The sequence below is a fragment of the Thiofaba sp. EF100 genome, from assembly GCF_039822285.1.
Taxonomy (GTDB): Bacteria; Pseudomonadota; Gammaproteobacteria; order Halothiobacillales; family Halothiobacillaceae; genus Thiofaba.
This window is the reverse complement of sequence record NZ_JBAJEY010000003.1, coordinates 112999-225791: the sequence shown is the minus strand read 5'-3', so window position 1 is coordinate 225791 and position 112793 is coordinate 112999. Positions and strand designations below refer to the sequence as shown.

General features: G+C 66.2%; 109 protein-coding genes and 2 tRNA genes (2 of these 111 only partly in view). 86 read left to right on the top strand and 25 right to left on the bottom strand.

Annotated elements, in window-relative coordinates; translation table 11 throughout:
* Positions 1–1104: the 5' portion of a GGDEF domain-containing protein gene (locus V6D91_RS07840; protein WP_347319296.1), read on the bottom strand. It extends 573 nt beyond the left edge of the window; 1104 of the gene's 1677 nt are visible here — the first part of the coding sequence; it begins with the start codon at positions 1102–1104; its stop codon lies off the left edge, out of view.
* Positions 1105–1241: 137 nt separating this feature from the next.
* A tRNA-Arg gene (locus V6D91_RS07835) sits at positions 1242–1318 on the bottom strand.
* Positions 1319–1414: 96 nt separating this feature from the next.
* Between V6D91_RS07835 and V6D91_RS07830 the strand changes: the two genes are divergently transcribed.
* The 4 genes from V6D91_RS07830 to iscU all read left to right on the top strand — a co-directional run bounded on the left by V6D91_RS07830 (position 1415) and on the right by iscU (position 4079).
* On the top strand, positions 1415–1873 hold the full coding sequence (locus tag V6D91_RS07830) for a DUF1249 domain-containing protein (RefSeq protein ID WP_347319294.1): 459 nt from the start codon (positions 1415–1417) through the stop codon (positions 1871–1873).
* Between the two features lie 83 nt (positions 1874–1956).
* Positions 1957–2418 carry an Rrf2 family transcriptional regulator gene (locus tag V6D91_RS07825; protein ID WP_347319292.1) on the top strand — a complete coding sequence of 154 codons (462 nt, stop codon included), beginning with the start codon at positions 1957–1959 and terminating at the stop codon, positions 2416–2418.
* 29 nt (positions 2419–2447) lie between these two features.
* On the top strand, positions 2448–3671 hold the full coding sequence (locus V6D91_RS07820; RefSeq protein ID WP_347319291.1) for an IscS subfamily cysteine desulfurase: 1224 nt from the start codon (positions 2448–2450) through the stop codon (positions 3669–3671).
* Between the two features lie 18 nt (positions 3672–3689).
* Positions 3690–4079: a Fe-S cluster assembly scaffold IscU gene (iscU, locus tag V6D91_RS07815; RefSeq protein ID WP_347319290.1), complete on the top strand. Its 390-nt coding sequence runs from the start codon at positions 3690–3692 to the stop codon at positions 4077–4079.
* Positions 4080–4144: 65 nt separating this feature from the next.
* Here the strand turns inward: iscU and V6D91_RS07810 are convergent, their stop codons facing one another.
* The 4 genes from V6D91_RS07810 to V6D91_RS07795 are packed head-to-tail and all read right to left on the bottom strand — an operon-like array spanning position 4145 to position 10317.
* Positions 4145–6118, bottom strand: a complete 1974-nt coding sequence (locus V6D91_RS07810) for a DUF3488 and transglutaminase-like domain-containing protein (RefSeq protein WP_347319289.1) — start codon at positions 6116–6118, stop codon at positions 4145–4147.
* Complete coding sequence (locus V6D91_RS07805; protein WP_347319288.1) at positions 6115–6963, bottom strand: DUF58 domain-containing protein; 849 nt, start codon at positions 6961–6963, stop codon at positions 6115–6117. The genes V6D91_RS07810 and V6D91_RS07805 overlap by 4 nt, the downstream gene beginning before the upstream one ends.
* Positions 6963–7910, bottom strand: a complete 948-nt coding sequence (locus V6D91_RS07800) for an AAA family ATPase (RefSeq protein WP_347319286.1) — start codon at positions 7908–7910, stop codon at positions 6963–6965. The genes V6D91_RS07805 and V6D91_RS07800 overlap by 1 nt, the downstream gene beginning before the upstream one ends.
* Positions 7903–10317 (bottom strand): AAA family ATPase, encoded by a 2415-nt coding sequence (locus tag V6D91_RS07795; RefSeq protein ID WP_347319284.1) that lies wholly within the window; start codon positions 10315–10317, stop codon positions 7903–7905. The genes V6D91_RS07800 and V6D91_RS07795 overlap by 8 nt, the downstream gene beginning before the upstream one ends.
* Before the next feature lie 149 nt (positions 10318–10466).
* Between V6D91_RS07795 and V6D91_RS07790 the strand changes: the two genes are divergently transcribed.
* The 8 genes from V6D91_RS07790 (at position 10467) to V6D91_RS07755 (ending at position 19926) form a co-directional block, all read left to right on the top strand.
* A tRNA-Leu gene (locus V6D91_RS07790) sits at positions 10467–10551 on the top strand.
* Positions 10552–10715: 164 nt separating this feature from the next.
* Positions 10716–11042, top strand: coding sequence for a DUF3135 domain-containing protein (locus tag V6D91_RS07785; protein ID WP_347319282.1), 327 nt, complete (start codon positions 10716–10718; stop codon positions 11040–11042).
* A 289-nt stretch (positions 11043–11331) separates the two neighbouring features.
* A complete protein-coding gene (gene tig, locus V6D91_RS07780) occupies positions 11332–12624 on the top strand; it encodes a trigger factor (protein WP_347319280.1) in 1293 nt (430 codons plus the stop codon).
* Positions 12625–12748: 124 nt separating this feature from the next.
* On the top strand, positions 12749–13375 hold the full coding sequence (gene clpP, locus V6D91_RS07775) for an ATP-dependent Clp endopeptidase proteolytic subunit ClpP (RefSeq protein ID WP_347319278.1): 627 nt from the start codon (positions 12749–12751) through the stop codon (positions 13373–13375).
* A 238-nt stretch (positions 13376–13613) separates the two neighbouring features.
* Positions 13614–14891: an ATP-dependent Clp protease ATP-binding subunit ClpX gene (clpX, locus tag V6D91_RS07770; protein ID WP_347319276.1), complete on the top strand. Its 1278-nt coding sequence runs from the start codon at positions 13614–13616 to the stop codon at positions 14889–14891.
* Between the two features lie 110 nt (positions 14892–15001).
* Positions 15002–17461, top strand: a complete 2460-nt coding sequence (lon, locus tag V6D91_RS07765; RefSeq protein ID WP_347319274.1) for an endopeptidase La — start codon at positions 15002–15004, stop codon at positions 17459–17461.
* 191 nt (positions 17462–17652) lie between these two features.
* Entirely contained in the window at positions 17653–17928 is a 276-nt protein-coding gene (locus V6D91_RS07760) for an HU family DNA-binding protein (RefSeq protein WP_347319273.1), read from the top strand.
* Between the two features lie 96 nt (positions 17929–18024).
* Positions 18025–19926 carry a SurA N-terminal domain-containing protein gene (locus V6D91_RS07755; protein ID WP_347319271.1) on the top strand — a complete coding sequence of 634 codons (1902 nt, stop codon included), beginning with the start codon at positions 18025–18027 and terminating at the stop codon, positions 19924–19926.
* Here V6D91_RS07755 and V6D91_RS07750 read toward each other — a convergent pair.
* From V6D91_RS07750 to V6D91_RS07740, 3 genes are all read right to left on the bottom strand, one after another.
* On the bottom strand, positions 19842–20609 hold the full coding sequence (locus V6D91_RS07750) for a phage protease (RefSeq protein WP_347319269.1): 768 nt from the start codon (positions 20607–20609) through the stop codon (positions 19842–19844). The genes V6D91_RS07755 and V6D91_RS07750 overlap by 85 nt on opposite strands.
* Before the next feature lie 255 nt (positions 20610–20864).
* Complete coding sequence (locus tag V6D91_RS07745) at positions 20865–21428, bottom strand: hypothetical protein (protein ID WP_347319268.1); 564 nt, start codon at positions 21426–21428, stop codon at positions 20865–20867.
* Positions 21418–21582, bottom strand: a complete 165-nt coding sequence (locus tag V6D91_RS07740; RefSeq protein ID WP_347319267.1) for a hypothetical protein — start codon at positions 21580–21582, stop codon at positions 21418–21420. Before V6D91_RS07740 ends, V6D91_RS07745 begins: the two co-directional genes overlap by 11 nt.
* 177 nt (positions 21583–21759) lie before the next feature.
* On the opposite strand from V6D91_RS07740, the gene V6D91_RS07735 reads away from it, so the two are divergent.
* Positions 21760–22872, top strand: a complete 1113-nt coding sequence (locus V6D91_RS07735) for a helix-turn-helix domain-containing protein (RefSeq protein ID WP_347319265.1) — start codon at positions 21760–21762, stop codon at positions 22870–22872.
* Positions 22873–23001: 129 nt separating this feature from the next.
* On the opposite strand, the gene V6D91_RS07730 is transcribed toward V6D91_RS07735, so the two are convergent.
* Both V6D91_RS07730 and V6D91_RS07725 read right to left on the bottom strand, forming a co-directional pair.
* A complete protein-coding gene (locus tag V6D91_RS07730; RefSeq protein ID WP_347319263.1) occupies positions 23002–23865 on the bottom strand; it encodes an NgoMIV family type II restriction endonuclease in 864 nt (287 codons plus the stop codon).
* Positions 23865–24821: a DNA cytosine methyltransferase gene (locus tag V6D91_RS07725; protein WP_347319261.1), complete on the bottom strand. Its 957-nt coding sequence runs from the start codon at positions 24819–24821 to the stop codon at positions 23865–23867. Before V6D91_RS07725 ends, V6D91_RS07730 begins: the two co-directional genes overlap by 1 nt.
* Positions 24822–24898: 77 nt before the next feature.
* Here V6D91_RS07725 and V6D91_RS07720 point away from each other — a divergent pair, with 77 nt between their 5' ends.
* Positions 24899–25210, top strand: a complete 312-nt coding sequence (locus tag V6D91_RS07720) for a hypothetical protein (RefSeq protein WP_347319260.1) — start codon at positions 24899–24901, stop codon at positions 25208–25210.
* A gap of 254 nt (positions 25211–25464) precedes the next feature.
* On the opposite strand, the gene V6D91_RS07715 is transcribed toward V6D91_RS07720, so the two are convergent.
* The gene (locus V6D91_RS07715; protein ID WP_347319258.1) at positions 25465–26253 is read right to left on the bottom strand and encodes an enoyl-ACP reductase; all 789 of its coding nucleotides are present in this window, start codon (positions 26251–26253) and stop codon (positions 25465–25467) included.
* A 35-nt stretch (positions 26254–26288) separates the two neighbouring features.
* Here V6D91_RS07715 and V6D91_RS07710 point away from each other — a divergent pair, with 35 nt between their 5' ends.
* The 5 genes from V6D91_RS07710 to V6D91_RS07690 are packed head-to-tail and all read left to right on the top strand — an operon-like array spanning position 26289 to position 31071.
* Positions 26289–28085: an extracellular solute-binding protein gene (locus tag V6D91_RS07710; RefSeq protein ID WP_347319256.1), complete on the top strand. Its 1797-nt coding sequence runs from the start codon at positions 26289–26291 to the stop codon at positions 28083–28085.
* Positions 28082–28447, top strand: coding sequence for a YkgJ family cysteine cluster protein (locus tag V6D91_RS07705; protein WP_347319255.1), 366 nt, complete (start codon positions 28082–28084; stop codon positions 28445–28447). The genes V6D91_RS07710 and V6D91_RS07705 overlap by 4 nt, the downstream gene beginning before the upstream one ends.
* Positions 28444–28977: a hypothetical protein gene (locus tag V6D91_RS07700; protein ID WP_347319254.1), complete on the top strand. Its 534-nt coding sequence runs from the start codon at positions 28444–28446 to the stop codon at positions 28975–28977. The genes V6D91_RS07705 and V6D91_RS07700 overlap by 4 nt, the downstream gene beginning before the upstream one ends.
* Complete coding sequence (yejB, locus tag V6D91_RS07695; RefSeq protein WP_347319252.1) at positions 28977–30032, top strand: microcin C ABC transporter permease YejB; 1056 nt, start codon at positions 28977–28979, stop codon at positions 30030–30032. Before V6D91_RS07700 ends, yejB begins: the two co-directional genes overlap by 1 nt.
* A 1-nt stretch (position 30033) precedes the next feature.
* Entirely contained in the window at positions 30034–31071 is a 1038-nt protein-coding gene (locus tag V6D91_RS07690; protein ID WP_347319250.1) for an ABC transporter permease, read from the top strand.
* Position 31072: 1 nt separating this feature from the next.
* Here V6D91_RS07690 and thiI read toward each other — a convergent pair whose 3' ends face one another.
* Positions 31073–32506 (bottom strand): tRNA uracil 4-sulfurtransferase ThiI, encoded by a 1434-nt coding sequence (thiI, locus tag V6D91_RS07685; RefSeq protein ID WP_347319249.1) that lies wholly within the window; start codon positions 32504–32506, stop codon positions 31073–31075.
* Between the two features lie 86 nt (positions 32507–32592).
* Here thiI and V6D91_RS07680 point away from each other — a divergent pair, with 86 nt between their 5' ends.
* From V6D91_RS07680 to V6D91_RS07665, 4 genes are all read left to right on the top strand, one after another.
* On the top strand, positions 32593–33204 hold the full coding sequence (locus tag V6D91_RS07680; RefSeq protein WP_347319247.1) for a methylthioribulose 1-phosphate dehydratase: 612 nt from the start codon (positions 32593–32595) through the stop codon (positions 33202–33204).
* Positions 33205–33360: 156 nt separating this feature from the next.
* Entirely contained in the window at positions 33361–33912 is a 552-nt protein-coding gene (locus tag V6D91_RS07675; protein ID WP_347319245.1) for an acireductone dioxygenase, read from the top strand.
* Positions 33909–34610: an acireductone synthase gene (gene mtnC, locus V6D91_RS07670; protein ID WP_347319243.1), complete on the top strand. Its 702-nt coding sequence runs from the start codon at positions 33909–33911 to the stop codon at positions 34608–34610. The genes V6D91_RS07675 and mtnC overlap by 4 nt, the downstream gene beginning before the upstream one ends.
* A 121-nt stretch (positions 34611–34731) precedes the next feature.
* The gene (locus V6D91_RS07665) at positions 34732–35484 is read left to right on the top strand and encodes a carbonic anhydrase family protein (protein ID WP_347319242.1); all 753 of its coding nucleotides are present in this window, start codon (positions 34732–34734) and stop codon (positions 35482–35484) included.
* 269 nt (positions 35485–35753) lie between these two features.
* On the opposite strand, the gene V6D91_RS07660 is transcribed toward V6D91_RS07665, so the two are convergent.
* Positions 35754–36137: a group II truncated hemoglobin gene (locus V6D91_RS07660; protein WP_347319240.1), complete on the bottom strand. Its 384-nt coding sequence runs from the start codon at positions 36135–36137 to the stop codon at positions 35754–35756.
* A 105-nt stretch (positions 36138–36242) separates the two neighbouring features.
* On the opposite strand from V6D91_RS07660, the gene typA reads away from it, so the two are divergent.
* From typA to lpxC, 9 genes are all read left to right on the top strand, one after another.
* Positions 36243–38081 (top strand): translational GTPase TypA, encoded by a 1839-nt coding sequence (gene typA, locus V6D91_RS07655; protein ID WP_347319238.1) that lies wholly within the window; start codon positions 36243–36245, stop codon positions 38079–38081.
* 802 nt (positions 38082–38883) lie between these two features.
* On the top strand, positions 38884–40236 hold the full coding sequence (gene ffh / locus V6D91_RS07650; RefSeq protein WP_347319236.1) for a signal recognition particle protein: 1353 nt from the start codon (positions 38884–38886) through the stop codon (positions 40234–40236).
* A gap of 109 nt (positions 40237–40345) precedes the next feature.
* Positions 40346–40606, top strand: a complete 261-nt coding sequence (gene rpsP, locus V6D91_RS07645; RefSeq protein WP_347319235.1) for a 30S ribosomal protein S16 — start codon at positions 40346–40348, stop codon at positions 40604–40606.
* Positions 40607–40671: 65 nt separating this feature from the next.
* The gene (gene rimM, locus V6D91_RS07640; protein ID WP_347319234.1) at positions 40672–41154 is read left to right on the top strand and encodes a ribosome maturation factor RimM; all 483 of its coding nucleotides are present in this window, start codon (positions 40672–40674) and stop codon (positions 41152–41154) included.
* A 40-nt stretch (positions 41155–41194) separates the two neighbouring features.
* Positions 41195–41977: a tRNA (guanosine(37)-N1)-methyltransferase TrmD gene (gene trmD / locus V6D91_RS07635; protein ID WP_347319232.1), complete on the top strand. Its 783-nt coding sequence runs from the start codon at positions 41195–41197 to the stop codon at positions 41975–41977.
* Between the two features lie 5 nt (positions 41978–41982).
* Positions 41983–42345, top strand: a complete 363-nt coding sequence (gene rplS / locus V6D91_RS07630) for a 50S ribosomal protein L19 (protein ID WP_347319230.1) — start codon at positions 41983–41985, stop codon at positions 42343–42345.
* Between the two features lie 178 nt (positions 42346–42523).
* Positions 42524–42853, top strand: coding sequence for a methylated-DNA--[protein]-cysteine S-methyltransferase (locus V6D91_RS07625; protein ID WP_347319228.1), 330 nt, complete (start codon positions 42524–42526; stop codon positions 42851–42853).
* Positions 42854–42912: 59 nt separating this feature from the next.
* The gene (htpG, locus tag V6D91_RS07620; protein WP_347319227.1) at positions 42913–44754 is read left to right on the top strand and encodes a molecular chaperone HtpG; all 1842 of its coding nucleotides are present in this window, start codon (positions 42913–42915) and stop codon (positions 44752–44754) included.
* A 63-nt stretch (positions 44755–44817) separates the two neighbouring features.
* Positions 44818–45732, top strand: coding sequence for a UDP-3-O-acyl-N-acetylglucosamine deacetylase (gene lpxC, locus V6D91_RS07615; RefSeq protein ID WP_347319225.1), 915 nt, complete (start codon positions 44818–44820; stop codon positions 45730–45732).
* Positions 45733–46450: 718 nt separating this feature from the next.
* On the opposite strand, the gene V6D91_RS07610 is transcribed toward lpxC, so the two are convergent.
* Positions 46451–46891: a DciA family protein gene (locus V6D91_RS07610; protein ID WP_347319223.1), complete on the bottom strand. Its 441-nt coding sequence runs from the start codon at positions 46889–46891 to the stop codon at positions 46451–46453.
* A 153-nt stretch (positions 46892–47044) separates the two neighbouring features.
* On the opposite strand from V6D91_RS07610, the gene secA reads away from it, so the two are divergent.
* From secA to V6D91_RS07585, 5 genes are all read left to right on the top strand, one after another.
* Positions 47045–49789, top strand: a complete 2745-nt coding sequence (gene secA / locus V6D91_RS07605) for a preprotein translocase subunit SecA (protein WP_347319221.1) — start codon at positions 47045–47047, stop codon at positions 49787–49789.
* A gap of 115 nt (positions 49790–49904) precedes the next feature.
* The gene (gene argJ, locus V6D91_RS07600; protein WP_347319219.1) at positions 49905–51131 is read left to right on the top strand and encodes a bifunctional glutamate N-acetyltransferase/amino-acid acetyltransferase ArgJ; all 1227 of its coding nucleotides are present in this window, start codon (positions 49905–49907) and stop codon (positions 51129–51131) included.
* A 137-nt stretch (positions 51132–51268) separates the two neighbouring features.
* The gene (locus V6D91_RS07595; protein ID WP_347319217.1) at positions 51269–52189 is read left to right on the top strand and encodes a Nudix family hydrolase; all 921 of its coding nucleotides are present in this window, start codon (positions 51269–51271) and stop codon (positions 52187–52189) included.
* A gap of 44 nt (positions 52190–52233) precedes the next feature.
* Positions 52234–52740: a hypothetical protein gene (locus V6D91_RS07590; protein ID WP_347319215.1), complete on the top strand. Its 507-nt coding sequence runs from the start codon at positions 52234–52236 to the stop codon at positions 52738–52740.
* Between the two features lie 269 nt (positions 52741–53009).
* Positions 53010–53513: a hypothetical protein gene (locus V6D91_RS07585; RefSeq protein ID WP_347319213.1), complete on the top strand. Its 504-nt coding sequence runs from the start codon at positions 53010–53012 to the stop codon at positions 53511–53513.
* Positions 53514–53659: 146 nt separating this feature from the next.
* On the opposite strand, the gene V6D91_RS07580 is transcribed toward V6D91_RS07585, so the two are convergent.
* Positions 53660–54190 carry a Smr/MutS family protein gene (locus tag V6D91_RS07580; RefSeq protein ID WP_347319211.1) on the bottom strand — a complete coding sequence of 177 codons (531 nt, stop codon included), beginning with the start codon at positions 54188–54190 and terminating at the stop codon, positions 53660–53662.
* A 77-nt stretch (positions 54191–54267) separates the two neighbouring features.
* Between V6D91_RS07580 and surE the strand changes: the two genes are divergently transcribed.
* The 13 genes from surE to ggt all read left to right on the top strand — a co-directional run bounded on the left by surE (position 54268) and on the right by ggt (position 66041).
* On the top strand, positions 54268–55023 hold the full coding sequence (gene surE, locus V6D91_RS07575; RefSeq protein ID WP_347319209.1) for a 5'/3'-nucleotidase SurE: 756 nt from the start codon (positions 54268–54270) through the stop codon (positions 55021–55023).
* Positions 55007–55684 carry a protein-L-isoaspartate(D-aspartate) O-methyltransferase gene (locus V6D91_RS07570; RefSeq protein ID WP_347319207.1) on the top strand — a complete coding sequence of 226 codons (678 nt, stop codon included), beginning with the start codon at positions 55007–55009 and terminating at the stop codon, positions 55682–55684. The genes surE and V6D91_RS07570 overlap by 17 nt, the downstream gene beginning before the upstream one ends.
* A gap of 10 nt (positions 55685–55694) precedes the next feature.
* Positions 55695–56270 carry a YqaA family protein gene (locus tag V6D91_RS07565; RefSeq protein ID WP_347319206.1) on the top strand — a complete coding sequence of 192 codons (576 nt, stop codon included), beginning with the start codon at positions 55695–55697 and terminating at the stop codon, positions 56268–56270.
* A gap of 13 nt (positions 56271–56283) precedes the next feature.
* A complete protein-coding gene (locus V6D91_RS07560; RefSeq protein WP_347319204.1) occupies positions 56284–56985 on the top strand; it encodes a peptidoglycan DD-metalloendopeptidase family protein in 702 nt (233 codons plus the stop codon).
* 19 nt (positions 56986–57004) lie between these two features.
* Positions 57005–57979 (top strand): RNA polymerase sigma factor RpoS, encoded by a 975-nt coding sequence (gene rpoS, locus V6D91_RS07555; RefSeq protein ID WP_347319202.1) that lies wholly within the window; start codon positions 57005–57007, stop codon positions 57977–57979.
* A 78-nt stretch (positions 57980–58057) separates the two neighbouring features.
* Entirely contained in the window at positions 58058–59662 is a 1605-nt protein-coding gene (locus tag V6D91_RS07550) for a dipeptide ABC transporter ATP-binding protein (RefSeq protein ID WP_347319201.1), read from the top strand.
* Positions 59659–60396 (top strand): HAD family hydrolase, encoded by a 738-nt coding sequence (locus V6D91_RS07545; protein ID WP_347319199.1) that lies wholly within the window; start codon positions 59659–59661, stop codon positions 60394–60396. Before V6D91_RS07550 ends, V6D91_RS07545 begins: the two co-directional genes overlap by 4 nt.
* A 107-nt stretch (positions 60397–60503) precedes the next feature.
* Positions 60504–61823 (top strand): polynucleotide adenylyltransferase PcnB, encoded by a 1320-nt coding sequence (gene pcnB / locus V6D91_RS07540; RefSeq protein ID WP_347319197.1) that lies wholly within the window; start codon positions 60504–60506, stop codon positions 61821–61823.
* 5 nt (positions 61824–61828) lie between these two features.
* Entirely contained in the window at positions 61829–62317 is a 489-nt protein-coding gene (gene folK / locus V6D91_RS07535; protein ID WP_347319196.1) for a 2-amino-4-hydroxy-6-hydroxymethyldihydropteridine diphosphokinase, read from the top strand.
* Positions 62314–63123, top strand: coding sequence for a 3-methyl-2-oxobutanoate hydroxymethyltransferase (panB, locus tag V6D91_RS07530; protein ID WP_347319194.1), 810 nt, complete (start codon positions 62314–62316; stop codon positions 63121–63123). Before folK ends, panB begins: the two co-directional genes overlap by 4 nt.
* 131 nt (positions 63124–63254) lie before the next feature.
* Positions 63255–64097 carry a pantoate--beta-alanine ligase gene (gene panC, locus V6D91_RS07525; RefSeq protein WP_347319192.1) on the top strand — a complete coding sequence of 281 codons (843 nt, stop codon included), beginning with the start codon at positions 63255–63257 and terminating at the stop codon, positions 64095–64097.
* Positions 64098–64099: 2 nt separating this feature from the next.
* Entirely contained in the window at positions 64100–64357 is a 258-nt protein-coding gene (locus tag V6D91_RS07520) for a SemiSWEET transporter (protein WP_347319190.1), read from the top strand.
* 4 nt (positions 64358–64361) lie between these two features.
* The gene (ggt, locus tag V6D91_RS07515; RefSeq protein WP_347319188.1) at positions 64362–66041 is read left to right on the top strand and encodes a gamma-glutamyltransferase; all 1680 of its coding nucleotides are present in this window, start codon (positions 64362–64364) and stop codon (positions 66039–66041) included.
* A gap of 168 nt (positions 66042–66209) precedes the next feature.
* On the opposite strand, the gene ppc is transcribed toward ggt, so the two are convergent.
* The gene (gene ppc, locus V6D91_RS07510; protein WP_347319186.1) at positions 66210–69029 is read right to left on the bottom strand and encodes a phosphoenolpyruvate carboxylase; all 2820 of its coding nucleotides are present in this window, start codon (positions 69027–69029) and stop codon (positions 66210–66212) included.
* A gap of 204 nt (positions 69030–69233) precedes the next feature.
* Here ppc and gnd point away from each other — a divergent pair, with 204 nt between their 5' ends.
* The 23 genes from gnd to V6D91_RS07395 all read left to right on the top strand — a co-directional run bounded on the left by gnd (position 69234) and on the right by V6D91_RS07395 (position 91729).
* On the top strand, positions 69234–70151 hold the full coding sequence (gnd, locus tag V6D91_RS07505; RefSeq protein ID WP_347319185.1) for a phosphogluconate dehydrogenase (NAD(+)-dependent, decarboxylating): 918 nt from the start codon (positions 69234–69236) through the stop codon (positions 70149–70151).
* 4 nt (positions 70152–70155) lie between these two features.
* Positions 70156–71661 carry a glucose-6-phosphate dehydrogenase gene (zwf, locus tag V6D91_RS07500; RefSeq protein WP_347319183.1) on the top strand — a complete coding sequence of 502 codons (1506 nt, stop codon included), beginning with the start codon at positions 70156–70158 and terminating at the stop codon, positions 71659–71661.
* A 57-nt stretch (positions 71662–71718) separates the two neighbouring features.
* Complete coding sequence (gene pgi, locus V6D91_RS07495; RefSeq protein ID WP_347319182.1) at positions 71719–73365, top strand: glucose-6-phosphate isomerase; 1647 nt, start codon at positions 71719–71721, stop codon at positions 73363–73365.
* Positions 73366–73431: 66 nt separating this feature from the next.
* Positions 73432–74118, top strand: a complete 687-nt coding sequence (gene tsaB / locus V6D91_RS07490; protein ID WP_347319180.1) for a tRNA (adenosine(37)-N6)-threonylcarbamoyltransferase complex dimerization subunit type 1 TsaB — start codon at positions 73432–73434, stop codon at positions 74116–74118.
* Positions 74119–74282: 164 nt separating this feature from the next.
* The gene (locus tag V6D91_RS07485) at positions 74283–75194 is read left to right on the top strand and encodes a GGDEF domain-containing protein (protein WP_347319179.1); all 912 of its coding nucleotides are present in this window, start codon (positions 74283–74285) and stop codon (positions 75192–75194) included.
* An 83-nt stretch (positions 75195–75277) separates the two neighbouring features.
* Entirely contained in the window at positions 75278–75832 is a 555-nt protein-coding gene (locus V6D91_RS07480; RefSeq protein ID WP_347319177.1) for a flagellar basal body-associated FliL family protein, read from the top strand.
* 12 nt (positions 75833–75844) lie between these two features.
* A complete protein-coding gene (gene fliM, locus V6D91_RS07475) occupies positions 75845–76861 on the top strand; it encodes a flagellar motor switch protein FliM (RefSeq protein ID WP_347319175.1) in 1017 nt (338 codons plus the stop codon).
* Positions 76851–77249, top strand: a complete 399-nt coding sequence (gene fliN / locus V6D91_RS07470) for a flagellar motor switch protein FliN (protein WP_347319173.1) — start codon at positions 76851–76853, stop codon at positions 77247–77249. The genes fliM and fliN overlap by 11 nt, the downstream gene beginning before the upstream one ends.
* Positions 77249–77710 carry a flagellar biosynthetic protein FliO gene (gene fliO / locus V6D91_RS07465; RefSeq protein ID WP_347319172.1) on the top strand — a complete coding sequence of 154 codons (462 nt, stop codon included), beginning with the start codon at positions 77249–77251 and terminating at the stop codon, positions 77708–77710. The genes fliN and fliO overlap by 1 nt, the downstream gene beginning before the upstream one ends.
* Entirely contained in the window at positions 77707–78453 is a 747-nt protein-coding gene (gene fliP / locus V6D91_RS07460) for a flagellar type III secretion system pore protein FliP (protein ID WP_347319170.1), read from the top strand. Before fliO ends, fliP begins: the two co-directional genes overlap by 4 nt.
* Positions 78454–78458: 5 nt before the next feature.
* Positions 78459–78728: a flagellar biosynthesis protein FliQ gene (gene fliQ, locus V6D91_RS07455; RefSeq protein WP_347319168.1), complete on the top strand. Its 270-nt coding sequence runs from the start codon at positions 78459–78461 to the stop codon at positions 78726–78728.
* A gap of 10 nt (positions 78729–78738) precedes the next feature.
* Entirely contained in the window at positions 78739–79521 is a 783-nt protein-coding gene (fliR, locus tag V6D91_RS07450) for a flagellar biosynthetic protein FliR (protein ID WP_347319167.1), read from the top strand.
* A 3-nt stretch (positions 79522–79524) separates the two neighbouring features.
* Positions 79525–80667 (top strand): flagellar biosynthesis protein FlhB, encoded by a 1143-nt coding sequence (gene flhB, locus V6D91_RS07445; protein WP_347319166.1) that lies wholly within the window; start codon positions 79525–79527, stop codon positions 80665–80667.
* A gap of 163 nt (positions 80668–80830) precedes the next feature.
* Complete coding sequence (gene flhA, locus V6D91_RS07440) at positions 80831–82855, top strand: flagellar biosynthesis protein FlhA (protein ID WP_347319314.1); 2025 nt, start codon at positions 80831–80833, stop codon at positions 82853–82855.
* 48 nt (positions 82856–82903) lie between these two features.
* Complete coding sequence (gene flhF, locus V6D91_RS07435; protein WP_347319164.1) at positions 82904–84361, top strand: flagellar biosynthesis protein FlhF; 1458 nt, start codon at positions 82904–82906, stop codon at positions 84359–84361.
* Between the two features lie 34 nt (positions 84362–84395).
* The gene (locus V6D91_RS07430) at positions 84396–85235 is read left to right on the top strand and encodes a MinD/ParA family protein (protein WP_347319162.1); all 840 of its coding nucleotides are present in this window, start codon (positions 84396–84398) and stop codon (positions 85233–85235) included.
* A complete protein-coding gene (locus tag V6D91_RS07425) occupies positions 85232–85969 on the top strand; it encodes an RNA polymerase sigma factor FliA (RefSeq protein ID WP_347319160.1) in 738 nt (245 codons plus the stop codon). Before V6D91_RS07430 ends, V6D91_RS07425 begins: the two co-directional genes overlap by 4 nt.
* Positions 85970–86013: 44 nt before the next feature.
* Positions 86014–86397, top strand: coding sequence for a chemotaxis response regulator CheY (gene cheY / locus V6D91_RS07420; RefSeq protein WP_347319158.1), 384 nt, complete (start codon positions 86014–86016; stop codon positions 86395–86397).
* Positions 86398–86419: 22 nt separating this feature from the next.
* Complete coding sequence (locus V6D91_RS07415; RefSeq protein ID WP_347319156.1) at positions 86420–87136, top strand: protein phosphatase CheZ; 717 nt, start codon at positions 86420–86422, stop codon at positions 87134–87136.
* Between the two features lie 84 nt (positions 87137–87220).
* Positions 87221–89353 (top strand): chemotaxis protein CheA, encoded by a 2133-nt coding sequence (locus V6D91_RS07410; RefSeq protein WP_347319154.1) that lies wholly within the window; start codon positions 87221–87223, stop codon positions 89351–89353.
* A 39-nt stretch (positions 89354–89392) separates the two neighbouring features.
* The gene (locus V6D91_RS07405; protein WP_347319153.1) at positions 89393–90517 is read left to right on the top strand and encodes a chemotaxis response regulator protein-glutamate methylesterase; all 1125 of its coding nucleotides are present in this window, start codon (positions 89393–89395) and stop codon (positions 90515–90517) included.
* A 268-nt stretch (positions 90518–90785) separates the two neighbouring features.
* Positions 90786–91253 (top strand): chemotaxis protein CheW, encoded by a 468-nt coding sequence (locus V6D91_RS07400; RefSeq protein ID WP_347319152.1) that lies wholly within the window; start codon positions 90786–90788, stop codon positions 91251–91253.
* A 17-nt stretch (positions 91254–91270) separates the two neighbouring features.
* Positions 91271–91729, top strand: coding sequence for a DUF2802 domain-containing protein (locus tag V6D91_RS07395; RefSeq protein ID WP_347319150.1), 459 nt, complete (start codon positions 91271–91273; stop codon positions 91727–91729).
* 205 nt (positions 91730–91934) lie between these two features.
* Here V6D91_RS07395 and V6D91_RS07390 read toward each other — a convergent pair whose 3' ends face one another.
* Positions 91935–92234, bottom strand: coding sequence for an EscU/YscU/HrcU family type III secretion system export apparatus switch protein (locus V6D91_RS07390; protein WP_347319148.1), 300 nt, complete (start codon positions 92232–92234; stop codon positions 91935–91937).
* A complete protein-coding gene (locus V6D91_RS07385; RefSeq protein WP_347319146.1) occupies positions 92231–93595 on the bottom strand; it encodes a flagellar hook-length control protein FliK in 1365 nt (454 codons plus the stop codon). The genes V6D91_RS07390 and V6D91_RS07385 overlap by 4 nt, the downstream gene beginning before the upstream one ends.
* A gap of 86 nt (positions 93596–93681) precedes the next feature.
* Between V6D91_RS07385 and V6D91_RS07380 the strand changes: the two genes are divergently transcribed.
* The 10 genes from V6D91_RS07380 (at position 93682) to V6D91_RS07335 (ending at position 104608) form a co-directional block, all read left to right on the top strand.
* The gene (locus V6D91_RS07380; protein WP_347319145.1) at positions 93682–95139 is read left to right on the top strand and encodes a sigma-54-dependent Fis family transcriptional regulator; all 1458 of its coding nucleotides are present in this window, start codon (positions 93682–93684) and stop codon (positions 95137–95139) included.
* 61 nt (positions 95140–95200) lie between these two features.
* Entirely contained in the window at positions 95201–96859 is a 1659-nt protein-coding gene (locus tag V6D91_RS07375) for a methyl-accepting chemotaxis protein (RefSeq protein ID WP_347319143.1), read from the top strand.
* A gap of 135 nt (positions 96860–96994) precedes the next feature.
* Entirely contained in the window at positions 96995–97327 is a 333-nt protein-coding gene (gene fliE, locus V6D91_RS07370) for a flagellar hook-basal body complex protein FliE (protein ID WP_347319141.1), read from the top strand.
* Positions 97328–97411: 84 nt separating this feature from the next.
* Complete coding sequence (gene fliE, locus V6D91_RS07365; RefSeq protein ID WP_347319139.1) at positions 97412–97738, top strand: flagellar hook-basal body complex protein FliE; 327 nt, start codon at positions 97412–97414, stop codon at positions 97736–97738.
* A 58-nt stretch (positions 97739–97796) separates the two neighbouring features.
* Positions 97797–99560 carry a flagellar basal-body MS-ring/collar protein FliF gene (gene fliF / locus V6D91_RS07360; RefSeq protein ID WP_347319138.1) on the top strand — a complete coding sequence of 588 codons (1764 nt, stop codon included), beginning with the start codon at positions 97797–97799 and terminating at the stop codon, positions 99558–99560.
* Positions 99550–100602, top strand: a complete 1053-nt coding sequence (gene fliG / locus V6D91_RS07355) for a flagellar motor switch protein FliG (protein WP_347319136.1) — start codon at positions 99550–99552, stop codon at positions 100600–100602. The genes fliF and fliG overlap by 11 nt, the downstream gene beginning before the upstream one ends.
* A gap of 31 nt (positions 100603–100633) precedes the next feature.
* Positions 100634–101368 carry a flagellar assembly protein FliH gene (locus V6D91_RS07350; protein WP_347319134.1) on the top strand — a complete coding sequence of 245 codons (735 nt, stop codon included), beginning with the start codon at positions 100634–100636 and terminating at the stop codon, positions 101366–101368.
* A gap of 14 nt (positions 101369–101382) precedes the next feature.
* Positions 101383–102705, top strand: a complete 1323-nt coding sequence (gene fliI, locus V6D91_RS07345) for a flagellar protein export ATPase FliI (protein WP_347319312.1) — start codon at positions 101383–101385, stop codon at positions 102703–102705.
* 60 nt (positions 102706–102765) lie between these two features.
* Positions 102766–103224, top strand: coding sequence for a flagellar export protein FliJ (fliJ, locus tag V6D91_RS07340; RefSeq protein WP_347319132.1), 459 nt, complete (start codon positions 102766–102768; stop codon positions 103222–103224).
* 10 nt (positions 103225–103234) lie between these two features.
* A complete protein-coding gene (locus V6D91_RS07335) occupies positions 103235–104608 on the top strand; it encodes a flagellar hook-length control protein FliK (protein ID WP_347319130.1) in 1374 nt (457 codons plus the stop codon).
* Between the two features lie 169 nt (positions 104609–104777).
* On the opposite strand, the gene V6D91_RS07330 is transcribed toward V6D91_RS07335, so the two are convergent.
* From V6D91_RS07330 to mfd, 4 genes are read right to left on the bottom strand one after another with little or no spacing between them, the layout of a single operon-like run.
* Positions 104778–105239 (bottom strand): hypothetical protein, encoded by a 462-nt coding sequence (locus tag V6D91_RS07330; protein WP_347319128.1) that lies wholly within the window; start codon positions 105237–105239, stop codon positions 104778–104780.
* A complete protein-coding gene (locus V6D91_RS07325) occupies positions 105236–105673 on the bottom strand; it encodes an RDD family protein (RefSeq protein WP_347319127.1) in 438 nt (145 codons plus the stop codon). Before V6D91_RS07325 ends, V6D91_RS07330 begins: the two co-directional genes overlap by 4 nt.
* On the bottom strand, positions 105660–106187 hold the full coding sequence (locus V6D91_RS07320) for an excalibur calcium-binding domain-containing protein (protein ID WP_347319125.1): 528 nt from the start codon (positions 106185–106187) through the stop codon (positions 105660–105662). The genes V6D91_RS07325 and V6D91_RS07320 overlap by 14 nt, the downstream gene beginning before the upstream one ends.
* Positions 106184–109756: a transcription-repair coupling factor gene (gene mfd, locus V6D91_RS07315; RefSeq protein WP_347319124.1), complete on the bottom strand. Its 3573-nt coding sequence runs from the start codon at positions 109754–109756 to the stop codon at positions 106184–106186. Before mfd ends, V6D91_RS07320 begins: the two co-directional genes overlap by 4 nt.
* 94 nt (positions 109757–109850) lie before the next feature.
* On the opposite strand from mfd, the gene V6D91_RS07310 reads away from it, so the two are divergent.
* Positions 109851–110351: a hypothetical protein gene (locus V6D91_RS07310; protein ID WP_347319123.1), complete on the top strand. Its 501-nt coding sequence runs from the start codon at positions 109851–109853 to the stop codon at positions 110349–110351.
* A 76-nt stretch (positions 110352–110427) separates the two neighbouring features.
* On the opposite strand, the gene V6D91_RS07305 is transcribed toward V6D91_RS07310, so the two are convergent.
* Together V6D91_RS07305 and V6D91_RS07300 are read right to left on the bottom strand one after the other, a co-directional pair.
* On the bottom strand, positions 110428–110634 hold the full coding sequence (locus tag V6D91_RS07305; RefSeq protein WP_347319121.1) for a DUF2892 domain-containing protein: 207 nt from the start codon (positions 110632–110634) through the stop codon (positions 110428–110430).
* 29 nt (positions 110635–110663) lie between these two features.
* Positions 110664–110927 carry a hypothetical protein gene (locus V6D91_RS07300; protein WP_347319119.1) on the bottom strand — a complete coding sequence of 88 codons (264 nt, stop codon included), beginning with the start codon at positions 110925–110927 and terminating at the stop codon, positions 110664–110666.
* A 100-nt stretch (positions 110928–111027) separates the two neighbouring features.
* On the opposite strand from V6D91_RS07300, the gene V6D91_RS07295 reads away from it, so the two are divergent.
* Entirely contained in the window at positions 111028–112275 is a 1248-nt protein-coding gene (locus V6D91_RS07295; RefSeq protein ID WP_347319117.1) for a lipoprotein-releasing ABC transporter permease subunit, read from the top strand.
* 7 nt (positions 112276–112282) lie between these two features.
* Positions 112283–112793: the 5' portion of a lipoprotein-releasing ABC transporter ATP-binding protein LolD gene (gene lolD / locus V6D91_RS07290; protein ID WP_347319115.1), read on the top strand. 176 nt of this gene lie beyond the right edge of the window; 511 of the gene's 687 nt are visible here — the first part of the coding sequence; the start codon lies at positions 112283–112285; its stop codon lies off the right edge, out of view.

The following is a 112793-nucleotide window of genomic DNA, read 5'->3' as shown; positions in this document are numbered from 1 at the left end:
GCGCAGGGCGCGGTTGAGTCGGGCGAAGCGCAGGGTGATCGCGCCGATCGCGAGCAGCGCCAGGAAGGCCAGGCCGGCAAGCCGGTAGAACAGGCCGTAGTCCGGCGTCGCATGCGGGGTACGCAGGAATCCGGCCAGATTCACCGGGCCGGGCGACATGCCAAGTTCCACGTAATTGCTCGCGATGGTCTCCCAGCGCCCCGGATTCATGTGCCCGAGTTGGATCAGTTCGGGCATGACCAGTCTGGCGATTTCGTGGGCCTCGAAGCGCAGGTGCTCCAGGCTCTTGTTCGGGGCGTAGCGCTCGTGGATCAGCTGGATCGATTCCTCGATATGGGAGAGCGCGTATTCCCAGCCGCGCAGGCTGGCCTGGGTGAAGGCGTCGACCGTCTCCGGCCGCTCCCGGATCAGTGCCTCCCGCGTGACGAGCACGTCGTTGTAGAAGTTAACGCCGTAGTCGCGGGGGTTGATGATGCGGTAGGCCACGCCCCTTTCGTTCAGCAACCAGGGCTCGTTGGAGACATAACCGTTGAAGGCGTCGGTGTTCCCCTGGATCAGGTCGTCGGGGTTGAAGCTTGTGAGCTGGATGTTCAGCCTGCGGGGATCCATGCCCTCGCGCCGCATCATCATCAGCAGTTCGGCGCTCTCCGGCGCGGGCAGGACCATAAGCCGCTTACCGGCGAGATCCGCGGGCGTGTAGATGCCGGAGTCGGCCCGGACGATCCAGACCAGGGGCGAGGTCTGCATGATGGCCGCCAGTGCGACCACGGGCTTGCCCGCCATGCGCTCGATGACCACGCCGCTGCCGGTCACGGCAAAATCGGTCTTGCCTTGCAGCAGGGCGTCGATGGGCTTGAGCCGTTCGGGGCCGCCCTCCAGGATTTCGACGTCCAGTCCTGCCTGCTGGTAGAACCCCTTCTCCAAGGCCATGTAATAGCCGGCGAACTGGAACTGGTGCAGCCAGCGCAGCTGCAGTCGCAATGGCTCGGCGGCGCCGGAAAGCGGCCATGCCTGGAGGGTGGCCAGCAGGATCAGTGCGGCGATGGCTTGGGCGGATGTCCGGCGTGTGTGGCCGGGAGGAGGAGGTAAGCCGAAAAGCCGCATGGTGGGAGGTGCCTTCGGAGATATCCGCCGATTGTATCCCTGCAGGGTGGTTGGACAGAAAGCAGTCCTCGGCCGGGTGCGCGATGCGCGGGGGGAATCGGGGGCGACAGCGCAGGTTGTGGCAATGAGGGGAGGGGTGGTGTCCCCGACAGGAGTCGAACCTGTGGCCTGTCCCTTAGGAGGGGACCGCTCTATCCAGCTGAGCTACGGGGACGTAGGCCGCATTCTAACATGGCCGGCCTTGGACGACGTGGCGCCCGCGCGGGTGTCCTCACCGCCATCCCCCTGGGCTGTTATGATGCGCGCCATCATGAAATACCAGCCCCTCGCCACCACCATGCCCGCTCCGCCCCTGCGCAGCTTCGCCGCGCTGATGGAGCTGTATGAGACGAACTTCATGCTCATGCGGCGCCTGATGCCGGACATGGCTGGGCTGTCCGGCACGCTGGCCTCGCAGGGCGGGGAGGGGTTGCCCTTGCATGTGGAGGTGCTCGAGCAGGGTCGTTTTACGACCGTGGTGCGTTTGTTTTACCGTCTCCCCTGTGAGGATGGCGGGGTGAGGGAGGCCCCGGACCTCCAGGTGCGCGTCTACCACGATGCGCGCGTGGCGGAGGCGGTGGCCGGGCGGCTGCGCGGAAGGGACTGCAGTGCCCAGGGACAGGTGGGGGAGCGCTGCCTGGATGTGCGCTGGCGCCTCAACCGCTTTCTGTACAAGTGGCTGCGTTACCTCTTGCATCGTCAGCAGCGTATTGAGGCTTCGTCGGGTTGAACCTTTCCAAGGAATTCTTGACTAATTTGCTCGGGAAGATTACTTTCCTGAGTGAAACAATCAAGAATTATGGAGGCGCGCCCATGAGAGTCTCGACCAAAGCCCGTCACGCCATCACCGCCATGATGCACCTTGCCGCCCATCATGGCCGCGGTCCCGTGACCCTGTCCGACATCGCCCAGACGCAGGGTATGTCCCTGTCCTATCTGGAGCAGCTGTTCTCGCGCCTGCGCAAGCACGGCCTGGTGAACGGCGTGCGCGGTCCCGGCGGCGGCTACTGTCTGGCTGCAAGCCCCGACGAGATCAGCATTGCGCAGGTGATGGATGCGGTGGAAGATCGCACCCCCGCCGAGCGTGAGCGTTTCTTTGCCGCCTACCGTCCGGGTTCGCGCAGCGAGGCGCACGACATGTGGCACGACTTCAGCAAGCGGCTGTACGATTTCCTGGCTCACATGAGCTTGAGTGATTTCGTGCGCGCCCAGCAGGTGCCCGCCAGCGCCCGCCGCGCGACCCGCACCGGCGTTGAGCTGCGCGCGGTGGGCTGACGAGATAAGTCCGTAAATTAGGGAATGTTGTGATGACCCTGAAACTGCCGATCTACCTGGACTACAGCGCCACCACGCCGGTGGATGAGCGCGTCGCCGAGAAGATGTGTGCCTGCCTGACCCGCGAGGGGGTGTTCGGCAATCCGGCCTCGCGTTCCCACAGCTTCGGCTGGAAGGCCGAGAGGGCGGTGGAGGAGGCGCGCGAGCAGGTCGCGGCACTGGTCGGGGCTGATCCGAAGGAGATCGTATGGACCTCCGGGGCCACCGAGTCCAACAACCTCGCGATCAAGGGCGCGGCCGAGTTTTACAAGAAGAAGGGTCGCCACATCGTGACCATCAGCACCGAGCACAAGGCGGTGATCGACACCTGCCGGGCGCTGGAGCGCGAGGGCTATGAGGTGACCTACCTCGATCCCGAGCCAAATGGCCTGGTCGATGCGGACAAGTTCGCCGCCGCCCTGCGCGAGGACACCGTGCTGGCCTCGGTCATGTTCGTCAACAACGAGATCGGCGTGATCCAGGACATCGAAAAGCTGGGCGCCATCTGCCGCGCAAAGGGCGTGATCTTCCACGTCGATGCCGCGCAGGCCACGGGGAAGGTGGCGATCGACCTCGCCAACCTGCCGGTCGACCTGATGAGCTTCTCTGCCCACAAGACCTACGGCCCGAAGGGCATCGGTGCGCTGTACGTGCGACGCAAGCCGCGCGTCCGCGTCGAGGCGCAGATGCACGGCGGCGGGCACGAGCGCGGCATGCGCTCCGGTACCCTCGCCGTGCACCAGATCGTCGGCATGGGCGAGGCCTTCCGCATCGCGGGGCAGGAGATGGCGGCCGAGAACGAGCGCATCCGCATGCTGCGTGACCGGCTGTGGAACGGCATCAAGGACATGGAGGAGGTCTACGTCAACGGCGACCTCACGCACCGCGTGCCGCACAACCTCAACGTCAGCTTCAACTTCGTCGAAGGCGAGTCGCTGATCATGGCGCTCAAGGACATCGCCGTATCCTCCGGCTCCGCCTGCACCTCCGCGAGCCTCGAGCCGAGCTATGTGCTGCGCGCCCTGGGGCGCAGCGACGAGCTTGCGCACAGCTCCATCCGCTTCTCCATCGGCCGCTACACGACGGTGGAGGAGATCGATTACACCATCGATCTCATTCGCAAGGCGGTCGGCAAGCTGCGCGACCTCTCCCCGCTGTGGGAGATGTACAAGGACGGCATTGACCTCTCCAAGGTCGAATGGGTCCATCACTGATTACGGGAGATTCATGCCATGGCATACACCGACAAAGTCATCGACCACTACGAAAACCCGCGCAACGTCGGCAGCCTGGACAAGGATGATCCGAGCGTCGGCACCGGCATGGTCGGCGCGCCCGCCTGCGGCGATGTGATGCGTCTGCAGATCAAGGTCAACGCGCAGGGCATCATCGAGGACGCCAAGTTCAAGACCTACGGCTGCGGCTCGGCGATTGCCTCAAGCTCCCTGGTCACCGAGATGGTGAAGGGCAAGACCCTGGAGGAGGCGAAAAAGATCCGCAACAAGGACATCGCCGAGGAGCTGGAGCTGCCACCGGTGAAGATCCACTGCTCGGTGCTGGCGGAGGATGCCATCGCCGCCGCGATTGCGGACTACCAGAGCAAGCACCAACCACAGGGCTGAGCCGTCGCCGCGTGCCGCGGCGATCCGGCAGCCCCCGACGAGGCCCCGGTCCTGCCGGGGCCTCGTCATTTCTGCACCTGGGCTGTGGCCCTGATCGCTCGTTCGGCGCTGCGCAGCGCCTGTTCCACCGCCGCCTGCGCGACGCCGGCCGGGGCATGGCGCCAGTGCAGGTAGGCCTCGATGAACCCGGCGCAGGCCTGGGCCAGTTCGGGCTGTTCGCGGGCGATGCGCCGGGCGAGGGCGCGGGGGCCTTCGCCGGGTTGGCGTGACACGCCCATGGTGCCCAAGGCCCGCTCGAACCTTGCCCAAAGACGTTGCGCTGGTGCCATGCGGGTTCGCCGCCAGCGGCCTGCGGCCAGGGCCATGATCGCCAGCAACCCAAGACCGATCCCCAAGGCCCCCCACAGGCCGAGCCGCAGGTCACCCTTCCAGCCGAGCCGATCGAGCAGGGCGCGCTGGTCGGCGCGGTCGAAGCCGAGCACCCAGCGATTCCAGCGGTTCTCCACGCCATCGAGCCGCAGCCTGGCACGGTGCAGGAAACCGAAGTCGCGCCGCAGGGCCGCGGGCAGCTCCCCCACCGTTTCCGGCACGGCGGCTGCGAGCCCGGACTCGATCCGCTCTGGGGCAATGGCCTCCGTGGGGTCCACCCTCAGCCAGCCTTCGCCCTTGATCCACACCTCGGCCCAGGCATGGGCGTCGCCCTGCCGCACGAGCCAATAGCCGTCCGGATGACGCTCGCCGCCCTGGTAGCCGGTGACCACCCGCGCGGGCAGGCCCGCGGCACGCATCAAAAGGACGAAGGCGCTGGCGTAGTGCTCGCAGAAGCCGGCGCGGGTATCGAACAGAAAGGCATCCATGCCATCCTGCTCCGGCAGGGGCGGGGGGCGCAGGGTGTAGCGAAAGCCCTGGGCGCGGAACAGGTGCAGCGCGGCCTCGATGCGTTCGCGCGGTTCGAGCTTCTGCCAACCCGTGCCCAGGTCGTGCAGCAAGGGATTTTCGCCCTCGGGTAATTGCAGGGCTTGCCGCCGCAGGCCCTCGGGCAGGTCGGGGTCGAGCCTGGCATGGGGCGCGGCGCGCAGGGTCAGCAGGCGGCGGGTTTCCTGCGGGCGGTTGAAGCGCAGGTCGTGGTCGAGCAAAAGCCGGGTCCCCTCGGGCGCCTCGACGGGGATGTCCAGCGCCGGCAGGATGGCGCTGCCCTGCGGCTCGAGCATCAGGCTGTATTCCAAAAGACCCTCGCCCGGCTCCATGGTCAGCGCCTCCGGGCGGGGCAGGTCGGGCAGGCGGGCCCAGCGGCGGCCGTCGTAGTGCCAGAACACCGGGCCGCGCCAGTAGAGCTGCTCGCGTGCGGGTTCCGCGCCCGCGAAGGTGGCGCGGAAGGCAACCGCCTCTGAGCGGGACAGGTCGGTGATGGTGCCGGGGGCGAGGCTGTCCGACAGGCCAGTGACGGCCCGGTCGGCCTGCGGCAGGCCGAACAGCGGTGCCGCCGGGCGGGGCACGAACACAAACAGCAGCAGCGCGATGGGCAGGGCGAGCCCCAGGGTGGGGGCGAGGCCCTGCAGGCGGCGGCGCAGGGGGGGCGGTTCAAGCGGGGAGGCCAGATCCCCCAGCAGGCCGAGCAGGAGGGCGAAGGCGCCGAGCGCCCAGAGCGCGGTCAGCGGCCCCTGGTCGAACAGGAACAGGGTCAGGAGCAGGAATAACCCGAGCAGGCCGAGCAGGCCGCCGTCCCGGCGCGTGCGGGATTCGAGCAGCTTGAGCACGGTGAGCAGGACGAGGAAGCTCACCCCGCCGTCGCGGCCGAAGATCCCGCCGTGCGTGAGCCAGACCACGGCCGTGCCCGCCAGGAGCAGGGCGGCTAGGATGGCACGATGGGGCAGGGGGGCACCGGAGCGCAGGTGGAAGGCGTGCCACAGCAGCCCCAGGGCGGCGAGCAGGCTGATCCAGGGCGCCAGGTGCAGGGCGTGGGGCAGCAGCACCAAGGAGAGCACACCGAGCAGGCGGGCCTTCAGCGCCGGGGGGAGCGGGGTGCTGGCGTGCTTCATGCCGGAGGGGCCTCCGCCAAGAGGCGCAGCGCCCGCGTGCGGTGCTCCGCACCCAGACCGCGGGGGAGGGGGGCGCTGTGCCCAAGGCGCAGGGCGTAGGGCTCGCCGGCCGCCTCGCAGGCCAGCACCCAGGCGGCGAGCTGGCGCAGGCGGGCCTCGCGCGGAAGATCGCTGAGCCGCTCCTCGTCCAGCACCCTCGGGCCGTGCGGCCGTGACTCGCCGCCGAACTGCTTAGTCTGCAACTCACCGCCGCGTGCCAGCGCGCGCCAGTGGATGCGCGCGGGGCTGTCCCCGGGCTGGTAGGCCTTCAGGCCGGTGAAATCGTCCTGTCCGCCACGGTTGTCATGCCCCGCAGGGGGCGGTAGGGGGCGATCCCCGCTGGGCGTCGGGTAGACCCAGTAGCGCCGTCCAAGCGGCTGGTCGCGTTCCAGCCGCACCAGGCCGAGCGGGTCGCGCATGATGAGGCGCAGCGGTGGTGAAAGATGTGTGCCGCGGCCCCGGGGGGGCAGGTCGAGGACGAGCCTCGCGCCCTCCGGCGCGGGGATCGCGGCACCCGTGGAGTCCTCCCGGAAGGCAGCCTCGACCACCGTGCCGTCCTCGCCCCGAAGTTCGAGGGTAAGCCGCAGGGGCTCCTCCTCGAAGCCCGAGTCGACGTGCAGGGTCCGCACCTCGAGCCGGAGCAGGTGGCGGCGGGTGGCGAGCAGGCCGAGGACAGCGGTGGCGGCGAGCCAGAAGCTGAAGAAAAAGCCGAGGTTGCTGGCGTACTGCGCCGAGCCGATGATGAGCACGGCGAGCAGGCCGAGGAAAGGCCAGGCGAGCGGCTCAAGGCGCAGGCGGAGAGGCATCAGTCGGGGGAGGATACCCGTTCCAGCAGCCAGCCGGCGGCGGTCAGGCCACCGTGCAGCAGGGCGGGGGCGGTGAAGTGCAGGCGGTGGCCGGTGACATACGGGGCAAGTTGGCGTACATCCTCCGGCTCGACGTGCATGCGGCCGTGCAGCAGGGCCCAGGCGCGCGCGGCCGCAAGCCAGCCGAGGCCGGCGCGCGGCGAGAGGCCTTGGGCGAATATCCCCGGCAGGCGCGATGCGGTGAGCAGGTCGAGCAGGTGGTCGAGTACCAGCGGGCCGACGTGCACCGTGTGCACCACGGTACGCAGATGGCGCAGGCTGACACTGTCCAGGCAGGGGGCGAGGCCCTGCGCGGTCGGCCGGGTGGTGCCCTGCAGGAGCATCTGCCGCTCCGCCGCGCGTTCCGGATAGCCGAGGGAGAGACGCAGCAGGAAGCGGTCGAGTTGCGATTCGGGCAGCGGATAGACGCCCTGCTGCTCGATCGGGTTCTGGGTGGCGATGACGAAGAACGGCTCGGGCAGGGGGTGACTGATCCCGTCCACGCTGATCTGGCGTTCCTCCATCGCCTCCAGCAGGGCGCTCTGCGCCTTGGGACTGGCGCGGTTGATCTCGTCAGCGAGCAGCACCTCGGTGAAGATCGGTCCGGGTTGGAAGCGGAAGTCACCCGTCGAAGGCTGGAAGATGGAGGCGCCGATGAGGTCGGCGGGCAACAGGTCGCTGGTGAACTGCACGCGCCGGGCGTGCAGGCCGAGGGCGTGCGCCAGGGCGTTGGCGAGGGTGGTCTTGCCCACCCCGGGGATGTCCTCCAGGAGCACATGGCCGCCTGCGAGCAGGGCGGTCAAGGCCAGGCGGATGCGGTCCTGCTTGCCGAGCAAGGCGGTGGACACGCGGGCGACGATGCAGTCCAGCTGGGCGCGCAGCTGCGGGGTCAGGCCGGCCTCAGCCATCATTATCTTCCTGCCGGCTCCCATCCCCCGGGGGCGGCTCGCCGTGCATCTCGCGTGCGAGGCGCTTCTGCACGTCGACGAACTGCGCAAGCCCCGCCTGGATGCGGCCGTTGACGCTCTCCGGCGGGAAGTGCCCGGCCGCGTCCGCCTCGCCGGCCGGTAGGCCGGACAGCAGGGCCATCACCTCGTCCACCGTGTCCGCGGCATGGATGGTAAAGCGTCCCTCGCGCACCGCAGCCACCACGTCGGCGCGCAGCATGAGGTGATGGACGTTGCTGCGCGGGATGATCACGCCCTGCTCGGGGCGGGGGCCGAGGACTTGGCAGGCGTCGAAGAAACCCTCGATCTTCTCGTTGATGCCGCCCACCGCCTGCACCTCGCCGTGCTGGTTGACCGAGCCGGTGACTGCCAGGGCTTGGGAGAGCGGCATCCGGGCGATGGCGGAGAGCAGGGCGCACAGTTCCGCCACCGAGGCGGAGTCGCCCTCCACCGGGCCGTAGGATTGTTCGAAGGCCAGGCTTGCGCGGATCGACAGCGGGGTGGTGCGCGCGTAGCGCTCGCCGAGGAAGGAGCCGAGGATCATCACCCCCTTGGAGTGGATGGCCCCGCCGAGTTCCACCTCGCGTTCGATGTCGATCACGTCGCCTTCACCAAGGCGCACCGTGGCGGTGATGCGTGAGGGACGGCCGATGAGGGTCTCCCCGAGTTCGACCACCGAGAGGCCGTTGACCTGGCCGACGGCCCCCCCTTCAACCACCAGGCGCAGCTCATGCTCACGGATGGCGCGCAGCACCCCCTCGCGGTAGCGGTCGGCGCGGAAGATGCGCGCGGCGATGGCGCGTTCCACCTGGGCACGGTCGATGGCTGCCGTGCCATCCTCTTCGGCGTAGAAGTGAGCCTCGCGCAACAGGTCGAGGATGCCACGCATGTGCAGGCTCAGGCGGTGGGCATCGCCCGCGTCGCGGCTGGCCTGCTCGATCAGCCGGCCGAGGGCGTCGCGGCTGACCGGCCGCAGGCCTTCGCGGCGCACCAGGGTCGCGATCAGGCGGGCATACAGCGCGGTGTTTTCCGGCGTGCGCTCGAAGTCGTCGGCAAAATCGGCGTTGAGCTTGAACAGGGCGGGAAATTCGGGGTCGTACTCGCTCAGCAGGTAGTAGAGCAGCGGTTCGCCGACCAGGATCACCTTCACGTCGAGCGGAATGGGCACGGGCTCGAGGCTGACCGTGCTGACGAGTCCCAGGGCCTGCTCGAGTGACTGGATACGGATCTCGCGCGCCTGCAGGGCGGATTTGAGCCCCTCCCAGGCGTAGGGCGAGGTCAGCACCTTGTGCGCGTCGAGCAGCAGGTAGCCGCCATTGGCGCGGTGCAGGGCCCCAGGCCGGATGAGGGTGAAGTTGGTGACCAGCGTGCCCATGTGCACGATGTGCTCGATGCGGCCGATCAGGTTGACGTGGCTGGGGTTGAGCTCCTCGATCAGCGGTGCTCCGCCGTGCGGGTCGTTGCTCACCAGCACGTTGACGCGGTAACGCTCCAGCGCATCCTCGTCCGGTCCGTCCTCGGCGCCGAGGATGTCGCCCATGTTGGCGATGGCGTCCTGCTGCAGGGCCTCGAGATGCGCCACGACGTCGGGCACTTCGCCGTAGTGGGCGCGGATGTCGGCGACCAGGCGCTCGATGGTCGCGCCGATGGTCTTCTCCTTGAGGGTACGCAGCTGCTCGAGGGTCTCCTTGTACCAGATCGGCACGTCCTCCCGCAGCAGGCTCAGCAGGGCCTTGCGGTGCTTCTCGAGCAACGCGTCGAGGCGCTTCTTTTCGTCCTCCGGCAGCTGGTTGAAGACCTCCTGCGGCATCGGCTTGCCGTCCGCCAGCGGGGCGAGGGTGTAGCCGGTGGGCGTGTCGAGGATGACGATACCATCCTGCTCGGCCGCCTCGCCGAGGCTGACCAGCGCCAGCTTGCGCCGCTGCTCGAAGCGCTCCTCGATCCGCTGCTTCTCCTGCGGGTATTCGCCCGAGGCGAAGCTGCGTGGGACCACGGTGAGCAGGTCCTGGATCAGCTGGTCGAGGTCGGCGCGCAGGCGGATGGCCATGCCAGCCGGCAGGGACAGGGCACGCGGACGCTGGGGGTCATCGAAGTCCTGGACATAGCACCAGTCGCGCGCCGGCGGGGCTTCGGCGGCCTTCTCGAGCATGGTGCCGCGCAGGGCACTGTGCTTGCCCAAGCCTCCACGGCCCATGGCATACAGGTTGAAGCCCGGTTGGCGCACGCCAAAGGCCACCTCGATCGCCTGGACCGCGCGTGGCTGACCGAGCAGCCCTTCGAAATCCTGCAGCTCGTCGGTGCTGGCGAAGGCGAGGTCGCCAAAATCTGCCGGCTGATAGAGGGCGTCGGCCGTGAGTCGCTCGGGCATGCTTGCATCCTTGGACTGAAATCGTCTCTACCCTGTCATTTAGCTGCATGCGGGTCAATTGTCCGCTGCTTCGGGTGTCCATGGTCGGGGGATGTGGTACATTGACGCCCCCGCTGTACATGCGATGCCCACGCATGTCATCCAGCCGGGCGAAAGTGGCGGAATTGGTAGACGCACTGGATTTAGGTTCCAGCGCCGCAAGGCGTGAGGGTTCGAGTCCCTCCTTTCGCACCACCGAACCAGCCGGCCTCCGCCGGGCCTCACCCGAATCCCCTTTTCCAGTCCTCCTTGCCGCATTGCCGCGCGCGTGGCATGTTCGCGTGGATGGTCTATGTTCAGGACTATCTCAAAGATGCTCCTTGGTCCGTTCACGGGGAAGCGCCCCCAGGAGGACGAGCATGGGTGGTCTCACCAGGTTCGATTTCGATGACTGGGCGCGGCTCGCCAGGAGCGATCCTGAGGCCTTCGAGCGGCGTCGCGCGCAGGTCATCGAGCGGCTCATTCGCTCCAGCTCCCCCCGGGTCCAGCAGCGCTTGCGGGGCCTGCAATTCCAGGTGGATGCCCAGAGGCGCCTGTCCGGCAATCCGCTCGGGGCATGCATCCGGATCTCGCGGATGATGCTGCGGATGTTCTACGACGAGTTCGTCCCCGTCCTCAACGGGCGCCTTCCTTCCTGCCGGACGGGCAAGCCCGGGCACGTGATCCCTTTCAGGCGGCGCGACTGAGGCAGGCCCGGCGCGGGCCGTCAAATACCCCTCTCCAACCGCTTCATGTATCATTCGCCCCTGCCACTTTTCCGTGTTAGCTCGGGAAAGCCGGTGTTTATTGCGGAACTCGTTGTAATTTCTGGCTTTTTTGTCAGTCTGGGCGGTCTGGGTGCCCGCGTCGCAAGGGGGCTCGGCCCCGGCCTTTCCGCATAGCAAGGATTTTCATGCGCACGAAGGGCGGCTTGCCTTCCGGGCGCACTGATCGAATGAACCCTGAAGAATTTGTCTGATTATTGAGGTGTACGACATGCAAGTGACGTTGGAAACCGCCGAGGGCCTGCTGCGCCGCCTGTCGGTCCAGGTACCCGCCGCCCAGGTGGATGAGGCGGTCGAACAGCGCCTGAAGGATCTCGCCCGCCGTGTGCGCATGGATGGCTTCCGCCCGGGCAAGGCCCCGCTGCCGGTTGTGCGCCAGCGTTACGGCGAGCAGGCGCGTGACGAAGTGGTGGGTGACCTGATCCAGCGCACCTACGTGAGTGCCGTGACCGAGCAGAAGCTGCGCCCGGCCGGCGGCCCGCGCATCACCGAGGTCGACATGATCGCTGGCGAAGGCCTGCGTTATGTGGCCGAGATCGAGGTCTATCCGGAGATCACCCTGGCCGACCTGTCCGCGATCGCCATCGAGCGCCCCAAGGCGGAGATCGGCGAGGCCGAGATCGATGCGATGATCGAGAACCTGCGCAAGCAACGCGTCACCTACAACACCGTCGAGCGTGCCGCGGCCGAGGGTGACCGCGTGATCGTGGACTTCAAGGGCAGCATCGACGGCGAGCCGTTCGATGGCGGCTCCGCCCAGGACATGCCGGTCGAGCTGGGCAAGGGCATGCTGCTGAAGGACTTCGAGGGTCCGATCGTCGGCATGAAGGCCGGCGAGTCCAAGACCATCGAGGTGACCTTCCCTGAGGACTATCACGCCGAGCATCTGGCCGGCAAGAAGGCCAACTTCGACGTCACCGTCAAGAGCGTGGCCGAACCCGTGCTGCCCGAGATCGACGACGCCTTCTGCGCCGCCTTTGGCGTGAAGGAGGGCGGGGTCGAGGCGCTGCGCGGTGAGGTGCGCAAGAACATGGAGCGCGAGCTGGCCCAGTCCATCAAGCGCCGTGTCAAGCAGCAGGTGATGGACGGTCTGCTGGCGGCCAACGAGGTTCCGCTGCCCCAGGCCCTGGTCGAGGAGGAGGCGCAGCGTGTGCGTCAGCAGTTCAGCCAGCAGATGCGTGGCGCCAAGGCTGACCAGCTGCCGCTCGACATCTTCAAGCCCGAGGCCGAGCGTCGGGTCAAGCTGGGCCTGCTGGTGGCCGAGCTGGTCAAGAGCGAGAAGCTCACGGTCGATGCCGCCCGCGTGGACGCCCTGCTGGACGACATCGCGGCAAGCTACGAGGACCCGGCCGAGGTCAAGGTGTACTACAAGAGCCACCCCGAGCTGATGCAGAACCTCGAAGCCCTGGCTGCCGAAGATCTGGTCGTCGAGCACGTGCTCGCCAAGGCCAAGGTGACCGATAAGCCGATGAGCTTCGACGAGGTCGTCAAACCGGCGTCCTGAACGGCCCGGTGAACGAACGAGGCGGCTCCGGCCGCCTCGTTGCTTTCTGGGGTTTGTGTCACACTGCGTTGAAAACGGGCCGTGCGGCCCCCATTCCGTCAACACGCACACAGAGAACCATCCGATGATCCTCCCCCCCTATGCCGCCCAGAACCCGGACCCGCAGATGCTCGGCCTTGTGCCGATGGTGGTTGAGCAGAGTGCCCGGGGCGAGCGTGCCTATGACATCTATTCGCGCCTGCTCAAGGAGCGGGTGATCTTCATCGTGGGCGAGATCGAAGACCACATGGCCAACCTGGTGGTGGCCCAGCTGTTGTTCCTCGAGTCGGAAAACCCGGACAAGGACATCCACCTGTACATCAACTCGCCGGGCGGCGTGATCACCTCCGGCATGGCGATCTACGACACCATGCAGTTCATCAAGCCGGACGTCAGCACCCTGTGTATCGGTCAGGCGGCCAGCATGGGCGCCTTCCTGCTCGCCGGCGGTGCGCCAGGCAAGCGTTACTGCCTGCCGAACGCACGCGTGATGATCCACCAGCCGCTGGGCGGGTTCCGCGGTCAGGCCTCGGACATCAAGATCCACGCCGAGGAGATCATCAAGACCCGCCAGCGCATGAACGAACTGTTGGCCTTCCACACCGGCCAGCCGGTCGAGCGTGTCGAGCAGGACACCGACCGCGACAACTTCATGGACGCCCAGCAGGCCGCCGCCTACGGGCTAGTGGACAAGGTGCTGGAGAAGCGCTGAAAGGCATAACCTCGGGAAGGCTTGATCCGCCTTGGTGTTGCCGCAGAGCAATCCCCCCCGAGTGCAGCTTGGGTGGGGTAGGAGGCCCGCCCCGGGCCGATGGGAATCATCGCGGCGAGGCCGCCGCTCCTGCGAAGGCCGGGATGGGTATTACCGCCTTTCCCTAGCCCTTGAAGGCTTGCATGCCCTGCCCAAACCGGGCAAGGTTGTTTTTGTATGACTGTCTGAGATTGGCTTGATGGCAAAGAAAAACGACGATCGCCCCCGCGATACCCTGTACTGCTCGTTCTGCGGCAAGAGCCAGGACGAAGTGCGCAAGCTGATTGCCGGGCCGTCCGTCTACATTTGCGACGAGTGCGTCGAACTGTGCAACGACATCCTGCGCGAGGAACTGCAGGAGTCCAGCGAACCCTCGAGCCGCAAGCTGCCGACCCCGCACGAGATCCGCGCCACGCTCGATGAATACGTCATCGGTCAGGCCCAGGCCAAGAAGGCGCTGGCGGTGGCGGTATACAACCATTACAAGCGCCTTGAACTTGCCGGCAAGAAGGGCAAGGGTGATGAGGTCGAGATCGGCAAGAGCAACATCCTCCTGATCGGCCCGACCGGTTCCGGCAAGACCCTGCTGGCCGAGACCCTGGCGCGCATCCTCAACGTGCCGTTCGCCATTGCTGATGCCACCACCCTGACCGAGGCCGGTTACGTGGGCGAGGATGTGGAGAGCATCATCCACAAGCTGCTGCAGAAGTGCGATTACGACGTGGAGAAGGCGCAGACCGGCATCATCTACCTCGACGAGATCGACAAGATCACCCGCAAGGGCGACAACCCCTCGATCACCCGCGACGTGTCGGGTGAGGGCGTGCAGCAGGCGCTGCTGAAGATGATCGAGGGCACCGTGGCGGCCGTGCCGCCCTCCGGCGGGCGCAAGCATCCGCAGCAGGAATACCTGCACGTGGACACCTCCAACATCCTGTTCATCTGCGGCGGGGCGTTCGAGGGGCTGGACAAGATCATCCGCCGTCGTGCGGAGAAGGGCGGCATCGGCTTCGCCGCCGAGGTGAAGAGCAAGGAAGATACGCGCAACCTCTCCGAGCTGTTCCAGGACGTGGAGGCCGAGGACCTGGTCCGCTACGGCCTGATCCCCGAACTGGTGGGCCGCCTGCCGGTGGTCGCCACCCTGGACGAGCTCGACGAGGCGGCGCTGGTGCGCATCCTGACCGAACCGAAGAACGCGCTGACCAAGCAGTTTGCCAAGCTGTTCGAGATGGAGGATGTCCAGCTCGAGTTCCGCCCGGACGCCCTCACCGCCATCGCCCACAAGGCGATGCAGCGCAAGACCGGCGCGCGCGGCCTGCGCACCATCCTCGAGCACACCCTGCTCGATACGATGTACGACCTGCCTTCCCTGCCGCATCTGCAGAAAGTCGTGGTCGATGAGGCCGTCATCCAGGGCGAGGCCCAGCCTTACCTCGTGTTCGAGAACAGCGAGCTGCCGCGCGCGGCCTCCGAGTAAGTCCGTCCGCCCCGCAGCATGCAGGATGGTGTGGGGCGGGTCTTGCAAATGGGCCTGCCTGCCCTTAAGTCCTGAACCATGAAGCGGCCTTGAGCCGCGTTGAGGACACTATGCCGCACACTGAAATCCAATCCGAGATCATCGAAGGTCAGCCGCGCGTCGTGCCGGTGCTGCCGCTGCGCGACGTGGTGGTCTATCCGCACATGGTTATCCCGCTGTTCGTCGGCCGGGAGAAGTCCATTGCCGCCCTTGAGGCTGCCGTGCAGGCCAACAAGCAGATCCTGCTGGTGGCGCAGAAGAGCGCCGACGTGGACGAGCCAGGGCGCGACGAACTGCACGCCATCGGCACCCTGGCGCAGATCCTGCAGCTGCTGAAGTTGCCCGATGGCACCGTCAAGGTGCTGGTCGAGGGGGGCGAGCGCGTGCGCGTGGAGCAGCTGTACGCGCTGGAGACCTACTTCACCGCGCAGATCATGCCCCTGCCTGAGCAGGTGATTGAGGACGAGCGCGAGCTCGAGGTGCACATGCGCACCCTGCTCGGCCAGTTCGAGAACTACGTCAAGCTCAACAAGAAGATTCCGCCCGAGATCCTCACCTCGCTGGCCGGCATCGACGACCCCTCGCGCCTGGCCGACACCATCGCCGCCCACATGCCCCTGCGCCTCGACGAGAAGCAGCGCATCCTGGAGATGACCGGCATCGCCGAGCGCATGGAGCACCTCATGGCCCTGATCGAGGCCGAGGTCGACCTTCTGCAGGTGGAGAAGCGTATCCGCGGCCGGGTCAAACAGCAGATGGAGAAGAGCCAGCGCGAGTACTACCTCAACGAGCAGATGAAAGCGATCCAGAAGGAACTGGGTGAGATGGAGGAGGGACCGAGCGAACTCGAGGAGCTCGAGCGCCGGATCGAGAAATCCGGCATGCCGAAAGAGGCGCGTGACAAGGCCCGCGCCGAGCTGAACAAGCTGAAGATGATGTCGCCCATGTCGGCCGAGGCGACGGTGGTGCGCAATTACCTCGACTGGCTGCTGCAGGTGCCGTGGAAGAAGCGCAACAAGGTGCGCAACGACATCAGCCTCGCCGAGCAGGTGCTGGAGGCTGACCACTACGGCCTGGAGAAGGTCAAGGAACGCATCCTCGAGTACCTCGCCGTGCAGCAGCGGGTGAAGGCGCTCAAGGGCCCGATCCTCTGCCTGGTCGGCCCGCCGGGGGTGGGCAAGACCTCGCTCGGCCAGTCGATCGCCAAGGCCACCAACCGCAAGTTCGCCCGCATCGCCCTGGGCGGTGTGCGCGATGAGGCGGAAATCCGCGGACACCGACGCACCTACATCGGCTCCATGCCGGGCAAGATCGTGCAGACCCTGGCCAAGGTGGGCAGCAAGAACCCACTGATCCTGCTGGACGAGATCGACAAGATGGCGCACGACTTCCGTGGCGACCCGGCCTCGGCCATGCTCGAGGTGCTCGATCCCGAGCAGAACAGCACCTTCGGCGACCACTACATGGAGGTCGACATTGACCTCTCCGAGGTCATGTTCATCGCCACCGCGAACAGCCTGAACATCCCAGGGCCCCTGCTCGATAGGATGGAGGTGATCCGCCTGGCCGGTTACACCGAGGATGAGAAGGTCAACATCGCCCAGCGTTACCTCGTGCCCAAGCAGATGAAGAACAACGGCCTGGCCGAGGGCGAGCTCACCCTCAGCGAGGATGCCCTGCGCGACATCGTGCGCTATTACACCCGCGAGGCGGGGGTGCGCAACCTCGAGCGCGAGATCTCCAAGATCTGCCGCAAGGTGGTCAAGGAGATCCTCATGGCGGGCAGCAAGGCCAAGGCGAAGGGGGCCATCAAGGTCACGCCGAAGAACCTCGACAAGTACCTCGGCGTGCGCCGCTTCAGCTTCGAGAAGGCGCAGGAGCAGAACCAGGTCGGCCAGGTCAATGGCTTGGCCTGGACCGAGGTGGGGGGCGACCTTTTGACCATCGAGACTGCCGTGGTGCCCGGCAAGGGCAAGCTGACCTACACCGGCCAGCTTGGGGAGGTGATGCAGGAGTCCATTCAGGCGGCGATGACCGTGGTGCGCGCGCGTGCTGAGCAGCTCGGGCTCGAACCCGACTTCCACGAGAAGAAGGACATCCACATCCACGTGCCGGAGGGCGCCACGCCCAAGGACGGCCCGAGTGCGGGCATCGCCATGTGCACCGCGCTGGTCTCCGCCCTGACCGGCATCCCGGTGCGTGCCGACGTGGCGATGACCGGCGAGATCACCCTGCGCGGTGAGGTCCTGCCGATCGGCGGAGTGAAGGAGAAGCTGCTCGCGGCCCACCGTGGCGGCATCCGCACGGTCATCATCCCGGAGGAGAACCGCAAGGACCTGGTCGAGATCCCGAAGAACGTCCAGGCGAAGCTGGACATTCGCCCGGTCAAATGGGTCGACCAAGTGCTGGATATCGCCCTCGCCGAGAAGCCGCGCCCGCGGGACGAAGGCATGGTGCCGCCGGTCGTCGCGGAGGGGACGACTGGGCGCCGGGGGCGTGCGCGCAAGGGGGAGGCTCCCCTGCCTCACTGATCGAGGCATAAGCCCGGTGGGCGTTGACGTCCCCGGGGGGCCTTGTTATAAACCTCACAGTTCCGGCAAAACCCGTCAGCATGCGGCCCAGGCCAGCTGCGGGGGCCGGGGGCGACCCAGCCGGGCCGGGTACCTGGCATGGGGTTGGTCTACCACCCGCAAGCACAACGCCTCAAAGGATTCATACGACCATGAACAAATCCGAACTGATCGACGCCGTTGCCCAGTCCGCCGACATCTCCAAGGCCGCCGCCGCACGTGCCGTGGATGGTTTCGTCGCCGCCGTGACCGACGCCCTGAAGAAAGGCGAGCAGGTCACCCTGGTGGGCTTTGGCACTTTCCTGGTCCGCGAGCGTGAGGCCCGTACCGGCCGCAACCCGCAGACCGGTGCGGAGATCAAGATCGCTGCCTCCAAGCTGCCTTCCTTCAAGGCTGGCAAGGGTCTGAAGGACGCCGTCAACCACTAAGTTTCGTTGATGCCTTGGCCTCCCAGCGTCCCCTGAGGGACCGGGAGGCTTTTTTATGTCCGCGATTTTGCTGTCTTTGAGTTCGAGTGTCCTGCCATGTTGATGAATCTCCGTGACCGCCTCTCCGGCTGGATTGCCTATGCCATCGTGGGCCTCATCAGTATCCCCTTCGTGCTGTGGGGGATCGGTGAGTATTTCCGCGGGGGCAGCGATGCGCCGGTGGCCACCGTCAATGGACAGGACATCACCCCGCGCGCCTTCGAGCAGGCCTACAACCAGGAACGTCAGCGCCTGGCGCAGGCCTTCGGCGGTACCGTCCCGCCGGACATGCTCGAAGGCTTGGGTCTCAAGCGCCAGGTGCTGGACGGTCTGATCCTGCGCGAGGTCCTGCGCCAGTGGGCGCACAAGCAGGGCCTGCGCGTGAGCGATGCGGAACTCGCCGCGGTGCTGCGCGGTGTGCCGGCGTTCCAGGAGAACGGGGTGTTCAGCCAGGCGCGCTACGAGCAGGTGCTGGGGTTGCAGGGGCAGACTCCGCTGACCTTCGAGCACGAGGTGCGCCAGGATCTTGTCCTCGACCAGTTGCAGCGCGGCATCGCCCTCAGCGCCTTCGACGTTGCGGCCAACCTGGAGGCCTTCCTGCGCCTGCGCGGGCAGACGCGCGAGGTTGAGGTCTACACCCTCCCGGCCGCGCCGCGCCGCGCGGGTATCCAGCCCGACGAGGCCCAGCTTCAGGCCTATTTCAAGGAGCACATGCAGGACTTCCGCCGCCCGGAACGGGTGCGCCTGGACTACATTGCCCTGTCGGTGGATGAGCTTGCGGCCAGCATGAAGCCGAGCGAGGAGGACATTCGCCAGGCCTACGAGGACTATCTCGCGCGCGAAGCGCAGCGCGAGCGCCGCGAGGCACGCCACATCCTGATCACCCCGCCCGCGGGCGGCGACATGGAGGCCGCGCGCAAGCAGGCCGAGGCGCTGCGCGAGCGGCTGGCCGGGGGCGAGGACTTCGCCGCCCTGGCGAAGCAGTACTCCCAGGACCCGGGCTCGGCCGGGCAGGGTGGCGAGCTCGGTCTGGTGGAGCGCGGGATGATGGTCGAACCGTTCGAGAAGGCCCTGTTCGCACTCAAGGAGGGGGAGATCAGCGCACCTGTGCAGACCGACTTCGGCTGGCACCTGATCAAGCTCGAACACATCGAAAAGGCCAAGCCGAAGCCGCTGGACGAAGTGCGTCAGGCCATGCTGGTCGACGCGGCCCAGCGCATGGCCGAGGAGCGTTTCCATGACCTGGCCGACCGCCTGGCGACGCTCGCCTACGAGCAGCCGGACAGCCTTGCCCCGGCGGCCGAGGCGCTGGGCCTCAAGGTCCAGGCCAGCGGTTGGGTGACCCGCGACCAAGGCGAGGGTGTGGGCGCGAATCCCAAGCTGCGCGCCGCCGCGTTCACGCCTGAGGTGCTGGAGCAGGGGCGCAACAGCGACCTGATCGATCTTTCCGGCAACCAGGTGGCGGTCATCCGCGTGGCGGAGCACCAGGCTGCGGCGGACCAGCCGTTTGAGACGGTCCGTGCCGAGGTCCAGCGCCGCGTGGTCGAGCAGGAGCTTGCCCGTCTGATCGAAGCGGATGCGGCCCGCCTGCGCAAGGCACTCTCCATGGCCGAGGCCGTCGACGAGGCCCTGCGCCAGGTTGGTGCCGAGCGTGGCTTTGCCGGCGAGCTCAAGCGTTTGGGCGCGGACGAGGTCGATCCGGCCATCCGCCGTGCAGCATTCTCCATCGGCCGCCCCACGGCCGATGCCCCGCTGGTCGGCAGCGTCCGTCTGGGCAATGGCGACATGGCTGTGGTGCGCGTGCTGTCGGTCAAGGATGGCGACCCCGCGGCACTCGATGAGGCGGAGCGCCTCGCTATCCGCGAGGAGCTGCGTCAGAACGTCGGCATGGGCGAGCTGTCTGCCTTCATCGCCCATCTGCGGGCACGGGCCGAGATCACCCAGCGCCAGGATCTCTGATGCGGGCCGACTGAAGACCCCGCATGTTCGGTCGCGGCGTTGTAGCTCCCTCTCTCACCCCGGATGGCTACAATGTCGTCGGCAGTGGCCTTCACCGGCAGATTGAGCATGGCAATAAGGCGTTCGAGGATGTTGTCTTCCACGGCGTGGGTCTCCTTTCGTGCGGCAGCGGCCTTGAGATAGAGGTTGGGGTTGTGGGTCAGGCCCGCGCCGTCCAGGGCGACAACGCGGCCCGTGCGTTTGTCGAAGCGGAACACCGGAGAGAGGTAGCGGTACTCTTTATTGATCAGGTGCTGCGCGGCGGCAGGCGTCCATTCCACTCGCGCCCAGATGCCGTCTTCGCGCGCGGAAAGTTCCTTGATCCACCCGGCAGCGGGCACCGGCCCGGCCTTGGCCTCGGCCTCCAGGCTTTGGTGCTCGTAGTCCACCGGAAGGTCGGCCCCGTGCCTTGAAAAGGCATCGAGCACGGCCCGCGCATCCAGCCGGTACGGCCCGCGCCCATCCCGGCCTGAAAAAACGCCCGCCGGAATGAGGTGCACCCACTCCGGCGGGTTCAAGGCCACGTCAGTGGCTGAGGCAGGGAGGATGTCGACGGAAAAAGCATCGCGCGCCACGGCCTGCCCGCGCTGCGCGGCGGCGTGATCGACGGCGATATGAGGAGTGCTGCAGATCATGCCGACCATGATGGTCGGGGCGATCTTTCTTACACAGACCGAGGAGGTTCAGACAGGATGTTTTCATGGCGTGCGGCGAGCGTAGACGGGAATATCGCGTTTACACCCGTTCACTCGGCACGTAGAGGAACGCTGTTGCGTTTTTTATGGATGGCCTATATCAGGGTAGCCCGCATGAGAAAAAAATCGCTCTACGGGCCTTAAAACGCGCCGGAGGTTTTCAGTGGCCCGTATCGGCAAGGTAGTGGGCGATGGTGTCCAGGATCACCGGTACCGCTGCGGGTATCGTTCAAAGAACCTGTCGAGCGCGCCGCGGTCGCCGGCCCGGAATTGTTCCTGCGCATCGCGGAAGGCGCGCGATCGTTCCTCGTGGAATCTGTCGCTGATCGACATGGCCTCCTCCGCCTTGCGTTCCATCTCCTGCGAGAGCGCGGCCCACTTTTCGGCCTCCTCTTTGCGTTTCTCGCGCTTGCAGGCCAAGCGCATCTTGTCGTAAATCACAGCCCTCTCGGTATACCCGCACGAGAGTGCGATCTCCTCTGGCAAATGCGCGTACTCCTTGAGCATCCTTTTGTCCAACTCGGCGAGCAGCCTGTGGAACTCGGCCATCGCCTCGTCGAAGCGCCCGGCCATCTGCAAGAAAAGAGGCAGCCGGCACCACTGTTGGGCCGGGTGGGAGAAGTTGGATTTGCGCATGTGTTTCTGCGCCTCGCGCAGGCACGCGACAGCCTCATTGATCTTCCCTTCGTCTTTCAGCGCCGTGGCCCGCTTGCTGAGATATGAGAGCTTTTCGTCCCTGTTGACGATCAGCGAGATTTCAACCTTCACCTTTATCCTCCAGGTACTTCCGGATTGTCTCCAGCACCAGCGCGCGCGCCGAGTCGTCGTAAAACCTGCCATCCCGCGTCACGGGAAAAAACGGCCGCGCCGGCACATCACCCCATGGCACCTTGCGCCCGCGCTTGTCCAGCCCGAACTGCATAAGTTCAGAAACCTTTGGCACTCCTTTACCGAGGAAGGAGGGCCATGCGAGTTCAATACATCGGTGACCAAGTCAGGGGGTTTTACCGGGTAGCCCAGCTCGGGCATCTTTGGGAGATGACTCCGAAAGAAGCCCAAGAACGACTCAAGATCCTCACGTTTTTCGACAAGCACGGGCTTGGCCGCCACGGTGGACGCCTTCGGCGTCTCCCGCAGAACCCTCTACCGCTGGAAGAAGGCCTTGCGGGAGAGCGGCGGCAACCCAGCCGCGCTCATTCCCCGCTCCTCGGCGCCCAAGCGCAAGAGGACTCCAACCGCCGACCCTAGGCTTGTGGCCGAGATCAGACGGCTGCGTACCACTTACCCCAATCTGGGCAAGGAAAAGCTGTCCGTTCTGCTGGCCCCTTGGTGTGAGGTCCATGGCATCCCGCTGCCTTCGGTCTCCACCCTTGGCCGGATCATTGCCCGGGCACCGGACAAGATGCGCCTGGTCCCCCAAAGGCTCGATGCTCGCGGTCGTCCCAAACCCCTCAAGCGCTCGCCCAAACCCAGAAAGCCCAAAGGCGCTCGCACCACCGCCCTGCAGTGCCTGGCCGTGGACACCATCGAGCGCGTGCGCGATGGACTCAAACGCTACCTCGTCACCTTCGGAAATGCTGAAAAAATCCATCTATGGATTTTTTCAGCGCGTCTCGTCGCGGCACATGTCCGCGACGGACTCCGCGAATCAACGACAGAACGCGTTATTCGCGTTGGGGCATCCTGCCCCAAACGGGAAACGCTGAATGATTCAGTGTTTCCCTTCATTGACCCCGCCAGCGCCTTTGCGCTGGCCGTTGCCCTGCCCAACAAAGCCACACGCCACACCCAGGCTGCGCTTGCCGCTGTGCTGGACGTGCTTCCCAACAAGCCCGATGTGCTGCTCTCGGACAACGGCTCCGAGTTCAAAGCAGGCTTCGCCCAAACCCTCGCCGCCCGACAGATTTCGCGTTGGTATACCTACCCCAAGACACCCAAAATGAACGCCCACGCCGAACGCTTCAACCGCACCCTCCAGGAGTCCTTCGTCGACGATCACGAAGACTTGGCTCTACCGACCTGGCCCTCTTCAACCAAAAACTCGCCGATTGGCTCATCTTCTACAACGCCTGGCGTCCCCACCATCGACTCGGCCAACAAACCCCTCTATCCTTCCTCCTCCAACACCAACCTGAGTGCCAAAGGTGGTGGACTCATACACGCGGTTTGCCGCGCTGGCGGGGTAGACTATACTGAGATGCCGCCGTCGTGAGCGAAACCGGGCTGGACAGGACCAGACGCCCGGAGTTAGCGAGGCTTCACCCATCCTGGCACGGGGATGTCTGCGGAAGCGACGGCGGTTATTTCCCATACAGCAGCTCGCCGACCCGGCTGCAATACCTCACACGGCCAGGTCAAGCGGCAGGTCTGAAATGTCCTTCAGGCGCTTGCCATCGACCATCACGGCCAGCATGTCGGCCGCGTCGGTCATGCCCAAGGCTTCTACCGTGGCTTGCAGCTCATACAGGGCGAAGTGATACACGCAATCAATGTCCCCGGTGCCCAGGGCGATCGAGGCCAGGCGGCTCGGTGTCGGCTCTGCCGTGACGACCACGATATGAGGCAGGCGGCCTTTGCGGTTTCGCACAAGGTTCAACGCTTCCGATCTGGCGTTTTGCGCCCGGTCGCTGCGGATCGTCCACTTGCAGGAAATGCTTGCATGCAGCAGCGGCAGGCCGCCGTTTTTCTTCCGCAGGCTGGCAAGCGTGGTCACGCTGTCATCGACCAGGCACGCCGACGCATTGATGGCGCTGTCGTCCTCAGTGTCGCGCACGACCACAATATCCGGCGTGATGGTGTAGTCGCTTCCGAGGGCGGCGGCCAGTTCGGCATCGGCCTTGGCGGCCCGGTCAAGGGCGACCAGGTGCGCGTATTGATCATACCGGGCGATTTCCAGGCGGTTGCGGCCGCAGACTTGATGCACGTCCCAGATGCCGGGGCGCAGGTGCCCCAGCTTGAGGAAGGTTTCTCGCACGAAGGTCGCGCACATGCCCTCGAACTGGTTGCCCGAGGTCTGGCCCGCGATTCGCTCCCCGATGGTTTCGGCTTTGAGCAGATCGGCAATGCCCCTGGCAATCGCCTTGCTCGTCGTGTTGCTGCTGTCCGCGTTGCTGACCACTCCGTCACTGTTGATGGTCAAGGTTGATTCCAGCAGCGAGGCATGGAACGCCTTGCGGGCTTCGGCGAAGTCGGCGGCCGTCGTCATCACGCCACCTTGAAAATGCGCTTGACGGCCAGGGCCGCGAAGATTTGCCGGGCCACAGCCGCAGCGACCGGCGGCGGGAAGGCGTTGCCAATCTGGCGATAGGCGGCCGTCTTGCGGCCGGAGAACTGCCAGTCATCCGGGAAGCCCTGAATCCGTGCCGTCATGCGTGGCGTCAGGCGCGGCATGCCTACAAAATCACGATCAGGCGCGTCGTCGGCCACGCCATGGCCGTCCACTCCCAAGGATGCCCACGCACGCTTTGCCCGCGTTGGCCCTAGATCTGGCCCGCCGTGCTTCTTGGAGCCACCGACCAGGGTCGGGGCAATGGTGTTGGCCTGTTCGCGCCAGCGGTCAGCGCCGCGCCAGCCGTTGGCCTTCATGAGATCGTGCAGCAGATCGCCCACCGTCGGCGGTTTAGTCTTGAGGGGTTCGGGCCATGAGAAGCCTGAGGCCAATTCTTTGCGGATGCCTACGAACACCACACGGGGCCGGAGTTGGGAAACGCCATAGTCCGAGGCATTGAGCAGCCGCCATCCAGGCACATAACCCAGCTTCTTGAGCTGCCTTTCGACCTTGTTCCGGTAGTCGTCAAAGACCGCATCAAGAAGGCCGCGCACGTTCTCAAGCATCACTGCTTGAGGACGGCACTCATCGACTAGGCGGATTGCCTCGGGGAACAGGTCGCGTTCATCATTTGCACCAAGCTGCTTGCCAGCCTTGGAGAATGGAGGACATGGGACGCCGCCGGCCACCAGGTCGATGCCCTTGTAAGGAGTGCCGCTGAACAGGCGCAAGTCGCCCTCGATGACGTTCCAGGCCGGGCGGTTGAGCCGCAGCGTTGCGCAAGCAGCCGGTTCTAGCTCGACAAGTGCGCAATGGTTGAAGCCCGCCATTTCCAGGCCGAGGGCCTGTCCGCCTGCCCCCGCGCACATTTCCAGTGAAGCGAATTGGCTCATTTTGATTTTCTCTTGATTGATTGGCGTGGCTTCCTGGCTGCTGGTGCCGTGAACATATCTGGCTGCAAGCCGCCTTGATGCCGGTGAGCGAATGCCTGCATGAATTCGCGCAGCACTTCGGACGCATGCCTGTTTTCAGCCAGGCAAGCCCGCTGGAACCCCTCGCGGAGTTCCTTTTCAACACGGATACGGAGGCCAGCGTCTTTGCTCAACTTGGCGGCACTTTAGCATATGGATACACAAACGTGTATCCAATCGCCGCGTTGGGCGAGGCGCAGTTCGAGGGCCGCTGCGACGAGCTGGCGGCAATCTTCGGCATCATCAGCGAAAAGGTGGCGGCGGCGCTGGTCGCCGCCACCCCCGTTCCATTAGGTCTTCTCCTCAGTTAAAATAAATCCCACTGTAGCCATCCGGGGTGAGAGCCGTTGCTACAATAAGGTCTTACATGGACCGAACCCGACCCGCCTTGTGCGGGTCTTTTTTTAGCTTGGTCACTTACCAGGCCCTTGAAAAACTCTTTTCAACGGCCTGGTAAGAGGAGGGATCAAGCGCGTTGAAGAAAGGTTTCCTCTCTTTGCTTCAACGGCCTGATGAAAAAACCCGCCGGGCGGCTGGTTTTTTATTTCGGGGCTGAGTTTCGCCCTTAGTCACACCGCCCCATGCCGGTGATGAAATAGCCGGAATCGACGTAGATGTTTTCGCCGGTGATGCCGCGCGCAAGGTAGGAGGCAAGGAAAGCGGCGGTGTTGCCGACATCGTCGATGGTGACGTTGCGGCGCAGCGGGGCATTGCGCTCGACGTAGTCGAGGAACATCTTGAATTCGCCAATGCCAGAGGCGGCCAGCGTCTTGATCGGGCCGGCGGAGATGGAGTTGACGCGGATGTTGTCCGGCCCGAGGCTCGCGGCCATGTAGCGCACGTTGGCCTCGAGGCTGGCCTTGGCCACGCCCATGACGTTGTAGTTGGGCATGGCGCGCTCCGCGCCGAGGTAGGAGAGGGTGAGGATGGAGGCATCCTCGCGGTCTTTCATCATCGGGCGCAGCACCTTGGCCAGCGCGGTCAGGCTCCAGGAGCTGATGTCGTGGGCAATGCGGAACCCTTCGCGGGTGGTGTTGTCGACGTAGTCGCCGGCCAGCTGCTCCTTCGGGGCGAAGGCGACGGAGTGGACGAGGATGTCGAGGCCGTCCCAGTATTGGCCGAGCAGGCCGGGGAGGGCGTCGATCTGTTCATCTACGCTCACATCCAGCGGCAGGATGATCTTGGCGCCAAACTCAGCGGCGTATTTTTCCACGCGCTCCTTGAACCGGTCGTTCAGGTAGGTGAAGGCCAGTTCCGCGCCTTCGCGGTGCATGGCCTTGGCGATGCCGTAGGCGATGGAACGGTCGTTGGCCAGGCCCACGATCAGGGCGCGCTTGCCGCTAAGAAAGCCCATGCTGTCACTCCTCAGATTATGATTTAATCCTGCGCATGATAGCACTCCTCCGCCGCCTGGCCGCCGCACTCTTGCTGGCTCTGCTCATCGTCCAGGCCCCATCTCATGCTGCCCCGGCCTTGGCCCTTGGTTACGAGCCGGCCTATCCGGCGGACTTCACTCATTTCAAGTACGTCAATCCGGATGCGCCCAAGGGTGGCGAGCTCCTGATGTCGGCCTTCGGTAGTTTCGATTCGCTCAACCCCTTTCTGCTCAAGGGGTTGTCGGCCGCAGGGCTGGGGGTGCTGGTGTTCGAGAGCCTGCTGGAGAAAAGCCTGGATGAGCCTTTCTCGATGTACGGTTTGCTGGCGGAGGACGTGAGCCTGGCGGACGATGGTTTGTCGGTGACCTTCCGCCTGCGCCCGCAGGCGCGTTTTTCGGATGGCATGCCGGTCACGGCCCAGGATGTGAAGTTTTCCTTTGATACCCTGCGCTCGACGCTGGCCCATCCCATGTACCGTTTCTATTGGGCGGACGTGGAGCGGGCGGAGGTGCTGGATACACGCACCGTGCGCTTCGTCTTCAAGCGCACCAATCCGGAGCTGCATCTGATTCTCGGTGAGATGCCGGTGCTGTCCGAGAAGTGGGTGGCGGGCCGGGCCTTCGACCAGCTCGCGCGGGTGGCCCCGGTGGGCAGCGGGCCGTACCTGGTCGAATCGTTTGATTGGGGCAAGCAGATCCGCTACCGGCGCAACCCCGACTACTGGGCCCAAGACTTGCCCGTGCGGCGCGGTATGTTCAATTTCGACCGCATCACCTTCAAATACTACAAGGACCGCACCGTCTCGCTTGAGGCATTCAAGGCGGGGGAATTCGAGTTCTTCTACGAGAACCACTCCAAACGCTGGGCGCGTGACCACGAGGGGCCGCGCTATGCCAGTGGCGAGATCATCAAGGCCACCATTCCGCACCACAACAATGCGGGGATGCAGGGGGTGGTGTTCAACACCCGCCGCGTCCTGTTTCAGGACCGCCGCGTACGCGAAGCCTTGGGGCTTGCGATGGATTTCGAGTGGTCCAACCGTAACCTGTTCTACGGTCAGTACACCCGCTGTGACAGCTACTTCAGCAACAGCGAGTTGGCCGCACGGGGCTTGCCGCAGGGCGAGGAGCTGGCCCTGCTGGAGCCTTACCGTGACCAGGTGCCGCCTGAGGTCTTCACCCGCGAATTCAAGCCGCCCGTGGCTGGGGATGCAGCGCAGCTGCGTGCCAATCTGATCCGCGCCAAGCACTTGCTGGAGGAGGCCGGGTGGCGGGTGCGCGATGGGGTGCTGGTGAATGCCGAGGGTAGGCCGTTCCGGTTCGAGATCCTGCTTGGGCAGAAGGGCTTCGAGCGGATCATGGCGCCGTATGTCTACAATCTGCGCAAGCTGGGCATCCAGGCGGACTACCGCACCATTGATGCGGCCCTGTACCAGCGGCGGGTGGATACCTTCGACTTCGACGCGGTGATTGAGGTGTTCGGTCAGTCGCAGTCGCCGGGCAACGAGCTGTTCAACATGTTCCACTCCGCAAGCCGGGACCGCGAGGGCTCGAACAACGCGATGGGGGTGCAGGACCCGGTGGTTGATGCGCTGGTCGAGAAGGTCGTTTACGCGAAGGATCGCAAAAGCCTGGTGACCGCGGCACGCGCGCTGGATCGGGTGCTCTTGTGGGGGCATTACCTGGTCCCCAACTGGTATATTGGCGAGCACCGCATCGCCTATTGGGACCGGTTCGGCAGACCTTCGGTGTTGCCGCGCTATTTCGAGGCTGAACCCTGGGTACTCAAGACTTGGTGGCATAAGCCATGACCGAGACCCACACCAACCCCTGTCTGAGCTGCGGCGCCTGCTGCTCCACCTTCCGGGTCAGTTTCTACTGGACGGAGGCCGAGCCGGCGGCGGGTGGCTGCGTACCGCCAGAGCTTACCGAGAAGCTCAACGACTTCCGTGCCGTGATGAAGGGCACCAACCGCCCCGAGCCGCGTTGTGTCGCCTTGCAGGGCGAGGTGGGGGACTTCACCTCCTGTGCCATCTACGAAAACCGCCCCTCGCCCTGCCGTGAGTTTCTAATGGCCTTGGACGACCCGGAACCGGACTCGGCCTGCGACCGCGTGCGCGAGCGCTGGGGGTTGCCCCGTCTGAAGCCGCTTGATCCCAGCAAGAGGGGATGATGATTAGATTAGGGTTACTCGTATTGCCCACCCTGCTGGCCGCCTGCGCCCCGCAGACGGTCGTGGTCAAGCATTACCACCCCCCCACGGACGTCGCTGGGCAGTCTTGCCTGAAAAACTGCGAGGCCGAGCTCGCCGCCTGCCAGGCGCGCTGCAAGGCCGAGCGGGATGCCTGCGAGGCGCAGGCCGAGGTACGGGCGCGGGAGAACCTGCCCAAGGCCCTGGAGGCCTACGCTGCGGCCATGGAGCAGTACCGCACCGAGCTCCTGTTCTGGCGCTTGAATGTCTGGCAGGACGACTGGTTCTACGACCGCTTCCGCCCGTGCTGGGCGCCGCGATCCTTCTATGGCTGGTACGATCCACCCCCTCAGCCGCCGGCCGGACCGCCGACCTTGGCGAGCGAGACCGCCCGTGCGCGCGTAGCCTGCCGCAAGGATTGCGGCTGCCAGCCGCCGTATGAGGCCTGCTTCCTGCGCTGCGGAGGGCACATCACGGAGGAGCGCCGACCTGTAGGTGAGGGGGCAAAGTGATGGCCCACTACATCCTCAAGCGTCTGCTGCTGATGATCCCCACCCTGTTTGGGGTGCTGCTCATCACGTTCGCGGTGACCCAGTTCGTGCCGGGCGGTCCGGTCGAGCAGCTGGTCCACCAGCTCCAGCACGGCGGACGTGAGGGCGGCGAGGCGAGCGTCGGCGCGGAGGGCATGTACCGCGGGGCACAGGGACTGGATGAGGAGCGGCTGGCGGAGATTCGCGCCTTCTACGGCTTCGATAAGCCGGCCTATGAGCGCTTCCTCGCCATGCTGGGTAACTACCTCACCTTCGACCTCGGCGAGAGCTATTTCCAGCATCAGGACGTGCTTGCACTCATGGCGAGCAAGCTGCCGGTGTCGATCAGCCTGGGGATGTGGACCTTCCTGCTGACCTACCTGATCAGCATCCCGCTTGGGGTGCGCAAGGCCGTGCGCGACGGCACGCCGTTCGATGTCTGGACCACGACCCTGCTGCTGGTGGGTTACGCCATCCCGGGTTTCGTCCTCGGTCTGTTCCTGCTGGTCTTGTTTGGCGGTGGCAGTTTCTGGGACGTTTTCCCCCTGCGTGGGCTGGTGTCGGATCACTGGGACGAGCTCTCCTGGCCGGCGCGCATTGGTGACTATCTGTGGCACATGGCGCTGCCGGTGACCGCGATGGTGGTCGGCAACTTCGCGGTCATGACTCTGCTGACCAAGAACAGCTTCCTGGAGGAGATCCGCAAGCAGTACGTGCTGACCGCACGCGCCAAAGGGTTGTCTGAGAACCAGGTGCTGTACGGCCATGTGTTCCGCAACGCGGTGATTCCGCTGGTGACCGGCTTCCCCGCAGCCTTCATCGGTGCCTTCTTCACCGGCAGCCTGCTGATCGAGACCCTGTTCTCGCTCGATGGCCTGGGGCTTCTGTCGTATGAAGCGGTGTTGCAGCGGGATTATCCGGTGGTGCTCGGCACCCTGTACATCTACACCCTGCTCGGGCTGGTGGCGAAACTTTTGACCGATCTCTCCTACGCCTGGGTGGACCCGCGCATCCAGTTCGGTGCGTTGGAGCGTTGACATGAGCGATACCGTGGTTGCTGCCCAAACCCCCGGGCGCCGCGCCTGGCAGCGCTTTTGCGCCAATCGGCGCGCCATCTGGAGCCTGTGGATCTTCCTCGGTCTGTTCGGCGCAAGCCTGTTTGCCGAGCTGATCGCTAACGACAAGCCCCTCGTGGTCAGCTACCAGGGCGAGTTGTACGTGCCCCTCCTCAAGACCTACCCGGAGACGACCTTCGGCGGCGAGTTCGAGACCGAGGCGGACTACCACGACCCGTTCGTGATCGAGCAGCTGACCCGCGGCGGCAACTGGATGCTGCGCGCGCCCATCCCGTACGGCTACAGCAGCATCAATTACTACACCGACCACCCCAACCCCGCGCCGCCATCGAGTGACCACTGGCTGGGCACGGACGACCGCGGGCGCGATGTGCTGGCGCGCCTGATCTACGGCTTCCGCCTGTCGGTGCTGTTCGGTCTGGCGTTGACCGCGGTGGGGTTGGTCCTCGGCCTTTTGACCGGGGCCCTGCAGGGCTACCTTGGTGGGCGCTTCGATCTCGCCTTCCAGCGCTTCATCGAGGTGTGGGGCTCGATGCCAGAGTTGTATCTCTTGATCATCTTCAGCTCGATCTTCACCCCCAGCATCTGGCTGCTGTTGATCCTGCTCTCGCTGTTCGGCTGGATGGGGCTGTCGGACTATGTGCGTGCCGAGTTCCTGCGCGGGCGCAACCTCGAATACGTCACCGCCGCGCGGGCGTTGGGCGTGTCGGATGGGGCGATCATGTGGCGCCACCTTTTGCCGAACGCCATGACGCCGGTGCTGACCTTCCTGCCGTTCCGTCTGTCCGGTGCGATCCTCGCCCTGACCAGCCTCGACTTTTTGGGGCTTGGCGTGCCGCCGACCACCCCGAGTCTTGGGGAGATCCTCTCCCAGGGCAAGGAGAACATCGAGGCCTGGTGGCTGTCGCTCTCCGCCTTCGGCGTGCTGGTGGGGCTCTTGGTCCTGCTGATCTTCATCGGCGAGGGGCTGCGGGCGGCGTTCGACACCCGCAAGCGTTGATTCATTCGCCGGGGCGGTAAATCGCCACGTCGAAACCCGTCTCGCGCAGGCGCTCGCCCGCGACGGCGGAGAGCAGGCCGCGCGTGCAGTAGAGCATCAGCCTGCGGTCCTTCGGCAGCTCGTGCAGCCGCTCGTCGAGCTGAGCGTAGGGCAGGGCGAGGGCCGTCTCGGGGCGGGGGTGGCCTGCGGCCTCGGCTGCATCGCGCAGGTCGACGACCAGGCCGTCGCCCGGCTCGTGGACGATGGGGAGGCTGGTGGTGCGGGTGGCGCGCTCGGGGATATTGCGCACGAGCAGGACCTCGGCGGCCTCCAGGGCCTGGTCGAGTACTTCCCAGGGGAAGGCCGCCTCGGCCTTGTCGATCGCGCCCGCGGAGGCAGAGGCGTGCGGCCGCTCGATCAGCGCGCCACAGTATTCGGGGGTGCAGGCGGCGTGGTGGGCGAGGCCGATCCTCTCGGCCTGGGCGATGATCTCCTGCTTGTGCATGGTGATCAGCGGGCGGATGACCAGCATGTCGATGGCGCTGTCGATGCGGTTGAGGTTGGTCAGGGTCTGGCTTGCCACCTGCGCCAGGCTCTCGCCGGTGATGAGCGCCCCGGCACGGGCCTTGTGCGCCACGCGCTCGGCGGCCTTGAACATCATCCGCTTGAGCAGCACGCCCAAAAGGCCGGGGTCGGTGTGCGCCTTGAGGGCCTCGACCACACCCTCGAACGGCACGATGACAAGGCGCGGATTGTGTGAGCGGGCATAGCGGCGCCAGAGGGTGTAGACCTGCGGCAGGACACTGCGGATGTGGGTCTCTCCACCGAGGCGGAACAGGCAGAAGTGGGTCAAAAGGCCACGGCGCAGGGCAAGGTAGGTGGCGACCCCCGAATCAAAGCCGCCGGAGATCAGCGACAGCCCGGCACCGAGCTCGCCCAGCGGGTAGCCGCCCAGTCCCTCGTGACGCGTGATGATGCGCCAGGCCTGCGGGCCGTGGATGGCCATGCGCACCACCACATCGGGATGGTGCAGGTCGACCTTGGCGGTCGGACTGAGTTCCAGCAGGCGTGCGCCCAGGGCGCGGTCGATGTCGATCGAGGTGAAGTCGGTCTTGCCGCTGCGCTGGGTGCTGCAGCGAAACCGCTTGCCAGCGATAGCCCCGGCATAATGCGGGGCCACCTTCTCCACCAGGTCTGCCATGCCGTCGTAGACGATCTCCTCGGCCTCCAGTACGTGGGCAATGCCGGGGGTCTGGGTGAGGATGGCGCGGATCGCGGCCTCGCGGCCGGGTGCGGGCGCCACCTCCAGCCGGTCCCAGTGGCGGGTGATCCACGAGCCTGGCGCGTCCTCGTCCAGTACGGTGTGCAGGTTGTGGTAGAGCTGGCGCACCATCTTGCGGCGCACGCTGTCGCTCTTGATGGTGATTTCGGCGAAGAGTTTGACGATGAATTTCATGGGCGGTCGGGGTGCGAATCAGGCGGTCATTCTAACCCGGGGCCTATGGTAGGCTTGCGGCCAGTTTGAATGTGGAGTCGTCTGTCGTGGAGACGTTGCAGCTTGAACGGGCCCAAGCGCTGGTCGAGGCCGGCCGTTTCTTCTTTTCGCGCGGCTGGGTGCCGGCCACCAGCAGCAACTTTTCCGCCCGCCTGGACGAGGCGCGCTGCCTTTTGACCGTGTCCGGGCGGCACAAGGGGCGGTTGACGACCGATGATTTCCTGCGCGTGGCGATCGAAAGCGGCTTCTCACTGGATGCGGGCAAGCGCCCGTCCGCCGAGACCCTGTTGCATACCCAGCTCTATGCCCGCGAGCCCGCCATCGGCTGCGTGCTGCACACCCATTCGATGCCCGCGACCGTGCTCTCCCGCTTAACCTGCGGGGCGCTCGAGCTTGAGGGCTACGAGCTGGCCAAGGCCTTCCCTGGAGTGGACAGCCACGAGGCGACCCTGACCGTGCCCGTGTTTGCCAACGACCAGGACATCCCGCGCTTGGCCGCGGCGGTGGATGCCTGGATCGACGCCCACGGCCTGCCGGTGGGGTACCTCATCGAGGGACATGGGCTGTACACCTGGGGCGCCACGGTGGAGGACGCCGTGCGCCACGTCGAGGCGCTGGAATTCCTGCTTGAATGTGAGCTTTGGTTGAGAAAATGCTGAAAAATCTGGAATACGGCCCGTTCCCTCCCCCCTGGTGGGGGAGGGTTAGGGAGAGGGGGGCGGATTTTCAACGGCTTATCACCCTCTCCCCCAGCCCCTCCCCCTTCAAGGGGGAGGGGGAGTCATTTGCTCAGCGCATCCTTGAGGGAGGGGATGATGTCCTTGCTACGTATCTTTGCTGAGAATCGTCCCGAGGCGCCGCTTGCGATCTACACCGAGGCCGCCGACATCGCCCGCGAGCTTGCTGCGATCGGGGTGCGGTTCGAACAATGGGAGGCGAGTGTGCCGCTGGCCGCCGATGCCGGTCAGGAGGCGGTGCTCGCGGCCTACCGCGACGATGTCGAGCGCCTGAACCGGGAATATGGCTTCCAGTCCGTGGACGTGGTCAGCCTGCGTCCCGATCATCCGCAGAAGGACGAGTTCCGCGCCAAGTTTCTGGCCGAGCACACCCACGATGACTTCGAGGTGCGCTTCTTCGTCGACGGGCAGGGCATGTTCTACCTGCACGCCGATGGCAAGGTCTACGCCATGCTCTGTACCCAAGGTGATCTGATCTCCGTGCCCGCAGGGGTGACCCACTGGTTCGACATGGGCGAGCGGCCGAGCTTCAAGTGCATCCGCTTCTTCACCACCCCGGAGGGCTGGGTGGGGCACTTCACCGGCAGTGGCATCGACCAGACCTTCCCCAAACTGGAGGCCATGCCATGAACATCCAGGCCATCGTCACCGACATTGAGGGCACCACCTCCAGCATCGACTTCGTGCACAAGGTGCTGTTCCCCTATGCCCGCGGGCGCATCGCCGACTTTGTGCGCCAGAACGCCGACCGGCCGGAGGTGAGGGAGCAGATCGAGGCCGTCGGGCGTGAGGTGGGGGACGACCACATCCCGCTGGAGGAGGCCATCCTCCATCTGGTCGAGTGGATCGACGAGGACCGCAAGATCACCCCGCTCAAGGCCCTGCAAGGGATGCTGTGGGAGGAGGGGTACCGCCACGGCGACTTCACCGGTCACATGTACCCGGACGCGGTCGAGTGGCTGCGCCGTTGGCATGATGAAGGCATCCGCTTGTACGTCTACTCTTCGGGCTCGGTGCAGGCGCAGAAGCTGCTGTTCGCCCATTCCGACGCAGGCGATTTGACCCCGCTGTTCTCCGGCTATTTCGACACCACCCTCGGAAGCAAGCGCGAGGCAGAGTCCTACCGTCTGATTGCCGAGGCCTTGGAGCTTCCGCCCGCCGCAATCCTGTTCCTCTCCGACATGCCCGCCGAGCTGGATGCGGCCCGCGCCGCCGGCATGCGCGTGCTCGGCCTTGCCCGCCAGGGCGAGCCGATGTCCAGCCAGGCCGCCGCCCACCGCTGGTGCCGTGACTTTGCCGAGGTGAATGAGGCCATGCGCGCGGGCTGATTAGTCATACCGTGGGTAGGATTAGATCATTCTAATTTTCTTGTCATGGGGGGCGGCTGATACTGCCCGCCGCCTTGCCCCTCTGGGTGGCAGGCCTCGATCAACTCAAGGAAATCGAAGCATGATGAAGTCCCTTTCCACGGCCGTGGGCGCGGCCGTCTTCGGATTCTGTTCTGCCGTCGCACTGGCCGACAGCCACGCCCCGCACTGGTCCTACCACGGTCACGAGGGACCGGAATACTGGGGCAAGATCGCCGCCGAATTCGCCACCTGCTCGGCGGGCAAGAACCAGTCACCCATCGACCTCTCCAACGTGGCTGAGGCCGAGCTGAAGCGCATCGAGTTCGACTACAGGGATGGCCCGCTCAAACTCATCAACAACGGTCACACCGTCCAGGTGAACGTGGCACCGGGTTCCACCATCACCGTGAACGGCCACGCCTACCAGCTTGCCCAGTTCCACTTCCATAGTCCGAGTGAGCACACCGTGGAGGCCAAGTCCTTCCCGCTCGAGGCCCACTTCGTGCACAAGGACAAGGATGGCAACCTGGCCGTGGTCGGCGTGCTGTTCAAGGAAGGCGCGGAGAATGCCGCCCTGGCACCGATCTGGGCCCACCTGCCGACCCAGCAGGGCAAGGAGATGAGCGTGGAAGGTGTGACGGTGTCCGCCAAGGCCCTGCTGCCGGAGAATCCGGAGTACTACCGCTACAGCGGTTCGCTGACCACCCCGCCGTGCAGCGAGGGCGTGACCTGGCTGGTGATGACCGAGCCTCTGGAGGTCTCCAAGGCCCAGGTCGAGCGCTTCCGCACCCTGATGGGCGGCGACACCAACCGCCCGGTCCAGCCGTTGAATGCACGCCTGCCGATCAAGTAACCCTGCCACGTTAACCAAACGCCGGGGCGCATCATGGGGTGCGCCCTTATTGCAGGGGCCTCGCCTGAAGGGCTGGAGCGTTCGCACAAGGCGAAAATCCAGCATGCCAAGGGGAGGCATCTTCGCTCTGTTGGGTTGTAGGAGGCCCGCCCTCGGGCCGACGCTTGCGCACGATACGCCTGTCGCGGCGGGGGCGCCGCTCCTCCATCGGCGTTCAGAGCGATGAGACAGGTTCATGCGATTGTCCTGGCCCTTGTCGTTTGCGGGGGCTACTCCTCGACGTTGCGCATGTGGTCAGCCACCCGCCAGAGGGACTGGTAGAGTTCCTCGCGGAAGGCCGCATCCTCCACGGTCTGATCCAGTGCGTGGCGCATGCAGAGCATCCACTGATCGCGCATCCGGGTGTCCACCGCCACCATCATGTGGCGCATGCGTAGGCGCGGATGGCCGTGGCGCTCCATGAACAGCTGCGGCCCGCCCAGCCAGCCGGAGAGGAACTCGAACAGCTTCTGCTCGCTGTCGTCCAGGTCGCGGTGGATGGCCAGCAGCTCACGGGTGGTCGGCAGCTCGCGCATCACGCCATAGAAACGCCGGGTCAGGGCCCGCACCCCGGCCTCGCCGCCGATCTTTTCATAGGGGGTGGGTTGATTCACGGAACGTATGCCCCATCAATGCAGTCAATGGAATGTCATTTTAACCGGCAATCCGTATAATCCGCCGCCTAACAAAAACCGCCCCCTTTTTCCAGAGACCGTTTTGTGATCCAGAACCTCCGCAATATCGCCATCATCGCTCACGTCGACCATGGCAAGACCACGCTGGTCGACCAGCTCCTGAAACAGTCCGGTACCTTCGGCGAGCGCGAGCAGGTCGGCGAGCGCGTGATGGATTCCAACCAGATCGAGAAGGAACGCGGTATCACCATCCTGGCGAAGAACACCGCCATCCGCTGGACCAGCCCGCAGGGCGAGGAATACCGCATCAACATCGTCGACACCCCGGGCCACGCCGACTTCGGCGGTGAGGTTGAGCGCGTGCTGTCGATGGTGGACTCCGTGCTTTTGATCGTCGATGCGGTGGACGGCCCCATGCCGCAGACCCGTTTCGTGACCCAGAAGGCCTTCCAGCACGGCCTCAAGCCCATCGTGGTGGTCAACAAGGTGGACCGCCCAGGTTCCCGTCCGGACTGGGTCATCGACCAGGTGTTCGACCTGTTCGACCGCCTCGGCGCGACGGAGGAGCAGCTCGACTTCCCGGTGGTCTACGCCTCGGCCCTGAACGGCTATGCCGGCCTTTCCCCGGATGTGCGGGAGGGTGACATGACCCCGCTGTACGAGGCCATCGTCAAGAACGTGCCGGCCCCGGACGTCGACCTGAACGGCCCGTTCCAGCTGCAGGTCTCCAGCCTCGATTACAACCCGTTCATGGGCATCATCGGCGTGGGGCGCATCAAGCGTGGCAAGGTCAAGACCAACACCCCGGTCAAGGTGATCGACCGCGACGGCAACATCCGTTCCGGCCGGGTGCTGCAGATCATGGGCTTCCACGGCCTGGACCGCGTCGAGGTGCCCGAGGCCCAGGCGGGCGACATCATCGCCTTCTCCGGCCTCGATCCGCTGTTCATCTCCGATACCGTGTGCGACCCGGACAACGTGGAGATGCTGCCGCCCCTGACCGTGGACGAGCCGACCGTGAGCATGACCTTCCAGGTCAATACCTCGCCCTTCGCCGGCAAGGAAGGCAAGTTCATCACCAGCCGCCAGATCCGCGACCGCCTGAACAAGGAGCTTTTGCACAACGTCGCCCTGCGGGTCGAGGATACCGATGATGCGGACAAGTTCCGCGTCTCCGGCCGCGGCGAGCTGCACCTCTCCGTGCTGATCGAGAACATGCGCCGCGAGGGCTTTGAGCTTGGCATCGGCCGCCCCGAGGTCATCATCCGCGAGGTGGATGGGGTCAAGCAGGAGCCGTACGAGCAGCTGGTGGTCGACATCGAGGAGCAGCATCAGGGCGCGGTGATGGAGAAGCTCGGCATGCGCCGTGGCGAGCTGAAGAACATGGAGCCGGATGGCAAGGGCCGAGTGCGCCTGGAGTACATCATCCCCTCGCGTGGCCTGATCGGCTTCCGCACCGAGTTCCTGACCGCCACCCAGGGCACCGGCCTGTTGTTCTCGGTGTTCGACCACTACGGGGAGTACCGCCCGGGCACCGTCGGCCAGCGCATCAACGGGGTACTGATCGCCAACGAGACCGGCAAGGCCCTCGGCTATGCCCTCTTCAACCTGCAGGAGCGCGGGCGCCTGTTCATCGGCCACGGCGAGGAGGTGTACGAGGGCCAGGTGATCGGCATCCACTCGCGCGACAACGACCTCACCGTCAACGCGCTGAAGGGCAAGAAGCTGACCAACGTGCGCGCCTCCGGCTCGGACGAGGCCATCATCCTTACCCCGCCGATCCGCTTCACCCTGGAGCAGGCGCTGGAGTTCATCGACGACGATGAGCTGGTGGAGGTCACCCCGAAGGCGGTGCGCATCCGTAAGAAGCACCTGACCGAGAACGAGCGCAAGCGCGCAGGGCGGGCCTCGGCCAGCGAGTGATGGTGTGCGCTCCAGCGGGCAAACAACGCATGGCCGTGTAGGGAAAACGAAGTCTTTACACCCCTCTCCCGCTTGCGGGAGGCGGGGCGGGGGGGAGGGGCGTAGGAAGAGGTAAATCCCCCTTGGGGGCGCCATGGACGGGGTTGTGGAGACCGGGTGAAAGGGCCATGGATGGCCCTTTCAGTCCCGTCGTGACTGGAAGTCGCGTCGGGACGGCCCGGTCGGAGCGGCCCCGGCTATGGCTTGCCCGAAGGGCGACCCCACGGGGGTGCCCTTTCTTTGGTGCCTTTCTTTGGGCAAGCAAAGAAAGGCACTCGCCCGCGTGCGATTCAGGCCGTTCGAAGTGCGCGGCTTGAGGCGGGCGAAACCAGGCCACCAGCCTCAAAGCGGCCTTGAATAACCGTTGAAGTGCTTTTTCGCCCGCTTCAATGCTTGCAGCTTCGCACAAACACCCGTGCAAGCGGGCGAGTTACTTTTCTTGCTCGTGCAAGAAAAGTAACCAAAAGAACACGCCCCCACGGGGCCGGCCCTTCGGGCAAACCCTGGCCTGACCTGCTCCAGCCGGGCCGTCCCGACGCGACCTCCTGTCGCGGCGGGACTGAAAGGGCCATCCATGGCCCTTTCACCCGGCTTCCACAGGCCAGCCCAGGGCGGCCCCAAGGGGGGATTCCTCCCCTCTCCCGGCACGCCTCCCGCACGCGGGCGAGGGGCGGAAAGAAACCCTTGACTTCGTGAACACCCCTTGGGTGCAATCCGCTCCAATGAAACCCGGACCGTCCGGTTTTCTGATTGAGGAACCGTCATGTTCGACAACCTGACCCAACGACTCTCCGGCCTTCTTGACAAGCTGCGCGGCCAGGGCCGTCTGACCGAGGAGAACATCCAGGAGGCGATGCGCGAGGTGCGCATGGCGCTGCTGGAGGCCGATGTCGCCCTGCCCGTGGTGCGCGAGTTCACGGCCAAGGTCAAGGAGCGTGCGGTCGGCCAGGAGGTGCTGAGCAGCCTCACCCCGGGCCAGGCCTTCATCAAGATCGTGCACGACGAGCTGGTGGCGATCATGGGGGAGGCCAACGAGGCCTTGAATCTCGCCACCCAGCCGCCGGCCGTGGTGCTGATGGCCGGTCTGCAGGGCGCGGGCAAGACCACCACCGTGGGCAAGCTCGCCCGCCTGCTCAAGGAGCAGAAGAAGAAGGTCATGGTGGTGAGCTGCGACGTCTACCGTCCGGCGGCCATCAAGCAGCTGGAGACCCTCGCCGCCCAGGTCGGGGTGGAGTTCTTCCCCTCGAGCCAGGGGCAGGATCCAGTTGCGATTGGCCAGGCTGCGCTGCACGAGGCACGCATCCGTCACATGGATGTGTTGCTGGTCGATACCGCCGGCCGCCTGCACATCGACGAGGCGATGATGGACGAGGCGCGCCGCCTGCATGCCGCGCTGCACCCCATCGAGACCCTGTTCGTGGTCGACAGCATGACCGGTCAGGATGCCGCCAACACCGCCAAGGCTTTCAACGACGCCCTGCCGCTGACTGGTGTGATCCTCACCAAGGCCGATGGCGATGCGCGGGGCGGGGCGGCGCTCTCGGTGCGTTACATCACCGGCAAGCCGATCAAGTTCCTCGGCCAGGGCGAGAAGCTGGCGGCACTGGAGCCGTTCCACCCCGAGCGGGTCGCCTCGCGTATCCTCGGTATGGGTGATGTGCTCTCCCTGGTCGAGGAGGCGACCCGCAAGATCGACCAGGAAAAAGCGCGCGAGCTGGTCGATAAGGTCAAGGCGGGCAAGTCCTTCAACATGGAGGATCTCAAGACCCAGCTCGAGCAGATGCTCAACATGGGGGGCATGGCGAGCCTCTTGGACAAGCTGCCGGGGGTGAGCAAACTGCCCGAGCATGTCAAGGCGCAGGCCAACGACCGTGATGTGAAGCGTATGATCGCCATCATCCAGTCGATGACCCCGCAGGAGCGGCGCCATCCGGAGTTGATCAAGGGCTCGCGCAAGCGCCGCATCGCGGCGGGGGCGGGCATGCAGGTGCAGGACGTCAACCGCCTGCTCAAGCAGCATGCCGATATGCGCGACATGATGAAGAAGCTCTCCGGTGGTGGCATGGGCAAGCTGATGCGCAGTCTCAAGGGGCGCCTGCCCGGCATGCCGTTCTGACGGCCGGGAAGAAAAAGCTTCCTTTTTTGTGCCCGGTCGTTACAATACCGGGCTTTATTTTGGCGGACCGTATGTGCGGTCCAGACTTTGACACAAGGTTCAGAATCGCATGGTATCCATCCGTCTGGCTCGTGGCGGCGCGAAGAAGCGCCCCTTCTACCACATCATCGTGACCGACAGCCGCAAGGCCCGCGACAGCGGCGCCAACGTCGAGCGCCTGGGTTACTTCAACCCGGTCGCCCGTGGTGCCGAGGTGCGTCTGCATATCGATACCGAGCGCATGAACGCATGGCTGGCCAAGGGTGCCCAGCCGAGCGAGCGTGTCGCCGCCCTGATCAAGGAATTTGGCAAGGCGCAAGCCGCCGCCTGAATCCTGGGGTCGTCTTGGCGACCAAGTGAATGGGCATGATGACTGAGAGCGCAGATCGGGTCCTGTTGGGCAAGGTGCTCGCGGCTTTCGGTATCCAGGGGTGGGTGAAGATCCATTCCGAAACGCGGCCGATGGATGACATCGGTCGTTACAGGATGTGGCAGCTCAGGCTCAAGGACGGGTGGGCCGACTTTCGTGTGAAGTCGGTCAAGTTTCAGGGCAAAGGGCTGGTCGCCAAGCTGGAAGGGGTGAACGACCGCAATCATGCGGAAAGCCTTTCTGGTGCGGAGATCGCCGTCGACCCCGCCAAGCTGCCCCGCCTGCCCCAAGGGGAATATTACTGGCGTGACCTGATCGGCATGCGGGTTGCGACCAAGGAAGGGGTTGAGCTCGGTGAGATCGATCACCTGCTCGAGACGGGGGCTAACGACGTGCTCGTTATCAAGGGCGAGCGCGAGCGCTTGGTGCCCTTTGTGCCCGATCAGGTGGTGCTCGAGGTTGACCTCGAGGCGCGCCGCATGATCGTGGACTGGGATCCCGAATTCTGAGATCCCGCATCCATTCGGTGCAATGTTCGAGGAGGGGATGATGCAGATCGAGGTCGTCACCCTCTTTCCCGAACTGGTGCGGGTGATCGCCGAGCACGGCATACCGCGCCGCGCACGCGAGGCCGGACTGGTGCATCTTGGGTTGTGGAACCCGCGGGACTACACCCACGATCGCCACCGTACGGTGGACGACCGTCCCTTCGGGGGCGGACCGGGCATGCTGATGAAGGTGGCCCCGCTACGCGACGCGATCCATGCGGCGCGCGCGGCGGCCCCGCAGGGGAGCCCGGTGATCGCCCTCACCCCGCAGGGGCGCAGGGTGGATCAGGCCGAGGTGAACCGGCTGGCCCGCCTGCCCGGCATGGTGCTGGTGTGCGGGCGGTACGAGGGCATGGACGAGCGCGTGCTCGAGATGGATGTGGACGAGGAGCTCTCGCTCGGGGACTTTGTCCTCAGCGGCGGTGAACCGGCGGCGATGGCGCTGATCGATGCGGTGATCCGTCAGCTGCCTGGGGCCCTTGGGCATGCCGAGTCGGCGGTGCAGGACTCGTTCATGGCGGGCCTGCTGGACTGCCCGCACTACACGCGCCCGGAGGTGGTGGATGGGCGCGGTGTTCCGGAAGTCCTGCTTTCGGGGCACCACAAAGAGATCGAGCGCTGGCGCCTCAAGCAGGCGCTGGAGCGAACCTGGCGGCGGCGGCCCGAGCTGCTCGCGGTCAGGCGTATGACGGAAGGTGAGCGTCGTTTGCTGGAGGGCTCGCATGAGGAATGCGGCATTGATCTCTGCAAACCGACGGCAAGCGACGAATCGAAGATGAGGTAATGAACATGAGCAACGTGATTTCTCAGCTTGAAGCTGAAATGATGGCCGGCGTAGAGCGCCCGGACTTCGCCCCGGGTGACACCGTCGTCGTGAATGTGCGGGTGAAGGAAGGCGACCGCGAGCGTCTGCAGGCCTTCGAGGGTGTGGTGATCGCCAAGCGCAACCGCGGTCTGAACTCCGCCTTCACCGTGCGCAAGATCTCCCATGGCGAAGGCGTTGAGCGCGTTTTCCCGCTCTACAGCCCGAACGTCGCCAGCATCGAGGTCAAGCGCAAGGGCGATGTGCGTCGCGCCAAGCTCTACTACCTGCGCGGCCGTACCGGCAAGTCCGCACGCATCAAGGAAAAGCTCGCCTCGCGCGCTTCCTGATAGCCCACAAAGGCCCCGACGGGGCCTTTGTTGTTTCTGACGCATGGCAGTTGAACAGGGGGTCCTGCATACGCCGCTCGGCTGGCTGCAAGTTAGCTGTGTCGATGGCGCGGTCGTAGCGGTCGCTGACCTCCCGTTCCCTCCTGTCCCTGTTCCCGACCCGCCTGGTCCTTGTGCCATGCAGGCTCTGGCCTGGCTTACGGCCTATTTTGCCCGCGATCCCCTTCCTGACCTCCCTCCTCTCGCCCCGGCGGGGACGCCGTTCCAGCAACGGGTCTGGCGGGCGCTTGCGGACATTCCGCCGGGGCAGACGCTGACCTATGGCGAACTGGCCGCGCGGCTAGGAACTGCTCCCCGCGCCGTGGGTGGGGCCCTGCGCGCCAATCCCATCCCTATCATGATTCCCTGTCATCGCATCGTTGCCGCGCAGGGGCTTGGAGGGTATGCGGGGGCAAGCGAGGAGGGACGGCGGCGCAAGGCTTGGCTGCTCGCCCGCGAGGGGGCTTGAAATCCCGCCCCTGATCCCCAAATTCGCGCTCGTTTTCGTCACTCAAGGAGCATCAAGCCGTGGAACGTCAAACCGAGACGCTCGAATTCCAGACCGAGGTGCGTCAACTTCTGCACCTGATGATCCATTCGCTCTACTCCCATCCGGAGATTTTCCTGCGCGAATTGGTTTCGAACGCCTCCGACGCCTGCGACAAGCTGCGCTTCGAGGCGCTCGGGGACGGCGGGCTGTACGAGGGCGACAGCGAACTGCGCATCGAACTCGCCGTCGACAAGGCCGCCCGCACCCTGACGGTGCGCGACAACGGCATCGGCATGAGCCGTCAGGAGGTGATCGACAACCTCGGCACCATCGCCCGCAGTGGCACCAAACACTTCCTCGAGAGCCTCTCCGGTGACAAGGCGAAGGATGCCCAGCTGATCGGCCAGTTCGGCGTGGGCTTCTACTCCGCCTTCATCGTCGCCGATCGGGTGGATGTCTTTACCCGCCGCGCGGGACTGAGCGCCGAGCATGGGGTGCACTGGAGCTCGGAAGGTACGGGGGCCTACACCATCGAGAACATCGAGCGTGCGGGGCGTGGCACCGAGATCGTCCTCCACCTCAAAGAAGGGCAGGATGAGTTCCTCGACCCCTGGCGTTTGCGCGGCATCGTCCACCGTTACTCCGAGCACATCACCTTCCCGATCATGATGAAGAAGGAGGGTGGGGAAGAGCTTGAGCGGATCAACCAGGCCACCGCGCTGTGGGCACGGCCCAAGGCCGAACTCAAGGACGAGGATTACACCGAGTTCTACAAGCAGACCTTCCACGACTGGGAAGCCCCGCTCGCTTGGACCCACAACCGGGTCGAGGGCCGCACCGAATACACCAACCTGCTCTACATCCCCGGCCGCGCGCCGTTCGACCTGTGGGATCGCGAGGCCAAACATGGCATCAAGCTGTACGTGCGCCGCGTGTTCATCATGGATGATGCCGAGCGCCTGCTGCCGCGCTACCTGCGCTTCGTGCGCGGGGTGGTGGATGCCGCCGACCTGCCGCTCAATGTCTCGCGCGAGATCCTGCAGTCGAGCGAGGTGCTCAACCAGATCCGCAACGGACTGACCAAGCGCGTGCTCAACCTGTTGGAGGAACTGGCGAAGGACAAGCCGGAGGTGTATGCCAAGGTCTGGTCCCTGTTTGGTCGGGTGCTCAAGGAGGGGCTGGCCGAGGATCCGACCCACCGCGAGCAGATCACCCGCCTGCTGCGCTTTGCCTCGACGCATGAGGCGAGCAAGGGGCAGGACGTCTCCTTGGCCGACTACGTTGCCCGCATGAAGGAAGGGCAGGAGGCGATCTACGTCCTGACCGCCGAGAGCGAGGCCGCGGCCCGGCACAGCCCGCACTTGGAGGGCTTCCGTGCGCGTGGCACCGAGGTGCTGCTGCTGACCGACGCGATCGACGAGTGGCTGCTGCCGCACCTCACCGAGTTCGAAGGCAAGCCGATCCGCAACATCAACCGCGAGGGCGTGCGCCCCGAGGGCGAGGCGCCCAAGGCGGACGAGACGCAAAACGAGCTGCTCCAGCGCATCCAGAAGGCCCTGGAGGGCAAGGTCAAGGAGGTGCGCCTCTCCAGTCGCCTGGTCGAATCACCGGCCTGTGTGGTGCTGGACGAATATGACCTGCCGCCCCACCTCAAGCGCCTCTACCGTGAGGCCGGCCAGCCGGTGCCGGAGACCTTGCCGATCCTGGAAATCAACCCGGAGCACGCCTTGCTCAGGCGCCTGAAAGGCGAGACGGATGAGGCGCGCATCGTCGACTGGTCGGGCGTGCTGCTCGGGATGGCCCTGCTGGCCGAGGGCGGGCAGCTGGAGGATGGGGCGGGCTTCGTGCAGAAGCTCAACCGGCTGATGACTGGTGCCTGAGCTCGGGCGTAGCGGGCGTGTCTGTGTCATAATCCGATCATTGAAATGGGTCTGGACCAAGCTTTGATTCGACAGCGCACGCTCAAGAACGTCATCCGCGCCAGCGGGATCGGGCTGCACACCGGGCAGCGGGTGATGCTCACCCTGCGCCCGGCGGCGCCGGATACGGGCATCGTCTTCCATCGCACGGATCTGCCGGGCAGTCCGGCCATCCAGGGCCATCCGATGAACGTCGGTGAGACCACCCTCTCCACCACCCTGGTGAAGGATGGGGTGAAGATCTCCACCGTCGAGCACCTGATGTCCGCCTTGGCGGGGCTCGGGATCGACAACGTGCACATCGAACTGGATGGCCCGGAGACCCCGATCATGGATGGCAGCGCCAGCCCGTTCGTGTTCCTCCTCCAGTCTGCCGGGATCGAGGAGCAGGACGCGCCCAAGCGCTTCATCCGCATCAAACGTCCGGTCGAGGTGCGCAATGGCGACAAATGGGCGCGCTTCGAGCCGCATGACGGCTTCCGTGTGCGCATGACCATCGACTTCAACCACCCCGTGTTGAACGAGACCGCGCAGACGGCCGAGATCGACTTCTCCACCACCAGCTTCGTCAAGGAAGTCAGCCGCGCGCGGACCTTCGGGTTCATGAAGGACCTGGAGATGATGCGCTCGCAGAACCTCGCCCTGGGCGGAAGTCTGGAGAACGCCATCGTGGTGGGGGATGAGCACATCCTCAACGAGGATGGTTTGCGCCTTGGTGATGAGTTCGTCAAGCACAAGATCCTCGATGCGATCGGCGATCTCTACCTGCTCGGTCACAGCCTGATCGGCGCCTTCACCGGCCACAAGACCGGCCATGCGCTGAACAACGCCCTGCTGCGCGCCCTGCTGGCGGACCCCGCGGCGTGGGAGGAGGTGATCTTCCTCAACGATGCGGAACTGCCGATTGCCTACCATCATCCCCTGATGGCTGCGGCCTGAGCGGCGGCATAACCAAGGTTTTCTTTACACCCCTCTCCCGCAAGCGGGAGAGGGGCAGGGGGAGAGGGAAAATCCCCCTCGGGGTCGCCCTGGCCTGGTCTGTGAAGGCCGGGTGAATGGACCAAGGAAGGTCCATTCAGCCCCGCCGTGACAGGAAGTCACGTCGGGGCGGCCCGGCTGGAGCAGATCAGGCCAGGGTTTGCCCGAAGGGCCGGCCCTGCGGGGGCGTGTTCTTTTGGTGACTTTTCTTGCACGAGCAAGAAAAGTCACTCGCCCGCTTGCACGGGCGTATGCTCGAAGCAACAAGCGTTGAAGCGGGCGAAAAAACACTTCAACGGTTGTTTAAAACCTCATGGAGATAGGCTGGTGGGACTGTTTCGCCCGCCGTTAAGGTTTGGACTTCGTCGAGTCGCGCACTGAGGCGGGCGAGCCCCTTTTCTTGCTCGTCTTCGATGCGGGGCGAAAAGAAGGACGCCCCACAGCCGCGCCCCTTCGGGGTTCCCGTGCCGAGACCGCCTCCGGGAGGCCGGTTCGACGCCACATCCTGTGGCGGCGAACCTCAAACGGCCCTCCCTGGCCGTTTGACCTCCCTCCGGTCGGCCTCGTCACGGCGCGGCCGAGGGGGGAAAGCATCCTTTGGTCCACGCAGGGGTTTCCAGAAAACCTTGCTGTTGTGAACCTGCCTATGTCATCTCCGGGGCGCCAGTGGCGCCCCGCGTCATTTGGGGCGGTCAGTCTCCGGTCTTCTCTTGCCCACCGCCCGCGCCAGCCGGTGCAGGGCCGAGCCGAGCTTGGGGTCGGTGACGCAGCGGGCGGCGGCCTCCACCCCCTCCGCGATCTCGGCGGACGGGTAGCGGGGGTGCAGCGGCGAGCTGCGTTCGGGAGGCGGGGGGAGGGTGCGCCAGGCCACGCGCACGGGCCGGCCCTCATGGAGCATCTCGCCAGCAGCGGCCAAAAGCTTGGGGGCCTGGAAGCGCAGCGGGGTGATCAGGGCCTGCACGTCGCAACCCAGGACCAAGGTATCGCCGCGGACATTGAGCAGAAACACATGCCTGCCAAGCTCCTCGGGCAGGGCGCGGCGCAGGGCGTCCTCGAGCGCCTGGCGGCGCTGGATGTGGGCGAGCAGCGTGGCGGGAAGGGTGGGGCGCTCAAGGGCCATGGCGGGGATCTCCGGCAAGCGTTCAGCCTACCAAAGGCGGGGGCTCTGGTCTAAGATGAGCCGGTTCTGTCGCCTAGAAAGCGGCTTCGTACCTGCCTCGTTGAGTGGCTCAAGGGCCGTTCAAGGGATCTCTCCAAGGAAAAATGTTTCGCGATGATTGGCAAGCTGTTTAGCAAGGTCTTCGGTAGCCGTAACGACCGCATCCTGCGTCGCCTGCGCAAGCAGGTCGCCGCCATCAACGCCCTCGAACCCGCCATGCAGGCCCTCACGCTGGAGGAGCTCAAGGGCAAGACGCAGGAGTTCCGCGACCGGCTCGCCCAGGGGACTACGCTGGACGATCTGCTGGTCGAGGCCTTCGCCGTCTGCCGCGAGGCCAGCCGCCGGGTGCTCGGCATGCGCCACTTCGACGTGCAGCTGATCGGTGGCATGGTGCTGCACGAGGGCAAGATCAGCGAGATGCGCACCGGCGAGGGCAAGACCCTGGTCGCGACCCTGGCCGCCTACCTCAACGCATTGTCCGGCAAGGGCGTGCACGTGGTCACCGTCAACGACTACCTGGCCCGCCGCGACGCCGAGTGGATGGGGCGGCTGTATAACGCGCTCGGGCTGACGGTGGGCATCGTGGTGCCGGGCATGGACAACCGCGCCAAGCGCGACGCCTATGCCTGCGACATCACCTACGCCACCAACAACGAGCTGGGCTTCGACTACCTGCGCGACAACATGGCCTTCAGCCTGGATGAGGTCATGCAGCGTCCGCTCAACTTCGCCATCGTCGATGAGGTGGATTCCATCCTGATCGACGAGGCCCGCACCCCGCTGATCATCTCCGGCCCGGCGGCGGACAATTCCGAGCTGTACCACGCCATCAATGGCCTGATCCCCGAGTTCAAGCGCCAGGCGCGCGATGAACCGAAGGAGGGCGAGGAACCGCTCACGGACGAGGAGCGCGGCGACTTCACCGTCGACGAGAAGCAGAAGCAGGTCTACCTCACCGAGCAGGGCCACGAGAAGGCCGAGATGCTGCTGCGCCAGATCGGCCTTTTGGCCGAGGGCGAGAGCCTGTATGACGCCAAAAACATCATGCTGGTGCACCACCTCAACGCCGCTCTGCGTGCGCATGCCATCTACCGCCGCAATGTCGAGTACATCGTGCGCGACCAGCAGGTGATCATCGTCGACGAGTTCACCGGCCGCACTCTGGCCGGCCGCCGCTGGTCCGAGGGGCTGCACCAGGCGATCGAGGCCAAGGAGGGCGTGCCCGTCCAGCCCGAGAACCAGACCCTCGCCTCGATCACCTTCCAGAATTACTTCCGCCTGTATGCCAAGCTCTCCGGCATGACCGGTACGGCGGACACCGAGGCGCCGGAATTCCACCAGATCTACGGCCTGGAGGTGGTGATCATCCCCACCAACAAGCCGGTGCAGCGGATCGACCACCCGGATCTGGTCTATCTGACCGCGGAGGAGAAATACGAGGCCATCCTGCGCGACGTGCAGGACTGCGTCGCCCGTCAGCAGCCGGTGCTGGTCGGCACCGCCTCGATCGATGTCTCCGAGCTGCTCTCCGAGCGCTTCAAGAAGGCCGGGATCAAGCACAACGTGCTCAACGCCAAGCAGCACGAGCGCGAGGCGGAGATCGTCGCCGAGGCGGGACGCCCCGGGGCAGTCACCATCGCTACCAACATGGCGGGCCGCGGTACCGACATCGTGCTCGGCGGCAATCTGGAGATGGAGCTCTTGGCCCTCGGTCATGTCGACGAGGCGACCAAGGCCAAGGCGCGCGAGGCCTGGCAGCAGCGCCATGAGGCCGTGCTCGCCGCCGGTGGCCTGCATGTGATCGGCTCGGAGCGTCACGAATCGCGCCGGATCGACAACCAGCTGCGCGGCCGCTCGGGCCGCCAGGGCGATCCGGGCTCGACGCGTTTCTACCTGTCGCTCGAAGACAACCTGATGCGCATCTTCGCCTCGGACCGCGTCGGCATGCTGATGAAAAAGCTCGGCATGCAGCACGGCGAGGCCATCTCCCACCCCTGGGTCACCAAGGCGATCGAGAACGCCCAGCGCAAGGTGGAGGGCCACAACTTCGGCATCCGCAAGCATCTGCTCGAGTACGACGACGTGGCCAACGACCAGCGTAAGGTGGTCTATGCCCAGCGTCGCCAGCTGATGGAGTCCGAGGACATCAGCGAGGCCGTGATTGCCATGCGCGAGGATGTGCTGACCGCCGCCTTCCACCGCTTCATCCCGCCTGGCAGCCTGGACGAGCAGTGGGACGTCCCGGGCCTCGAACACCATCTGGCCGAGGAGTTCGGCCTGGCGCTGCCCATCCAGCAGTGGCTGGACGAGGATGCCGAGCTGCATGAGGAGAGCCTGCTTGCGCGTATCCAGCAGGCCTTTGCCGAGGACTATGCCCGCAAGGAGGCCCTGGTGGGCGCCGAGGCCCTGCGCCGCTTCGAGAAGGGCGTGATGCTCCAGGTGCTCGACCATCTGTGGAAGGAACACCTCGCGGCGATGGACTACCTGCGCCAGGGCATCGGCCTGCGTGGCTACGCACAGAAGAACCCCACCCAGGAATACAAGCGCGAGGCCTTCGAGCTGTTCACCGCCATGCTCGAGCGCATGCAGCACGACATCGTCCAGGTGCTCTGCCGCGTGCAGGTGCAGCAGCCCGAGGCGATGGCGAGTTTCGAAGAGCCGCCCGCGACCCCGCCGGTCGAGGCCATCCACCCGGGCGCCTCGACCTGGGGCGACGACGAGGTGGTCGATGCGAACTTCGGCGAGGCGGCGGGCAAGGAAGTCCCGTACCAGCGCGAGGGCGAGAAGCTCGGCCGCAACGATCCGTGCTGGTGCGGTTCGGGCAAGAAGTACAAGCACTGCCACGGCAAACTCGCCTGAGCTGACGCCATCCTTTGCGCCCCTCTCCCGCCTCCGGGCGCGGAGCGGGGGGTAAAGGGCCAGCCCTCACCCGTCTCTTTCCATTCCCCTACCCCAAGGAAGCAGGAGTCCCATCATGCCTGTCAACCTGAATCCCCCCGCTCCCGGCAGCCTCAAGCCCATTGCCGGCATCCGCCTGGGCGTGGCCGAGGCCGGCGTGCGCAAGGCCAACCGCAAGGACCTCCTGGTCATGACCCTGCCCGAAGGGGCGCGCGTCGCTGGTGTGTTCACCCAGAACCGTTTCTGCGCCGCCCCGGTCACCCTCTGCCGTGAATTCCTCGCCAAGGGTGAGCCGATCCGCGCCCTGGTGGTCAACACCGGCAATGCCAATGCGGGCACCGGGGAGGATGGGCTGGCGCGCGCCCGCCGGGTGTGCGAGGCACTGGCCCAGCAGCTGGGCTGTGCGCCCGAGCAGGTGCTGCCGTTCTCCACCGGGGTGATCATGGAGCCGTTGCCGGTCGATCGGATCGAGGCGGGTCTGCCAAAGGCCTTGGCCCATCTCGGCGAGGCGAACTGGGAGGTCGCCGCCGAGGCGATCATGACCACCGACATCGTCGCCAAGGGGCTCTCCCGCCAGGTGGAGATCGATGGCAAGACCGTCACCGTCACCGGCATTGCCAAGGGCTCCGGCATGATCCATCCGAACATGGCCACTATGCTCGGCTATGTTGCTACCGATGCCGCCGTGGCTCAGCCGCTCCTGGAGAAGATGCTGCGCGAGATCACCAACGTCTCCTTCAACCGGGTGACGGTGGACGGTGACACCTCGACCAACGACAGCTTCATCCTGATCGCCGCGGGCACCGCGGGCGTGAGCATCGACTCTGAGCAGTCGGCGGGCTATGCCGCGCTCTACGGCGCCGTGCGTGAGGTGGCTGTGTTCCTCGCCCAGGCCCTGGCGCGCGACGGGGAGGGCGCCACCAAGTTCGTCACCATCGAGGTGACGGGCGGGCGCAATGGCGAGGAGTGCCTGAAGGTCGGCAAGGCCATCGCCCATTCCCCGCTGATCAAGACCGCGTTGTTCGCCTCCGACCCCAACCTCGGCCGCCTGCTGGCCGCCATCGGCTATGCCGGCATTACCGACCTGGACGTGAACACCGTGCGCCTGTGGCTGGGGCCGGTGCTGGTGGCGGAGCACGGCGGTCGCCATCCGGCCTATGTGGAGGCCGAGGCGGCGGCGGTGATGAAAGAGCCGGAGATCACCATCCGCGTGGATCTTGGGCGCGGCGAGGCGCAGGAGACGGTCTGGACCTGCGATTTCTCCTACGACTACGTGAAGATCAACGCGGAATACCGCAGCTGAGGGCGCATCAGCCGTCGCGGAGCCTACCCGTCACCGCTCGTAGGAGGCCCGCCCCCGGGCCGATCTTCCACTTCGCTGGGCCCATGGGGGTCGCGTGCCGTGGCGGCCTCAAGCCAGAACCGATGAAGGGCGAAAGGATGGACAAACCTCCCTTGCGCGTGGTCTGCGCCGTCATCCAGGGGGATGATGGCCGGGTGCTGATCGCCCGCCGCCTGCCCCATCAGCCCCTCGGCGGGCTGTGGGAGTTCCCCGGTGGCAAGCTCGAACCGGGCGAGTCCGAGCACGATGCCCTGGTGCGCGAACTCGAGGAAGAGGTCGGCCTCCGGCCGCTTAAGGCCCACCACTGGATGGATGTCCGCCACCACTATCCGGAGCGCGAAGTGGTGTTACACGTCTGGCGGGTGAGCGCCTGGCGAGGGGAGCCCTGCGGCCGGCTGGGGCAGCCGCTCGATTGGGTCGAGCCCGCCGCGCTCAAGGCGCGCGACTTTCCGGCTGCCAACCGGCCGATCGTCAATGCCCTGGCCCTGCCGTCGCGTTGTCTGATTACCGGCGAGGTCGCATCCGAGGCAGAGTTCCTTACCCGTCTTGAACGCGCCTTGGGCCAGGGAATCAGGATGGTCGTGCTGCGCGGAGGGCAGGCCTTGGCGCTCGCCAGCCACGCCATCCCCCTGATCCGCGCCGCAGGGGCGAGCGCCATCCTCAATGCCGATCCCGAGACGGCTTTGCGCCTCGGCGCGGATGGCGTGCACCTCAATCGCCACCGACTGATGGCCATGTCGTCGCGGCCGGAGGGCCTGACCTGGGTGGGAGCCTCCTGCCATGACGAGGTCGAACTGGCCCAGGCCGCGAGGCTCGGGCTGGATTACGCCTTCCTCTCCCCCGTGCTCCCCACCGCCTCGCACCCCGGCGCGGAAACGCTGGGTTGGCCGCGCTTTGCCGCGCTGATCGCCGATCATGCCCTGCCGGTCTACGCCCTGGGCGGGGTGGGGGAGGCGGAGCTTCCCGTCGCCGTGGGACTGGGCGCACAGGGCGTGGCCGGCATCCGTGCCTGGTGGTAATGGTCTACACTCGTCTATGACCCTGTCCCAGCGAGGTGATTGTGATGATCAAGGAACAGTTCGATACCACGGTTGAGGCCCTCAAGCAGCAGCGCGACGAGTTGCAGGTGCAGATGCACCTGTTGGGCATGGAGGCGCGTGAGGAATGGCAGGAGGCCGAGCGGGTATGGGAGCGCATGGGCAACGCCCTGCGCCGCATCCGCAGCGAAGGCTCCTATCAGGCCAGCGAGATGATGGAGTCATTCCGTCAGCTGGTGGACGAGCTGGAGGGGCAATATCGCAGGCTCAAGCCCATGGAACGCCTTGCCGAGGGCATGGACGATCTGCGCCAGATGCGCGACGAATTGCGCTTGCAGACCAAGCTGATGGGCATGGAGGTGCGCGAAGAGTGGGAGGAGGCCGAGAAGGGCTGGAATACCCTGCTTGCCCGGATCGATGCCCTGAAAGACAAGACCGGCGCGGCGCTGGACGAGGCCGCCGAGGCCGCGCGTCAGCTCAAGGACGATCTGGCCCTGCACTACCGCAACATCAAGGCACGTTTGAAGGACTGATTCCACCCAGCGCGTAGGAGGCCCGCCCTCGGGCCGATGGCCTTACGCCCCATCGCGGCGGGGCGCCGCTCCTACACGGGGGTTCAGAACCATCCATCAGGATGGTTTTGGAGCGCCCGCACAAGGCGAAAATTCAACCTGCATAGTAGGAGGCCCGCCCCCGGGCCGATGGCCTTGTGCCTCATTGCGGCGGGGCGCCGCCCCTACAGCTGTTCCAGGGAGGGGCGATCGGCTAACCTTGCTCAGCCTGAGGCTGAGGGGATAGCAACATGCAGATGAGCGATGCGAAATGGTGGCTGGGGAGTGCAGTGGTCATCGGCCTGTTGCTGTACGTCCTCCAGCACGACTTCTCACGCCTGCGCGCCCCCGACCTGCCCTTCGCCGGGCAGGTGGTCAAGCTCCCCGCGCCGTCCTGCTCCCCGGTGGGCGGGCCGTGCACCGTTTCCGATCCGCCCCGCATGCTGGCGCTACAGCTTAGCGGCGATGTGCGCCCCCTGCGCCCCTTCGAGCTCGAACTGCGCCTGCCCGAGGCCGCCCTGCCCAAGGCCGGGGCGGCCTCGGTGGACTTCGTTATGGTCGGCATGGACATGGGGCTCAACCGCTACACCCTCACCCGTCAGGCCGATGGCAGCTTTCGCGCCAAGGTCATCTTGCCGGTGTGCAGCAGCGGCCGCAGCGATTGGGTGGCGAAGGTGAGCGCCATCGTGGGGCAGGAGATGTGGGTGGCGGAATTCCCCTTCGTGGCCGAGCCGTCCATGGGACAGCATGACTGAGTATGCGTCCGTAGCTTGGCGTCTTAGGATTGGGTCGCGGCGGGGGCGCCGCTCCTACAGACAGGGTGCCTTGTCTGTAGGAGCGGCGCCCTCCGGGCTGTTTCAAAGCCCTTTTGAAACAATCAGCCCCGGGCCGATGATCCCGCTCACCCCTTCAACAGCACATACACCGCTCCCGTGCCGCCATCCATCGGTCGCGCCGAGCAGAAGGCCAGCACGTCCTCACGTTGCGGCAGCCAGCGGTTGAGCAGGCGTTTGAGCTTGCCCTGGCCATGGGGGGAGTTGTAGCCCTTGCCGTGGATGATCCTCACGCAGCGGTGCGGCCCCGTCCGCTGCTGGTTGAGGAAGGCGGCGAGGGCCGCGCGGGCCTCATCGATCGTGTGCCCGTGCAGGTCGAGCACCGCGCCCACGCTGTATTGCCCGCGGCGTAACCTTTTCAGCACCTGGCGCGAGACCCCCTCGCGCAGGTAGAGCAGCACCTCGCCATGCTCCAGCTCCCCCGGGTCGTAGTCGCTGAGCATGTCCTGGACGATCCGCTCCGTATCCAGCTCACGCTGGCGAGGGCGTGCGGACGGACGGGGTGGCCGGTGGGTCACCCGCTCATGGTGGAGGGGACGGATCTCGCCGCTCAGGGCGCCGATCGCCTCGTGGAACAGTCGGATGTCGTCCTCGTTCATGGCTCGGGGGTGGGGTGGACGGAACACGGGCCATCAGTATAGTGAGTGCTTCGACCACAGGGGCATGACGGGGTTGCATGGATATCCTGGTTTCCAACGATGATGGCGTCTACTCACCCGGCCTGCGCGCCCTGGCCGAGGCCATGCGTCCGCTCGGCCGGGTGGTCATTGTGGCCCCCGATCGCGACCGCAGCGGGGCGAGCAATTCGCTGACCCTCTCCCGTCCGCTGCGGCCCAAGCGCCTGGAGGACGATGTCTGGGCGGTGGACGGTACGCCGACCGACTGTGTGCACCTGGCCCTGACCGGCCTGTTGCCCTTTCGTCCGGACATCGTCCTCTCCGGCATCAACCATGGTCCGAACCTGGGCGATGATGTGCTCTACTCCGGCACCGTGGCGGCGGCCACGGAGGGGCGCTCGCTCGGCCTGCCGGCCATCGCCGTGTCGATGGAGACCTTTGAGCCCGTCCACCTGGACACCGCCTGTCGCGCCGTGCGCCTGCTGCTCGAGAACATGGGGGATCACCCCTTGCCGCGCGACACCCTGCTCAATGTCAACGTGCCGGATCGCCCTTGGGAGGCGGTGCGGGGCCTGCGCGCCACCCGCCTCGGCAAGCGCCATCCTTCCGCGCCGATGGTGGCCGACACCGACCCGCGCGGCAAACCGATCTACTGGATCGGCATGGCGGGGGCGGCGGCCGACGAGGGTGAGGGCACCGATTTCCAGGCCCTGCGCGAGGGCTTCATCTCCGTCACCCCGATCCATTTCGACATGACCCGGCACGACGCCCTAGGCGTGCTTGGTGCCTGGCTGCCCGATGCCGGTCCAGCGTGACCCTCTGATCCGCGGCAGCGGGTTGACCTCCCCGCGGGTGCGCGAGCGCCTGATCGAGCGCCTGCAGGCCGCCGGCATCCGTGATGCCCGGGTGCTGGAGGCCATCCGGCGCACCCCGCGCCACCTGTTCGTCGACGAGGCCCTCGCCGGGCGTGCCTACGAGGATACCGCGCTGCCGATCGGTCATGGCCAGACCCTCTCCCAGCCCTACACCGTGGCGCGCATGAGCGAGGCGATCCTGCGCGATGGCGTGCCCGGCAAGGTGCTGGAGATCGGTACCGGCTCCGGCTACCAGACTGCCATCCTCGCCCATCTCACCAACCAGGTGTTCAGCATCGAACGGATCAAGGCCCTGCAGGATCAGGCCCGGGAACGACTCAGGCTTCTGGAGCGCTTTAACGTCCGCCTGCGCCACGCGGATGGCTGGCAAGGCTGGTCCGCGCATGCGCCGTACGATGCCATCCTGGTGGCCGCCGCGCCGGACACCCTTCCCCCGCGCCTGGTGGAGCAGCTCGCCGAGGGGGGGCGGATGGTCATCCCCGTCGGGCCGCAGGGCGGCACGCAGAAGCTCTTGATGATCCGGCGCGAGGCAGGCGAGCTTCGCGAGCAGGTGCTGGAGCCTGCCAGTTTCGTCCCGCTGATCAGCGGGGCCCTTGCATGAGGATGTTTGGATGAGAGTGTTCGGCGCCCTGTACGACCGGGTGATCGGCTGGAGCGGTCACCCCCGCGCGCCCTGGTTCCTGGGGGGCTTAAGCTTTGCCGAGTCCTCCTTTTTCCCGATCCCACCGGACGTGCTGCTGGCCCCGATGTGCGTGGCCCGCCCGCCCGCCTGGTGGCGGCTGGCACTGCTCACCACCCTGGCCTCGGTGGTGGGCGGCTTGTTCGGTTACCTGCTCGGCGCCCTGTTCCTCGACCTGCTCACGCCGTGGATCGAGCAGATGGGCTATGCCCCGGCGATGGACAAGGCACGTGCCTGGTTTTCCGAATGGGGCTTCTGGGCGGTCTTCCTCGCCGGCTTCTCGCCCATCCCCTACAAGGCCTTCACGATCACTGCCGGTGCACTCGGCATGCCGCTCATCCCCTTCTTACTCGCCTCTCTGTGCGGACGGGGCGGGCGTTTCTTCCTCGTGGCCTGGCTCATGGCGCGCTTTGGCGCCGCCTTCGAGGCACGCCTGCGGCCGTTCATGGAGTGGCTTGGCTGGGGGTTGGTGGTCGTGGTCGGGGTGGCCTATGTCCTGATGACCTAGGCCACAGAGCGTGATGTCTCCGAGTGCACGCCTTCTCGTTGTCGGTCTCTTGCTCGTCTTGACCGGTTGTTCCGGGCCGGCGGTCCGCTTTGTCCCGGAGGACGGCGTGCATGTCGTCAAGCGTGGGGAAACCCTGTATTCCATCGCCACCGCCTATGACATGGATTGGCGTGAGCTGGCGAGCCGCAACGGCCTGCGTCCCCCCTACACCCTCCATGTCGGTCAGCGGCTTGTGCTGGCGGAAAATCGCGTGACGCAAGAGGGGGCCGCCTCGGATCCCGGCCCGCAAGCCTCCGGCAAGATGCGCAAGGCTTCCCCCCCGCTGCCGCCAATCGGCAGGATCCCCTGGGTCTGGCCCACCGAGGGCCGCGTGGTCACGACCTTCGTTCAGGGGCATGCAACCCGCAAGGGGATCGACATTGCGGGCGAGCTTGGCCAGCCGGTGCGCGCGGCGGCGAGCGGGGAGGTGGTCTACAGCGGTTCGGGCCTTGCGGGTTATGGCAAGCTCATCATCTTGAAACACGATGAGCGTTTCTTGAGTGCATACGCCTATAACCAGGCTTTATTGGTCAGTGAGGGCGAAACTGTGCAGTCTGGTCAGATCATCGCCCGCATGGGGCAGGCGGAGGCCGGCAAACCCATGCTGCATTTCGAGATTCGCCTGGATGGCAACCCGATCGACCCCCTGCGGCAATTGCCGCAGGCCAGCCGCTGATTCGCCGGAGAGCCGAGTGATGCGTGTCCAAGAAGATGGACTCGATATCCATGCCGTCCACTTTGAGGAGGAGCTCCACGATTCTGAGACCGAGGACGAGCCGGTCGAGCGGGAGGGTGAGGGCGAGGTGTTCGTTGCGGGAAGCTATGGCGCGGAAGGGGCGGACATCACCCGCCTCTACCTGAATGATGTCGAGCACCACGGTCTGCTCACCCCGGAACAGGAGCGGCATTTTGCCCGTCTTGCCCGCTCCGGCGATCCGGCCGGCCGTGAGCGGATGATCGTCAGCAACCTGCGCCTGGTGGTGAAGATCGCCCGCCGTTACATGCATCGCGGACTCGATCTGTGCGACCTGATCGAGGAAGGCAACCTTGGCCTGATGCGCGCGGTGGAGAAGTTCGACCCCGAGCGCGGTTTCCGCTTCTCCACCTATGCCACCTGGTGGATCCGCCAGACCATCGAGCGGGCGCTGATGAACCAGGGCCGCACCGTGCGCCTGCCGATCCACATCGTCAAGGAAATCAACGTCTACAACCGTGCGGCGCGCAAGCTTTCGCAGGAGCTCAACCACGAGGCGACCATGGAGGAGATCGCCGAGTGCCTGGATCGCGATGTGGACGATGTCATGCGCCACATGAGTTACGGCGAGCGCATCACCTCCATCGACACCCCCTTGCGCGGCGACCCGGATCATTCCCTGATGGAGATGATCCCTGACGAGAACAACCATGATCCCGCCCAGCTTGTGCAGGGGGAGCTTGCCCTGGAGCGCATCGAGCACTGGCTGGCCCGTCTCGAGCCCAAGCAGCGCGAGGTGGTCGAGCGGCGCTTCGGACTGCACGGGCACGAGCCGCACACCCTGGAGGCCATCGGTGACATCCTCGGCGTGACCCGCGAGCGGGTGCGCCAGATCCAGCTCGAGGCGCTGCGCCGCCTGCGGCGCATGAGCCAGGCCGAAGGCCAGTCCTCGGACACCATGCTGGACGAGGAGTGATGCCCTCCGGCAGGCATGAGCGTGGGGATAGCCCCGGACTGTTAGAATGATGACCCGCGCCATCCATCCGTCCTGCCAGTGAACCCACCCCTGCTCTCCATCCAAGACCTGCGCCTCGCCTTTGCCACCCCGGCCGGGGAGCGCGAGGTGCTGCGAGGGGTCGGCTTCGACGTGCCCGCGGGGGGGCGCGTCGCGCTGGTCGGGGAATCCGGTTCGGGCAAGTCCATCACCGCCTTGGCCATTCTCGGCCTGCTTGACCGTGAGGGTGCGCGCCAGAGCGGCACCATCCGCTTTGAGGGCGAGGATCTGCTGCATGCGAGCGAGGCCCGCCTGCGCGCCCTGCGCGGCCGCTCCATCGGCATGATCTTCCAGGAGCCGATGAGCGCCTTCAATCCTTTGCACACCGTTGGCCGTCAGGTCGCCGAGACCCTGCTCGTGCATGAAGGGTTGACGGAGAAGGCCGCTCGCGAGCGCGCCATCGAGCTGTTGGCCCTGACCGGCATCCGCGACCCCGAGCAGAAGGTGGACGCCTTCCCCCACCAGCTCTCCGGCGGTCAGCGCCAGCGGGCCATGATCGCCATGGCGCTCGCGTGCAGGCCGCGACTCTTGATCGCTGACGAGCCCACGACCGCCCTCGATGTGACCCTGCAGGCACAGATCCTCGAATTGCTGGCCCACCTCCAGCGCGAGATGGGCATGGCGGTGCTGATGATCACCCATGACCTCCCTTTGGTTCGCCGCTTCGCCGAGCAGGTGGTGGTCATGCGCCAGGGCGAGGTGGTCGAGCAGGGGGGCGTGGAGGATGTGTTTTCCAGGCCGGCACACGACTACACCCGCCTGCTGCTGGAAAGCGCACCGGTGCGCGACATCGCCCCGCCGCGCGCGCAGGCGGCCGTGCTCGAGGCGCGTGCGGTGCGCTGCGTGCGCGAGGGGCAGGGCGGCGGCCTGTTCCGCCGGGCGAAGGGGCAGGCCATCCTGCACGGCATTGACCTTGCGCTGCGCGCTGGAGAGACCCTCGGTGTGGTGGGTGAGTCCGGTTCGGGCAAGACCACCCTGGCCCATGTCCTCCTGCGCCTGCTGGCGGGCGAGGGCGAGATCAAGATCGACGGCGTGGACTGGCAGGCCCTGCATGGCGAGACCCTGCGCCGTGCCCGCCGCAGTGCCCAGGTGGTGTTCCAGGACCCGTTCGCCGCGCTGTCCCCGCGCATGACCATCGAGCAGATCGTCGGGGAGGGCCTGCGCGTGCATGAGCCGGGGCTCGACAACGGGGCCCGCCGCGCCCGGGTGATCGAGGCGCTGGGGGAGGTCGGTCTGGGCGCGGACATGCTTTGGCGCTATCCGCACGAGTTCTCCGGCGGGCAGCGGCAGCGCATCGCCATTGCCCGTGCCCTGGTGCTGCGCCCACGCCTGATGGTGCTGGACGAGCCGACCAGTGCACTGGATGTGTCGGTGCAGAAACAGGTGCTGACCCTGCTGCAGGACCTCCAGCGCCGTCACGGCCTGAGCTACCTGCTCATCACCCACGACCTGCGCGTGATCCGCGCCATGGCCCACCGGGTCATCGTCCTCAAGGAAGGCCGTGTGGTGGAAGAGGGCGAGACCCTCGACCTTCTGGCCAACCCGCGCGAGGCCTACACCCGCGAGTTGGTCGAGGCGGCCGGCCTGCTGCAGGAGTCGGCATGATCCGCGTCATCGGCTTCGACTTGGACGACACCTTGTGGGCGATCGAGCCGGTCATCCGGCGCGCCAACCGCGTGCTGTTCGACTGGCTTCAGGCGCGCTATCCGCGCATCACCCACGGCCATACGCCAGAGAGTCTGCACGCGGTGTGTCTGGACTACATGCGCGCCCGTCCACAGCTGCGGCATGACCTGACCACCCTGCGCAAGGCCTTCCTGCGTCATCTCGGCCGCGAGGCAGCCTACGCGGAGGACTTCGCCGAGGAGGCCTTCGCGGTGTTCTACGCCGCGCGCAACACCGTCGAGCCCTTCCCCGAGGTTGAGGCGGTGCTGGCCGGGCTTGCGCGCCGCCATACCCTCGTGGCGCTCTCCAACGGCAATGCCTGCATCGAGCGCATCGGCCTCGCGCGTCACTTCCGCCTGGCGGTCAACTCGGCCGAGGCGGGGGCGGGTAAGCCCGACCCCCGCATGTTCCACCTGGCCCTTGAGCGTCTGGGCGAGCCGCCAGAGGCCATGGTGCACGTCGGCGACCACCCCGAGCACGACGTGCTTGGAGCCCACAATGCGGGGGTGCGGGCCATCTGGGCTAACCGAATGGGGGAGCCTTTCCCTGGTCACATCCCGGCGCCGTGGGGCATCATCAGCAACCTCACCCAGCTGCCGCCGCTGCTGGCCGGGGAGGCGGGGTGGGAAAGAAATGCCCGCCCCGCGCCGTACCGGCATCAGGATACGACTTGAAACACCCCCATCATTCCAACATCGCACTCATCAACCACGTTCGCACGGCTTTCATGGTACCCTTGCGGGCATTTTTAGCCCGCTGCAAACCACTCAGACGGAACCCCGTGGATTCTTCCCCTTCCCCCATCATCCCGCGCGATGCGCACTGCATCTCGCGCAAGAACATCAGCAAGAACGCCCTCAACGTCCTCTATCGCCTGCACGAGGCCGGCTTCCGCGCCTGCCTGGTCGGTGGCGGCGTGCGCGACCTGCTCCTTGGCCGCGAGCCGAAGGACTTCGACGTCGCCACCGACGCCACTCCCGAACAGGTGCGTCGCCTGTTCCGCAACTGCCGCCTGATCGGCCGTCGCTTCCGCCTGGCGCACGTGCTGTTCGGCAAGGAGATCGTCGAGGTCGCCACCTTCCGTGCCGCCGGTGATGACGTGCCTGGCCGCGCCACCGACGAACAAGGCCGCCTGCTGCGCGACAACGTGTATGGCACCCTCGAGGATGACGTGCAGCGTCGCGACTTCACCGTCAACGCGCTGTATTACGACATCGCCGATTTTTCCGTGCTCGACTACGTCGGTGGCATGCAGGACCTGCAGGATGGCGTGCTGCGCCTTTTGGGCGACCCCGAGACCCGCTACCGCGAGGATCCGGTGCGCATGCTGCGCGCCGCCCGCTTCGCCGCCAAGCTCGGCTTCCGGCTGCACCCGGACACCGAGCGGCCGATGGGGGAGCTGGCGGAACTGCTCGAGGGTATCCCGCCGGCGCGCCTGTTCGACGAGTGCGTGAAGCTGTTCCACACCGGCCACGGCGTGGCCTCGCTGCACGAGCTGCGCCGCCTCGACCTGTTGCGCTGGCTGCTGCCGCCGGTCGATGCGGCCCTCCAGTACACCCGCGACGAGGGCGCGGCGCTGCACTTCATCGAGACCGCGCTAGCCAACACCGACCGCCGCGTTGCGGAGGGGTTGCCGCTCTCCACCGCCTTCCTGTTCGCTGCGCTGCTGTGGCCGGTGGTGGTGCTGCACGCCCAGGTGCTGGCGCACGAGGGTCAGCCCGATGCCATCCTGCTGCAGCAGGCCGGTGACGAGGCGCTGCGCGTGCTGCAGTCGCGCATCGCCATTCCACGCCACCTGCAGCTCTTGACCCGTGAGATCTGGGAGATGCAGCCGCGTTTCGCCCTGCACCAGGGGCGCGGGGTGGCCAGCCTGTACGGTCATCCCCGTTTCCGTGCGGCCTATGACTTCCTCTTGCTGCGCGCCCAGAGTGGCGAGCCGCAGGCGGCCGAAGACGCGGCTTGGTGGACGGCCTTCGTCGAGGCGAGCCCGGAGCAGCAACAGGGCGTCTCGGCGCCTGCAGGTGAGGGCGGGCGCAAGCGTCGCCGCGCCCCGCGCCGCCGTAAGGGCAAGGGCGAGGGTGTGGCCACTCCGGCCGAGTGAGTCCCATGCCGCTTGCCTACATCGGCTTGGGCAGCAATCTGAATGACCCTGTCGGGCAGGTCCGGTGCGCGCTCGGGGTGATCGCCGCGCTGCCCGAAAGCCGCCTCGCCGCAGCCTCGCGGCTCTACCGCAGCCCGCCGATGGGGCCTTCGGATCAGCCCGAATACATCAACGCGGTGGCGGCCCTGGAGACGGCGCTCGCGCCGCGCGACCTGCTGCACGCACTGCAGGCCATTGAGCACGATTTTGGCCGGGTGCGCCTGCGTCGCTGGGGCGAGCGCGTCATCGACCTCGATGTCCTGTTGTATGACGATCTTTGCCTGGACTCGCCCGAGCTGACCCTTCCGCACCCCGGTATCGGTGAGCGCGCCTTCGTGCTCCGGCCGTTGGCGGAACTCGTCCCCGAGCGCGTCATTCCCGGCCTCGGGCCGCTGGCCGACCTTTTGGCGGCGCGTGCCTCGGACACCTGCGAACCTCTGGAGGAAACCGCATGAGCCGACCCCTGACCCTCGTCGACCTGCGCGGCATGAAGTCGCGCGGCGAGCGCATGGTCTGCCTGACCGCCTACGATGCGAGCCTTGCCCGCCTGGTCGAGGCTGCCGGCGCCGAACTGGTGCTGGTGGGCGACTCGCTCGGTATGGTGGTGCAGGGGCATGACACCACCCTCCCGGTGACCCTGGACGAGGTGATCTACCACACCCGCTGCGTGGCCCGCGGCCTGAGGTCCGTTGCAGGGCGTGCGGTGTTGATCGCCGACCTGCCGTTCATGAGCTACGCCACCCCGGAGCAGGCCCTGCACAGCGCAGCCCGGCTGATGAAGGAGGGTGGGGCGCAGGTGGTCAAACTCGAGGGGGGGGAGCCCCAGCTCGAAACGGTGCAGGCCCTCAGCCGCCAGGGCATCCCGGTGTGTGCCCATCTTGGCCTCACCCCGCAGTCGGTGCACAAGCTCGGCGGCTACCGCGTGCAGGGCCGCGACCCCAAGGCCGCACAGGCCATGCTCGAGGACGCCGTGGCGCTGGAGGCGGCAGGGGCGGACCTTTTGATCCTCGAATGCATCCCAAGCCCCCTCGCGGCGGAGATCACCCGTGCCCTGACCATCCCGGTGATCGGCATCGGTGCCGGCCCCGCCTGTGACGGGCAGGTGCTGGTCAGCTACGACCTGCTCGGCTTCACCGCCCGTCCGCCCAGGTTCGCCCGCAACTATGCCCAAAGCCATGGCGCGCCCGACCAGGCGCTGAAGGCCTTCGTCGACGACGTCCGCAAGGGGGCCTTTCCCGGGCCCGAGCATGGTTTTACCTGACGGTAAGGGGTAGCAGCTCATGCGTTACGAGGAGCACCCTGCCTGGGTAGGAGCGGCGCCCCCGCCGCGAGGATAACCATCGGCCCGAGGCGGGCCTCCTACAGCCATCGAGAAGCAGAAGCACACCCACCATGCAGACCATCCACTCCATTCCCGACCTGCGCGCTGCCATCCGCGCCCTGCGTGCGAAGGGCAAGCGCATCGCCTTCGTTCCCACCATGGGCAACCTGCACGCCGGGCACCTGGCCCTGGTGGAGCGGGCCAAGCGGTCCGCCGATGCCGTGGTGGTCAGCATCTTCGTCAATCCCCTCCAGTTCGGCGCGGGCGAGGACTTTGACAGCTACCCGCGCACCGAGGAACGGGACGCCGCCCTGCTGGCGGAGGCAGGGGTCAGGCTGCTGTTCCTGCCCAGCGTCGAGGCCCTCTATCCGCACGGCCAGGCGGGCTGCACACGGGTGATGGTGCCCGAGCTGTCGGACATCCTGTGCGGCGCCTCGCGTCCCGGCCATTTCGTTGGCGTTACCACGGTCGTCACCAAGCTGTTCAACATCGTCATGCCCGACGTCGCGGTGTTTGGCGAGAAGGATTACCAGCAGCTGACCATCCTAAGGCGCATGGTGCGCGACCTCGATATGCCGATCGAACTGATCGGCCAGCCGACCGAGCGCGAGGCCGACGGCCTGGCGATGAGCTCACGTAACGGCTACCTGAGTGCGGAGGAGCGGGCCATCGCCCCCGGCCTCTACCGTACCCTGTGCGCGGCGCGCGAGGCCTTGCGCGCAGGCCAGGCGCCGGCCCTGGTCGAGGCGGAGGCCATCGAGCGCCTGCATGCCCTGGGCTTTGTGCCTGACTACGTCAGCGTGCGGCGCGCCGGAGACCTCGCCCATGCCGTTGTAGGCGAGGCGGGGGGGCTACGCATCCTGGCGGCCGCGCGTCTTGGCCGGACTCGCCTGATCGACAACATCGAGGCCTGAGCATGCCGCTTCCGGCGGATATGGTCGGTATCGTCGCGGCCACGCTCACGACCGTCGCCTTCGTCCCGCAGGCGGTCAAGACATGGCGCTCGCGCCATGCCCGCGACCTCTCGCTCGGCATGTTCAGCCTGTTCACCGCCGGCGTGCTCTGCTGGCTGCTCTACGGCGTGCTGATCGGCTCCTGGCCGATCATCATCGCCAATGCCGTCACGGCCGGCCTTGCGGGCAGCATCCTGTTCTTCAAGCTGCGTTATGGCTAGTCGCATGCCCCTGCGTTTTGTCCTCTTCCTCGTCGGGCTGGTTTTCCTCCCGGTACACGCGGACGAGCGCCCACCCGCGGCCGCGATCGCCTCCGCCCACCCACTCGCGACCGAGGCGGGGTTCGAGATCCTCAAGGCGGGGGGCAATGCCTTCGACGCGGCCGTGGCGGTGAGCGCGGCGCTGGCGGTGGTGGAGCCCTACAGTTCCGGGCTTGGTGGGGGCGGGTTTTGGCTGCTGCATGAGGCAGAGAAAGACCGCCAGGTGATGATTGACGGGCGCGAGAGGGCACCGCTGGCCGCGCACCGGGACATGTACCTGGACGCGAAGGGCGAAGTGATCCCGCGCCTGTCGATGGACGGGGCACTGGCGGCGGGCATCCCCGGGGTGCCCGCCGCGCTGGACCATCTGGCGCGGGAGTACGGCTGCCTGCCGCTGGCCGTCTCCCTGGCGCCGGCCATCCGTCTCGCGCGCGAGGGGTTCCCGGTCACCGGGCACTACCGGCGCATGGCAGCCTTCCGCCTTGCGGCGTTTGCGGAGTCGCCCGAGGCGGCCCGGTTGTTCCTTCAGGCTGGCCAGCCGCCGGAACTTGGGCATGTCATCCGCCAGCCGGACTTGGCCTGGGTGCTGGAGCGCATGGCTGAGGAAGGGGCGGACGGCTTCTACCGTGGCGAGGTGGCGCGCCGGCTGGTGGCGGGGGTGCGCGCGGCGGGGGGAATCTGGACTGAAGAGGACCTCGCGGGCTATCGCGTGGTCGAACGCGAGCCGGTGCGCGGCCGCTACCGTGGGCACGAGGTCATTTCCGCGGCGCCGCCCTCCTCGGGCGGGGTGGCCCTGATCACCATGCTCAACATCCTCGCGGGCTTTGATCTGGCCGCGCTGGATGAGGCGGGGCGCGTCCATCTCGTGGTCGAGGCCATGCGCCGCGCCTACCGCGACCGGGCGGAATACCTGGGGGACCCCGAGTCCGTCGCCATCCCCCGCGAGCGCCTGCTGCATCCCTTCTACGCGGATGGCCTGCGGATGTCGATCCGCACCGACCGCGCGACGCCGAGCGCCAGCCTGCCAGGAGCGGTGCCCCCGGGAGGAGGGGACGACACCACTCATTTCTCCATCCTCGATGCGGACGGCAATGCGGTCGCCGCCACCCTGAGCATCAATTATCCGTTTGGGGCCGTTTTCGTGCCGCCCGGCACCGGTGTGCTGCTCAACGATGAGATGGATGATTTCTCGACCAAGCCCGGCGTGCCGAACGCCTACGGCCTGGTGGGCGCCGAGGCCAACGCCATTGCGCCGGGGAAGCGTCCGCTTTCCAGCATGACGCCGACCTTCGTGCGCAACGATGAGCGGTTGGCGGTCCTCGGTGCTCCAGGCGGCAGCCGCATCATCACCATGGTGCTGCTGGGCACACTGGAGGCCGTGGAGGGCAAGCCGCCGCTGGCGTGGGTGTCGCGCCCACGCATCCACCACCAGTACCTTCCGGATGTGCTGCAGCACGAGCCGGGGGCGCTGGACGCGCCCACCCGCAAAGGCTTGGAGGTGCGCGGCCATGTCCTGCGCGAACAGCAGCCTTGGGGCAATATGCAGGCCGTGTTGTGGGAGCGGGCGAGCGACGGCCGGGTGGAGGCGGCCAGCGATCCTCGGGTTGAGGGCATGGCGGCGGTGAGGGTCGTGCGGGACGAGTGAGTCCGGCGGTCCGTAGAAAAACAAAGGGAAACGCTGAATCACTCGCAAAGTGGTATGTTCCCTCCCCCCCCTAGGGGGGAGGGTTAGGGAGAGGGGGGCAAGGCGTTATCACCCTCTCCCCCATCCCCTCCCCCTTCAAGGGGGAGGGGCGCGATTTGTTCAGACCTTTTACCCCGTGTTGCGCATCCCCGCCGCGATGGCGTTGATGGAACGCAGCAGCGGCAGCAGCCACATCTCGCGCTCTTCGTCGGAGAGGGTCTCGTCGCGGTAGCGCTTGAGCAGGGTGACCTGGATGTGGTTGAGCGGGTCCAGGTAGGGGTTGCGGCGCTGCATGGAGGTGCCGAGCACCGGGTCGATCTCGAGGAGGTCGTCCACGCCGGCGACGCGCAGCACCTCCTGGAGCGTGCGCTGGTATTCGCCGCTGATCATGCCGTAGACCTGCTCGGCCATGGCGCGATCCCGGACCAGTTCCGAGTATTCGCGCGCAATGTGCATCTCGCCCTTGGTCAGCGACATCTGGGTGTTGCGCAGCAGGCTATGGAAGAAGGGCCAGCCGTCGAACATGGCGCGCAAAAGGTCGAGCTGCCCCGGATGTTTCTTCTGCCACCGTTCGAGCGCGCTGCCGATGCCGAACCAGGCCGGCAGGGTGTGGCGCGCCTGCGCCCAGCCGAAGACCCAGGCGATGGCGCGCACGGAGTACTTGGAGATGTCACCCTTCTTGCGGTGCGAGGGGCGCGAGCCGATGTTCATCAGGCCGATCTCGCGCACCGGGGTGGCCTCGTAGAAGTAGGGGATGAAGCCCGGGGTGCGGTCGGTGAGCTCGCGGTAGGCCTCCTCGCCGTAGCCGGCCATCTCCGCCATCGCGGCTTCGAATTCGGGGCGCGGGCGCGAAACGTCCATGACCAGGTGGCGGGTGGCCTTCATCAGGCCGGTGGCGCCCATGGTCAGTTCGTAGATGGCGGTCTCGGTGTTGCTGTACTTGGTGGACAGCACCTCGCCCTGCTCGGTGAATTTGATCTGGCCGAGGACGGTGCCGACCGGCAGGGACAGGATGGATTCGTGGGTCGGGCCGCCGCCGCGGGCGACGGTGCCGCCGCGGCCGTGGAACAGGCGGAAGCGGACATTGCGTGCACGGGTCAGCTCCAGCACCTTGAGCTGAGCCTGGTAGAGGTTCCAGACCGAGGCCAGCACGCCGCCGTCCTTGCAGGAGTCGGAGTAGCCGAGCATGACCTCCTGCAGATCGCCTGAGGCGGCCAGCAGCTCGCGGTAGACCGGGTTGTCGAGCAGCAGGGTGAGCACCTGCTCGATGTGCTCGAGGTCCTCGATGGTTTCGAACAGCGGCGAGATCAGCAGGTTGCAGTACGCTTTGCCATTCGGGTCGTAGCCTGAGAGACCGGCGAGGTGGGCGAGGTACATCACTTCCATCACGTGGCTCGCCGCGTGGGTCATGGAGATGACGTAGGCGCCGAAGGCCTCGCTGCTGACGTTCTGGCGCATGGAACGCATGACGTCGAACACGCGCAGGGTCTGCAGGGTATCGGGGGTCAGCGCGTCCGGATCGATGGCCGGTGCGGGACGCTGGATGCGCTCGGCCAGCACGCGCAGGCGATCTTCCTCGCTGTGGTCGAGGTAGTTCAGGCCCGGTTCGATCTGATCGAGGATTTCGGCCACCGCCTCGGTGTGGCGGGTGGACTCCTGACGGATGTCGAGCTGGAACAGGTGGAAGCCGAAGGTCTCCGCCAGGCGGGTGAGGTCCTTCAGCTCGGCGTCGGCCAGCAGGCGGTCGCCGTTTTCCAGCAGCGAGTCGCGGATGCGGTACAGGTCGCCGATGAATTCGGCCGGCCCCGGGTAGGCATCGCCCGGCAGCGGCATGGGATGGCCTTCCTTGAGGCGGCGCACGTACTCCAGGTTGCGCCCCAGGCGGTAGTGCATGATGCGCAGCTTGGTGCGGTAGGGCTCGTCCTCGAAGTGTTCATCGCCTTCGTTGCCGAACACCGCAGCGACGAAGCGCTGGTCCTCCTCAAGCGCCAGCTGGCGGATGCAGATGGTCGGGCAGAGGCTGATGGAGTGGGTGAGGGTGCGGCCCAGGGCGAACACCCGCTGGCGGTATTCCTCCAGCACCATCTCGGCGGCCATCGCCACGGCCTGCTCGGTGGTTTCCGGTGTGACGTAGGGGTTGCCATCGCGGTCACCGCCGATCCAGGAGCCGAAGCGCAGGAAGCTCGGCACCTTCACCTGCTGCGCGAGGTCCTGGCCGAAATTGGTGGCGACGGCCTTCTCCAGGTAGCGATAGGTGACCGGAACGGCGCCGAAAATGCTCTGGCGGAAGTAGTACAGGCCCTGGCGGATCTCGTCCTCCACCTTCGGCCGCACGCTGCGCACCTCGTTGGTCTTCCACAGGGCGAGGATGTGGGTTTTGATCGCCTGCACCGTGTCCGCGTACTCGGTGTCGCCGATGCCGGGGCGGTCCAACTCGCTGGAGAGGACGAAGATGCGGCGCTGCTGGTCCATCACCGTGCGGCGCTTGGCCTCGGTGGGGTGGGCGGTGAACACCGGGATGTACTGCAGGTTGTCGAGCAGGGTCTGCAGCTGACCCGCGGTCATGCCTTCCTTGGAGAACTCGCGCAGGGTGTCGTGGAAGGAGCCTTTCCACAGGTTCAGGCCGCGGCGCACCATGCGGCGACGCTGCTGGTGCTGGAAGTCTTCCTCGGCGATGTTGACCAGGCTGAAATAGATGCTGAAGGCGCGCACCACCTGGGTGAGCTTGTCCGCTGGCAACTCCTCGATGACCTCGATCAGACGCGCCTGGGTGCGGGGGTTGGGCTGCTGGCGCTGACGGATGAAGCCCTTGCGCAGGGTTTCGACGGCCTCGAAGACCTCCTCGCCGGCCTGTTCGAGGACGATCTCACCCAGCAGTTGGCCGAAAAGTTTGACCCGTGCGCGCAGGGCGGCATCGTGCTGGGCTTTGGAGGCGGAACGTTTGGGCATGGGCTTGTTACCGTGGTCTGGGCGATGGTCAGGAAACAGGCCCCGGCATCCCTGCCGAGGCCGTTCGGGCGGTGGGGCCGGGTCCCTGCCGTCGCATCATTTGTTCACAAAGGTTTCTCATTATAGCTGGAATGCCGTCCAGGCTGCGCGCCTGTATCTTCATACACCAAGAACGCCTTCATTTTTGCCTGGGGGGGAGCACGCATGCGTATCGGTATCTATGGACTGGGTCGTATGGGGGCCAACATGGCCCGCCGGCTGGTGCGGGCCGGGATCGAGGTGGTGGGGCACAACCGAAGCCCGGGGCCGATCGAGGAACTGGGCGCAGAAGGGGCGGGGTTCCTGCCGGCCCACTCGCTGGATGCCTTCCTCGACCAGCTGCCCGTGCCGCGCATCGTCTGGCTGATGCTGCCGGCGGGGGAGGCGACCGAGGCGGCGATCGAGCGCCTTCTGCCGCGCCTTGCGCCGGGCGACCTCTTGGTCGACGGGGCCAACGCGTTCTACCAGGACACCCTGCGCCGTGGCGAGCGGATCGCTTCGAGCGGCGTGCGCTTCATGGACGTGGGCGTCTCCGGCGGCATCTGGGGGCTGCGCAACGGCTATTGCGTCATGGCGGGCGGCAGTGTGGAGGACGCGGCGCGCCTCACCCCGGTGCTGAAGGCACTGGCGCCCGCGCCGGATCGCGGTTGGGCGCATGTCGGCCCGCTGGGGGCCGGCCACTTCACCAAGATGGTCCACAACGGCATCGAGTACGGCATGATGCAGGCCCTGGCCGAGGGCCTGGCGCTGCTCAAAGCGAAGGAAGCCTTCGCCATCGACTTGGCCCAGGTCAGCGAGCTGTGGCGCCACGGCTCGGTGGTGCAGAGCTGGCTGCTCGACCTCACCGCCGGGGCGCTGGCGCAGGACCAGCAGCTGGCCGCCATCGCCCCGCGCGTGGCCGATTCCGGCGAGGGGCGCTGGACGGCGAAGGAGGCCATCGACCTTGGCGTGGCTGCGCCCGTCATCTCGCTGGCCCTGCAGATGCGCTTCGCCAGTCAGGGCAATGCGGACTATGGCCACAAGCTGCTGGCAGTCATGCGCCAGGCTTTTGGCGGTCATGCCATTACGCAGGCTGGGGAGTAAGGCCATGCCCGGCGGCGTGATTTCCTCGGGCGGGCTCAACGGCCTCGCCCAGCCTTGTGCCTTCGTCATCTTCGGCGCGACCGGCAATCTTGCGGTCAACAAGCTGCTGCCTGCGCTCTACCACCTCGACCGTCACGGTCGCCTGCCCCCCTCGCTGACCGTGGTCGGTTTCGGCCGACGGACGTGGAGCGATGAGCAATGGCGCGATGAAGTGGGAAGCGCCTTGCGTGATCAGCTCGGCGCGCAGCTTAAGGAGGAGGTGCTGGGGCGCTTCCTTGCCCGCCTGCGCTTCGTCGCGGGGGACCTTTCGCTTGAGGAGGATTACCAGCGCCTGCGCGGCCGTCTGCTGGACGGGGCGGAAGCGACCCACCTGATCTTCTATCTGGCCATCGCGCCGGATCAGTACAGCGTGGTCAGCGACCGGCTCGGCGCGGTGGGCTTGAACGAGGAGGTGGGCGGCTGGCGGCGGCTGGTGGTGGAGAAGCCGTTCGGCTATGACCTGGAGAGCGCCAAGCTTTTGGATGCCCGCCTGCACCGGCATTTCTCCGAGCGGCAGATCTTCCGCATCGACCACTACCTCGGCAAGTCGACGATCCAGAACATCCTCGTGTTCCGCTTCGCCAACCTCTTCCTTGAGCCGCTGTGGAACCGCAACTACATCGACCATGTGCAGATCTCGCATGCCGAGGACAAGGGCATCGCCCGCCGCGCGGGCTACTACGACCAGGCCGGCGCCCTGCGCGACATGATCCAGAGCCACTTGTTGCAGATGCTCACCCTGGTGGCGATGGAGCCGCCCGCGAGCCTGGAGGCCGAGGCGCTGCGGGATGAGAAGGTCAAGGTGCTGCGCTCGATCCGCCCCATCCCGCCGCGCGCGGTGCATGCCCATGCCTTCCGCGCCCAATACACGCAAGGCCAGATCCATGGGCGGCCGGTGCCGGGTTACATCGAGGAGGAGGGGGTGGCGACGGACAGCGCGACCGAGACCTATGCGGCGCTCAAGCTCTACATCGATAATTGGCGCTGGCGTGGCGTGCCGTTCTACATCCGCACCGGCAAGCGCCTGCCGGAGAACACCTCGATGGTGAGCGTGCGCTTCCGCCATCCGCCCCAGCAGCTGTTTCGCGAGACCCCCATCGAGCAGCTCAAGCCGAACTGGCTGCTGCTTGGCATCCAGCCCTGCGACAGTCTGCGCCTGGAGGTGCAGACCAAGCGCGAGGGACTGGAGCTGCGCACCACCACGACCCAACTGGACGCCACCTACTGCGAGAGCGAGGCCTCGCGCCTGGGGGCCTACGAGGCCCTGCTGCTCGATGTGATGAGCGGCGACCAGTCGCTGTTTCTACGCTACGACGAGGTGGAGTGGGCCTGGCGGGTGGTCGATCCGGTGCTCAAGGTGTGGGCGCAGGAGCGCGACTTCATTCACACTTACCCGGCGGGGACGTGGGGACCGGACGAGTCCTCCCGCCTGTTCGACCAGGACGACCACGTCTGGCGAAATGTCCTTTGAACGTCTTCACTGTAAATAACAAAAAATCACCCGCACGATCAGACAACGAGCAGCGATATGACACGCCCCACCAAACGTCAGGCATGGAAAGCCCTGGAAAAACACTACGCCATGATGCGCCAGGTGCGCATGCGGGATCTGTTCAACAACGATCCGCAGCGTTTTGATCGCTTCAGTCTGCAGGTCGGCGAACTGTTCCTCGACTACTCGAAGAACATTGTCATCGACAAGACCATGAACAAGCTCATGGATCTGGCCCGTGCGTCGAATGTCGAGGACTGGCGGGCGAAGATGTTCGCGGGCGAGAAGATCAACTTCACCGAAAACCGTGCGGTGCTGCATGTCGCATTGCGCAACCGCGCCAATACGCCCGTCATGGTCGATGGCGAGGACGTGATGCCCAAGGTCAACGCGGTGCTCGAGCGCATGAAGCGTTTTTCCGAGGCCGTGCGCGAAGGGCTGTGGCTGGGCTACACCGGCAAGCGCATCACGGACGTGGTCAACCTCGGCGTGGGCGGCTCGGACCTCGGCCCGAAGATGGTGTGCGAGGCCCTGGGATCCTACGCGCGGCTCGATCTGCGTGCCCATTTCGTCTCCAACGTGGCTCCCTCGGATATCGTCAGCACGCTCAAGAAGGTGGATCCGGAGACCACGCTGTTCATCGTCGCCTCCAAGACCTTCACCACCCAGGAAACCCTGGCCAACGCCCATACCGCCCGGCGCTGGTTCCTCGAGCATGCCAAGGATGAGGCGCATGTCGCCAGGCATTTCGTGGCCGTGTCCACCAATGCTGAGGCCGTGCGCGCCTTCGGCATCGATACCGAGAACATGTTTGAGTTCTGGGACTGGGTGGGCGGGCGCTATTCGCTCTGGTCGGCGATTGGCCTGTCCATCGCCGTGCACGTGGGGTTCGAGCACTTCGAGCAACTACTCGAAGGGGCGCACGCCATGGATCAGCATTTCCTCCATGCGCCGCTTGAGCAGAACATGCCGGTGATCCTGGCCATGCTCGGCATCTGGTACACTAACTTCTTCGGTGCCGAAACCCATGCCGTGCTGCCCTACGGTACCCGCCTGCGCTCCTTGCCGGCCTACCTGCAGCAGGCGGACATGGAGAGCAACGGCAAGTCCATCGACCGGGACAGCCGCTGGGTCGAGCATGCCACCGGCCCCATTCTCTGGGGGGGGCACGGCACCAATGGTCAGCACGCCTTCTTCGAACTCCTGCACCAGGGCACCCGCCTGGTGCCCTGCGATTTCATCGTCGCCGCCAACACCCACAATCCGGTGGGTCATCAGCATGCCGCGCTGGTGTCCCACATGCTGGCCCAGACTCGCGTGTTGATGTGGGGGCGTACCCTGGCCGAGGTCGAACTGGAGATGCGCGAGCAGGGGGCGGATGTGGCCACGATCCGCAAGCTCGCGCCGCACAAGGTGATCCCTGGCAACAAGCCGAGCAACTCCCTCCTCATGCGCGACCATACGCCCTATACCCTGGGCATGCTGATCGCGCTCTACGAGCACAAGATCTTCACCCAGGGCATCGTCTGGAGGATCAACTCCTTCGACCAGTGGGGGGTGGAGCTCGGCAAGCAGATGGCGAATAGCATCCTGCCGCGCCTCTTGGCCGATGAGCCGGTGACTGAGTATGACGGCTCGACCAACGGGCTCATCGGCCGCGTCAAGAGCATGATGCATCCCTGACCGCGCGCCGACACGATCTTAGGGGGCGTTACAATGCGCCCCCTCGCATTTTTTTGGGGCCGCACCGTGAAGCTTCTCGCCATTGACACCTCCACCGAGGCCTGTTCCGCTGCCCTGCTGATCGACGGCCAGGTGCTGGAGGAGTACACGCTTGCTCCGCGACAGCACACCCAGCTCATCCTGCCGATGGTCGAGCGCCTGCTGGCCGGTGCGGAAACGAGCCTGCGCCAGCTGGACGGCATCGCCTTCGGACGTGGGCCGGGCGCGTTCACCGGGTTGCGCATCGCGGCCGGCGTGACCCAGGGCCTCGCCTTCGGCGCCGAGCTGCCGGTGGTGCCGGTCTCCAGCCTCGCCGCCCTTGCCCATGCCGCCTGGCGCCTGCACGGCGCGAGCCGGGTGCTGGCGGCGCTCGATGCGCGGATGCACGAGGTCTATTGGGGGGCGTGGCACGTGGAGGGAGGGGGGCAGATGCGGCTGGAGGGGGCGGAGCAGGTGACCCCACCCGCCGCGGCCCCGCTGCCGTCGGGCGCCGGCTGGTTCGCCGCCGGTCACGGCTGGCTCGCCTACGACGCCATCCTCACCCCGCGCTTCGCGGGCATCGAGTCGGGCCGCGACGTGCACCTCCTGCCGCGCGCGCACGACGTGGCCCTGATCGGGGCGCACCTTGCCCGTCATGGGGGCCTGTTGCCGGCAGGGGAGGCCCAGCCGGTCTATCTGCGCGACCGGGTGGCGGAAAAGCCGAAGTCGGCCTGAAACGCAGGTCGTCGGTTTTCTGGCGCATGGCTAGGGGGGATGCGCGTTCCCGTCAAAGAAGCCTGTTCTGACGCGTTTGCATGGATCTTGGCATGAACCTCGCATGGGTTGGGTCAATACCCCGGACTGCGGGGCTGCCAGGAGGTTTTTCCATGAGCCTGAACATGACATCCGCCCTTTTCCGCCGCCCCATGCCAGCGCGCGACCTGCACGCCTACCGTAAGGCCATGGCTGGGGCGCAGCTCGAGCAACGGCGCCAGCAGGCCATGTTCACGCTCAGCCGCCAGTTGCCTACGACGTTGGAGCTGGAGCCCCTCGTGCGGCTGTTTGCGGACATCGTCCATAAGGTCGTTCCCTTCGACGGCCTGTCCCTTGAAATGGAGGGGGAGGATTTTGCCTGGGCCCAGGGGGTGGAGGCCCAGCATCACGCGGAATACGGCCTGCGTTTGAATGAGCAGCGCCTGGGGACGCTGACGCTGATGCGTCGCTTCCCATTCGGCAAGGACGAGCTGGAGGTGTTCGAGGACCTGCTGGCCTTCTTGCTCTACCCCCTGCGCAACGCCTTGCTCTACCGGTACACCTTGCGCCTGGCGTTGCGCGATCCTCTGACCGGGGTCGGCAACCGCCTGGCCTTCGACGAGGCGCTGGCGCGCGAAATCGTGCGTGCCGGGCGCCATGATGGACGGCTCGCGCTGATGATGCTGGACATGGACGGTTTCAAGGAGGTCAATGACCGCCACGGTCATCTGGTGGGCGACGAACTGCTCAAGCATTTCGCCCGCCTCGTCAAGGCGACCGCACGCGGCAGCGACATGCTGTTCCGTTTTGGCGGCGATGAATTCGCGCTCCTCATGCCAGAGACGGACATGGACGGGGCCAGGCAACTGGCGCGGCGCCTGCGGGAGGTGCTGGTGGTCCAGCCGCTCCTCCAGCGCGAGGAAACCATCCCACTGCAAAGCAGCATCGGGGTGGCCCAGTGGCTTCCGGGCGAAGGGGCGGCGGCATTCACCGCCCGCGCCGATGCGGCGCTCTACGAGGACAAGCGCAGCCGTCGTGCCGGCGCGTGCTGCGCCTGAGGGCATGCGCGGGCCGGGATGCATTGGTACACTGCCCGCTTCATCCCCCTGAACGCCCCCAACGATACGAAGGAGCATGAGCTATGGCCGAGGCGAACCAGACTGAAGAGCCCGTTGCAAAGAAATCCGGCGGCAGCAAGCTGGTCGTGATTCTCCTGATCGTCGTGGTCCTGCTCCTCGGCGGCGTGCTGGGAGGTGGGGCCTGGCTCTTCCTGAGCGGGAAGCTCGGCGCGCCGGCGGCAGAGCAGGGCGAGGGAGCCGCGCACGAGGAAGAGAAACCGAAGAAGAAAAAGGACGAGCATGCGGTGGCCAGCTATGTGCTGATCGGCGAGGCGGGCAAGCCGCTCTTGGCCAACCTGGCCGACACCAGCGAGGCCGATTTCCTCCAGGTGGAGGTGCAGATCCTGACCACCCATCCGGAATTGGAAGCCAAGGTCAAGGCCCACATGCCCGCCCTGCGTCATGCCCTGCTGACCCTGTTCAGCCAGCAGAAATCGCCTGAGCTGAAGACGGCGCAGGGTCGTGAACAGCTGCGTCAGCAGGCGCTGGCCGAGGTGCGCAAGGTGCTTGAGAAACAGGCCGGCATCGACCCGGATGAGGTTGAAGACCTGCTGTTCACCAGCTTCATCATGCAGTAAGGGCAGACGGGCATGGCGATGGACATCCTCTCCCAGGCCGAGATCGACGCCCTCCTGACGGGGGTGGACGAGGGCGAGGTGGAGACCGAGGCCGGGCTTGCCCCGCGCGGCGGCAAGGGTGTTCGCGCCTACGACTTCACCAGCCAGGAGCGCATCGTGCGTGGGCGCCTGCCCACGCTGGAGATGATCAACGAGCGCTTCGCGCGGGCCTTCCGCATCCGCCTGGTGAGCATGTTGCGGCGCACGGTGGAGATCTCCATCGAGGGCGTGCGCATGGTCAAATACGGCGAGTGGGTGCACAGCCTGTTCGTGCCGACCAGCCTGACCATCGTGCACATGAAGCCGCTCAAGGGGATCGGCGTGTTCATGATGGAGTCGCGTCTGGTCTACACCCTGGTCGACAACTTCTTCGGCGGCAGCGGCCGCCACGCCAAGATCGAGGGGCGTGACTTCACCCCCACTGAACTGCGGGTGGTTCACCGCGTGTTGCAGATCGCCTTCGACGAGATGCAGAAGGCCTGGCACTCCGTTCTACCGGTGCGCTTCGAACTGGTGAGCCACGAGATGAACCCCCAGCTCGCCAACATCGTGGCGCCGAGCGAGGTGGTGGCGGTCTGCGCCTTCCGCATCGAGTTGGAGGGTGGGGGCGGGCAGTTCCACCTGACCATCCCCTACAACATGATCGAGCCGATCCGCGACCTGCTCGATGCCGGGGTGCAGAGCGACCGCGGCGAGATCGACGAGCGCTGGTCGCGCTCGCTCAAGCGCGAGCTGGGCAATGCCAGGCTGCAGCTCCACGCCCATCTGGGCGAGACCCAGCTTTCGCTGTACGACGTGATGCACATGAAGGCGGGGGACATCATCCCCTTTGACATGCCATCAACGGTCTCGCTGCAGGCCCAGAATACCCCCATCTTCCGCGGGGAGTGGGGGGTCCATCGCGGCAACGCGGCGGTGAAGATCACCGAGATCGTGCACCCCGAGGAGCACACCGAATCCAAGTCGGGAACGAAGCAAGATGGCCATTGACACGACAAACGACAGCACCATGGACGACTGGGCGGCCGCCATGGCCGAGCAGGCCGGGACGACGGGTAAACCCGAGTCGGTGCAGCCCGCCGCCTTGGGTGATGACGCGGGCCTGACCGGCAATCCAGAGGTCAACCTCGAGGTCATCCTCGACATCCCGGTCACGATCTCGCTCGAGATCGGCCGCACCAGTCTGCCCATCCGCAACCTGCTGCAGCTCAACCAGGGCTCGATCGTCGAGCTCGACCGCCTGGCCGGCGAGCCGTTGGATGTACTGGTCAACGGCACCCTGATCGCGCACGGCGAGGTGGTGGTGGTGAATGAGAAATTCGGCATCCGCCTGACCGACGTCATCAGCCCGGCCGAGCGGGTCAGAAGGCTGAAGTGATGCGCCGCCTCTCCGCCGCGCTGCTTGCGATTCTCCCAGGCCTTGTGCAGGCGGCCGAGGGTGTGGCGCCCGTGGCCGGGCCAGACCCGCTCTCCGGCGGTTACCTGATCAAGCTGACCGTAAGCCTGTTGGGGGTACTCGTCCTGTTGTTCGCCCTCATCGCCCTGATGCGGCGGCTGGGGGGCTTGCCGCGTCCGGCAAGACAGCAGGAGATCACGGTGCAGGGCAGCCTCGCGGTAGGCCCCCGCGAGCGGGTGGTGTGGGTCGAGGTGGCGGGGCATCAGCTGGTCTTGGGGGTTACCAGCGGGCAGATCGAGCCCTTGCTTCACCTTCCACCGGAGGCCATGAGCTCTACTGTGCAGACGTCCGATCCGCTGCTGGAGGTGCCGCCCATCGCCCGGCCCAAGGGTGAGTTCGAGCGGGCGCTGGCGGAGGTGAACATCCGGAGCGATGCGCGATGAAGGCCCTGCGCTGGTTGTTGATTTTGTTGCCGTTGCTCCTGCCCGAGTGGGCCCTGGCCGAGCCTGCGGGCCTGCCGGTGGTCACGGTGCAGGAGCTGGCCAACGGCGGCAAGGGGTATTCGCTGACCCTGCAGGTGCTGGCGCTGATGACGGTGCTGACCCTGCTGCCGTCCCTGCTTTTGATGATGACCTCCTTCACCCGCATCATCATCGTGCTGGCCATCCTGCGTCAGGCGATTGGCACCGCGCAGACACCCTCCAACCAGATCCTGTTGGGGCTGGCCCTGTTCCTCACCCTGTTCATCATGGCCCCGGTGTTCGAGCGTTCCTGGACCGAGGGGGTGGCGCCGTATCTCAACGAGCAGCTGGAGGCCAAGCCTGCCATCGAGGCTGCGGCCAAGCCCCTGCGCGAATTCATGCTGCGCCAGACGCGCGAGGAGGACATCGCCCTGTTCGGCCGCATCGCCGGCAAGGATGGCTTCGAATCGCCGGAGCAAGTACCGTTCACCACCTTGATGGCGGCCTTCCTCACCTCCGAGTTGAAGACCGCCTTCCAGATCGGGTTTCTCATCTTCATCCCCTTCCTCATCATCGACCTGGTGGTGGCCAGCACCCTGATGTCGATGGGTATGATGATGCTCTCGCCCATGATCGTCAGCCTGCCGTTCAAGCTGATGCTGTTCGTCCTGGTGGATGGCTGGGCGCTGTTGATGGGCACCCTCGCCGCGAGCTTCTACACCTGATCGCCATGAACGCCGACACCGTCATCGACATCACCCGGCAGGCCCTCACGGTCATCCTCATGCTCTCCCTGCCGCTGCTTCTCACCGCGCTGGCGGCGGGCCTTTTGGTCGGCATCTTCCAGGCGGCCACCCAGATCAACGAGATGACCCTAAGCTTCATTCCCAAGCTGCTGGCGATGGTGGTGGTGATCCTGCTGGCCGGGTCGTGGATGCTGGGGGTGCTGGTCGATTACACCCACCGGCTGTTCGACGCCATCCCCGGCCTGATCGGTTGAGGTAGCCCCCGTGGCGCCGCTGACCATCCCCATCGAGGAGGTGATGGCCTGGCTCGGGCTTTTCATGTGGCCCTTATTGCGCATCGGCGGCCTCATGATGGTGGCCCCGCCGTTTGGGGCGCGCACCCTGCCCACCCGCGTGCGCATCCTGGCCGTGCTGCTGATCACCCTGGTGATGATGCCGCTGGTACCCGAGGCCCCCAAGGTTGATCCGTTCTCGCCCGAGGCGGTGCTGATGGCCGCCAACCAGATCCTGATCGGCGTCGGCATGGGCTTCATCCTGCAGCTGGTGTTCGCCGTGTTCATCAACGCGGGGGAGGTGATCGCCATGACCATGGGGCTGGGGTTTGCTTCCGCGGTGGACCCCCAGCATGGGGTCAGTGTGCCGGTGATCAGCCAGTTCTACACCATCGTCGTGACCCTGCTTTTCCTCACCCTGGATGGGCACCTGATGCTGGTCGAGATGCTGGCCGACAGTTTCCGCCTGATGCCGATCACCGCCGAACCGCTCGGACGGGAGGCCTGGTGGGCGGTGGTGGGCTGGGCCGGCAGGATGTTCGAGGGGGCGATGTGGGTGGCGCTCCCCGCGCTCACCGCCCTGCTTTTGACCAACCTCGCCCTCGGGGTCATTACCCGCGCTGCGCCGCAGCTGAACATCTTCTCGGTCGGCTTCCCGCTCACCTTGCTGGTGGGCTTCGTCATGATGCTGCTGGCCGCGCCGGTGCTCAGACCCCAGTTCGAGCACCTGCTCGAGCAGGGGCTGATTGCTATGCGCCAGATGCTCGGGGGCTAGGGCATGGCGGAGGCGCCGGACAGCGGTCAGGAAAAGACCGAAGCCCCAACCCCGAAACGCCAGCGCGAGGCGCGCGAGCAGGGGCAGATCGCGCGCTCGCGTGAGCTCTCCACCACCCTGGTGTTGATCATCTCGGCCGCAGGCTTGCTTCTGTTGGGGCCCGGGATAGCGGTGGCCCTGATGGATGAGATGCGCCAGGGGCTTAGCCTGACCCGCGAGATGATCCTCGACCCGCGCTGGATGACGCGGGAGCTGGGCGAGATGGCCTGGCGCGGCTTTCTCGCCATCCTGCCCCTGCTGGGGCTGTTGATCCTCGCGGCCTTCCTGGCCCCGCTGTTGATGGGCGGGATCAGCTTCAGCTGGAAGGCTCTCGCGCCGAAGTTCGAGCGCATCGATCCGCTCAAGGGGTTGCAGCGTATGTTCGCCCTGCGCGCCCTGATCGAGCTCTTCAAGAGCATCCTCAAGTTCCTGTTGGTGGGTGCGGTGGCCGCCCTGGTGATCTGGTGGGATCTCGACGACTTTTTGCGCCTTGGCCTGACCGATCCGCGTGGCGGATTATTGGCGGGCATGGACATCCTCGGCTGGGGCTTCCTGTGGATGAGCGCAGTCACCCTGCTGATCGCGGCCGCGGATGTGCCCTACCAGTTGTGGGAGCACATCAAGCAACTGCGCATGACCAAACAGGAGATCAAAGACGAGTTCAAGGAGACCGAAGGCAAGCCCGAGGTCAAGCAGAAGATCCGTCAGCTGCAGATGCAGGCCGCCCAGCGTCGCATGATGCAGGAGGTGCCGAAGGCGGACGTCATCATCACCAACCCCACCCACTTCGCCGTGGCCCTGCGTTATGACGCCGCGCGCGGCGACGCGCCGATCGTGGTGGCCAAGGGGCGGGACCTGGTGGCGGCGCGCATTCGCGAGCTCGGTGAGGCCAACGGCGTGCTGATCTTCTCCGCCCCGCCGCTGGCCCGTGCGCTGTACCAGACCACCGACCTCAATCAGCCGATCCCTGCCGAACTCTACCGCGCGGTGGCGCAGGTGCTGGCCTATGTCTACCAGCTCAACGAGGCCCGCCGGAAGGGGGGCATGCCGCCACCCAGGCCGGAGGTCGAGGTGCCGGAGGGGCCGTGGACCACCGAGGCTCCATGAGGACGGCATGATCCGTGCTAGAGGATGACCAAGGCCCGCAGGGGCCTACGTCATCCTTGAGCGAGGAAACATGAAGCTTGCCGATCTGAGTCTGCCACGCCTCGACCCCAAGGCCCTGCTGGGTCAGGTGCGGGGTTGGCGCGGGCGCGGTCTGGGCGCGCCGATGATCATCGTCATTCTTCTGACGATGATGGTCATCCCCCTGCCGCCCTTCCTGCTCGATACGTTCTTCACCTTCAACATCACCCTGAGCCTCGTGGTGGTGATGGTGACGGTCTACGTCCTGCGGCCGCTCGACTTCGCGGTCTTCCCCACCATCATCCTCGTCTCCACCTTGTTGCGACTGGCGCTCAATATCGCCTCCACCCGCGTGATCCTGCTCGAGGGGCACCAGGGCGGCGCGGCCGCTGGACATGTGATCGAGTCGTTCGCGGAGTTCGTGATCGGTGGCAACTTCGCGGTCGGCGTGGTGGTGTTCGTGATCCTGGTGATCATCAACTTCGTGGTGGTCACCAAGGGCGCCGGCCGGGTGTCGGAGGTTTCCGCACGCTTCACCCTCGATGCCATGCCCGGCAAGCAGATGGCGATCGACGCCGACCTCAACGCCGGGCTCATCACCCAGGAGGAGGCGCGTGCGCGGCGGGCAGAGGTGGCCCAAGAGGCGGACTTCTACGGGTCGATGGACGGTGCCAGCAAGTTCGTGCGCGGCGATGCGGTGGCCGGCATCCTGATCCTGATCATCAACCTGATCGGCGGGCTCATCATCGGCGTCGTGCAGCACGACATGAGCTTTGGCGATGCCGGCCGCACCTACACCCTGCTGACCATCGGCGATGGTCTGGTGGCGCAGATCCCGGCGCTGTTGCTCTCGACCGCCACCGCGATCATCGTCACCCGCATGACCCAGTCGCAGGACATGGGCGAGCAGGTCTTCAAGCAGATGTTCGCCAACCCGAAGGTGCTGGGCGTGACCGCCGGGATCATGGGTGGCATGGGGCTGGTGCCCGGCATGCCCAATTTCGCCTTCCTGAGCCTGGCCGCGGTGACCGGGTTCGGCGCCTGGTGGATGGCGCGCAAGCAGGAGGAGGCGGCGCGGGCCAAGCCGCCCGTCCCGCTCGAGGCGCAGGCCCCGGCCCGGCCGGAGACCCGCGAGCTGACTTGGGAGGACGTGCCCCCGGTCGATGTCATCGGTCTGGAGGTGGGCTACGGCCTGATCCCGATCGTCGACCGCAACCAGGGGGGGCAGCTGATGCCGCGCATCAAGGGCGTGCGCAAGAAGCTGTCGCAGGAGCTCGGTTTTCTGGTCCCGGCCGTGCACATCCGCGACAACCTTGACCTTGCACCCAACGCTTACCGCATCAGCCTGCATGGCGTGCCGATCGGGCAGGGCGAGATCCACCCGGATCGCGAGATGGCGATTAACCCTGGCCAGGTGCACGGCACGCTGAAGGGGATCCAGACCAAGGACCCGGCCTTTGGCCTGGAGGCGGTGTGGATCGTGCCGGCTGACCGTGAGCATGCCCAGGCCCTGGGCTACACGGTGGTGGATGCCAGCACGGTGATCGCCACCCATCTCTCGCAGATCCTGCAGGACAACGCGCAGGAGCTGCTCGGTTACGAGGAGGTGCAGCAGCTCTTGGAGACCCTCAAGCAGACCGCGCCCAAGCTGGTGGAGGATCTGGTGCCGCGGGCCCTGCCGCTGACTACAGTGGTGCAGGTGCTGCAGAACCTGTTGGAGGAGAAGGTGCCGATCCGCGACATGCGCACCATTGCCGAGACCCTCGCCCAGCAGGCCCAGCGCACCCAGGATGCGGCCCAGCTGACCGCCGCCGTGCGCGTGGCCCTTGGCCGGATGATCGTGCAGAGCATCAATGGCCTGGCCCCGGAGCTGCCGGTGATCACCCTCGAGCCGAGTCTGGAACAGTTATTGCTTAATACCACTCAAGGCAGCGGCGAGGTGGGCCCGGGACTGGAGCCTGGGCTTGCGGAGCGCCTGCATCGCTCGCTCTCGGAGGCCACCCAGCGCCAGGAGATGCAGGGCGAGCCGGCGGTGCTGCTGGTGGCCCCGCCGCTGCGGCCCTGGCTTGCGCGCATGCTGCGCTACGCCATCCCGGGCCTGCGGGTGCTGAATTACCAGGAGGTGCCGGAAAACCGGCAGATCCGCGTGGTGGCCAGTATCGGCCAGTAAAGACGGTCGGCTGATCCGGCCATAGTGAATGCAGGAGAGGAAAGCATCATGAAGATTCGACGCATTACCGCCCCCGACATGCGCCAGGCCATCCGCCAGGTGCGCGAGGAGCTGGGTGCCGATGCCGTCATCCTTTCCAACAAGCGCACCGACGAGGGGGTGGAGATCCTCGCCGCGCTGGATGTCGAGGCCAGCCTGCAGCAGGCCGTCAACAAACCGGCACCCGCAGTCCGGGTGTCCGGCATGGCCTGGCCGCCGAAGCCGGCCGCCCGTCCGGCCGGGCTCGATCTGTGGGAGGACGAGCCGCTGGATCGCGCCATCCTCACCGCGGGCGCTCCCCAGCCTGCCCCGGTCTCGGCTGCCACGGCGCCGCGCAGCGAGCCCGCCTCGCCGTCCCCGCTGAAGGCCCTGCACACGCCGGCCGCCTCGCCTGCGAAGGGGGAGGAGGACTGGGAACGTCGGAACATGGGCGGGCGGGAGGCGCTGGCCGCGCTCGATGACGAGGATCTGCCCGACCCCTATGCGCGTGACCGCGGACAGGCCCCGAAGGCCGAGGAGACTCCGGCCGCCTCGCTGCGGGTGGAGCGCCTGGAAGAGGAGATGCGCAGCCTGCGCACGCTGATGGAGAGCCAGCTGCGCGTGCTGGAGTGGCGCCGTTACGCCCGCCATCATCCTTTGCAGTCCGAACTGATGCGCCGTCTGACGGGCCTGGGGCTCGCCCCGCGCCTGGCGCGCGAGGTGGTGGAGGACCTGGGCGAGGCCGCGCTCGGCGAGCAGGGCTGGGATCTGGCGCTGCGCAGCCTCGGCGCGCGCATCCCGGTGCTGGGCGAGGATCTGACCGAGAGCGGCGGCATGTTCGCCCTGGTCGGCGCCACCGGGGTGGGCAAGACCACCACCGTGGCCAAGCTCGCCGCGCGCTTTGTCATGCGCCATGGACGCAAGGACATCGCCCTGGTCAGCACCGACAACTACCGCATCGGCGCCTATGACCAGCTGCGCGCCTACGCCCGCATCCTTGACGTGCCGCTGTACGTGGCCGAGGATGCCGCCGGGCTTGCCCGCACCCTCGACGGCCTGGCCGACCGCCGCCTGGTGCTGGTGGATACGGCCGGCATGAGCCAGCGTGACACCCGGTTGATGGAGCAGATGCGCAACCTGCGCTCCGCCTCCGCCCGGCTGCAGTCGCTGCTGGTGATCTCCGCCAGCGCCCAGCGGGCGATGACGCGTGAGGCGGTGCAGCGCTTCAGCCATCTTCACCTGGCGGGCTGCGTGCTGACCAAACTGGACGAGGCCGGCTCGCTGGGCGATGCTTTGGGGGCGGTGATCGACGCCCAGTTGCCGGTCGCCTGGCTGGGGACCGGGCAGCGGGTGCCCGAGGATCTGGTCACCGCACGCGCCGAACGGCTGGTGGCGCGCGCGGTGGAGCTGATGCAGCAGAATAACGACGACGAGATGACCGAGGAACGCATGAGCTGGGGCTGGACGGGGGTGGCGGCGCATGGTTGAGATGGGGGCTGACCAGGCACAAACCCTGCGTGCCATGCAAAAGATGCGTCCGGTGCAGGTGTTGGCGGTGACCAGCGGCAAGGGCGGGGTGGGCAAGACCAACGTCTCGGTCAACCTCGCCGTGGCGCTGGCCCACAGCGGGCAGCAAGTCATGCTCATGGATGCCGACCTTGCGATGGCCAATGTGGATGTGCTGCTCGGCATCCACCCCAAGCTCAATCTCGCCCACGTCATGGAAGGCACGCACAGCCTGCAGGAGATCATCGTCCAGGGGCCGGCGGGGATCCACGTCGTGCCGGCCTCCTCCGGGGTCAAGAAGATGGCCGAGCTGGGGCCGCGCGAGAATGCCGGGCTGATCCATGCCTTCAGTGAGCTGACCCTGCCGCTGGATACGCTCGTCATCGACACCGCGGCGGGGATTGCCGACAGCGTGGTGAGTTTCGCCCGTGCCGCGCGCGAGGTGCTGGTGGTGGTGTGCGACGAGCCCGCCTCGCTGACCGACGCCTATGCCATGATCAAGGTACTCTCGCGCGATCATGGTGTGGACCGCTTCCACGTGATCGCCAACATGACTCATTCGCCGAGCGAAGGCCGGCTGCTCTACCAAAAGCTCGCCGCGGTCTGCGACCGCTTTCTCGACGTGACCCTAAACTTTTTGGGCGCCGTGCCGTTTGATGAATACCTGCGCAAGGCCGTGCAGCGCCAGCAGCCGGTGGTCGAGGCCTACAACGCTAGCCGGGCGGCGCAGTCCTTCATGCAGATGGCGGAACGGATCGCCAAGTGGCCGCGCCCGAGTGGGCCGGACGGACGCCTGGAGTTCTTCGTCGAGCGGCTGGTGCAGTTCACCGGCGAGCGGGTTGGGGATAGCGCATGAATGCCCGCGCGATGTATGCCCAGATCCAGCATGGTGACCCCGGTGAGCTGGTGCGTCAGCATGCCGGCCTGGTCAAGCGCATCGCCTTTCATTTGAGCGCGCGTCTGCCGGCCACTGTGCAGGTCGAGGATCTGATCCAGGCGGGCATGATGGGGTTGCTGGAGGCGGCCCGCAGTTATCGGGAGGGGCAGGGGGCGAGCTTCGAGACCTTCGCCGGCATCCGCATCCGCGGGGCGATGCTGGACGAGGTGAGAAAACACGACTGGACGCCGCGCTCGGTGCACCGCCGCAGCCGCGAAGTGGCGGAGGCGGTACGCGAACTGGAGAAGCGGCTTGGCCGCGAGCCGCGCGATGCGGAGGTGTGCGAGCAACTCGGGATCAGCCTGGACGAATACCACCAGATCCTCGCCGACAGTGCGGGGGCCTCGGTCTTCAGCCTCGATCATGCGGGCGAGGAGAGCGAGGATCTCACCCTCGACGTGGCCGACGAGCGTCCCGGCCCCGAGGCGAGCCTGTTCGACGAGCGCTTCCGCATGGAGCTTGCCCAGGCGATCGCCGACCTGCCCGAGCGTGAACGGCTGATGATGTCCCTCTACTACGTCGAGGAGCTGAACCTCAAGGAAATCGGCGCGGTGCTTGGGGTGAGCGAGTCGCGCGTCAGCCAGATTCACGGCAAGGCGCTGATGCGATTGCGTGCCAGGCTGGCCGAATGGCGCGATAATGCACGATTTTGAATTGACGGCGGGCCTGCCGGCCCGTCTGCAAGGGGGAAAGTGAGTTGGACCGAAACATGAAGATTCTCGTGGTGGATGATTTCTCCACCATGCGACGCATCATCAAGAACCTGCTGCGTGAGCTCGGCTTCACCAACGTGGAGGAGGCGGACGACGGTGCGACCGCCCTGCCGATGCTGCGGGGCGGTCACTACGACTTCCTGATCACCGACTGGAACATGCCGGGCATGACTGGCATCGACCTTCTGAAGGCGGTACGGTCCGATCCGGAACTGGCCAGGCTGCCGGTACTGATGGTCACCGCCGAAGCCAAGCGCGAGCAAATCATCATGGCCGCGCAGGCCGGCGTGAACGGCTATGTCGTCAAGCCCTTCACCGCGGGCACCCTCAAGGAAAAGATCGAGAAGATCTTCGAGCGCGTTGCCTGAAGGAGATGGCATGAGTGCCTTCATGAACCCGGAACTCCTGGCCCAGGCCGAGCAGTTGCTCGAGACCCTCCGGCAGGGGGACGAGCCGGCCGCCCGGCAGGCCCTGATGAACCTGACCGAGGCGCGCGAATCCTTGCTGTTCAAGGAGATCGGCTCGATCACCCGCGACCTGCACGATTCCCTGCGCCAGTTTTCCGAGGACAGCCGACTCGATGCGCTGACGGCCCAGGACATGCCTGATGCGCGCGAGCGGCTGCGCTACGTCACCAGCCTCACCGAACAGGCGGCCAACCGCACGCTCGGGGCGGCTGAGCAGGCCCTGCCTCTGACCGACAACCTCATCCGCCGCTCGCAGCGGGTGACGGAGCGCCTGACCGCGTTGCGCGAGCTGCATCCCGGTAACCAGGCCCTGCAGGACGCCTTGGGGCCGGTCGAGACCTACCTTGCCTCGGTCAATCGGGAGGGGGAGCAGGTACGCGCCCAGCTCAACGAGATCATCCTGGCGCAGGAATATCAGGACCTGACAGGCCAGCTGCTGCACCGGGTGATCTTGCTGCTCGAGCGGCTCGAGGGGGAGATGGTCAAGCTCATCCGCCTGGTGGGAAGCACCGGACAAGCGTGCGCGGGGGACCCCGAAGAGGCCACGCGCGCCGAGGGTCCGGCCCTGCCCACCGCCAAAGCGGGCGTGGTACAGAGCCAGGACGAGGTCGATGACCTTCTGGCGAGCCTCGGGTTCTGACAGCAGGGCACTTCGAGGCTCCGAAAATTCATCAATCAGGATGGCGGGTGCCGCGGGGCAGCCCCTTGAGAGTGGGAGTAGATCATGTCGCTCAATGCCGATCCGGAACTGTTGCAGGATTTCCTCATCGAGGCCGGTGAACTGCTCGACGGCCTCGATGAGCAACTGATCGAGCTCGAGCGCACCCCGGACGATCGCGCCCTGCTGAATGCCGTGTTCCGGGGATTCCATACCATCAAGGGCGGGGCGGGTTTCCTTGAGCTGCATCCCCTGGTCGAGGTCTGCCATCGCGCCGAGGATGTGTTCAACCTCCTGCGCAACGGCGAGCGGGGCGTCGACGCCCAGCTCATGGACGTCATGCTGCGTGTGCTCGACACCCTCAAGTCGATGTTCGCCGCTTTGCGTGAAGGGGAGATGCCGGAGCATGCCGACGCTGGCCTTCTTCGCGATCTCGAGGCGCTGATGGCGCCTGCCGCCCCCCCGGTCATGGCCGAGGCCTCCTCCCCCGAGCTCATCGAACCCGCCGTGGAGCCGGAGACGGAGGTGGCGCCAGCCGCGGCTGAGGCCGGAAACGAGACTTCCCAGGCGGATCTCATCGGCGAGGATGAATTCGAACAGCTGCTCGACTCCATGTACGGACAGGGGCAGGGGCCATCGACCGCCGCGGTCGGGGGAGCGCCTTCAGCCCTGTCTTCGGGGTCGGGCAAGACGGGCGGAGCCGCGGACGACCTGATCACCGAGGACGAGTTCGACAAACTGCTCGACAGTCTCTACGGCGAAGGCAAGGGGCCTTCGGCCCCCGGAGTGACGTTGGCGGCGCCGGCCGCGGCCGCCTCCCCGGCGAGCGATCTGATCACCGAGGACGAGTTCGACAAACTGCTCGATAGTCTGTACGGCGAGGGCAAGGGGCCGTCCGCGAAGGGTGTGGCCATGCCGCCGGCACTCGCCGTGCCCCCCTCATCAAAGGCTGCCCCATCCTCCGAGCCAGCCCGCTCCGAGGCGCCTAAGGCGCCTCCTGCGGAAAAGCCCGAATCCACCGTGCGCGTCGACACCGAGCGCCTGGATGCCATCATGAACCTGGTCGGCGAGCTCGTGCTGGTGCGCAACCGGCTGAATACGCTCAAGGCCGGTTTCAAGGATGAGAGTGCTGCCCAAGCCATCGCCAGCCTGGATACGGTCACCTCCGACCTGCAGGCGGCGGTGATGAAGACCCGCATGCAGCCCATCAAAAAGGTCTTTGGCCGGTTCCCGCGCGTGGTACGCGATGTGGCGCGGATGCTCGGCAAGCAGGTCGAGCTGGTGCTCGAGGGGGAGGAGACCGACCTGGACAAGAACCTGGTCGAAGCCCTTGCCGATCCGCTGGTGCACCTCGTCCGCAACGCCGTGGACCACGGCATCGAGATGCCCGACGCCCGCGTCGCCCAAGGCAAGCCGCGCGTCGGTACTGTTGTGCTGTCCGCCTCGCAGGAGGGGGATCACATCCTGCTGACCATCCGCGATGACGGCGCGGGCATGGACCCCGATAAGCTGCGCCGCAAGGCGGTCGAGAAGGGGCTTCTCGAGCCCGAAGTGGCCGTGCGCCTGAGCCCGCGTGAGTGCTTCGACCTGATCTTCATGCCTGGCTTCTCGACCAAGGAGCAGATCTCTGACATCTCCGGGCGTGGGGTGGGGATGGACGTGGTCAAGACCTCGATCGCCAAGCTTTCCGGCAGCATCGTCATCGATTCTTCACCCGGGCAGGGCACGCTGATCAGCATCAAGGTCCCGCTGACCCTGGCTATCCTCCCCACCCTGATGGTGGTGGTGAACGAGCGCAAGTACGCGATGCCGCTCGGCAACGTGAGTGAGATCTTCGAGATGGAAGGCAAATCCACCAACATCGTGGATGGGCAACGGACCATTACCGTGCGCAACCGAGCCCTGCCGCTGTTCGACCTGCGCCAGTGGATGGCCATCCCCGGGGAGGCGGTGCGCCAGGATGAGAGCGAAGCGCAGATCGTCATGTTGCAGGTGGGCACCCAGACCGTCGGCTTGATCGTGGATCGCGTGCTGGGACAGGAAGAGGTCGTCATCAAGCCGCTCGGCGACCTGCTGCACGGCCTGCCCGGCTTCGCCGGCGCAACCATCACCGGGGACGGCAACATCGCCCTGATCTTCGATCTGGCCGGCCTTTTGAAGAAATACGGGCATCGCCGGGGTGAACGACTTGTGGCGTGATGTCCAAAGCGGGCGGTTTGCCATGGAGATGGGCGAACCATGCGCATTCTGATCGTTGACGATTCGCCCTTTTTCCGGCGCATGCTGCGCGAGATATTCGCGCGGGAGCCTGGTTTCGAGGTCATCGGCGAGGCGACGGATGGTGAGCACGGGGTCAGTCTGGCATGCCAGCTGAAGCCCGATGTCATCACCATGGACGTGGAGATGCCGGGACTGGACGGCATTGCCGCCACAAGGCAGATCATGCAGCGCTGCCCCACCCCCATCCTGATGCTCTCTTCGCTGACCCGCTATGGGGCACAGGCCACCTTCGACGCGCTGGATGCGGGGGCGCTGGATTTCATGCCCAAGCTGGACGAGGCTGGCACGGGCAATCTTGCACAGCAAGCCCCTCTCCTCAAGGCCAAGCTGCGCCTGCTGGCCCTGCGCCGTCTGGCCGCGCACACGGCGGCTCCGGCACGGCCGGCGGCTCCTTCGTTTCAGCCGGAGTTTCGCAAGGGTCGGGAGCAGGACAATCCTGGCGCTGAACCTGCGAAGCAGGCTTCGGGGATGGATGCCGGAAGGGTGCGAAAACAGGATGAGCACTTCCTAAGTCCGCGCGGGATACTGGTCATTGGGGCATCGACCGGCGGTCCCGCCGCGGTGCAAAAGGTCCTGCAGGGGCTGCCGGCCAGCTATCCGGTGCCGATCGTGGTGCTCCAGCACATGCCAGCGCTGTTCACCCAGGCCTTCGCCGAGCGTCTGAATCGCATCATTCCGCTGGCGGTCAAGGAGGCTGAGGACGGCGAGCAGCCGCTTCCTGGCCATGTCTACATTGCCCCTGGTGGCCAGCATACCCAGATTGGCTGGCGCCAGGGGAAGCCCGCCTTCGTCATGCGCGAGGCCACGCCGAAGGAGCATTACCGTCCCAGTGTCGACATCGGTTTTTCCAGCGCGGCCAGCGTATACCGCGCGGATGTCTTGGGGGTGGTGCTGACCGGGATGGGCAGCGACGGCGTGTTGGGCGCGCGCGCGCTCAAGGCGGCCGGAGGACGGGTATGGGCCCAGGACAAGGACAGCAGCGTGATCTACGGCATGCCGATGGAAGTGGCGAAGGCCGGCCTCGCGGACGCCGTACTCGACCTTGGGGAACTGGCCGCGGGCCTGGCGCGTGTCGTGCGATGAAGGCATCCCTCATCCATCGGATCGCCGGGAAGGCATGCCCCTTGCTAGCAGGCCGTTGAAAAAGTCTTTCAACGGCTCTGATAGAGCAAGCCATGGAAGGCTTGCGCGAAGATCGATCACACTCAGTGATTGATCTTCGGAGTCCGTCGCGGACATGTGCCGCGACGGGGCGAGTTGAAAAAGGGCAGGAAGCCCTTTTTCAACATCCTGCTAGAGAAACTCAGGCGCCATCAGGCTTGGGCGCAGTTGATGAACCAGGAACACGGCCATGACCACCACCGATGAACAGCCGAACTCGACCGAGAGCCCCGTTCGCTGGGTGACCTTCCAGCTTGCGGGGGAGACCTATGCCGTGAACGTGCTCAGCGTGCACGAGGTGCTCAAGCATGCCGAGATCACCCCCGTGCCGGGGGCGCCCGCGGCCGTGCGCGGCATCATCAACCTGCGCGGCAACGTGGTGACGGTGATGGACGGCCGCCAGCGCTTCAATCTCCCACCCGTTCCCGCGACCGACGCCACGCGCATCCTCATCGTCGAGGTCGACGGACAGGTGGTGGGTCTGGTGGTTGACAGCGTCGCGGAGGTCATCGAGCTTTCCCCCGCGGAGGTGGCGGCCTCGCCAGCGGTCAATCCGGACGAGAATGCGGTGCACATCCAAGGCGTGGTCAGCCGTCCGACCGGGCTGGTGATCCTGCTCAACCTGGCCAACCTCACCCAGACGCTCCGCGTCCATTGACGGGAGGGGCAGTGGAGATGGCGGCGATCATCACGGCGGCGGCAGTCATGCTGCTCGCCGCAGGGCTGCTGCTCCATGTCCGTCGCACCCGTCGCATGGAGCTCCGGCTGGTGCAGCTTGAGGCCGAGCGCGAGGCCCTGCAGGCGAGGCTGGATACGCTCGCCGGCACCCTCGAGCAGTCCAGCCTGGATGCGGCCGCGCTGCGCATCAGCACCCTCGGGCTCGGCTCGCAGCTCGAGCGTCTGGAGCGCGCCCAGAACCTTCTGGAAGCCCACCTCGGGCATCTCGAGCGGGGCGCCGCGCAGGAATCCAACTATGCCCAGGCGATCCGCCAGGCGGCGCGCGGCCATCTCGGGGTGGAGGAACTGGTCCAGGATTTCGGCCTGCCGCGCGGCGAGGCGGAGCTTCTGCTGCGCATGCATCGTCACGAGACCGAGGAGGACGCCTTGGCGCAGCGCCTGCGCGGGGGGCGTTAACAGGCCGTTGAAAAACGCTTTCAACAGCCTGTTAAGGCAAGCCATGGATGGCTTGCACGAAGATCAATCACAATAAATGATTGATCTTCAGAGCCCGTCGCGGACATGTGCCGCGACGGGGCGAGTTGAAAAAGGGCACGATGCCCTTTTTCAACATCCTGTTAAAGAAAGGCCCTTGGTTTTGCTGACCGGCCAGCGTCCGGGGTCATTCCTTCCCCCTTACCCTGTCCATGAGCTCCTGATCCTTTCCCGAGAGGCGGAGCGCGAAGGCCAGCACCTCCGCGACCGCCTGGTAAAGCGCGCGCGGAATTTCCTCGCCGAGTTCGAGACGGGCCAGGGCACGGGCCAGGGCCGGGTCCTCGTGCAGCGGCACGCCATGCTCGCGCGCGACCTCCAGGATGCGCTCAGCGACCTCTCCACCCCCCTTGGCCACCAGGCGTGGCGCTCCGCCGCCATCGTAATGCAGGGCAACGGCCAGGGGTGGGGATGGGGACTTGTCGTTCATGCGCTGATATCCAGCAACCCCCCGGCAGGGCGGGGCTCGTCAGCGGCTCCGGTGATGACCGGCTGTCCCGGATAACAGGCCAGATGCGCAACCTCCAGGCCGGTGCGCCTGAGTCCGGCATCCAGCAGGTCCAGGTGGTTTTGCAGGCGGGCGAGGGTGGCCGGCCGTTCGGCCCAGAGGCGCACGTTGAGTTGCTCCCCGCGCAGAACCACGCTCGCCCGCAAGGGGCCGAGCGGCTCGAGGCTGAAATCCAGATCCAGCCGCCAGCCGCTGTCCCTGCTACCGCCCCCCGCCCGCTGTCCCTCCCGCTCGAGGCGTAGCTTCAGCGGCGTCTCACCGTGCCCTTTGGGTAAGGGAAACTCCATCACCCACTGGGCCTGCTCCGTTCCCTGGGTTTGCAGGCTGCTGATCTGGTTCAGGTGGACTCGCGCCAAAGCACCCTCGATGGCGCCGCGCAGGGTGTCGGCCAGCGGGCTGGTGGCACTGCCCTGGGGGGCGGGAGCGGTAGGTGGCTCAGGGCTGACCCTTGCCGGTGCGTCGCGCGCGGCGAGCGGTGCCTCCCCCCGTGCCGGAGCGGCAGCCGGTTCCGTATGCCCCCGCTCGGCAGCGGCGGGGCGTCCGGCGACCGGTCCCGGCGGTGCTGGGGTGGGGGCAGGCTCTGGGGCACCCTCCATCACCACGGTCTGTGGCGTCCCTTGGGTGGCAGCAGGCTGGGCCGAGGGTGGGGTGGCGGGTGCCGCTGGAGGGGATGAAGGCTGAGGCAGGCTGGCGAGGACGCGCAGCAGGGCGGCCTTGAGGTCGCCCGGCTGGGGCGCGCCCTGCGCGAGGTCGTGCTCGAGGAACAGTCCGGAGGCACGGACCTGCTGCTCCAGGCGAACCGGGTCGGTCAGGCGGGTGAGGGTGGGCAGGGCTTCCCGCAGTTGTTGGATGGCCTGGCGCTGGCTTGGGGACCATTCCGTGGATTCTCCGGCCTCTTGGAGCAGGTTCATCAGGCGGGGCAGGACCTCGCTGCCGGCGCCGCGGGGCAGGGCCTGGCGGAGGGCCTGCTCCAAGGCGTTCGTCTGGGCTGGCTGGTGCTGGAGGATGCGCAGCTGCGGCGGTGGCCCCGGCTGGGTGACCTGCAACTCCAGCCGGTCGCCTTCGGCCAGTGGCAAGGGGGCCTTGGTGCTGACCTCCAGACCGTTGATGTCCAGCCGGGTCATGCCAGCCCCCGTGGCCCCGAGGACGTGCGCCTGCAGGATCTCCCCCACCTTCCATGCATTGGCCAGGGGCTGGGCCTGCGTGGGGGTCGAGGCGCCCGTCAGGTTGAGGCGTGGCTGTGCGGTGCCGACGCCGAGCAGGTCAGGCATGATGGGTGACAAGGTTTTGACATCCTCGAGGGTGGGTGGTTAACTCGGCCCCTGCCAAGAATAGCCCATGGGAACATAGCACAGCGGGAGGATGGGGCATGCAGGCGAGCGAAGTGCTGGTGCTGGATGGTGATGGGGCGCGCGCGGCCGAGGTGGTCAAGTTGTTGCGCTTCGCCGGCGTGCCGGCGCGTACGGAGGCCATTGATGCGCCGGAACATTGGCGGGCCATCTTCTTTGCGGGGGCTCTGGCAGAGGAGCATGAGGTTTTCCTGGCCGGTCAAGCCGAGCGGAAGACGCCTCTCATCCTGCTCGAGACCGATAAGCCCGCGCGTACGGGGTTGCCTGCCTCCAGCCTGGTGGCGCGTCTGTCCTGGCCTTTCAGCCTGCCCGCATTGCAGGCGGTGCTGCGGCAGGCGGACGCGGTGCATCCGGCTGCCCTCCCGCCGGATTTCCGTCCCCTGGTGGGAGAAAGCCCGGCCATGCAGCGCATTCGCGGCATGGTGCGCAAGGTGGCGCCGAGTGAGGCGACGGTGCTGATCCTGGGCGAATCAGGCACCGGCAAGGAGGTGATCGCGCGCAATGTGCACCAGTTCTCTGCGCGGCGGGATAAGCCGTTCATCCCCCTGAACTGCGGCGCCATTCCCGCTGAGCTGCTGGAGTCCGAGCTGTTCGGGCATGAGAAGGGGGCCTTTACCGGGGCGCTCAGTTCGCGCCCCGGCCGTTTCGAGCTGGCGGAGGGCGGCACGCTGTTCCTCGATGAGATCGGCGACATGCCGATGCCCATGCAGGTGAAGCTGTTGCGCGTGCTGCAGGAGCGGACTTACGAACGCGTCGGCGGGCGCGAGACGCGCAAGGCCAATGTGCGCATCATCGCCGCGACCCACCGCGATCTGGAGGAACGTATCCGCCAAGGCGAATTCCGCGAGGACCTCTATTACCGCCTGAACGTCTTCCCCATCGAGACGGCCTCCCTGCGCGAGATGAGCGAGGACCTACCCCTGCTGGTCGAGGAGATGATCGGCCGGCTCGAGCGCGAGGGGCGGGGCAGCCTGAGTCTGACACCGGGCGCCATGGCGGTCCTGTCCCGCTACCCCTGGCCGGGCAATGTGCGCGAGTTGGCGAACCTGATCGAGCGCCTGAGCATCCTGTACCCAGACCAGCCGGTGGAGATTCACGACTTGCCGCCGCGTTACCTGGAGGGGATCGACCTTACGGAGCTTGCCTCGGCGGTGTCCCATGGCGCGGCCTCGGGGGGAGGGGCCTCTTCCACGGGGCTGGATGCAGGCGTGGATCCAGCGTCACAGGCGGCGCAACATGACACTCATGTTTCCTCCGCTCCTGCCGATACCCCACCCATGGTGATCAGGCCCGACGCATTCGACCTGCCGGAGGAGGGCCTGGATCTCAAGGCCTTGCTCGAGGGGCTGGAAGTGCGCCTGATCAACCAGGCGCTGGCGCGCAACGACGGGGTCGTGGCCCAGGCCGCGCGCATGCTCGGGGTACGCCGCACGACCCTGGTCGAGAAGATGCGCAAGTACGGCCTGGCGCGCGAATAAGAAAAAAACGGCACGCTTCCTGCTTGAGCCCCTCACGATGAAACAATGGGGACATCACACCATGCTCAACAATCTGACGATTCGGGGCCGCCTGAACCTGCTCGCGATGATCGTGATCGTCGGCAATTTGGCGATTGCCGCGACCATCTGGATCTACGTGGGGAAGTTCGCCTCGCATTTCGAGGCTTACAGCAAGCTCGGCGAACCGATCGAGCGCTATGCCCTGTTGGTCGATCGTGACCGCAATGACTACGGCCGCCTGGTCAAACACATCTTCCTCGGCGACGACTACGCCCAGACTTTCGCCCTCATGGAGGCTCGGGAACGCACGGCCATAGCGGCCTTCGACGAGCTCCAGAATCTGTTGGGCAAGATCAAGGGCCAAGGGGGCGCGGAGTATGCCAAGCTCGAGTCCTCGCTTGCGCAGGCCCGCATCGACACCCTGGCGTTCATGGCGGAAGGGAATCGCATCGTGACCCAGCTGGGCGCGTCGGATCGGAGCGAGGAACTGCTGCGCAGGAGCTGGCTTGAGTATGGCCATGTGACCAAGTCGCTCTATGCCAAGTCGGCCGAGAGCATGGGGCGTCTTGAGCGCGATGTCTCCAGCTACCTGGACAAGGTCTACGCCGATGCGGAGGCGAGCAAGTCCTTCCTGCGCACGGTGCAGATCGTCGCCACCGGCCTTGTGACCGTGATCGGCCAGCTCTTGTTCTTCCTCATCGCCCAGGGCATCAGGCACCCTGTGAACCTGCTGCGCGGTACCATTCGCGAAATCGAGCAGGATGGCGATCTGCGCCGCCGGGTGAAGTATGACCATGCGGACGAGCTGGGCACGGTGGCCCACTCGCTGAACGCAATGCTGGGCAAGTTCCAGGAAAGCATGGTGCGCGTATCCAGTTCCGCCAACGCCCTGCGCCAGTCCTCTCAGGAGGTCGAGCGCACAGCCGAGCAGGTGCTACGTTCCACCAACCAGCAGGAGGCGGAGATCAGCCAGGTGGCCGCTGCCATGCACGAGATGGCCGCCTCGATCCAGGAAGTGGCGCAGAACGCGCAGCATGCCGCACAGAACACCAGCACGGCCGAGACCCAGGCGATGAATGGCCGCCAGGTGGTGAGCCAGAGCGCGGAGTCGATCCAGACCCTGGCCGGCGAAATCGAGCAGGCCGCGCAGGTGATCCGCCAGCTCGAGCAGGATGGCAACCGCATCGGTATGGTGGTGGACGTGATCCGCGGTATCGCCGAGCAGACCAACCTGCTGGCCCTGAATGCCGCGATCGAGGCCGCCCGCGCCGGCGAGCAGGGTCGAGGGTTCGCGGTGGTGGCGGACGAGGTGCGCAACCTCGCCAGCAAGACCCAGGCCTCCACCCAGGAGATCCAGCAGATGATCGAGTCCCTGCAGCTGCGTACCGGCGAGGCCGCGGAGGTCATGCAGGCCGGGCAGGCACGGGCGCGGGAGAGCGTGGAGCAGGCCCAGCAGGCCGGCGAGGCGCTGGTCGCCATCACCGAGGCCATCGAGCGCATCAATGACATGACCACCCAGATCGCCCATGCCACGGAGCAGCAGAGCGAGGTGGCGGAGGAAATCTCGCGCAGCGTGACCAACATCTCCGGCCTGGCCCACGGTGCGACCCAAGAGGTGCAGAGCACCGTGCGTGGCAGTGAGGAGCTCGCACGCCTGGCCGAGTCGTTGCAAGGCCTGGTTCGGCAGTTCCGCGTCTGACGCGGGGCGATCTCTCCCAAGGCGGCTTCGGCCGCCTTCTTTGTTTTTGGGCATGGCTCGCAGCGCTCATCGGGACCGATGAACTTGGCCCGTTTCATGCTTGAAGTTGTCTGAACAAGCATGCCGGAGTGTCCCATGAGCGACATGAACATCGACCAGGTTTTAAGCCAGATGCGCGCCATGCGCGCGCAGGCCGCGAACAACCTGCAGCTGGGAAGTGCCGAGGCTGCGCGTGTCGCCGGAGGGGATGACTTCGGCTCCCTCCTGCGACGGGCGGTTGACGGCGTGAATGGCATGCAGGCCGCCTCCAGTCAGCTGAAGGCCCGTTTCGAAGCCGGTGACCGCGACGTGGATTTGACGCAGGTCATGATCGCTGATCAGAAGGCCAGCCTGGGCTTCACCGCCGTGACCCAGGTGCGCAACAAGTTGGTCACGGCTTATCAGGACATCATGAATATGCCTGTGTGATGGGAGGATGGGTGCGAATGTTGAGTGAACACAGTTTGCTGGGGGAGTCTGGCCCCCTGAAGCATCCTTTGGGAGGGCACCCTCATGATGGATACGCGCATTGATCATGTGCTGCATCAAATGCGTACCCTGCAATCGCAGGTCACGGCGGGCCCCGGGGCTGAACACGCCCCGGTGGCGCGCGCGCAGGGGGACTTTTCCGCGCTGCTGCGTGCGGCAATCGATGGCGTGAATGCCCTCGATGAGAAGGCGGACGATCTTGCGGATCGTTTTGAGATAGGCGATCGCGATGTGGATTTGACGCAGGTCATGATCGCCGATCAAAAGGCCAGTCTGGCCTTCACGGCCGTGACCCAGGTCCGCAACAAGCTGGTCACGGCCTATCAGGACATCATGAACATGCCGGTCTGAGGCAGGTTGAAGCGGAGCACTGACCATGGCCGAACAGGCACAAACAGCGAATCATTCCATGCTGGCGGAAACCGCTCCCGCAGAGGTGAAGGGAGGAGCTCGTCCGGCCTGGCTTGAGCAGGTCGAGGCCGTCACGCAGTCGAAGAGCTTCCGCCAGCTGGGGGCGCTGATCGGTCTTGCGGCCCTGATCAGTTTCGGGCTGGGCTTTTTCCTGTGGTCGGGTAAGGACGGCGGCATGCAGCCGCTGTACGGCAGCATGGCCCCGCAGGACGCCGCCCAAGTGGCTGATGCGCTGCGTACCACGGGGATTCCGTTCGAGATCGACCGGACAACCGGCCAGATCATGGTGCCCGCCGAGCGCCTGCACGAGATCCGGCTGCAATTGGCCGGCCAAGGGCTGCCAGGCGGGGCACCGATCGGGTTCGACGCCCTGCACAAGGAGCAGAGCCTTGGGGTCAGCCAGTTCATGGAGACCGCGCGCTACCAGAACGCACTGGAGAATGAGCTGGCGGCGACCATCGCTTCCCTCAATCCGGTACAGACGGCCCGCGTGCACCTGGCCATGCCGAAACAGTCAGTGTTCGTGCGCGACCGCATGCCTGCGACCGCCTCGGTGGTGGTCAAACTCTATCCCGGGCGCACGCTGGAGCCGGCGCAGGTCCAGTCCATCGTCAATCTGGTGGCGGCCAGCGTGCCGAACATGAAGGCCGAGGATGTGACCGTGGTGGACCAGACCGGCCGCCTGTTGAGCGAGGACATCGCCAGCAGCGGTGTGGCGCTCAACGGCCGGCAGTTCGAGTACCGCCGCCGCATGGAGCAGAGCTATGTGGCCCGGGTCGAGCAGCTGCTGCAGCCGCTGCTCGGTGCCGGGCGCGTGCGGGCGCAGGTCAATGCCGAGCTCGACTTTTCCGAGCGCGAGGGTACCAGCGAACGCTACGGCCCGGGTGAGGGCAAGGTGCGCAGCGAGCAGCTGAGCGATCAGATGAACACGGTGGGCAGTGGCAATGCCCTCGGTGGCGTGCCCGGGGCGCTGACCAACCAGCCGCCAGGTGGTGGTGCGACCACGCCGCCGGGGGGCAACGGCATTGGCCCGCAGCCCCTGCTCAATCCGCAGCAGTACATGCAGATGCTGCAGATGCCGGCGCAGAGCAACAAGAGTCAGACCCGCAATTTCGAGCTCGACCGCGACATCCAGCACACGAAGATGGCCCCGGGGGAGGTCAAGCGCTTGACCGTGGCCGTGGTCCTGGACGATCGTGTGGTCGTGGGGGAGAACGGCACGACTGAGCGCAAGCCCCTGTCCGACGAGGAACTGGCGAAGTTCACCCAGCTGGTGAAAGAGGCTGTCGGCTTCGATGAGCAGCGCGGTGACCGCGTGACCGTCAGCAATGTGTCGTTCACCGGCGAGGAGTTGGTGGCGGAGGCCCCGCTCTACACCCAGCCCTGGGTGTGGGATGTCGCCAAGCAGCTGCTCCTTGGCCTGGCTGCGCTGATCGTCTTCCTCGTGGTGGCGCGTCCCCTGCTGCGCGCCCTACTGGGCGAGAAGAAGCGCGAGGAGCCCGAGCTTGGCGAAATGGCCGCCTTGCCGCCCGCCGGAGAGCAGCTGGCCCTGCCGGGCATGGTCACCGGCGAGGTGCCTGCCGAGGAGGCCGCTGCCAAGGCACTGGCTGAGGTGGCCGAGGAAGAGGAGGGCCTGCTGGCCATGCTTCCGGGCGCCGAGGGTTACATGCAGAAGATCGAGCACCTGCGCAAGCTGGTCGAGCGCGACCCGCGCCTGGTGGCAACCGTGATCAAACAGTGGACGCGTGAAGATGAGCGATAACATCACGACCGGTCCCGGGGGCGAGGGCGCCCCGGCCCCCGATCCCCTCGTCGGGCTCAAGGGGGCCGAGAAGGTGGCGATCCTGCTGATGGTGTTGGGCGAACAGGCAGCCTCCAGCATCTTCCGCGAGCTGGACCCGGTCGAAGTGCAGAAGATCGGCAAGGCCATGGCCGTCATCCCCAACATCACCCGGCCGCAGATCGAGGCCGTGGTGGATCGGTTCATCGCCGACATGGAGGGGCAGACGGGCCTTGCGCTCGGTGCCTCGGACTACATCCGCAAGGTGCTGATCGGGGCGCTGGGCGAGGATCGTGCGGAGAGCCTGATGGACCGTATCCTGATGGGCGGCACCGGCGGCAAGACGCTGGAATCGCTGAAGTGGATGGATGCGCGCTCGATCGCCGAGATCATCCGCTACGAGCATCCGCAGATCATCGCCACCGTGCTCTCCCACCTGGAAGGCGAGCAGGCGGCCGAGGTGCTGTCCATGCTGCCGGAGAACACCCGCGGCGACATCATCATGCGCGTGGCCACGCTCGATTCCATCCCTCCGCAGGCCTTGATCGAACTCGATGACATCATGGAGATGCAGGCCACCGGCGAGCTGGGCGGCAAGTCGTCCAAGGTGGGCGGCGTGCGCGTGGCGGCCAGCATCCTCAACAACATCGAGAGCAGCATCGAGACCCGGATCATGGAGGAGATCAAGAGTGTCGACTTGGAGGTGGGCACCCAGATCGAGGACCTCATGTTCGTGTTCGCCAACCTCATCGACGTGGACGACCGCAGCATCCAGACCCTGTTGCGCGAGCTGCCGACCGACAAGCTGCTGTTGGCCCTCAAGGCCTCCGATCAGGACCTGCGCGACAAGTTCTTCAAGAACATGTCCAAGCGTGCGGCGGAGATGATGCGCGACGATCTCGACGCCATGGGGCCGGTGAAGCTCTCCGAGGTCGAGGCAGCGCAGAAGGAGATCCTGCAGATCGCCCGCCGCATGGCCGACGAAGGCAAGATCAACCTCGGCGGTGGCGAGGAGATGGTGTGATGGTGTGGTCTGAGTCCAGGGCGGTGGCGGCATGAGTCTGACCCAGGCCACGGGCAAGGCCCCGCGTCTGCTGGATGTGGCTGGCCGGTCGGTGACCCCCTGGCGGCCGCCCTCCATGGACGCGCCGGCCGAGGCCGGCGAGCAAGCTGCCCCGCCGGCCGAGGGGGTCACGGTCGAGGAGGTGATGACGCCGCCGCCCGCCCTGCCCACGGCCGAGGAGATCGAGGCCATCCAGCGGGAGGCCTGGGAGGAAGGCTATCGCGCCGGCCACGCGGAGGGGTTGGCGGCCGGGCAGGCGGAGATTGAGGCGCGGGCGGCCCGTTGGCAGGAACTGGTGGACAGCCTGACCCAGCCGCTGGAGGCGACGGAGGGCGAACTCGAGACCGCCCTGATCGAACTGGCGCTGGCGCTGGCCAAGCAGCTGGTTCGGCGGGAGCTGAAGACCCAGCCGGATGAGATCATCCCAGTCGTGCGTGAGGCGCTTGGCACCCTGCCCGCGACGGCGCGCGAGGTCGTCGTCCATCTCCATCCGGAGGATGCCGCCCTGGTCCGTGCCACCATCCACTCCCCCGGCTCGTTCTGGCGCATCGAGGAGGATGGCGCCATCGCCCGCGGCGGCTGCGTGGTCGTCACGCCCACCTCGCGGGTGGATGCCACGCTGGACCGGCGCATCGCCCAACTCGTGGCCAGCGTGCTGGGCGAGGAGGCCCGAGGCCCCCTCCAGCAAGGCGTGGATGACGGCAGTGGCGGAGACGTGGGGGCATGAAGCATGACCTTGCCATGCGCCTGGCGGAACGCTTGCGCGAACGGGCCGCCCATCTCCCGGGGCCGCCCCGCCCCGTGGTCGAGGGAGTGCTGACGCGCATGGTCGGCCTGACCCTGGAGGCCGAGGGTTGCCATGCCCCGGTGGGGGAACAGTGCAGGATCGTAAGCCCCGGGGGGCAGGAGCTGATGGCCGAGGTGGTCGGCTTTGCCGGCGACCGTCTCTACCTGATGCCGACCGAGGGCACGCAGGGCCTAGCTCCTCAGTCGCGCGTCATCCCCACCGGCCGCAGCATGGGGGTGCGGGTAGGTCTAGGCCTGCTCGGCCGCGTGCTGGATGGCTCCGGCCAGCCCCTGGATGGCAAGGGCCCCTTGCCACCCGGCGATCCGGTGCCCCTGACCGGTCGCCCCATCAATCCGCTGCGCCGTGCGCCGGTACGCGAACCGCTGGACGTGGGGGTACGGGCGATCAACGCCCTGCTCACCGTGGGGCGCGGCCAGCGCATGGGCCTGTTCGCCGGCTCCGGCGTGGGCAAGAGCGTGCTCTTGGGCATGATGACGCGCTACACCCGGGCGGATGTGATCGTGGTGGGGCTCATCGGCGAGCGGGGCCGTGAGGTCAAGGAGTTCGTGCAGGAGATCCTCGGCCCCGAGGGCCTGGCCCGTGCGGTGGTGGTCGCCGCCCCGGCGGATGCCTCGCCCTTGATGCGCCTGCATGGCTCCTGGCTTGCGCATAGCATTGCCGAATACTTCCGCGACCAGGGGCTGAACGTGCTGCTGCTGGTGGACTCCCTCACCCGCTTTGCCCAGGCACAGCGCGAGATCGGCCTCGCCATCGGTGAGCCGCCGGCCACCAAGGGCTATCCGCCGTCGGTGTTCTACCGCCTGCCGCAGCTGGTGGAGCGGGCGGGTAACGGCGAGGAAGGTGGCGGCTCGATCACCGCCTTTTACACCGTGCTGACCGAGGGCGACGACCCACAGGACCCGATCGCCGATGCCGCGCGCGCCATCCTCGACGGCCACATCCTGCTCTCGCGCGAGATCGCCGAGACCGGGCGCTACCCCGCGATCGACGTCGAGGCCTCGGTCAGCCGGGTGATGCCGGCCATCGTCCCGCACGAACAGCGTGATGCCGCCCTGCGCTTCCGCCAGCTGGCCGCCACCTACACCCAGAACCGCGACCTGATCAGCGTGGGGGCCTACCGGCGCGGCACGGACAGCCGCATCGATGCCGCGGTCGAGATGCACCCCCGGCTTGAGGACTTCCTGCGCCAGGATCTGCGCCACGGCAGCACCATGGCGGAGAGCCTCGAGGCACTGTTCAGCCTGTTTCAGCAATGACCTGGGTGGCATGACAGCGAAGGGGTAGGGGGCTATGCTTGACAAGAAAAGGAGGGCGACATGACGCAGCAGCAACGCCAGCAACGCCTTGAGCGCCTGACCGACTTCGCCCGCCAGGAGGAGGACAAGGCTGCGCGTCGCATGACCGAGGCACGCGCCCGTCTGGATGAGCAGCAGCAGCGCCTCAACCTGCTTGAGGAGTACCAGCGCGAATACGCGGCCCGGCTGTCGTTCAACCCCGGCGGCAGCGCGGGAGTGTTTGCCCTGCAGAACTACCGTGCCTTCATGGCCCGCATCGAGGAGGCCGTGCGGCAGCAGCGCCAGGTGGTCGAGCGCCTGGCCAGGGAGCATGCCCAGCTCGCCCTGGCCTGGAACGAGCAGCGCACCCGGACCCGTGGCCTGCAGAAGGTGGAGGAAAAGCTTTCCGCCAGCATTGCGCAGGGCGTGGCGCGTAAAGACCAGCGGCTGCAGGATGAATTCGCCCTGCGCCTGAAGTTCCAATCCACCACCTCCCGCTGAGGGCCCTCCCATGCAACCTGGCCTGCTCCAAGCCCTGATGAACGTCCTGCCCGGCGGGATGGAGGGCGCATCCTCCAAGGTGCTGCAGGCGGATGGCACGGTCGATTTCGCGGGCTTCCTGCAGTCCATGCTTCCTGCCCTGGAGCAGCAGATGGAGGGCATGCCACCTGAGGCCCGCGCCAGCCTGATGGCCGAGTTCCAGCGCGAGATCCACCATGCCCAGGCCGTCGGCGAGGTGAATGGTCCCGAGGCTCGGGTACTGGAGGCCATGCTCGACCCGGGCGCGGGCAAGGGCGATTCTGGCGATTCCGGGGGCGATACGGGAGGGGAGCCGGCCTCGGTCATCGAGCAGCTGCTTGCCATGCTGGGGGATGCTCAGGGGCCCATCCCGCCGGGAGCGGTTGTTTCCGGTCTTGCCAAGGTGGATTTCGGCCCGGAAGAACCGGTAACGGATATCGCCCGTCAGCCTGCGCAGGAGCTACCCGCATCGACGGGTGAGGTATCCGCCGCAGGCATGCCGATGGCAGTCGGTCTCCCCCTCCCGCCCCTCTCCGATGACCCCCGCCTTCTCGCGGCGAGCGCATCGGCTCCCTTGGCGGCAAGCGGGCGAGTGACCATGGGTGGAGCGGTGCAGGTCGTGTTGCCCAAAGAGGGGGCGGGGCCTGATGTGCGTCAGGCCGCAACGCCTCCTGCCGCAGACCGGGGTGCAGTCCCCGGCTTTGAGCGCTGGGAGCCGGCCGAGGCGATGCGGATGGCCCAGCAGGTGGCTGAAGTCCCCGGCCTTCCGGTGCGGGACGTGGAGCCTTCGGCCCGTCCCGGAGAGCTCATGGCCCGGTTCGAAGCCTCCCCCGCGTCGTCCGATAACCCGTCCGCCATGCCTCCCCTGCTGGCCGCGGATCCGTCCAGGCCGCGCACGCCTCAGGACCTCCCCTTCCTCGAACGCATCCCCATCCCAGTGCACCAGCCGCGTGAATTCGGTGAGGCCGTGGGGCAGCGGGTGATGCTGATGCTCGGCCAGCAGATGCAGGGCGCGCGCATCGAACTGAACCCGGTCGATCTCGGCCCCATGGAGATCCACCTCCACCTGCGCGGCAACGAGGCCAACGTGCATTTCGGTGCGGCCCACGCGCTGACCCGCGAGGTCATCGAGGCGGCGCTGCCGAGGCTGCGTGAAATGCTGGCCGACCAGGGGTTCACCCAGGTCAACGTGAATGTCGGTCAGCAGCAGGGCCAGAATGCGCAGGGGTTCAACGGCCAGGGCGGAGCCTCCGGGCAGGGCAGCGGCAGCCCCTGGAGCACCGGGCCGGGGGCGGATGCGGCGGATACCGCCGCCAGAGGGATCGAATACCCGGTGCGGTCGGGTGGCGTCGACCTGTTTGCCTGAAACAGCGGGGCCAGGTTGGCCTGGGGCCGATGATCCTGCACTGGGTCGCGGCGGGGGCGCCGCTCCTACACCGGCATGGGCGAGGATCAGGGGCAGTATGCCTTCTCCCGTGTAGGAGGCCCGCCCCCGGGCCGATGATCCCGCACTGGGTCGCGGCGGGGCACCGTTCCTACCCCCGCTGGGCCTCCGGCATGGGTGAGGCGTCCTCTGCACGGGCGCTGCCTTCCTGGATGAAGCGGTGCAGCGTGGCATCGTGGGCAAGGATCAGCGGCACTAGCGCCGGGTCATCGCTGGTCAGTTCCGCGCACACGCCGTCTTCCCGCTCGAAGAGCTCCACCCGGATGTTCTCGCGCTGCTCGAACAGCTCGGCGAACAGCGGGTCCCAGGAGCGGATCGCCCGGCCCTTGGCGAAGCGTGCCTTCATGTCCGCGGCATGACGGCGCAGGATCAGGGCCAGGGCGGGATCATCGCTGGTGGTGCAGGTGCGAATGCCATTCGGCAGGGGCTCCGTCACCCGGTGTAGCCGCGTGTGCCCGGCAAAGAGGGCCTGGATGTCGGCCTGATGGGCCTGGTGCTCGGGGTCGCTGCCGCCACGGCCATGCCGGTAGATCTTTTCTTTGCTTTCGCTCATCGGATTTCATCCACGATCAGGCGCGTCCCGCTCATGCGATCCTGCAGGGCACGCCGTTTGGGGTCGAGGACCAGGGCCAGCACTCCAAGGCCCAGCAGTCCCCAGCTTGGCACGGCCCACAGGGCGCGGCGCAGCAGGGCGGCAAGGCGAGGCGTCTCGCCCGCTTCGTCGATCAGCCTCACCCGCCAGGCGCGCATGCCGAGTGTCTGCCCGCCCTTGCGCCAGAAGCCCAGGTAGAAGCCGAGCGCGGAAAGCCCGAGTAAGGCTTGGTAGGCCCAGTGCCAGGGGCCTTGCTCGGGCAGGGCCTCACCCCCGGTGAGGGGGAGTAGCAATGCGGTCAGCACGAACCACAGGGCGAGGATCAGCAGCCAATCGTAAAACAGCGCGCCAAGGCGGCGGAACGGGCCTGCCGGCGCGCCCTTAACGACGGACATGGCGACCCCATCGCTTTATCCACCGCTCCAGATCAAGATCGGTCACGCTTCCATGCCCACACCACTGGTCCTCACAGGGAATCCCGTCACTGTCGCCGTCCATTTTGGTGTTGGGGCAGTGGTTGAGGAAGTAAATGGCTTCTTCACATGAGCGCATTTGCGAGCAATGTGTTCGTCCATCGCATTGAAAGGGGGTATTTGGAATTTGAGGTTGGCTGGTTTCTTCATCGAGCCCGCCCAGCGAACTCTTGGACGTTGATGCCTTTTGGGAACGCATCTGTTCCAGTTCGCGCTGGATCGCCTCTTGGCGTTTTTGCTCGGCCAAGGCGCGAGCTTTCCGCTCTTCTTCAAGGTTGACCCATCCATCCTTGCTGCGGCGTTCGCCGTCCTCACAGGGGATGCTCGTAAATTCGATGGAGCCGTTTTTCCCTGGGCATTTGTAGATGGTGGCGAAGGACGCACCGACGGGAGCGCATGCCAATGATCCAGCCCACAACAACGTGATCCATTTCATGCCCGATCTCCTCCTCCCAATCTTTCGAGCAGGCGCTCAATGAATGTGAAGCGTTGCTCCGCCTCGGCCAGCGGCGCGGTGAATTTCAGCGCATCCTGCCCGCCGAGCTGGTAGGTCTTGGGCTCGCGCTGGATCAGTTGGACGATGCGCAGAGGGTCGATCGGCGGGTTGGGCTCAAACAGGAGGCGCCCGCCCTGCGGCCCGGCCTCGAGCTTGCGGATGCCGAGCTTTTGCGCGCGGATGCGAAGCAAAGCCTGGCGCAGGAGGTTCTGCGCGGCGGGCGGCAAAAGGCCGAAGCGGTCGATCAGCTCGACGCGCATCTCGTCCAGTTCCCGCTCCGTGGTGAGGCTCGCGATGCGCTTGTAGAGGATCAGACGGGTGTGCACATCCGCCACGTAGTCCTCCGGCAGCAGGGCGGGCAGGCGCAGGTCCACCTCCACGCCGTGGCGCAAAGGCTGCATCAGCTCGGGTTGCTTGCCGGACTTGAGGGCCCGGACCGCACGGTCCAACAGTTCCATGTAGAGGCTGAAGCCAACCTCGTTCATCTGCCCGCTCTGCGCCTCGCCCAGAAGCTCTCCGGCGCCGCGGATCTCGAGATCATGGGTGGCGAGGGTGAAGCCCACGCCCAGATCCTCCAGCTTTTCGATCGCCTCCAGCCGCTTGACGGCGTCCGGCGTCATCGCCCCCTTGGGCGGGGTGATGAGGTAGCAGTAGGCGCGGTGGTGGGAGCGGCCGACCCGGCCGCGCAGCTGGTGCAGCTGGGCGAGTCCAAGCTTGTCGGCGCGGTGGATGAGGATGGTGTTGGCGCTGGGGATGTCGATGCCTGACTCGATGATGGTGGTGCTCACCAGGACGTTGAAACGCTGGTGGTAGAAGTCGGCCATGACCCGTTCCAGTTCCTTTTCCGGCATCTGCCCGTGGGCGTAATGGATACGTGCCTCGGGGATCAGCTCGGAGAGCTCGCGGGTCATGCGCTCGATGGAATCGACGTCGTTGTGCAGGAAGTACACCTGCCCGCCGCGTTTGAGCTCGCGCAGGATGGCCTCGCGGATCAGCGCGGTGTCCCATGGCGTCACCAGGGTCTTCACCGCCAGGCGCTCCTTGGGCGGGGTGGCGATGATGGACAGCTCGCGCAGGCCGGAGAGGGCCATGTTGAGGGTGCGCGGGATGGGGGTGGCGGTCATGGTCAACAGGTCCACCTCGGCGCGCAGGTTCTTGAGCTGCTCCTTGTGGCGCACGCCAAAGCGCTGCTCTTCGTCGATGATGACCAGCCCAAGGTTCTTGAAGCGCACCTCCGGGGAGATGAGCTTGTGGGTGCCGATGATGATGTCGATCTTGCCTGCGGCCAGGTCCTCCAGCACCTGCCGGGTCTCCTTGCCGGCGGTGAAGCGGGAGAGGCCCTCGATGCGCACGGCGAAGTCGGCGAAGCGGTCGCGGAAGTTGCGCAGGTGCTGCTGGGCGAGCAGGGTGGTGGGGGCGAGCACCGCGACCTGGCGGCCATCCTGCACGGCCACGAACGCCGCGCGCATGGCGACCTCGGTCTTGCCGAAGCCCACATCGCCGCACACCACGCGGTCCATGGGCTTGCCGGAGGTCATGTCGTGGATGACCGCGCTGATGGCGGCGAGCTGGTCGGCGGTCTCCTCGAACGGGAAGCCCTCGGCGAAGCGGGCATAGGCCTCGGGGTCGAGCTGGAAGGCATGGCCCTTGCGCGCGGCGCGGCGGGCATGCAGGTCCAGAAGCTCCGCGGCGACGTCGCGGGTCTGCTCCATCGCCTTTTTCTTGGCCTTGTCCCAGGCGTCCGAGCCGAGCTTGTGCAGCGGCGCGTGCTCGGGGCTTGCGCCGGTGTAGCGGCTGATCAGGTGCAGGCTGGTGACGGGGACGTAGATGCGATCCCCCCCGGCGTATTCGAGGGTGAGGAACTCCTGCTTGAGTCCGCCGACCTCCAGCACGGTCAGGCCACGGTAGCGTCCCACGCCGTGGTCCTCGTGGACCACCGGTGCGCCCTCGGCCAGTTCGGTGAGGTTGTGGATGACGCTCTCGGCATCGCGCGTGCGTTTGACCCGCTTGCCCCGCTGGGCCACGCGCTCGGCGAAGAGATGGGTCTCGCTGATGAGGGCAATAGACACCCCCTCCCCCTTGGGGGGGGAGGGTTGGGGAGAGGGGGAGGCGCTGGCGTTGGCTGCTTCGTGGCCAACGCTCTTCACCCTCTCCCCCGGCCCCTCTCCCTTGGAGGGCGAGGGGAGAAGTAGCCCCTCCTCCAGCGGCGCAACGCTGATCAGCAGGCGCTTGTCGCTCGCGAGGAAGGCGGACCAACCGTCCACCGTGTCAAAGCTCAAGCCATGACGGCGCAGCAGATCTCCGAGGGCCTCGCGGCGGCCGGGGGACTCGGCGGTCAGCAGCAGCTTGCCGTCGATCTCTTCCACAAAGCTGCGCAGGCGCTGCGCGGGGTCCTCGGCCCGCGCCTGCCAGCCAAGCTCGGGAAGCGGCTGGAAGGGGAAGCGGGTGGCCTGCGGGAAGTTCGGGTCGTCCTCGGCGAGGATGCGCACCTGCAGGCGCTCGTGCAGCAGGGTGCCAAGCTGGTCTTTGGAGATGAACAGCATCTCCGGCGGCAACAGGGGGCGTTCGCGGTCGTGGCGGCGTTGCTCGTAACGCTCCTGCGCCTCGCGCCAGAAGTCGTCCGCGGCCGCCTCAAGACCCGGTAGGCTCAGGCAGACCGTCTTGGCGGGCAGGTAATCGAACAGGGTGGCCAGGCCATCGAAGAACAGCGGTAGGTAGTATTCGATGCCGGGAAAGGGCAGGCCCTGCTGCAGCTGGCGAAGGAGGTCGCGTCCGGAGGTGTCGAAATAGTGTCCCCAGGCCTTGCGCGCATGTTTGATGCCGTCCTCGTCCAGCGGGTACTCCCGCGCGGGCAGCAGATTCAGCGCCTCGATCGTCTCGAGGCTGCGCTGGGTCTCCGGGTCGAACAGGCGCAGGGATTCGATTTCATCGTCGAACAGGTCCACCCGCACCGGCAGGGCCTGGCCGCTGGGGAACAGGTCGAGGATGGCGCCGCGCACGGCGAACTCGCCATGCTCCATCACCTGAGCCACCGAGCGGTAGCCGGCATCGCTCAGGCGCTGGCGAAAGGCCTCGACATCCAGCCGCTGGCCCTTGCGCAACTGGATGGTGCGACCGCGCACGTAGTTCGTCGGCGGCAGGCGTGTCAGCAGGGCCGGAATGGAGACGATCACCACCCCCTGCTTGAGGTCCGGCAGGCGGTCGAGGGTCGCGAGCCTCTGCGCGACCAGGTCCTGATGGGGGGAGAACAGGTCGTAGGGCAGGGTCTCGGTGTCCGGAAAGACCATGACCGGCACGCCCGCCTGGTCGAGGAAGAAGCCCAGTTCGGCTTCCAAGCGGTAGGCATCCTGCATGCCGGGGGCAATCAGCAGCAGTGGGCCCTCATGCCGCCTGGCCGTTTCCGCCAGCAGGAGGGCGAGCGCCGCGCCAGGCGGGCGCCGCCAGTAGAGCGGATCGCGCGGGCGCAGGGGCAGGGGGGCGGTGATGAGGGCGTGGGCGGATGTCTTCATGTGCGTATTGTCCCACGAACGGGGATGGCCCTGAATGCCGGCGGAATGTGGTCTATGCTCAGTCTTGAAAAGCCACACAAGCGAGGAGAGTGCCATGGGCATCAACATCGATGTGCCGGGTCGGATTGGGCCGCTGCTGCGAGAGATCCTCGTGCACGTGGCGAATGATCCGGAGATGGAGCAGCCGGTGACCCTGGGAAGCGTCATGCAGGCCATGCATGAGGGGCTGGTTGATGAACTCGAGGCGGAGGGACGGCTCGACCTCGAAAACCGCGAGGCCCTCTATGGTGAGCTGGAGGCCGCGATGGAGGAGTTCGGCAGCGATGCCCTCGCCACCAATTTCATCCAGGCCCCGGTGAGCGACAATCTCGGCCGGGTGATCGAGGAGGCGATGCAGACCTTGCGTGTGCCGACCCTCGGCGCGGTGCGCAAGGCCATGTTGTCTGGGCTGACCTCCACGCTGGTCGGCCGGGGCATGATCGACCCGGACGAGGACGACTCCCTGCTCGCGGAGCTCGATGAGCTGATTGCCATCCACGGCGAAAACGCCCTGGCCGAAGAGTTCCTGGGCCAGGAACCCGATCGGGAGATATGAGTCCCGGGCCAGTCGCCTTGGTCTAAGAAACAAAACACCCCGCAGTGCGGGGTGTCTTTGTATTCAGGTCGATCGCTCAGTGCGACTCGCCGGACTCTTCCTTGCTCTTCGTGCTGATGCCAAGGATGGAATAGGCTGGGCAGAACTTCATCAGACCGGTGAGCAGCGGCACGATGCCGATATAGCCCCACCAGCCGATGACGCCGGCGATGGCGAGTCCGATCAGGACGACTCCCGCAAAGATGCGGATGAACATGTCAACGAAACCGACATTGGCTTTCATGGTCGTAACTCCTGTGGGTGATGAGCGGGTTAGCGGGTCTCAGCGGTCTGAGCCCGTTTCTGGTGCAGGACGCTGTGGATGGTGTGGTGATGCTCGAAGTAGACGGTGAATTCAGGATAGACCCAGCGTGAGATCGGCGGCTTGCCGACCGCCGCGATCCGCTGCTGTGGCTCGCCGTAATGCCTGAGGACGGAGTTCATCGACTGCCCGCGCTCGGGCACAGGGGGGACAGCGTGTGTGGCCGGGATGGTGGCACACAGGGCCAGGGTCAGCAGGGGAGTGGTCAGGCGCATGGCGGGTTCTCCGGCACGGTGTCAGGTTCAGCAATCCTTGGCAGGCCATGAAATACGGCTTTCAGGCTATCATTCGGGTCTTATTCTAGACGGCATCACCATGTTTCGCCCGTTCGAACTTTTCATCGGCCTGCGTTACACGCGCGCCAAGCGCCGCAATCACTTCATTTCCTTCATCTCGCTGACCTCGATCCTTGGCATCGCGGTGGGTGTGACCGCACTGATCACCGTGCTGTCGGTCATGAATGGCTTCGAGAAGGAGCTGCGCGAGCGCATCCTCGGCATGGCCTCCCACCTGACCATCACCGGCCCGGGCGAGCGGCTGGAGGACTGGCAGGGGGTCATCAAACGCGTGCAGACACGCGGAGGTGTGGCGGCAGCCGCGCCGTATACTCAGGCGGAGGCGATGCTGTCCCAGCCCTCGGCGGTGAGCGGGGCCATTGTGCGCGGCATCGACCCTACGCTTGAGGCTACGGTTACCGACGTGGGCGAGCACATGAAGGCCGGCCGGCTTGAGGACCTCAAGCCCGGCGAATACGGTATCGTGCTCGGGCGGGAGCTGGCGGATGCGCTCGGCGTGGGCGTGGGCGATTCGCTCATGCTGATCACCTCCAACATCGCGGTCACCCCCGTGGGGGCGCTGCTGCGCGAGCGCCGCTTCACCGTGGTCGGCCTGTTCGAGGTGGGCATGTATGAATTCGACCGGGGCACGGCCTTCATTCACCTGGAGGATGCGCAGAAGCTTTATCGCCTGGGGACGGCGGTCAACGGTGTGCGGCTGAAGCTGGACGACATGTTCGCCGCACCGCGTCTGAACCGCGAGCTCGCGGCCGAGCTGGGGGCGGAATACTGGGTCAGCGACTGGACCCGTCGCCACGCCAACTTCTTCCGCGCGGTGAAGACCGAGCGCACGGCGATGTTCATCATTCTTGCCCTGATCGTCGCCGTGGCGGCGTTCAACATCGTCTCCACCCTGGTGATGGTGGTCACCGACAAGCAGGCCGACATCGCCATCCTGCGCACCCTTGGCGCCTCGCCCGGTTCGGTGATGACCATCTTCATGGTGCAGGGCACCCTGATCGGCGTGGTTGGCACCCTGCTGGGGCTGATCGGCGGCTTGAGCCTGGCGCTCAACGTCGACACCCTGGTGCCTTGGCTCGAGCACACTCTCGGCATCCAGTTCCTGCCGGCTGATGTCTACTACATCAGCGAGCTGCCCTCGGATGTGCAGTTGAGCGACGTGGTGCGCATCGCCGCCCTGTCCTTCGGCCTTTCCATCCTCGCCACCCTGTACCCGGCCTGGCGTGCCGCACGTACCCAGCCCGTGGAGGCCCTGCGCTATGAGTGAGGCGTCCATGATGCACGAAGCTGTGATCCAGTGCGTCGGTGTGGGCAAGACCTACGCCGAGGGCAAGCTCAAGGTCGAGGTGTTGCGCGGCGTCAATCTTGCGATTGCGGCCGGCGAGCGCGTGGCCATCGTCGGCCCCTCCGGCGCAGGCAAGAGCAGCCTGCTGCAGCTGATGGGCGGGCTGGACGTGCCGAGCAGCGGTGAGATCCTGCTGCAGGGGCGCGACCTCGCGCGCATGTCGGACAAGGAGCGCGGACGCGTGCGCAACGCCATGCTCGGCTTCGTCTACCAGTTCCACCACCTGCTGCCCGAGTTCTCCGCGCTGGAGAACGTCGCCATGCCGCTGTTGATTCGCGGCGAGCATGTGGGCCTTGCGCGCGAGCAGGCGGCAGTCATGCTCGAGCGCGTCGGCCTTGGCCACCGCCTGCAGCACAAGCCGGGCGAACTGTCCGGCGGCGAGCGTCAGCGCACCGCCCTGGCCCGCGCGCTGGTTACCCGTCCCCGGGCCGTGTTGGCGG

Coding starts and splice junctions, on each gene's coding strand:
- V6D91_RS07350 (WP_347319134.1), top strand. CDS start 100,634: ATGAGTCTGACCCAGGCCACGGGCAAGGCCCCGCGTCTGCTGGATGTG.
- V6D91_RS07560 (WP_347319204.1), top strand. CDS start 56,284: ATGTCTCCGAGTGCACGCCTTCTCGTTGTCGGTCTCTTGCTCGTCTTG.
- V6D91_RS07375 (WP_347319143.1), top strand. CDS start 95,201: ATGCTCAACAATCTGACGATTCGGGGCCGCCTGAACCTGCTCGCGATG.
- pgi (WP_347319182.1), top strand. CDS start 71,719: ATGACACGCCCCACCAAACGTCAGGCATGGAAAGCCCTGGAAAAACAC.
- V6D91_RS07305 (WP_347319121.1), bottom strand. CDS start 110,634: ATGAAAGCCAATGTCGGTTTCGTTGACATGTTCATCCGCATCTTTGCG.
- V6D91_RS07800 (WP_347319286.1), bottom strand. CDS start 7,910: ATGGCTGAGGCCGGCCTGACCCCGCAGCTGCGCGCCCAGCTGGACTGC.
- V6D91_RS07595 (WP_347319217.1), top strand. CDS start 51,269: ATGGACAAACCTCCCTTGCGCGTGGTCTGCGCCGTCATCCAGGGGGAT.
- argJ (WP_347319219.1), top strand. CDS start 49,905: ATGCCTGTCAACCTGAATCCCCCCGCTCCCGGCAGCCTCAAGCCCATT.
- V6D91_RS07585 (WP_347319213.1), top strand. CDS start 53,010: ATGCAGATGAGCGATGCGAAATGGTGGCTGGGGAGTGCAGTGGTCATC.
- ffh (WP_347319236.1), top strand. CDS start 38,884: ATGTTCGACAACCTGACCCAACGACTCTCCGGCCTTCTTGACAAGCTG.
- V6D91_RS07300 (WP_347319119.1), bottom strand. CDS start 110,927: ATGCGCCTGACCACTCCCCTGCTGACCCTGGCCCTGTGTGCCACCATC.
- V6D91_RS07395 (WP_347319150.1), top strand. CDS start 91,271: ATGGCGGCGATCATCACGGCGGCGGCAGTCATGCTGCTCGCCGCAGGG.
- V6D91_RS07485 (WP_347319179.1), top strand. CDS start 74,283: ATGACATCCGCCCTTTTCCGCCGCCCCATGCCAGCGCGCGACCTGCAC.
- V6D91_RS07330 (WP_347319128.1), bottom strand. CDS start 105,239: ATGAGCGAAAGCAAAGAAAAGATCTACCGGCATGGCCGTGGCGGCAGC.
- fliM (WP_347319175.1), top strand. CDS start 75,845: ATGGCGATGGACATCCTCTCCCAGGCCGAGATCGACGCCCTCCTGACG.
- ppc (WP_347319186.1), bottom strand. CDS start 69,029: ATGCCCAAACGTTCCGCCTCCAAAGCCCAGCACGATGCCGCCCTGCGC.
- fliG (WP_347319136.1), top strand. CDS start 99,550: ATGAGCGATAACATCACGACCGGTCCCGGGGGCGAGGGCGCCCCGGCC.
- fliF (WP_347319138.1), top strand. CDS start 97,797: ATGCTGGCGGAAACCGCTCCCGCAGAGGTGAAGGGAGGAGCTCGTCCG.
- folK (WP_347319196.1), top strand. CDS start 61,829: ATGCCGCTTGCCTACATCGGCTTGGGCAGCAATCTGAATGACCCTGTC.
- V6D91_RS07430 (WP_347319162.1), top strand. CDS start 84,396: ATGCAAAAGATGCGTCCGGTGCAGGTGTTGGCGGTGACCAGCGGCAAG.
- V6D91_RS07625 (WP_347319228.1), top strand. CDS start 42,524: ATGCAGGCTCTGGCCTGGCTTACGGCCTATTTTGCCCGCGATCCCCTT.
- V6D91_RS07825 (WP_347319292.1), top strand. CDS start 1,957: ATGAGAGTCTCGACCAAAGCCCGTCACGCCATCACCGCCATGATGCAC.
- V6D91_RS07320 (WP_347319125.1), bottom strand. CDS start 106,187: ATGAAATGGATCACGTTGTTGTGGGCTGGATCATTGGCATGCGCTCCC.
- V6D91_RS07785 (WP_347319282.1), top strand. CDS start 10,716: ATGGGTGGTCTCACCAGGTTCGATTTCGATGACTGGGCGCGGCTCGCC.
- V6D91_RS07580 (WP_347319211.1), bottom strand. CDS start 54,190: ATGAACGAGGACGACATCCGACTGTTCCACGAGGCGATCGGCGCCCTG.
- flhF (WP_347319164.1), top strand. CDS start 82,904: ATGAAGATTCGACGCATTACCGCCCCCGACATGCGCCAGGCCATCCGC.
- rplS (WP_347319230.1), top strand. CDS start 41,983: ATGAGCAACGTGATTTCTCAGCTTGAAGCTGAAATGATGGCCGGCGTA.
- V6D91_RS07295 (WP_347319117.1), top strand. CDS start 111,028: ATGTTTCGCCCGTTCGAACTTTTCATCGGCCTGCGTTACACGCGCGCC.
- V6D91_RS07410 (WP_347319154.1), top strand. CDS start 87,221: ATGTCGCTCAATGCCGATCCGGAACTGTTGCAGGATTTCCTCATCGAG.
- V6D91_RS07830 (WP_347319294.1), top strand. CDS start 1,415: ATGAAATACCAGCCCCTCGCCACCACCATGCCCGCTCCGCCCCTGCGC.
- V6D91_RS07700 (WP_347319254.1), top strand. CDS start 28,444: ATGATGATTAGATTAGGGTTACTCGTATTGCCCACCCTGCTGGCCGCC.
- V6D91_RS07520 (WP_347319190.1), top strand. CDS start 64,100: ATGCCGCTTCCGGCGGATATGGTCGGTATCGTCGCGGCCACGCTCACG.
- V6D91_RS07335 (WP_347319130.1), top strand. CDS start 103,235: ATGCAACCTGGCCTGCTCCAAGCCCTGATGAACGTCCTGCCCGGCGGG.
- V6D91_RS07805 (WP_347319288.1), bottom strand. CDS start 6,963: ATGCCTCTCCGCCTGCGCCTTGAGCCGCTCGCCTGGCCTTTCCTCGGC.
- tig (WP_347319280.1), top strand. CDS start 11,332: ATGCAAGTGACGTTGGAAACCGCCGAGGGCCTGCTGCGCCGCCTGTCG.
- fliI (WP_347319312.1), top strand. CDS start 101,383: ATGCGCCTGGCGGAACGCTTGCGCGAACGGGCCGCCCATCTCCCGGGG.
- yejB (WP_347319252.1), top strand. CDS start 28,977: ATGGCCCACTACATCCTCAAGCGTCTGCTGCTGATGATCCCCACCCTG.
- V6D91_RS07715 (WP_347319258.1), bottom strand. CDS start 26,253: ATGGGCTTTCTTAGCGGCAAGCGCGCCCTGATCGTGGGCCTGGCCAAC.
- panC (WP_347319192.1), top strand. CDS start 63,255: ATGCAGACCATCCACTCCATTCCCGACCTGCGCGCTGCCATCCGCGCC.
- V6D91_RS07675 (WP_347319245.1), top strand. CDS start 33,361: ATGTCCTTGCTACGTATCTTTGCTGAGAATCGTCCCGAGGCGCCGCTT.
- fliE (WP_347319139.1), top strand. CDS start 97,412: ATGATGGATACGCGCATTGATCATGTGCTGCATCAAATGCGTACCCTG.
- lon (WP_347319274.1), top strand. CDS start 15,002: ATGCCGCACACTGAAATCCAATCCGAGATCATCGAAGGTCAGCCGCGC.
- V6D91_RS07795 (WP_347319284.1), bottom strand. CDS start 10,317: ATGCCCGAGCGACTCACGGCCGACGCCCTCTATCAGCCGGCAGATTTT.
- zwf (WP_347319183.1), top strand. CDS start 70,156: ATGCCCGGCGGCGTGATTTCCTCGGGCGGGCTCAACGGCCTCGCCCAG.
- V6D91_RS07325 (WP_347319127.1), bottom strand. CDS start 105,673: ATGTCCGTCGTTAAGGGCGCGCCGGCAGGCCCGTTCCGCCGCCTTGGC.
- ggt (WP_347319188.1), top strand. CDS start 64,362: ATGCCCCTGCGTTTTGTCCTCTTCCTCGTCGGGCTGGTTTTCCTCCCG.
- V6D91_RS07750 (WP_347319269.1), bottom strand. CDS start 20,609: ATGGTCGGCATGATCTGCAGCACTCCTCATATCGCCGTCGATCACGCC.
- rpoS (WP_347319202.1), top strand. CDS start 57,005: ATGCGTGTCCAAGAAGATGGACTCGATATCCATGCCGTCCACTTTGAG.
- V6D91_RS07755 (WP_347319271.1), top strand. CDS start 18,025: ATGTTGATGAATCTCCGTGACCGCCTCTCCGGCTGGATTGCCTATGCC.
- V6D91_RS07545 (WP_347319199.1), top strand. CDS start 59,659: ATGATCCGCGTCATCGGCTTCGACTTGGACGACACCTTGTGGGCGATC.
- V6D91_RS07390 (WP_347319148.1), bottom strand. CDS start 92,234: ATGAACGACAAGTCCCCATCCCCACCCCTGGCCGTTGCCCTGCATTAC.
- panB (WP_347319194.1), top strand. CDS start 62,314: ATGAGCCGACCCCTGACCCTCGTCGACCTGCGCGGCATGAAGTCGCGC.
- trmD (WP_347319232.1), top strand. CDS start 41,195: ATGCAGATCGAGGTCGTCACCCTCTTTCCCGAACTGGTGCGGGTGATC.
- V6D91_RS07570 (WP_347319207.1), top strand. CDS start 55,007: ATGCCGGTCCAGCGTGACCCTCTGATCCGCGGCAGCGGGTTGACCTCC.
- V6D91_RS07310 (WP_347319123.1), top strand. CDS start 109,851: ATGGGCATCAACATCGATGTGCCGGGTCGGATTGGGCCGCTGCTGCGA.
- V6D91_RS07665 (WP_347319242.1), top strand. CDS start 34,732: ATGATGAAGTCCCTTTCCACGGCCGTGGGCGCGGCCGTCTTCGGATTC.
- V6D91_RS07565 (WP_347319206.1), top strand. CDS start 55,695: ATGAGAGTGTTCGGCGCCCTGTACGACCGGGTGATCGGCTGGAGCGGT.
- thiI (WP_347319249.1), bottom strand. CDS start 32,506: ATGAAATTCATCGTCAAACTCTTCGCCGAAATCACCATCAAGAGCGAC.
- V6D91_RS07725 (WP_347319261.1), bottom strand. CDS start 24,821: ATGAGCCAATTCGCTTCACTGGAAATGTGCGCGGGGGCAGGCGGACAG.
- fliN (WP_347319173.1), top strand. CDS start 76,851: ATGGCCATTGACACGACAAACGACAGCACCATGGACGACTGGGCGGCC.
- V6D91_RS07720 (WP_347319260.1), top strand. CDS start 24,899: ATGCCGGTGAGCGAATGCCTGCATGAATTCGCGCAGCACTTCGGACGC.
- mtnC (WP_347319243.1), top strand. CDS start 33,909: ATGAACATCCAGGCCATCGTCACCGACATTGAGGGCACCACCTCCAGC.
- secA (WP_347319221.1), top strand. CDS start 47,045: ATGATTGGCAAGCTGTTTAGCAAGGTCTTCGGTAGCCGTAACGACCGC.
- V6D91_RS07415 (WP_347319156.1), top strand. CDS start 86,420: ATGAACCCGGAACTCCTGGCCCAGGCCGAGCAGTTGCTCGAGACCCTC.
- V6D91_RS07705 (WP_347319255.1), top strand. CDS start 28,082: ATGACCGAGACCCACACCAACCCCTGTCTGAGCTGCGGCGCCTGCTGC.
- flhB (WP_347319166.1), top strand. CDS start 79,525: ATGGCGGAGGCGCCGGACAGCGGTCAGGAAAAGACCGAAGCCCCAACC.
- V6D91_RS07690 (WP_347319250.1), top strand. CDS start 30,034: ATGAGCGATACCGTGGTTGCTGCCCAAACCCCCGGGCGCCGCGCCTGG.
- V6D91_RS07380 (WP_347319145.1), top strand. CDS start 93,682: ATGCAGGCGAGCGAAGTGCTGGTGCTGGATGGTGATGGGGCGCGCGCG.
- fliE (WP_347319141.1), top strand. CDS start 96,995: ATGAGCGACATGAACATCGACCAGGTTTTAAGCCAGATGCGCGCCATG.
- fliO (WP_347319172.1), top strand. CDS start 77,249: ATGCGCCGCCTCTCCGCCGCGCTGCTTGCGATTCTCCCAGGCCTTGTG.
- V6D91_RS07760 (WP_347319273.1), top strand. CDS start 17,653: ATGAACAAATCCGAACTGATCGACGCCGTTGCCCAGTCCGCCGACATC.
- fliQ (WP_347319168.1), top strand. CDS start 78,459: ATGAACGCCGACACCGTCATCGACATCACCCGGCAGGCCCTCACGGTC.
- flhA (WP_347319314.1), top strand. CDS start 80,831: ATGATCATCGTCATTCTTCTGACGATGATGGTCATCCCCCTGCCGCCC.
- fliJ (WP_347319132.1), top strand. CDS start 102,766: ATGACGCAGCAGCAACGCCAGCAACGCCTTGAGCGCCTGACCGACTTC.
- V6D91_RS07425 (WP_347319160.1), top strand. CDS start 85,232: ATGAATGCCCGCGCGATGTATGCCCAGATCCAGCATGGTGACCCCGGT.
- surE (WP_347319209.1), top strand. CDS start 54,268: ATGGATATCCTGGTTTCCAACGATGATGGCGTCTACTCACCCGGCCTG.
- mfd (WP_347319124.1), bottom strand. CDS start 109,756: ATGAAGACATCCGCCCACGCCCTCATCACCGCCCCCCTGCCCCTGCGC.
- iscU (WP_347319290.1), top strand. CDS start 3,690: ATGGCATACACCGACAAAGTCATCGACCACTACGAAAACCCGCGCAAC.
- clpX (WP_347319276.1), top strand. CDS start 13,614: ATGGCAAAGAAAAACGACGATCGCCCCCGCGATACCCTGTACTGCTCG.
- V6D91_RS07610 (WP_347319223.1), bottom strand. CDS start 46,891: ATGGCCCTTGAGCGCCCCACCCTTCCCGCCACGCTGCTCGCCCACATC.
- V6D91_RS07710 (WP_347319256.1), top strand. CDS start 26,289: ATGATAGCACTCCTCCGCCGCCTGGCCGCCGCACTCTTGCTGGCTCTG.
- V6D91_RS07405 (WP_347319153.1), top strand. CDS start 89,393: ATGCGCATTCTGATCGTTGACGATTCGCCCTTTTTCCGGCGCATGCTG.
- V6D91_RS07740 (WP_347319267.1), bottom strand. CDS start 21,582: ATGCAGTTCGGGCTGGACAAGCGCGGGCGCAAGGTGCCATGGGGTGAT.
- rpsP (WP_347319235.1), top strand. CDS start 40,346: ATGGTATCCATCCGTCTGGCTCGTGGCGGCGCGAAGAAGCGCCCCTTC.
- clpP (WP_347319278.1), top strand. CDS start 12,749: ATGATCCTCCCCCCCTATGCCGCCCAGAACCCGGACCCGCAGATGCTC.
- V6D91_RS07730 (WP_347319263.1), bottom strand. CDS start 23,865: ATGACGACGGCCGCCGACTTCGCCGAAGCCCGCAAGGCGTTCCATGCC.
- V6D91_RS07480 (WP_347319177.1), top strand. CDS start 75,278: ATGGCCGAGGCGAACCAGACTGAAGAGCCCGTTGCAAAGAAATCCGGC.
- V6D91_RS07400 (WP_347319152.1), top strand. CDS start 90,786: ATGACCACCACCGATGAACAGCCGAACTCGACCGAGAGCCCCGTTCGC.
- V6D91_RS07590 (WP_347319215.1), top strand. CDS start 52,234: ATGATCAAGGAACAGTTCGATACCACGGTTGAGGCCCTCAAGCAGCAG.
- gnd (WP_347319185.1), top strand. CDS start 69,234: ATGCGTATCGGTATCTATGGACTGGGTCGTATGGGGGCCAACATGGCC.
- V6D91_RS07810 (WP_347319289.1), bottom strand. CDS start 6,118: ATGAAGCACGCCAGCACCCCGCTCCCCCCGGCGCTGAAGGCCCGCCTG.
- fliP (WP_347319170.1), top strand. CDS start 77,707: ATGAAGGCCCTGCGCTGGTTGTTGATTTTGTTGCCGTTGCTCCTGCCC.